Annotated in this window: 102 protein-coding genes and 6 tRNA genes (2 of these 108 only partly in view); 51 read left to right on the forward strand and 57 right to left on the reverse strand. The window is 74.0% G+C overall.

Annotated elements, in window-relative coordinates; genetic code table 11:
* Nucleotides 1-5: transfer RNA gene (locus ABZ809_RS10710), tRNA-Val, on the reverse strand; it reaches 67 nt to the left of the window's first position.
* Nucleotides 6-99: 94 nt separating this feature from the next.
* Complete coding sequence (locus tag ABZ809_RS10715) at nt 100-648, reverse strand: TIGR02611 family protein (RefSeq protein WP_357562364.1); 549 nt, start codon at nt 646-648, stop codon at nt 100-102.
* A gap of 303 nt (nt 649-951) precedes the next feature.
* Between ABZ809_RS10715 and ABZ809_RS10720 the strand changes: the two genes are divergently transcribed.
* On the forward strand, nt 952-1,383 hold the full coding sequence (locus tag ABZ809_RS10720; RefSeq protein WP_053653619.1) for an SsgA family sporulation/cell division regulator: 432 nt from the start codon (nt 952-954) through the stop codon (nt 1,381-1,383).
* A gap of 103 nt (nt 1,384-1,486) precedes the next feature.
* Here ABZ809_RS10720 and ABZ809_RS10725 read toward each other — a convergent pair whose 3' ends face one another.
* Nucleotides 1,487-2,263, reverse strand: a complete 777-nt coding sequence (locus tag ABZ809_RS10725) for an SDR family oxidoreductase (protein WP_357562237.1) — start codon at nt 2,261-2,263, stop codon at nt 1,487-1,489.
* A 249-nt stretch (nt 2,264-2,512) separates the two neighbouring features.
* On the opposite strand from ABZ809_RS10725, the gene ABZ809_RS10730 reads away from it, so the two are divergent.
* From ABZ809_RS10730 to ABZ809_RS10740, 3 genes are read left to right on the forward strand one after another with little or no spacing between them, the layout of a single operon-like run.
* Nucleotides 2,513-3,415: an AraC family transcriptional regulator gene (locus ABZ809_RS10730; RefSeq protein WP_357562238.1), complete on the forward strand. Its 903-nt coding sequence runs from the start codon at nt 2,513-2,515 to the stop codon at nt 3,413-3,415.
* A gap of 7 nt (nt 3,416-3,422) precedes the next feature.
* Nucleotides 3,423-3,878, forward strand: coding sequence for an Rrf2 family transcriptional regulator (locus tag ABZ809_RS10735; RefSeq protein WP_357562239.1), 456 nt, complete (start codon nt 3,423-3,425; stop codon nt 3,876-3,878).
* Nucleotides 3,878-4,390, forward strand: a complete 513-nt coding sequence (locus tag ABZ809_RS10740; protein WP_357562240.1) for a GNAT family N-acetyltransferase — start codon at nt 3,878-3,880, stop codon at nt 4,388-4,390. The genes ABZ809_RS10735 and ABZ809_RS10740 overlap by 1 nt, the downstream gene beginning before the upstream one ends.
* A 46-nt stretch (nt 4,391-4,436) precedes the next feature.
* Here ABZ809_RS10740 and ABZ809_RS10745 read toward each other — a convergent pair whose 3' ends face one another.
* The 3 genes from ABZ809_RS10745 to ABZ809_RS10755 all read right to left on the reverse strand — a co-directional run bounded on the left by ABZ809_RS10745 (nt 4,437) and on the right by ABZ809_RS10755 (nt 5,960).
* Nucleotides 4,437-5,102 (reverse strand): malonic semialdehyde reductase, encoded by a 666-nt coding sequence (locus ABZ809_RS10745; RefSeq protein WP_357562241.1) that lies wholly within the window; start codon nt 5,100-5,102, stop codon nt 4,437-4,439.
* Complete coding sequence (locus ABZ809_RS10750; protein WP_357562242.1) at nt 5,099-5,671, reverse strand: flavin reductase family protein; 573 nt, start codon at nt 5,669-5,671, stop codon at nt 5,099-5,101. The genes ABZ809_RS10745 and ABZ809_RS10750 overlap by 4 nt, the downstream gene beginning before the upstream one ends.
* A gap of 211 nt (nt 5,672-5,882) precedes the next feature.
* Nucleotides 5,883-5,960 carry a putative leader peptide gene (locus ABZ809_RS10755; RefSeq protein WP_357562365.1) on the reverse strand — a complete coding sequence of 26 codons (78 nt, stop codon included), beginning with the start codon at nt 5,958-5,960 and terminating at the stop codon, nt 5,883-5,885.
* A 249-nt stretch (nt 5,961-6,209) separates the two neighbouring features.
* On the opposite strand from ABZ809_RS10755, the gene ABZ809_RS10760 reads away from it, so the two are divergent.
* Entirely contained in the window at nt 6,210-6,389 is a 180-nt protein-coding gene (locus ABZ809_RS10760; RefSeq protein ID WP_007075522.1) for a DUF4236 domain-containing protein, read from the forward strand.
* 108 nt (nt 6,390-6,497) lie between these two features.
* On the opposite strand, the gene ABZ809_RS10765 is transcribed toward ABZ809_RS10760, so the two are convergent.
* Nucleotides 6,498-7,388: a hypothetical protein gene (locus tag ABZ809_RS10765; RefSeq protein ID WP_357562243.1), complete on the reverse strand. Its 891-nt coding sequence runs from the start codon at nt 7,386-7,388 to the stop codon at nt 6,498-6,500.
* A gap of 86 nt (nt 7,389-7,474) precedes the next feature.
* Nucleotides 7,475-7,996, reverse strand: coding sequence for a VOC family protein (locus ABZ809_RS10770; protein WP_357562244.1), 522 nt, complete (start codon nt 7,994-7,996; stop codon nt 7,475-7,477).
* 58 nt (nt 7,997-8,054) lie between these two features.
* Between ABZ809_RS10770 and ABZ809_RS10775 the strand changes: the two genes are divergently transcribed.
* Nucleotides 8,055-8,507, forward strand: a complete 453-nt coding sequence (locus ABZ809_RS10775; protein WP_357562245.1) for a MarR family transcriptional regulator — start codon at nt 8,055-8,057, stop codon at nt 8,505-8,507.
* A gap of 57 nt (nt 8,508-8,564) precedes the next feature.
* The gene (locus tag ABZ809_RS10780) at nt 8,565-10,157 is read left to right on the forward strand and encodes a tetratricopeptide repeat protein (protein WP_357562246.1); all 1,593 of its coding nucleotides are present in this window, start codon (nt 8,565-8,567) and stop codon (nt 10,155-10,157) included.
* An 8-nt stretch (nt 10,158-10,165) separates the two neighbouring features.
* Here ABZ809_RS10780 and ABZ809_RS10785 read toward each other — a convergent pair whose 3' ends face one another.
* Nucleotides 10,166-11,554: an ATP-binding protein gene (locus tag ABZ809_RS10785; protein ID WP_357562366.1), complete on the reverse strand. Its 1,389-nt coding sequence runs from the start codon at nt 11,552-11,554 to the stop codon at nt 10,166-10,168.
* A gap of 128 nt (nt 11,555-11,682) precedes the next feature.
* The gene (locus ABZ809_RS10790; protein WP_357562247.1) at nt 11,683-12,339 is read right to left on the reverse strand and encodes a response regulator transcription factor; all 657 of its coding nucleotides are present in this window, start codon (nt 12,337-12,339) and stop codon (nt 11,683-11,685) included.
* A 93-nt stretch (nt 12,340-12,432) separates the two neighbouring features.
* Here ABZ809_RS10790 and ABZ809_RS10795 point away from each other — a divergent pair, with 93 nt between their 5' ends.
* Together ABZ809_RS10795 and ABZ809_RS10800 are read left to right on the forward strand one after the other, a co-directional pair.
* Complete coding sequence (locus ABZ809_RS10795) at nt 12,433-13,548, forward strand: sigma-E factor regulatory protein RseB domain-containing protein (RefSeq protein ID WP_357562248.1); 1,116 nt, start codon at nt 12,433-12,435, stop codon at nt 13,546-13,548.
* A gap of 259 nt (nt 13,549-13,807) precedes the next feature.
* The gene (locus tag ABZ809_RS10800; protein WP_357562367.1) at nt 13,808-16,027 is read left to right on the forward strand and encodes an ATP-binding domain-containing protein; all 2,220 of its coding nucleotides are present in this window, start codon (nt 13,808-13,810) and stop codon (nt 16,025-16,027) included.
* A gap of 150 nt (nt 16,028-16,177) precedes the next feature.
* On the opposite strand, the gene ABZ809_RS10805 is transcribed toward ABZ809_RS10800, so the two are convergent.
* Nucleotides 16,178-16,585, reverse strand: coding sequence for a hypothetical protein (locus ABZ809_RS10805; RefSeq protein WP_357562249.1), 408 nt, complete (start codon nt 16,583-16,585; stop codon nt 16,178-16,180).
* 406 nt (nt 16,586-16,991) lie between these two features.
* Here ABZ809_RS10805 and ABZ809_RS10810 point away from each other — a divergent pair, with 406 nt between their 5' ends.
* Nucleotides 16,992-17,396 carry a hypothetical protein gene (locus ABZ809_RS10810; protein WP_357562250.1) on the forward strand — a complete coding sequence of 135 codons (405 nt, stop codon included), beginning with the start codon at nt 16,992-16,994 and terminating at the stop codon, nt 17,394-17,396.
* A gap of 90 nt (nt 17,397-17,486) precedes the next feature.
* Here ABZ809_RS10810 and ABZ809_RS10815 read toward each other — a convergent pair whose 3' ends face one another.
* Nucleotides 17,487-18,443 carry a sporulation protein gene (locus ABZ809_RS10815; protein ID WP_357562251.1) on the reverse strand — a complete coding sequence of 319 codons (957 nt, stop codon included), beginning with the start codon at nt 18,441-18,443 and terminating at the stop codon, nt 17,487-17,489.
* A gap of 140 nt (nt 18,444-18,583) precedes the next feature.
* Complete coding sequence (locus ABZ809_RS10820) at nt 18,584-19,198, reverse strand: dihydrofolate reductase family protein (RefSeq protein ID WP_357562253.1); 615 nt, start codon at nt 19,196-19,198, stop codon at nt 18,584-18,586.
* 508 nt (nt 19,199-19,706) lie between these two features.
* On the opposite strand from ABZ809_RS10820, the gene ABZ809_RS10825 reads away from it, so the two are divergent.
* Nucleotides 19,707-20,744, forward strand: coding sequence for a hypothetical protein (locus ABZ809_RS10825; RefSeq protein WP_357562254.1), 1,038 nt, complete (start codon nt 19,707-19,709; stop codon nt 20,742-20,744).
* Nucleotides 20,745-21,002: 258 nt separating this feature from the next.
* Here the strand turns inward: ABZ809_RS10825 and ABZ809_RS10830 are convergent, their stop codons facing one another.
* On the reverse strand, nt 21,003-23,015 hold the full coding sequence (locus ABZ809_RS10830) for a beta-galactosidase (RefSeq protein ID WP_357562255.1): 2,013 nt from the start codon (nt 23,013-23,015) through the stop codon (nt 21,003-21,005).
* Between the two features lie 279 nt (nt 23,016-23,294).
* Between ABZ809_RS10830 and ABZ809_RS10835 the strand changes: the two genes are divergently transcribed.
* Genes ABZ809_RS10835 through ABZ809_RS10850 form a run of 4 tightly spaced genes read left to right on the forward strand, consistent with a single transcriptional unit; the run spans nt 23,295 to nt 28,650 of the window.
* Nucleotides 23,295-24,620 carry an ABC transporter substrate-binding protein gene (locus tag ABZ809_RS10835; protein ID WP_357562256.1) on the forward strand — a complete coding sequence of 442 codons (1,326 nt, stop codon included), beginning with the start codon at nt 23,295-23,297 and terminating at the stop codon, nt 24,618-24,620.
* A gap of 21 nt (nt 24,621-24,641) precedes the next feature.
* The gene (locus ABZ809_RS10840; protein ID WP_357562257.1) at nt 24,642-25,601 is read left to right on the forward strand and encodes a sugar ABC transporter permease; all 960 of its coding nucleotides are present in this window, start codon (nt 24,642-24,644) and stop codon (nt 25,599-25,601) included.
* Nucleotides 25,598-26,512, forward strand: a complete 915-nt coding sequence (locus ABZ809_RS10845; RefSeq protein ID WP_357562258.1) for a carbohydrate ABC transporter permease — start codon at nt 25,598-25,600, stop codon at nt 26,510-26,512. The genes ABZ809_RS10840 and ABZ809_RS10845 overlap by 4 nt, the downstream gene beginning before the upstream one ends.
* Nucleotides 26,509-28,650 carry an alpha-galactosidase gene (locus ABZ809_RS10850; RefSeq protein WP_357562259.1) on the forward strand — a complete coding sequence of 714 codons (2,142 nt, stop codon included), beginning with the start codon at nt 26,509-26,511 and terminating at the stop codon, nt 28,648-28,650. The genes ABZ809_RS10845 and ABZ809_RS10850 overlap by 4 nt, the downstream gene beginning before the upstream one ends.
* A gap of 90 nt (nt 28,651-28,740) precedes the next feature.
* Here the strand turns inward: ABZ809_RS10850 and ABZ809_RS10855 are convergent, their stop codons facing one another.
* Both ABZ809_RS10855 and ABZ809_RS10860 read right to left on the reverse strand, forming a co-directional pair.
* Nucleotides 28,741-30,528 (reverse strand): trypsin-like serine protease, encoded by a 1,788-nt coding sequence (locus ABZ809_RS10855; protein ID WP_357562260.1) that lies wholly within the window; start codon nt 30,526-30,528, stop codon nt 28,741-28,743.
* Between the two features lie 507 nt (nt 30,529-31,035).
* The gene (locus ABZ809_RS10860) at nt 31,036-32,427 is read right to left on the reverse strand and encodes a cellulase family glycosylhydrolase (protein ID WP_357562261.1); all 1,392 of its coding nucleotides are present in this window, start codon (nt 32,425-32,427) and stop codon (nt 31,036-31,038) included.
* A 237-nt stretch (nt 32,428-32,664) separates the two neighbouring features.
* Here ABZ809_RS10860 and ABZ809_RS10865 point away from each other — a divergent pair, with 237 nt between their 5' ends.
* Both ABZ809_RS10865 and ABZ809_RS10870 read left to right on the forward strand, forming a co-directional pair.
* Nucleotides 32,665-33,627 carry a TIGR03557 family F420-dependent LLM class oxidoreductase gene (locus tag ABZ809_RS10865; protein WP_357562262.1) on the forward strand — a complete coding sequence of 321 codons (963 nt, stop codon included), beginning with the start codon at nt 32,665-32,667 and terminating at the stop codon, nt 33,625-33,627.
* Nucleotides 33,628-33,643: 16 nt separating this feature from the next.
* The gene (locus ABZ809_RS10870) at nt 33,644-33,892 is read left to right on the forward strand and encodes an alpha/beta hydrolase (RefSeq protein WP_357562263.1); all 249 of its coding nucleotides are present in this window, start codon (nt 33,644-33,646) and stop codon (nt 33,890-33,892) included.
* A 241-nt stretch (nt 33,893-34,133) separates the two neighbouring features.
* Here ABZ809_RS10870 and ABZ809_RS10875 read toward each other — a convergent pair whose 3' ends face one another.
* The 7 genes from ABZ809_RS10875 to ABZ809_RS10905 form a co-directional block, all read right to left on the reverse strand.
* Nucleotides 34,134-34,874: a hypothetical protein gene (locus tag ABZ809_RS10875; protein WP_357562264.1), complete on the reverse strand. Its 741-nt coding sequence runs from the start codon at nt 34,872-34,874 to the stop codon at nt 34,134-34,136.
* A gap of 35 nt (nt 34,875-34,909) precedes the next feature.
* Nucleotides 34,910-35,767: an endonuclease/exonuclease/phosphatase family protein gene (locus ABZ809_RS10880; protein WP_357562265.1), complete on the reverse strand. Its 858-nt coding sequence runs from the start codon at nt 35,765-35,767 to the stop codon at nt 34,910-34,912.
* Nucleotides 35,768-35,775: 8 nt separating this feature from the next.
* A complete protein-coding gene (locus ABZ809_RS10885) occupies nt 35,776-37,266 on the reverse strand; it encodes a phosphatase PAP2 family protein (protein WP_357562266.1) in 1,491 nt (496 codons plus the stop codon).
* Between the two features lie 79 nt (nt 37,267-37,345).
* Nucleotides 37,346-38,347, reverse strand: a complete 1,002-nt coding sequence (locus ABZ809_RS10890; protein ID WP_357562267.1) for a YihY/virulence factor BrkB family protein — start codon at nt 38,345-38,347, stop codon at nt 37,346-37,348.
* Nucleotides 38,340-39,347, reverse strand: a complete 1,008-nt coding sequence (locus ABZ809_RS10895) for a diacylglycerol kinase family protein (protein ID WP_357562268.1) — start codon at nt 39,345-39,347, stop codon at nt 38,340-38,342. The genes ABZ809_RS10890 and ABZ809_RS10895 overlap by 8 nt, the downstream gene beginning before the upstream one ends.
* 107 nt (nt 39,348-39,454) lie before the next feature.
* Complete coding sequence (locus ABZ809_RS10900; protein WP_357562270.1) at nt 39,455-40,033, reverse strand: Clp protease N-terminal domain-containing protein; 579 nt, start codon at nt 40,031-40,033, stop codon at nt 39,455-39,457.
* Entirely contained in the window at nt 40,033-40,269 is a 237-nt protein-coding gene (locus tag ABZ809_RS10905; RefSeq protein ID WP_089001290.1) for an HTH domain-containing protein, read from the reverse strand. The genes ABZ809_RS10900 and ABZ809_RS10905 overlap by 1 nt, the downstream gene beginning before the upstream one ends.
* Nucleotides 40,270-40,352: 83 nt before the next feature.
* Here ABZ809_RS10905 and ABZ809_RS10910 point away from each other — a divergent pair, with 83 nt between their 5' ends.
* The 4 genes from ABZ809_RS10910 to ABZ809_RS10925 all read left to right on the forward strand — a co-directional run bounded on the left by ABZ809_RS10910 (nt 40,353) and on the right by ABZ809_RS10925 (nt 45,804).
* Nucleotides 40,353-41,153: a PP2C family serine/threonine-protein phosphatase gene (locus ABZ809_RS10910; protein ID WP_357562271.1), complete on the forward strand. Its 801-nt coding sequence runs from the start codon at nt 40,353-40,355 to the stop codon at nt 41,151-41,153.
* A gap of 357 nt (nt 41,154-41,510) precedes the next feature.
* On the forward strand, nt 41,511-42,368 hold the full coding sequence (locus ABZ809_RS10915; protein WP_357562272.1) for a universal stress protein: 858 nt from the start codon (nt 41,511-41,513) through the stop codon (nt 42,366-42,368).
* A 96-nt stretch (nt 42,369-42,464) separates the two neighbouring features.
* Nucleotides 42,465-44,873, forward strand: a complete 2,409-nt coding sequence (locus tag ABZ809_RS10920; RefSeq protein ID WP_357562273.1) for a phosphoketolase family protein — start codon at nt 42,465-42,467, stop codon at nt 44,871-44,873.
* A gap of 58 nt (nt 44,874-44,931) precedes the next feature.
* Complete coding sequence (locus ABZ809_RS10925; protein WP_357562274.1) at nt 44,932-45,804, forward strand: universal stress protein; 873 nt, start codon at nt 44,932-44,934, stop codon at nt 45,802-45,804.
* A 61-nt stretch (nt 45,805-45,865) separates the two neighbouring features.
* On the opposite strand, the gene ABZ809_RS10930 is transcribed toward ABZ809_RS10925, so the two are convergent.
* Nucleotides 45,866-48,208 (reverse strand): heavy metal translocating P-type ATPase, encoded by a 2,343-nt coding sequence (locus ABZ809_RS10930; RefSeq protein WP_357562275.1) that lies wholly within the window; start codon nt 48,206-48,208, stop codon nt 45,866-45,868.
* A gap of 189 nt (nt 48,209-48,397) precedes the next feature.
* On the opposite strand from ABZ809_RS10930, the gene ABZ809_RS10935 reads away from it, so the two are divergent.
* Entirely contained in the window at nt 48,398-49,408 is a 1,011-nt protein-coding gene (locus ABZ809_RS10935; RefSeq protein ID WP_357562279.1) for a nitroreductase family protein, read from the forward strand.
* 155 nt (nt 49,409-49,563) lie between these two features.
* Nucleotides 49,564-51,195, forward strand: coding sequence for a GAF domain-containing protein (locus tag ABZ809_RS10940; protein WP_357562368.1), 1,632 nt, complete (start codon nt 49,564-49,566; stop codon nt 51,193-51,195).
* A gap of 217 nt (nt 51,196-51,412) precedes the next feature.
* On the opposite strand, the gene ABZ809_RS10945 is transcribed toward ABZ809_RS10940, so the two are convergent.
* A complete protein-coding gene (locus tag ABZ809_RS10945) occupies nt 51,413-52,051 on the reverse strand; it encodes a response regulator transcription factor (protein ID WP_091620063.1) in 639 nt (212 codons plus the stop codon).
* Nucleotides 52,052-52,324: 273 nt separating this feature from the next.
* On the opposite strand from ABZ809_RS10945, the gene ABZ809_RS10950 reads away from it, so the two are divergent.
* On the forward strand, nt 52,325-53,311 hold the full coding sequence (locus ABZ809_RS10950) for a nitroreductase (RefSeq protein WP_357562280.1): 987 nt from the start codon (nt 52,325-52,327) through the stop codon (nt 53,309-53,311).
* 105 nt (nt 53,312-53,416) lie between these two features.
* On the opposite strand, the gene ABZ809_RS10955 is transcribed toward ABZ809_RS10950, so the two are convergent.
* The 3 genes from ABZ809_RS10955 to ABZ809_RS10965 all read right to left on the reverse strand — a co-directional run bounded on the left by ABZ809_RS10955 (nt 53,417) and on the right by ABZ809_RS10965 (nt 55,371).
* A complete protein-coding gene (locus ABZ809_RS10955; protein ID WP_357562281.1) occupies nt 53,417-53,749 on the reverse strand; it encodes a hypothetical protein in 333 nt (110 codons plus the stop codon).
* A gap of 35 nt (nt 53,750-53,784) precedes the next feature.
* Nucleotides 53,785-54,819, reverse strand: a complete 1,035-nt coding sequence (locus tag ABZ809_RS10960; RefSeq protein WP_357562282.1) for an NAD-dependent epimerase/dehydratase family protein — start codon at nt 54,817-54,819, stop codon at nt 53,785-53,787.
* Nucleotides 54,820-54,960: 141 nt separating this feature from the next.
* The gene (locus ABZ809_RS10965; protein ID WP_357562283.1) at nt 54,961-55,371 is read right to left on the reverse strand and encodes a helix-turn-helix domain-containing protein; all 411 of its coding nucleotides are present in this window, start codon (nt 55,369-55,371) and stop codon (nt 54,961-54,963) included.
* Nucleotides 55,372-55,436: 65 nt separating this feature from the next.
* Here ABZ809_RS10965 and ABZ809_RS10970 point away from each other — a divergent pair, with 65 nt between their 5' ends.
* Nucleotides 55,437-56,024: an NAD(P)-binding domain-containing protein gene (locus tag ABZ809_RS10970; protein WP_357562284.1), complete on the forward strand. Its 588-nt coding sequence runs from the start codon at nt 55,437-55,439 to the stop codon at nt 56,022-56,024.
* A gap of 37 nt (nt 56,025-56,061) precedes the next feature.
* On the opposite strand, the gene ABZ809_RS10975 is transcribed toward ABZ809_RS10970, so the two are convergent.
* Nucleotides 56,062-56,136: transfer RNA gene (locus ABZ809_RS10975), tRNA-Val, on the reverse strand.
* A gap of 49 nt (nt 56,137-56,185) precedes the next feature.
* Nucleotides 56,186-56,258: transfer RNA gene (locus ABZ809_RS10980), tRNA-Gly, on the reverse strand.
* 186 nt (nt 56,259-56,444) lie between these two features.
* Between ABZ809_RS10980 and ABZ809_RS10985 the strand changes: the two genes are divergently transcribed.
* Entirely contained in the window at nt 56,445-56,687 is a 243-nt protein-coding gene (locus ABZ809_RS10985) for a DUF6458 family protein (RefSeq protein WP_357562285.1), read from the forward strand.
* Nucleotides 56,688-56,821: 134 nt separating this feature from the next.
* Here the strand turns inward: ABZ809_RS10985 and ABZ809_RS10990 are convergent.
* The 3 genes from ABZ809_RS10990 to ABZ809_RS11000 all read right to left on the reverse strand — a co-directional run bounded on the left by ABZ809_RS10990 (nt 56,822) and on the right by ABZ809_RS11000 (nt 57,088).
* Nucleotides 56,822-56,896: transfer RNA gene (locus ABZ809_RS10990), tRNA-Val, on the reverse strand.
* A 13-nt stretch (nt 56,897-56,909) separates the two neighbouring features.
* Nucleotides 56,910-56,980 (reverse strand) — tRNA-Cys (locus ABZ809_RS10995).
* 35 nt (nt 56,981-57,015) lie between these two features.
* Nucleotides 57,016-57,088 (reverse strand) — tRNA-Gly (locus ABZ809_RS11000).
* 309 nt (nt 57,089-57,397) lie between these two features.
* On the opposite strand from ABZ809_RS11000, the gene ABZ809_RS11005 reads away from it, so the two are divergent.
* From ABZ809_RS11005 to ABZ809_RS11035, 7 genes are all read left to right on the forward strand, one after another.
* Nucleotides 57,398-58,000 (forward strand): TetR/AcrR family transcriptional regulator, encoded by a 603-nt coding sequence (locus ABZ809_RS11005; protein WP_357562287.1) that lies wholly within the window; start codon nt 57,398-57,400, stop codon nt 57,998-58,000.
* Between the two features lie 62 nt (nt 58,001-58,062).
* The gene (locus ABZ809_RS11010; protein WP_357562288.1) at nt 58,063-58,638 is read left to right on the forward strand and encodes a TIGR03086 family metal-binding protein; all 576 of its coding nucleotides are present in this window, start codon (nt 58,063-58,065) and stop codon (nt 58,636-58,638) included.
* Nucleotides 58,639-58,828: 190 nt separating this feature from the next.
* The gene (locus tag ABZ809_RS11015; protein WP_357562290.1) at nt 58,829-61,762 is read left to right on the forward strand and encodes a M36 family metallopeptidase; all 2,934 of its coding nucleotides are present in this window, start codon (nt 58,829-58,831) and stop codon (nt 61,760-61,762) included.
* A 116-nt stretch (nt 61,763-61,878) separates the two neighbouring features.
* Entirely contained in the window at nt 61,879-62,547 is a 669-nt protein-coding gene (locus ABZ809_RS11020; RefSeq protein ID WP_357562292.1) for a 50S ribosomal protein L11 methyltransferase, read from the forward strand.
* 9 nt (nt 62,548-62,556) lie between these two features.
* On the forward strand, nt 62,557-63,720 hold the full coding sequence (locus tag ABZ809_RS11025) for a cytochrome P450 (RefSeq protein WP_357562293.1): 1,164 nt from the start codon (nt 62,557-62,559) through the stop codon (nt 63,718-63,720).
* Nucleotides 63,721-63,971: 251 nt separating this feature from the next.
* The gene (locus tag ABZ809_RS11030) at nt 63,972-64,904 is read left to right on the forward strand and encodes an ATP-binding cassette domain-containing protein (RefSeq protein WP_357562295.1); all 933 of its coding nucleotides are present in this window, start codon (nt 63,972-63,974) and stop codon (nt 64,902-64,904) included.
* On the forward strand, nt 64,901-65,653 hold the full coding sequence (locus ABZ809_RS11035) for an ABC transporter permease subunit (protein WP_357562296.1): 753 nt from the start codon (nt 64,901-64,903) through the stop codon (nt 65,651-65,653). Before ABZ809_RS11030 ends, ABZ809_RS11035 begins: the two co-directional genes overlap by 4 nt.
* Before the next feature lie 24 nt (nt 65,654-65,677).
* Here the strand turns inward: ABZ809_RS11035 and ABZ809_RS11040 are convergent, their stop codons facing one another.
* The 4 genes from ABZ809_RS11040 to ABZ809_RS11055 all read right to left on the reverse strand — a co-directional run bounded on the left by ABZ809_RS11040 (nt 65,678) and on the right by ABZ809_RS11055 (nt 70,003).
* Nucleotides 65,678-66,355 carry a response regulator transcription factor gene (locus ABZ809_RS11040; protein WP_357562298.1) on the reverse strand — a complete coding sequence of 226 codons (678 nt, stop codon included), beginning with the start codon at nt 66,353-66,355 and terminating at the stop codon, nt 65,678-65,680.
* On the reverse strand, nt 66,352-67,965 hold the full coding sequence (locus ABZ809_RS11045; RefSeq protein WP_357562300.1) for a histidine kinase: 1,614 nt from the start codon (nt 67,963-67,965) through the stop codon (nt 66,352-66,354). Before ABZ809_RS11045 ends, ABZ809_RS11040 begins: the two co-directional genes overlap by 4 nt.
* A gap of 54 nt (nt 67,966-68,019) precedes the next feature.
* Nucleotides 68,020-68,724 carry a dethiobiotin synthase gene (bioD, locus tag ABZ809_RS11050; protein ID WP_357562369.1) on the reverse strand — a complete coding sequence of 235 codons (705 nt, stop codon included), beginning with the start codon at nt 68,722-68,724 and terminating at the stop codon, nt 68,020-68,022.
* A gap of 142 nt (nt 68,725-68,866) precedes the next feature.
* Nucleotides 68,867-70,003 carry an 8-amino-7-oxononanoate synthase gene (locus ABZ809_RS11055; RefSeq protein ID WP_357562370.1) on the reverse strand — a complete coding sequence of 379 codons (1,137 nt, stop codon included), beginning with the start codon at nt 70,001-70,003 and terminating at the stop codon, nt 68,867-68,869.
* Nucleotides 70,004-70,153: 150 nt separating this feature from the next.
* On the opposite strand from ABZ809_RS11055, the gene bioB reads away from it, so the two are divergent.
* From bioB to ABZ809_RS11070, 3 genes are read left to right on the forward strand one after another with little or no spacing between them, the layout of a single operon-like run.
* On the forward strand, nt 70,154-71,149 hold the full coding sequence (gene bioB / locus ABZ809_RS11060; RefSeq protein ID WP_357562301.1) for a biotin synthase BioB: 996 nt from the start codon (nt 70,154-70,156) through the stop codon (nt 71,147-71,149).
* 8 nt (nt 71,150-71,157) lie between these two features.
* Complete coding sequence (locus tag ABZ809_RS11065) at nt 71,158-71,379, forward strand: hypothetical protein (RefSeq protein ID WP_357562373.1); 222 nt, start codon at nt 71,158-71,160, stop codon at nt 71,377-71,379.
* Nucleotides 71,380-71,384: 5 nt separating this feature from the next.
* A complete protein-coding gene (locus ABZ809_RS11070; protein ID WP_357562303.1) occupies nt 71,385-71,891 on the forward strand; it encodes a GNAT family protein in 507 nt (168 codons plus the stop codon).
* A gap of 19 nt (nt 71,892-71,910) precedes the next feature.
* On the opposite strand, the gene ABZ809_RS11075 is transcribed toward ABZ809_RS11070, so the two are convergent.
* The 3 genes from ABZ809_RS11075 to ABZ809_RS11085 form a co-directional block, all read right to left on the reverse strand.
* Entirely contained in the window at nt 71,911-73,353 is a 1,443-nt protein-coding gene (locus ABZ809_RS11075; RefSeq protein WP_357562304.1) for a hypothetical protein, read from the reverse strand.
* Entirely contained in the window at nt 73,350-73,868 is a 519-nt protein-coding gene (locus ABZ809_RS11080) for a SigE family RNA polymerase sigma factor (RefSeq protein WP_151456279.1), read from the reverse strand. Before ABZ809_RS11080 ends, ABZ809_RS11075 begins: the two co-directional genes overlap by 4 nt.
* 64 nt (nt 73,869-73,932) lie before the next feature.
* Entirely contained in the window at nt 73,933-74,457 is a 525-nt protein-coding gene (locus tag ABZ809_RS11085) for a DUF488 domain-containing protein (protein WP_357562305.1), read from the reverse strand.
* A 92-nt stretch (nt 74,458-74,549) separates the two neighbouring features.
* Here ABZ809_RS11085 and ABZ809_RS11090 point away from each other — a divergent pair, with 92 nt between their 5' ends.
* Nucleotides 74,550-75,452 carry a hypothetical protein gene (locus ABZ809_RS11090; RefSeq protein WP_357562306.1) on the forward strand — a complete coding sequence of 301 codons (903 nt, stop codon included), beginning with the start codon at nt 74,550-74,552 and terminating at the stop codon, nt 75,450-75,452.
* A 151-nt stretch (nt 75,453-75,603) separates the two neighbouring features.
* Here ABZ809_RS11090 and ABZ809_RS11095 read toward each other — a convergent pair whose 3' ends face one another.
* Nucleotides 75,604-78,501, reverse strand: a complete 2,898-nt coding sequence (locus ABZ809_RS11095) for a glycoside hydrolase family 9 protein (protein ID WP_357562307.1) — start codon at nt 78,499-78,501, stop codon at nt 75,604-75,606.
* Between the two features lie 438 nt (nt 78,502-78,939).
* Here ABZ809_RS11095 and ABZ809_RS11100 point away from each other — a divergent pair, with 438 nt between their 5' ends.
* Nucleotides 78,940-80,505 carry an aldehyde dehydrogenase family protein gene (locus ABZ809_RS11100; RefSeq protein ID WP_357562308.1) on the forward strand — a complete coding sequence of 522 codons (1,566 nt, stop codon included), beginning with the start codon at nt 78,940-78,942 and terminating at the stop codon, nt 80,503-80,505.
* A 130-nt stretch (nt 80,506-80,635) separates the two neighbouring features.
* Here ABZ809_RS11100 and ABZ809_RS11105 read toward each other — a convergent pair whose 3' ends face one another.
* Nucleotides 80,636-81,691, reverse strand: coding sequence for a GNAT family N-acetyltransferase (locus ABZ809_RS11105; protein WP_357562309.1), 1,056 nt, complete (start codon nt 81,689-81,691; stop codon nt 80,636-80,638).
* Nucleotides 81,692-81,808: 117 nt separating this feature from the next.
* The gene (locus ABZ809_RS11110) at nt 81,809-82,513 is read right to left on the reverse strand and encodes an amino acid-binding protein (RefSeq protein ID WP_357562310.1); all 705 of its coding nucleotides are present in this window, start codon (nt 82,511-82,513) and stop codon (nt 81,809-81,811) included.
* Nucleotides 82,514-82,663: 150 nt separating this feature from the next.
* Here ABZ809_RS11110 and ABZ809_RS11115 point away from each other — a divergent pair, with 150 nt between their 5' ends.
* Both ABZ809_RS11115 and ABZ809_RS11120 read left to right on the forward strand, forming a co-directional pair.
* On the forward strand, nt 82,664-83,752 hold the full coding sequence (locus tag ABZ809_RS11115; RefSeq protein WP_357562311.1) for a phosphotransferase family protein: 1,089 nt from the start codon (nt 82,664-82,666) through the stop codon (nt 83,750-83,752).
* Nucleotides 83,752-84,975, forward strand: coding sequence for an acyl-CoA dehydrogenase family protein (locus tag ABZ809_RS11120; RefSeq protein WP_357562312.1), 1,224 nt, complete (start codon nt 83,752-83,754; stop codon nt 84,973-84,975). The genes ABZ809_RS11115 and ABZ809_RS11120 overlap by 1 nt, the downstream gene beginning before the upstream one ends.
* 252 nt (nt 84,976-85,227) lie before the next feature.
* On the opposite strand, the gene ABZ809_RS11125 is transcribed toward ABZ809_RS11120, so the two are convergent.
* The 6 genes from ABZ809_RS11125 to ABZ809_RS11150 form a co-directional block, all read right to left on the reverse strand.
* Nucleotides 85,228-86,274 carry a LacI family DNA-binding transcriptional regulator gene (locus ABZ809_RS11125; protein ID WP_357562313.1) on the reverse strand — a complete coding sequence of 349 codons (1,047 nt, stop codon included), beginning with the start codon at nt 86,272-86,274 and terminating at the stop codon, nt 85,228-85,230.
* An 85-nt stretch (nt 86,275-86,359) separates the two neighbouring features.
* Nucleotides 86,360-87,793 carry a GH1 family beta-glucosidase gene (locus tag ABZ809_RS11130; protein WP_357562314.1) on the reverse strand — a complete coding sequence of 478 codons (1,434 nt, stop codon included), beginning with the start codon at nt 87,791-87,793 and terminating at the stop codon, nt 86,360-86,362.
* Entirely contained in the window at nt 87,790-88,632 is an 843-nt protein-coding gene (locus ABZ809_RS11135) for a carbohydrate ABC transporter permease (protein ID WP_357562315.1), read from the reverse strand. Before ABZ809_RS11135 ends, ABZ809_RS11130 begins: the two co-directional genes overlap by 4 nt.
* A gap of 11 nt (nt 88,633-88,643) precedes the next feature.
* Nucleotides 88,644-89,615, reverse strand: coding sequence for a sugar ABC transporter permease (locus ABZ809_RS11140; RefSeq protein WP_357562316.1), 972 nt, complete (start codon nt 89,613-89,615; stop codon nt 88,644-88,646).
* 153 nt (nt 89,616-89,768) lie between these two features.
* Nucleotides 89,769-91,061: an extracellular solute-binding protein gene (locus tag ABZ809_RS11145; RefSeq protein ID WP_357562317.1), complete on the reverse strand. Its 1,293-nt coding sequence runs from the start codon at nt 91,059-91,061 to the stop codon at nt 89,769-89,771.
* Between the two features lie 430 nt (nt 91,062-91,491).
* Entirely contained in the window at nt 91,492-92,037 is a 546-nt protein-coding gene (locus ABZ809_RS11150; RefSeq protein ID WP_357562318.1) for a plasmid pRiA4b ORF-3 family protein, read from the reverse strand.
* A 149-nt stretch (nt 92,038-92,186) separates the two neighbouring features.
* Between ABZ809_RS11150 and ABZ809_RS11155 the strand changes: the two genes are divergently transcribed.
* The 7 genes from ABZ809_RS11155 to ABZ809_RS11185 all read left to right on the forward strand — a co-directional run bounded on the left by ABZ809_RS11155 (nt 92,187) and on the right by ABZ809_RS11185 (nt 101,706).
* Nucleotides 92,187-92,930 carry a pyrimidine reductase family protein gene (locus ABZ809_RS11155; protein ID WP_357562319.1) on the forward strand — a complete coding sequence of 248 codons (744 nt, stop codon included), beginning with the start codon at nt 92,187-92,189 and terminating at the stop codon, nt 92,928-92,930.
* Nucleotides 92,931-93,280: 350 nt separating this feature from the next.
* A complete protein-coding gene (locus ABZ809_RS11160; RefSeq protein WP_357562371.1) occupies nt 93,281-95,032 on the forward strand; it encodes an ATP-binding protein in 1,752 nt (583 codons plus the stop codon).
* Between the two features lie 7 nt (nt 95,033-95,039).
* Nucleotides 95,040-96,188, forward strand: coding sequence for an exonuclease SbcCD subunit D (locus tag ABZ809_RS11165; protein WP_357562320.1), 1,149 nt, complete (start codon nt 95,040-95,042; stop codon nt 96,186-96,188).
* Nucleotides 96,188-98,662 carry an SMC family ATPase gene (locus ABZ809_RS11170; protein WP_357562321.1) on the forward strand — a complete coding sequence of 825 codons (2,475 nt, stop codon included), beginning with the start codon at nt 96,188-96,190 and terminating at the stop codon, nt 98,660-98,662. The genes ABZ809_RS11165 and ABZ809_RS11170 overlap by 1 nt, the downstream gene beginning before the upstream one ends.
* 76 nt (nt 98,663-98,738) lie before the next feature.
* Entirely contained in the window at nt 98,739-99,698 is a 960-nt protein-coding gene (locus ABZ809_RS11175) for a hypothetical protein (RefSeq protein ID WP_357562322.1), read from the forward strand.
* Nucleotides 99,698-100,555: a fused MFS/spermidine synthase gene (locus ABZ809_RS11180; RefSeq protein ID WP_357562323.1), complete on the forward strand. Its 858-nt coding sequence runs from the start codon at nt 99,698-99,700 to the stop codon at nt 100,553-100,555. The genes ABZ809_RS11175 and ABZ809_RS11180 overlap by 1 nt, the downstream gene beginning before the upstream one ends.
* Nucleotides 100,556-100,788: 233 nt before the next feature.
* Nucleotides 100,789-101,706 (forward strand): DNA-3-methyladenine glycosylase 2 family protein, encoded by a 918-nt coding sequence (locus ABZ809_RS11185; RefSeq protein ID WP_357562324.1) that lies wholly within the window; start codon nt 100,789-100,791, stop codon nt 101,704-101,706.
* 19 nt (nt 101,707-101,725) lie between these two features.
* Here ABZ809_RS11185 and ABZ809_RS11190 read toward each other — a convergent pair whose 3' ends face one another.
* Complete coding sequence (locus tag ABZ809_RS11190; protein WP_357562325.1) at nt 101,726-102,229, reverse strand: DUF1990 domain-containing protein; 504 nt, start codon at nt 102,227-102,229, stop codon at nt 101,726-101,728.
* Nucleotides 102,230-102,309: 80 nt separating this feature from the next.
* Here ABZ809_RS11190 and ABZ809_RS11195 point away from each other — a divergent pair, with 80 nt between their 5' ends.
* Complete coding sequence (locus tag ABZ809_RS11195) at nt 102,310-102,804, forward strand: GNAT family N-acetyltransferase (RefSeq protein WP_357562326.1); 495 nt, start codon at nt 102,310-102,312, stop codon at nt 102,802-102,804.
* On the opposite strand, the gene ABZ809_RS11200 is transcribed toward ABZ809_RS11195, so the two are convergent.
* Nucleotides 102,779-103,201 carry an SRPBCC family protein gene (locus ABZ809_RS11200; RefSeq protein WP_357562327.1) on the reverse strand — a complete coding sequence of 141 codons (423 nt, stop codon included), beginning with the start codon at nt 103,199-103,201 and terminating at the stop codon, nt 102,779-102,781. The two genes, ABZ809_RS11195 and ABZ809_RS11200, sit on opposite strands and share 26 nt — an antisense overlap.
* 122 nt (nt 103,202-103,323) lie before the next feature.
* Nucleotides 103,324-103,536, reverse strand: coding sequence for a hypothetical protein (locus tag ABZ809_RS11205; protein ID WP_357562328.1), 213 nt, complete (start codon nt 103,534-103,536; stop codon nt 103,324-103,326).
* Nucleotides 103,537-103,672: 136 nt separating this feature from the next.
* Between ABZ809_RS11205 and ABZ809_RS11210 the strand changes: the two genes are divergently transcribed.
* Both ABZ809_RS11210 and ABZ809_RS11215 read left to right on the forward strand, forming a co-directional pair.
* Nucleotides 103,673-104,785 (forward strand): ATP-dependent DNA ligase, encoded by a 1,113-nt coding sequence (locus ABZ809_RS11210; RefSeq protein ID WP_357562329.1) that lies wholly within the window; start codon nt 103,673-103,675, stop codon nt 104,783-104,785.
* A gap of 54 nt (nt 104,786-104,839) precedes the next feature.
* Nucleotides 104,840-106,402, forward strand: a complete 1,563-nt coding sequence (locus ABZ809_RS11215) for an alpha/beta hydrolase (RefSeq protein ID WP_357562372.1) — start codon at nt 104,840-104,842, stop codon at nt 106,400-106,402.
* Here ABZ809_RS11215 and ABZ809_RS11220 read toward each other — a convergent pair.
* Nucleotides 106,329-106,862: an ion channel gene (locus ABZ809_RS11220; protein ID WP_357562330.1), complete on the reverse strand. Its 534-nt coding sequence runs from the start codon at nt 106,860-106,862 to the stop codon at nt 106,329-106,331. The genes ABZ809_RS11215 and ABZ809_RS11220 overlap by 74 nt on opposite strands.
* A 75-nt stretch (nt 106,863-106,937) precedes the next feature.
* Between ABZ809_RS11220 and ABZ809_RS11225 the strand changes: the two genes are divergently transcribed.
* The gene (locus ABZ809_RS11225; RefSeq protein WP_357562331.1) at nt 106,938-107,390 is read left to right on the forward strand and encodes a GNAT family N-acetyltransferase; all 453 of its coding nucleotides are present in this window, start codon (nt 106,938-106,940) and stop codon (nt 107,388-107,390) included.
* A 205-nt stretch (nt 107,391-107,595) separates the two neighbouring features.
* Here the strand turns inward: ABZ809_RS11225 and ABZ809_RS11230 are convergent, their stop codons facing one another.
* The 4 genes from ABZ809_RS11230 to ABZ809_RS11245 all read right to left on the reverse strand — a co-directional run.
* The gene (locus ABZ809_RS11230; RefSeq protein ID WP_357562332.1) at nt 107,596-108,363 is read right to left on the reverse strand and encodes an ABC transporter ATP-binding protein; all 768 of its coding nucleotides are present in this window, start codon (nt 108,361-108,363) and stop codon (nt 107,596-107,598) included.
* Between the two features lie 70 nt (nt 108,364-108,433).
* The gene (locus ABZ809_RS11235) at nt 108,434-109,432 is read right to left on the reverse strand and encodes an ABC transporter ATP-binding protein (RefSeq protein WP_357562333.1); all 999 of its coding nucleotides are present in this window, start codon (nt 109,430-109,432) and stop codon (nt 108,434-108,436) included.
* 1 nt (nt 109,433) lies between these two features.
* Nucleotides 109,434-112,181: an FtsX-like permease family protein gene (locus ABZ809_RS11240; RefSeq protein ID WP_357562334.1), complete on the reverse strand. Its 2,748-nt coding sequence runs from the start codon at nt 112,179-112,181 to the stop codon at nt 109,434-109,436.
* Between the two features lie 4 nt (nt 112,182-112,185).
* Nucleotides 112,186-112,682 carry the end of an ABC transporter permease gene (locus tag ABZ809_RS11245; RefSeq protein WP_357562335.1) on the reverse strand. The gene runs 2,698 nt beyond the window's last position, so 497 of the gene's 3,195 nt are visible here — the last part of the coding sequence; its start codon lies beyond the right edge, outside the window; it ends in the stop codon at nt 112,186-112,188.

Here is a 112,682-nt window from a genome sequence, read left to right on the forward strand (position 1 = left end):
CGCCCTCAGCGCCGATGACTCTACCTGATCGAGGGACCGGACCGGTAATCCGGGTCCCGCGTGCCGCGAGGCAGCGCACCGGCCCTTCGGGGCGGCACGTCAGTTGGTCGCGAGGTAGTGCAGCACCTCGGCGATCACGTCGATGCCGAAGCTGTACTTCAGCGACAGCCAGACCACCGTGCCGACGAAGACCAGGCCGACGGAGCCGAGCACGAATCGCACCATAAGTGACTGCTTCTTCACCCACTGCGTCCAGCCGTGCACGTGTCGGCGGGTGAAGCCGAGCAGCCGGCGGGCCCAGTGGTACTCGACGGCCCAGATGCCGAGGCCGGCGATCACCAGCAGCCAGCCGGGCCCGGGCAGCGGGATGAGGGCGATGCCGATGGTGACGACGAGGGCGCCGGCGATGGCGACGAGGACCTTGAGGGTGACCCTTCCGGTCGGGTTGGCCCGGATCAGTTCGAGGGTGGTGCTGAGCCGCTGCCGCCAGCGGGGCCGCTGGCGTCGCTCGGCCAGCGCCGTCCCGCCGCCGGCACCACCCCGGTCGGACGTCGGCCGACCGGGTCGGTCGTGCTGTTCCATCGGCACCCCGTACCCCCGCTTTTCGGCTGTCCAGGCCGCGACCTTCGGCGAGCCCGGCCCTGCCATCGGATCCACTGAGGATCGTTTCGTAACCATTTCCTCCCCCAGTGTGGCTCGCGCCCGTCACTGGAACGGACGACTGGACGTTACCGGAGTAAGTCGACGACTGAACCACCCGATGCCGGGCGGGATCACGCACTGGGCAGAACCGGAAATCCTACATGATTATTCACATTCATGCGGCCTTTCCGACCCCCTTCCCACCACTGGGTGAAGTCAGCGTATGGCGGAGCGTAGCCAGGAGTAGCACCTGAGTATGGGAAAAGCGGGACACGCGCGTTCCGCAGCGGTGCCGGGGGGAGATCGTCCATGAGTGTCATCCGACCGACGACCGTAGAGGTCGAGACGTCGCTAAGGCTCGTCGCACCTGACGCCACCGCCTTGCCGGTGCGTGCCAGTCTGCGTTACGACCCTGCTGATCCGTATGCGGTCCATGTCCTGTTCCATGCCGAGTCCGCCGGCGGCGAGGCGGTCAGCTGGTCGTTCGCCCGGGAGCTGCTGGTCACCGGCCTCGACGAACCGGCCGGCATCGGCGACGTGCGGGTCTGGCCCTGGGCCACCCCGCGCGGGGACTTCGTCGCGCTGGCGCTGTCGTCGCCGGACGGCAACGCCCTGTTCGAGGTGCCGCGCAGCGTCCTGGTGCGCTTCCTGCGGCGGACCTACGTCGTCGTCCCGCGCGGCCGCGAGGCCGAGCACCTGGACGTCGACACCGCGGTTACCCGGCTGCTCGCCGGCCGCTGAACGACCGGCCACACCGGCCACCCGGAGCCGCGCGGATCTGCCGAGTCCGCGCGGCTTCGGCCCACCCGGGGGTACGCGCACCGCCTCCCGCCCCACGCCGGGCTCAGCCGTGGGTGGTGATGCCGCCGTCGACCGGGATCACCGCGCCGGTGAGGTACGCCCCGGCGCGCGACGACAGGTAGATCGCCGTGCCGGCCATGTCCTCCGGCCGGCCGATGCGGCCCAGCGGGACCTGCCCCTCGATGGCGGCCCGGGAGGCGGGGTCGTCCAGCGCGAACGCCATCATCTTGCTCTCGAACGGCCCCGGCGCGATCGCGTTGACCGTGATCTGCTCGCCGGCGAGCTGGTGGGCCAGGCTGCGGGTGAGCATGTGCACGGCGGCCTTGGTGGCCGAGTACGCGTACACCTCCATCATCGGCACCCGGATGCCGTCGATCGAGCCGATGTTGATCACGCGGGCCGGGTCGTCGGCGCTGGCCGACGCGCGCAGCGCGGGCAGCAGCGCGGTGGTGAGCCGGAAGACGGCCTTGACGTTCACGGCCCAGAGCTTGTCGAAGGCGCTCTCCGGGTACGACTCCAGCGGCGCGCCCCAGGTCGCGCCCGCGTTGTTGACAAGTACGTCGAGCCGGTCGACGCGCTCCCGGACGGCGGCGGCCAGGCCCTCGGCCCCGGCGTCGTGGCCGAGGTCGGCGGGGATCGCCTCGCAGCGCCCCTCGGCGGCGAGTTCCTTGGCCACGGCCTCGCAGACGTCGGCCTTGCGGGACGAGATGATCACGTGTGCGCCGGCCCGGACGAAGCCCTGGGCGATCATCAGGCCGATCCCCCGCGAGCCGCCGGTGACCAGGACAGTCTTGCCTTCGACCGAGAACAGATCCGTCATGCCCCATCCCATCACGAGTTACCGGCGGCGGCACGCCACCACAGCCGCACCGCGCACCGCCGGAGCCGTCGGGACGCGGGCGACCCGACCGGCGCGGGCGGCGCCGGCCGGACACGACCGGACGGTGCTACCGATCGGTAACGTAGCCCGCTCCCGACGGCCCCGACAAGCCCCGCCGTCGCAACGCGCCCGACCTGCGGCGCGTGCCCGGGGTGCGGTGACGGCCGCCCCGAGCTACGGTCGCAGGCGATGGTCTCTTCCGGTCAGCTCTCCCCCGCGCCGCCCGGCAACCCGGCGACCGCCCCCGCCGAGATCGACACGGTCGTCCTCGGTGACCTCGCGTCCGATCCGGGTTGGCGACGTCCGGTGCTGCTGGAGCAGGATCTGCTCGTGCTGGCCACGGGCGGGCACGGCATCGCCGAGCTGGATTTCCGCGGTCTGTCCTGCCGGCCCGGCACGCTGCTGCGGGTGCGCGCCGGCCAGGTCCTGCGCTGCGCCGGCCCGCAGTTCGACGCGACGGTGGTGCGGTGGGAGGACGGGGCGCTGCGCGGGCTCGACGTCGACCCGGACGCCGTGCCCGCCCGGCTGCAACTCGTCGGCGAGGACGAGGACGCGGTGATCACCGAGGTGAGCCAGCTGGCGGTGGACTGCCAGCGGCACCACGGGGTGCCCGCCGCGCGCGGACTGCTCCGCCATCAGCTCGCCGTGCTGCTGCTCCGGCTGTCGCTGCTGCCCGGCCGGTCCCATCCGGCGACCCGGACGGAGGCCGCCACCTTCCACCGGCTCTGCCGGGAGGTGGAGCGCGGCTACCAGCACACCCGCCGCGTCGAGGACTACGCCGCCCAGCTTGGCTGCTCGGTGCGTACCCTCACCCGGGCCTGTCTCTCGGTGACCGGCCGCAGCGCCAAGCAGGTGGTCGACGAGCGGGTGGCGCTCCAGGCGAGCCGGCTGCTGGCCGCCACCGACGAGCCGATCGCCCGGATCGGCCGGCTGCTCGGCTTCACCGAGCCGACGAACTTCGGCCGGTTCTTCACCCGGGAGGTCGGGATGAGCCCGGGCGCGTTCCGCGCCGCCCGCGAGCGCCCGTTACCAGGGCCGGTCGTGCGGCCACGGCCGCCTGCCGACGCGGCGGGCGGCCCGCCCGGGGCATGATGGTCGGGTGCAGATCTCCGCGCGCGGCGACTACGCGGTACGGGCGGCCCTGAGCCTCGCCACCGCGTACCCCCGTTTGCTGTCCACCCAGGCCATCGCCGCGGAGCAGGACATGCCGCGCAAGTTCCTGGAGGCGGTCCTGGCCGACCTGCGACGGGCCGGCATCGTCCGGGCCCAGCGTGGCGCCGAGGGCGGCTACACGCTGGCCCGGCCGCCGCGTGAGGTGACCGTCGGCGCGGTGCTGCGTGCCGTGGAGGGCCCGCTGGCCGGGGTCCGTGGGCTGCGTCCGGAGGAGACCAGCTACGACGGCTCGGCGGAGAACCTGCCCGGGCTCTGGGTCGCGGTGCGGGCCGCCGTGCGGCAGGTGGTCGACGAGGTGAGCCTCGCGGAGATAGTCAGTGGTCGGCTGCCCGCCCACGTCCGTAGGCTGACGGCCCTGCCCGACGCCTGGGAGCCGCGCTGATGCCCACCCCCACCCTGCGCACCGAGCGGCTGCTGCTGGAGCCCTACCGGCCGGACGACGCCCAGGCCTCCGTGTCCCTGCTCACCGACCCGGAGGTCGGCCGGTTCATGGGCGACGGTCCCCTGACGGCCGAGGAGGCGGGCGCGCTCTTCGAGCGGCTGTTCACGAAGGTCTACGCGGACGACCTCTTCGACGTCTGGGCGGTGCGCCGGGACGGCCACTACGTCGGGCACGCCGAGATCAAGCGGACCGGCCAGGTCGACGGCCACGAGATCGTCTACGCGCTGGCGAAGCCCGCCTGGGGTGACGGCCTCGGCACCGAGCTGGCCGGCGCCCTGATCCGGTACGGTTTCGACGCCCTCGGGCTGCCCCGGGTGTACGCGACGGTCGCCGAGGCCAACCACGCCTCGCTGGCGCTGCTGGGCAAGCTCGGCCTCGGCCACGAGCGCGACATCACCGAGGCCGACGGCACCGTGACCCGGGTGCTCGTCGCCGACCGCCCACCCGCCTGACACCGCGCCCGCCCCGACCCGGCCGGCTCGGGGCATTCCGGACGGGTCACAGTGTCGTGATCACCTCGGTGGCGTCCAGCCGGGGCAGGCGGTCGTGCCAGGCCTGCGGCCCCGGGCGGCCGATGTTCATCAGGAGCAGCACCTCGTGCCGGCCGTCCGGAAAGAACTCCTGGCGTACGCCGGTGGGATCGAATCCGGCCATCGGGCCGGCGGCCAGCCCGGCAGCGCGTACGCCGACCACCAGGTAGCCGATCTGGAGGGCGGCGTTGAACCGGGCCTGCGCGACCCGCTCCGCCCGGTCGCCGAGCCAGTCGCGCGCCTTCGGCTGGTGCGGAAACAGCTCCGGCAGCCGCTCGTGGAAGTCCACGTCGGCGGCGAGCACCGCCACCAGCGGCGCGGCGGCCGTCTTGGCCCGGTTGCCCCGGGAGACGTGCGGCAGCAGTCGGGCCCGGGCGGCTGCCGAACGCAGCAGCAGGACCCGCAGCGGCTGGGCGTTGAGCGCCGTCGGCCCGTACCGGACCAGGTCGTGAATCGCCCTGACCTGGGCTTCGGTGACCGGCTCGGCGGTGAAGGTGTTGGCGGTGCGGGCCGCCCGGAACAGCAGGTCCTGGGCGGCCCGGTCCAGCGCGAGCAGGTCCCCGGCGTCCTCGGGCCGTTCCGCCCCGGCCGACGGCGACCGGCCGGCCGCCGCGCGCGTGGCCGCTCCGGTCACGACGGCACCGCCGCCCCCGTCGTGGTGTAGTCGCCCCGGTGACGGACCAGCGGATCGGCGTCCTCACCACCGCCGAGGGCGAGCGGCTCGGCGACGAAGAGGGTGTGGTCGCCCACCGGAAGGCGGTGCGTGATGCGGCAGAGCAGCCGGGCCAGCGCCCCGGTCAGCAGCGGCACCCCGAACGGGCCCGGCGTCCAGTCCGGGTACGCGGCGAACCGGTCGATCCCGCTGGTGGCGAAGACCTGGGCGGCTTCCCGCTGGTGCGCGCCGAGCAGGTGCACGGCGACGTGCTCGGCGCGGTCGAGCACCGGCCAGCTCGACGAGGCGACCCCGAGGCAGAACGAGACGAGCGGCGGGTCCAGCGAGACCGAGGTGAACGACGTGGCGGTGAAGCCGACCCGGACGGGCGCGCCCAGGCCGCCGAGGCAGGCCGGGTCGACGGTGCCCGGAGCCACGGCGGTCACCACGGTTACGGTCGCGGCCTGGCGGCGCAGCAGCGCGCGGAACAGGTCGCGGTCCACCGGAAGCAGGTCGGTGCCCTCCGCCCGGGAACGGTCCACGGTGGTCACGCCGGTGCCGGGTGGGCGCTGGCGGCGCGGGGCGGAACGGGCCGCCCGTGCGGTGCCGGGGCTGTCGCGGTCCGGAACGGGGCCATGGGGTCTCCTGGGGTGTCGACGAGGGGACGGGCCCACCGCCGGGGGCGGGGCACGCGGCCGGGCCCGGGCCGGGCGGCGGAAGGGTGCGGCGGGCAGGACCGCGACCGAGGGGAACCGGGTCGGGTCAACAGAGCGCGCTCGCGTGGCGGACCAGGTCGACGTGCACGCGGGCCGTGAGCAGAGCCTCGTCCCGGTGCGTCATGATTCCATGCTGCCGGTGGCTGACCGCCCGGTCAATGCCCTATCGAAAGATGAGACCAGCGCTTGATCAGCCCGGCGGAAGGCCACTTCACCAGCGCACCAACGCCCGGCATCACCCATCTGTTTTGTGGGAATTACCCCCGGGTCAGGCGGCACCGTCCATCAGGGAAGGGGCGTGGTTTCACGATTCGCCGTTGCGGGCATGTTCCGGTTCGACAGGGCAGGCAGGGAATCGAAGGGAGCCATGGCGATGGGTCTGATGTTCCGCAAGCGCAAGAAGTACGGCCCGATCATCCTCAACTTCACCGAGAACGGCTTCTCGTCCTGGAGCATCAAGATCGGTCGCTGGTCCTGGAACTCGCGGGCCAAGGCGCACCGGGTCGACCTTCCGGGTCCGCTGTCCTGGAAGCAGGACAAGTCCCGGGCGTGAGGTCCCGAGGTCGAGCGGGGCGCCGGTGCTGCACCGGCGCCCCGCTCGGCGTGTGCGGCCCGGTGCGCCCACCACCGGGCTTCGGCCGCGCGGCCCCGGCGGTTCCGGTCAGGTGAGCGGTCGCGCGTCCCGGGCGGAGACGAGCACGTCACCGCCGAGCCGGCCGTGCTCCGGCTCGCGGGTCACCTCCCCCGCGGCGAGCAGCCCGGTCAGCGCCCCGACGGCGTCGGAGGACCGGTAGACGGTCGCGGTGAGGGCGTGCCGGCGCAGCTCGGTGACCGTACGCGGGCCGGAGCGCGCCAGCTCGGCCAGCAGCTCGTGGCGCAGCGGGTCGGGCTCGGGGACTCCGGTGGCGTCGAGCAGCCGCCCGGCCGTGTCACGGTAGCGGGTGCCGGTGGCCCCGGCGACGGCCCAGAGCGACTCCTTGAAAGCTTCCAGGCTCCTGTCCGAGCGGGTCGCGAAGGCGAGCAGCCACGCGGGGGCACCGTCGGCGGGTACCAGCTCCGCCTCGGTCGTCAGCGGAAACCCGGCGTCGGCGAGGGCGGCGCGCGCGGCCGTGCCGGCTGCGGTGGCGAGCAGCACGTCGGCCGGCTTGCCGGCGGCTGCGGCGGTCAGCGCCGCCGCGTCGGCTGCCGGGTCCGCCACGATGGACAGCAGGGGCGCGCCCGCCGCGCCGGCCGCCTTGACGGCCACGGGCAGCCGGGCCGGCCCGCCGGGCATCAGGTGCACGGCGACCGTCGCCGGCAGTTCGGCCTCCACGGCACCGAGCCGCGCGGGCAACTCCTCGGTGCCGTCGGCGAGCACCAGCACGGTCAGTTGATGGCCCCGCAGCCGGTCGGCGTGGTCGGCGACCACCCGCAGGGCAGCCTCGGCGGCACCGTCGTCGCCACCGGCGTACGCCAGGGCGAGGGTGGCCCGGCGGGCGCGGCGCAGCGCCTCCGGCAGCCAGGTCTCCAGGTGTCGGACGATCAGCTCGCGCAGGACGGCGTCGGTCGGCATGCTGTCGTTCTACCGCACCCCCGCCCCGGGCCGGGCGCCAGCGCCCCCGGCCGGCCACCGGGAGCGCAGGAAGAGCAGGCCCGGAGTCAGGCCGGCACGGAGATGCCCACCCCGCCGCGGGTCTGGCCGCCGTAGCGCCGCCGCTCGGCGTCCAGGTCGAGCCGGCCGATCCGCTTGCGCGCGGCCACGGCGGCGTCGTCCAGCCGGTCGGCGGGCACCAGCCAGACGATCTCGAACTCCAGCCCGTCCGGGTCCTGCCCGTAGAGGCTCTTGGTGGTGCCGTGGTCGGAGGCGCCGACCAGGGCGTCGGCGGCGGCGAGCCGCTCGGCGGTGGCCGCCAGCTCGTCGAGGGTGTCGACCTCCCAGGCCAGGTGGTAGAGCCCGACGGCGCCGCGGCCGGCGGTGGAGCGGCCGGCGCCGGCGCCGATCTCGAACAGGCCGAGGTCGTGGTCGTTGGTGGAGCCGGGCGCCTGGAGGAAGGCGGCGCCCCGGAAGCCGTCCGGGGTCATCGGGATCGGCCGGAAGCCCAGCACGTCGCCGTAGAAGGCGACGCTGCGGGCGAGGTCACTGACGTAGAGCACGGCGTGGTTGAGGCGGTGGATTCCCATGCCACCGACGCTAGCGCGCTTTTGTTGAACGTTCAACTATGTGGCGTACGATGACGTCATGACCCGCTGGCTGGATCCCGACGAGCAGCGCACCTGGCGCGCGTACCTGACCGCCTCCCGGGCGCTGATGGAGACGCTCGACCGGGAGCTGCAACGCGACGCCGGCATGCCGCACGCGTACTACGAGATCCTGGTCCGGCTCTCCGAGGCCCCCGGGCGACGGCTGCGGATGAGCGAACTGGCGGAGGTCAGCGGCTCCTCCCGCAGCCGGCTCTCGCACGCCGTGGCCCGGCTGGAGGCGGCCGGCTGGGTCCGCCGCGAGGAGTGCCCCACCGACCGGCGCGGACAGATCGCGGCCCTCACCGACGAGGGATTCGACACCCTCGCCGCCGCCGCGCCCGGCCACGTGGAGGGGGTACGCCGGCACCTGTTCGACGCGTTGAGCCCGGCCCAGGTGGACCAGTTGCGCCGGATCAGCGAGACGCTCGTCGACCACTTGACCAGTTCTTGACCAATCCACTCCGGCTCGGGTCTTGTACTTACCGTCGTCGGATGAGCACGATGGGGCGTGCCTTCCGGCTTCGGTGAACTGACTGACCAGGCGCACCACCTGGTTTCCGCCGGCGACCTCGCCGGCGCCCAGCGGCTGCTCGCCGACGCGCTGACCGACGCCGACCCGCGTCCGGCCAACGCCACACCCGAGCTGGCCGAGGCCGCCAGCCTCCAGGCCCGCGTGCTGGTCGCCCTCGGCGAGCCGCACTCCGCCCGGGGCTGGGCCGCCTTCGCGTACGCGGCCACGACCCGGCTGCACGGGCGGGACGACCAGCGCACGGTGGCCGCCGCGGCCACCCTCGCGGCGGTGCTGCACCGGGTCGGGAGCTGGTCCCGCGCCGCCCGGCTCTACCAGGAAGTGATCATCGAGCTGACCGCGCTGGACGGGCCCGAGTCGCTGCGGGTGCTCGCCGCCCACGCCGACCTGGCCACGGTGGAGTACGCGCGGGGCCAGTGCCAGGTGGCCCGCGACCGGCTCCAGGACGCCTGGGAGCTGCACCGCGAGGTCTACGGCGACGGGCATCCCAGCGGCATCAAGATGCTGGCCCGGCTCGGGGCGATGCAGCGCGACTGCGGGCAGTTCGCCGAGGCACACGACAACCTGGCGCTGGCCCGGGAGCTCTGCCGACAGCACCTGCCGGCGGACGATCCGCTGGCGGCGCAGGTGGCGGCGCTGGCCCGGGCGGCGGCCAACCCGGACCACGTGTGCGCCGACAACGCGCCCGTCGGCGCCGACGGCCCGATCGTGCCGTCCGCGCGCACCCCACCCCCCGGCGACGGGCCGCAGGCTGTCCACCATCCCTCACCGGCCAGCCACCACCCCTCGCAGGAGGGCTACCGCCCGGCGGAGCCGGAGCCGTACGCCGGTCCGCCGCACGCCGTGCCGACCCCCCGGCAGCCGACCGAGGACCCGGCACCCGGCTGGCGGGCCCCGGAGGCCGGCGCCACCGGGGACGGGCCGGCTGGCGGTGCCGTACCGCCATCGGTCGTCTCCCTGGCCGGCGGCGGCGCCGAGGAGGCCGACGGCGTGCGCCGGGTCCGCCAGCACGGCGTGCCCGACGAGCCCTACGAGCCGTCCCGGCTGCTGCCGGTGCCGGTGCACCGCGCGCCGGCCCGGCGCGACAACCGGCTGCTGCCCCTCGTCATCGGCGGTGTCGTGGTGGTGCTGCTGGGCACGGCGGCGGTGATCGCCGGGGTGGCCGGGGTGGACCGTGACCCCGACCCGGCGCCTTCGGCCGCGACCGGCGCACCGGCGTCGCCGCCGGCCGGTGCCGGGCCGCCGGCCACCACGGCCGCCCCGCCCGCCACCGGCCCGACGGGCGGGGCCGCGGCCTCCCCCGGCACCCCGCCCGGGGACGTGACGCTGCGGGACAACCGCGACAACGTGGCGCTGCGCTGGACCTACCCCGCCGGCGGGGAGGGCCCGGTGGTCATCTCGGGCGGCCGCGCCGGCCAGGCGCAGACGGCCTTCGCCAACCTGCCAGCCGGCACCACGGCCTTCGTCGTCTACGGCCTGAACCGCGCCACCGACTACTGCTTCACGGTCGCCGTCGTGTGGTCGACCGACACCATCGCCCGGGCGCGGGAGGTCTGCACCAACCGCCGCTGACCGACCCGTCAGGGGCGCTCCGGGTCGGGCAGGGCCGGCAGCCGCAGCCGTACCCGCAGCCCCGGGCCGGCGACGCGGTCGGGGTCGGCGTCCGTCAGGTCGATGCCGCCGCCGGCCCGGCGGACCAGCTCGCGCACGATGGCCAGGCCGAGACCGGCGCCGCCGTCGTCCCGGGCCCGGGCGTCGTCGAGCCGGGTGAACCGGCCGAAGACCCGCTCCCGGTCCGCGGCCGGGATGCCGGGCCCGTCGTCGGTCACCGTGACCAGGTGGTATGCCTCGATATCGGCGTCGGCGTCCTGGTGGGTGTCCCGCCGGCCGGCGGGGGGTCGCGCGGCCAGCACCACCTCGCGGCCGGCGTGCCGCACCGCGTTGTCGACCAGGTTGGCCAGGATCCGCCGCAACTCGTCGGGGTCGCCCTCGGTCCACAACGGCCCCGGCGGCGCGTCGAGGCGCACCGGCGGCGACGGGTACCGGGCGGCCACCGACGCCAGCAGGGCCCCCAGCTCGACCGGGCCCGTGGCCCTGACCGGAGGGCCCTCGTCGAGCCGGGCCAGCAACAGCAGGTCGTCGACGAGCCGGCCGAGCCGCTCGGTGTCGGCCAGCAGGTTCGCCGACACGGCCGTCCAGTCCGTCCGGTCACCCAGCCGCCGGGCCACCTCCAGCTCCGTACGGATGTTCGTCAGCGGGCTGCGCAGCTCGTGCGCGGCGTCGGCGACGAACGCCCGTTGCCGGTGCCGGGCGGACTCCAGCCGGCCCAGCATCCCGTTGAGGGTGACGGCCAGCCGGTGGATCTCGTCCCGCGACGCCGGTACGGGCAACCGCCCGCCCCCGTTCCGCCCGGTGATCTCCTCGGCGCCCCGGCGCAGCGCCTCCACCGGGCGCAGCGTGGCACCGACGACCCGCCAGGCGACGGCGGCGAGCACCGCCACCAGCAGCGGGAAGCTCACCAGCAGGATGGTCCGGACGACGTGCCCGCTGTGCCGCGCGTCCGCCAGCGACCGGGCCACCAGGACGGTACGCGGATCGGCGGCGGTCCCCGCCGGTACGGCCACCACCCGGACCGGCCCGGCCAGGCCGATCCGCTCGCCCGAGACCGTCAGCCGCTGCCGTACGCCGGCGTCGATCCGGTTCAGCGGGACCATCGGCACCAGCCGGTCGGCGTCGATCGAGGCGGCCCGCACCCGCCCCTCGGCGTCGAGCACCTGCACCCGGACCTGTCCCCCGGCGACCGGCAGCGGGTCCGGCAGGGCCTCCTCGGCGGCGAGCAGGGCGACCGCGTCGGCGGTCCGGAACGCCTCGGTGTCCACGGCGCGTTGCAGGGCCCAGCCGAGCACGCCGAGCAGCACCAGGCCCCCGACAGCCAGTCCCACCGACACGCCGAGCACCCCGACCACCATCAGCCGCCCGCGCAGCCCCGGCGCGGCCCGTAACCAGCCCCGCACTCCTCACCGCCCTCCCGGCCCGCTCGTTGGGAAGGGCACCTTCCTATCGCGTACGCGATAGGAAGGTGCCCTTCCTTCGCTTCTCATGTGGCGAGCCGGTAGCCGGCGCCCCGGACCGTCTCCAGGCGCTCCCGGCCGATCTTGCGCCGCAGGTATCCGACGTAGACCTCGACCGCGTTGGGTGCCGTGTCGACGCTGGCGTCCCAGACATGGTCCAGCAGCTCGGTCTTGGAGACCACCTCGCCGGGCCGCCGCATCAGGTAGTCCAGCAGCGCGAACTCCCGGCTGGTCAGGGCGACCTCCGCGTCGGCCAGGGTCACCCGCCGCCGGGCCGGGTCGAGCCGGAGATCGCCGACCGCGAGCACCGTCGGGCGTTCGGGGGCGCCGCGGCGCAGCAGGGCCCGCAGCCGGGCCAGCAGCACCACGTACGAGAAGGGCTTGGTGAGGTAGTCGTCGGCGCCGCAGTCCAGCCCGTCGGCCTGGTCGTACTCGCCGTCCTTGGCCGACAGCATGAGCACCGGCAGCCAGCGTTCCTCGGCGCGCAGCCGACGGACCAGCTCGTAGCCGGAGAGGCCGGGCAGCATCACGTCGAGGATCATCGCGTCGTAGCCGCCGTGCCGGGCCGCGTCCAGCCCCGCCGGGCCGGTCGTCGCCACGTCCACCGCGAACCCCTCGGCCTGCAGGCCCCGCTGCAGGGCGGACGCCAGCCGCGACTCGTCCTCCACCACCAGCAACCGCACGCCTCAAGGGTGCCACCCGTGCGGGCGGTCGTGCCGTCGTCCTCAGCGCCCTCACAGCGTCGTTCGGGCAGGATGGTCGGCAGGAGGTGCCACATGTCCGTCCTGAAGAGCCGTCCCGTCCTGCGTTGGCTGGTCCCGGTGACCGCCGTCGCGACCGTCATCGGTGGTGGTGCCGCGCTCGGCACGTTCGCCGCCCAGGCCGAGCCGAGCCTGCCCCCGCGTACCGCCGCCCAACTGCTCGTCGACCTCCAGACCTCCCGGCTGGAGGGGCTCTCCGGCACGGTCGTGCAGCGCGCCGACCTGGGCCTGCCGCCGCTGGCCGGGCTGGTCGGCGGCGACAACCTGACCAGCCTGCTGACCGGCACGCACACGCTGCGGGTCTGGCACTCCGGCCCGGACCGGCAGCGGATCGCCCTGCTGGACACGCTCGGCGAACAGGACGTCATCCGCAACGGCCGGGACGTGTGGATCTGGAACAGCCGGTCCAACACCGCGACCCACCGGACGCTGTCCGAGGAGACCGGCCCCACCGAGGTGCCGGAGCTGCCGGCCACCCCCGGCGAGGCGGCCGACCTGGCCCTGGCGGCGATCGCCCCGAGCACCGAGGTCAGCGTCGGCCGGTCCGCCACGGTCGCCGGTCGGTCCGCGTACGAGCTGGTGCTGGCCCCGCGCGACGCCGCCTCACTGGTGCACCAGGTGCGCATCGCCATCGACGCGCGCCAGCACGTGCCGCTGCGGTTCGAGATCTTCGCCGACGGCAGCGACCAGCCGGCGTTCGAGATGGCCTTCACCCAGGTGTCGTACGCCCGGCCGGACGCCGACCAGTTCACCTTCAACCCGCCGCCGGGGGTGAAGGTGACCGAGGCGACGGCCGGGAAGCCGTCGGCCCACGCGCCCGGTGAGCGCCGGACCGACGGCGAGCGGCCGGAGGTGCGTACCGTCGGCGAGGGCTGGGGCACGGTGGTGGTCGCGCGGCTCGACGGCGCCGGCACTCCCGCCGAGCGGGCCAAGGCCGCACCGGGCCGGCCCGGCGGCGGGTCGGCGGTCGACCCGGCGGCGCTGCTCGGCGCGCTGCCGGCGGTCAGCGGCGACTGGGGCAGCGGCCGGCTGCTGACCGGGAAGCTGTTCAGCGTGCTGCTCACCGACGACGGCCGGGTGATCGCCGGGGCGGTGACCCCGGAGCGGCTCTACGAGGTGGCCAGGGGCTGAGAACCAGCGCACATCCGGGGGCCTGCCGCACGGCGGGCCCCCGCTGCGTGCGGAGCGGCCGGGCGGGGTGCCCGGCGCGCTTGGTCGGGACGGCCGGCGCACGGTATCTTTCTCAGTTCAGGCAACAAAAAAGAACGGCCCCTATAGCCGTTCCGGGGAAGATACTAATTGATTGGGAGACGGCTTGTCAAGGCATTCCGCCGATTCCGGTGAATTGCAGCCCGATGACGAGATCGGCCGCGAGCAGGAATACGTCTCGATGCTCTACGGGCGGCTGGACGAGCTGCGCGAGCAGGCCGCCCGCCGGCTGGCCGAGGAGCTGCGGGCGACCGGCGGCACCCGCCAGGCACTCTCCCAGCGCGACAGCGCGGTGCGGATGTACGCCGACCAGGTCGAGCAGTTCTCCGCCGTGGAGAGCGGCCTCTGTTTCGGTCGGCTCGACACCGACGACGGCGGACCGCACTACGTCGGCCGGATCGGCATCTTCGACACCGACGGCGACTACGACCCGCTGCTGATGGACTGGCGCGCCCCGGCCGCCCGCGCCTTCTATCTCGCCACCGCCGCCAACCCGCAGGGGGTACGCCGCCGCCGGCACCTGCGCACCCGGGAACGCAAGGTGACCGCGCTCAACGACGAGGTACTGGACCTCGCCACCGCCTCCCCCACCGCGCACGAGGAGCTGACCGGCGAGGCGTCGCTGCTCGCCGCCCTCAACGCCGGCCGCACCGGGCGGATGCGCGACATCGTCGAGACCATCCAGGCCGAACAGGACCGCATCATCCGCGCCGACCTGCCGGGCGTGCTGGTGGTGCAGGGCGGCCCCGGCACCGGTAAGACGGCCGTCGCGCTGCACCGCGCGGCGTACCTGCTCTACACCCACCGGCAGCAGCTCTCCACCCGGGGCGTGCTCCTGGTCGGCCCGAACGCCACGTTCCTGCGCTACATCTCCCAGGTGCTCCCGGCGCTGGCCGAGACGGGTGTGCTGCTGCGTACGCAGGGCGATCTCTTCCCCGGGGTCAGCGCCCGCCGGGCCGAGCCCGCCGAGACGGCCGCGGTGAAGGGCCGCCCGGTGCTGGCCGAGGTGCTGGCCGCCGCCGTACGGGACCGGCAGTGGGTGCCCGACGAGCCGCTGGAGATCGAGCTGCCGCAACAGGAGGTGCTGCGGCTCGACCCGGAGACCGTACGGGCCGCCCGGGACCGGGCCCGCCGGGCCGACCGGCCGCACAACCTGGCCCGGGCGCTCTTCGACGTCGAGATCGTCCATGCCCTGGCGGCCCAGGTCGCCGAGCGGATCGGCGCGGACCCGCTCGGCGGGGAGAACCTGCTCGACGAGGCCGACGTGGCGGAGATCCGCCGCGAGCTGCGCGAGGAACCCGAGGTGCGGGCCACGCTGGACCAGCTCTGGCCGGTGCTCACCCCGCAGCGCCTGCTGGCCGACCTGTACGCCAGCACCGACCGGCTCGCCACCGCCGCGCCCATGCTCAGCGACGCCGAGCGGGCCCTGCTGCACCGCGAGCCGGGCGGCTGGACGCCGGCCGACGTGCCGCTGCTGGACGAGGCGGCCGAGCTGCTCGGCGAGGACGAACGCGCCGCCGCGGCCCGCCGCGAGCGGATCCGGGCGCTGCAACGGGAGTACGCCGAGGGCGTGCTGGAGATCGCCCGGGGCTCCCGCTCCATCGACGTGGAGGACGAGGCGGACGGCGGTGAGATCCTCGGCGTCACCGACCTGATCGACGCCGACCGCCTGCTGGAGCGGCAGGAGGAGGCGGACCGGCTGACCACCGCCCAGCGGGCCGCGGCCGACCGGGGTTGGGCCTTCGGCCACGTCATCGTCGACGAGGCGCAGGAACTGTCGCCGATGGCCTGGCGGCTGCTGATGCGCCGCTGCCCGAGCCGCTCGATGACGATCGTCGGCGACGTGGCGCAGACCGGGGCGCTGGCCGGCACCCCGTCCTGGGCCGACGCGCTGGAGCCGTACGTGGCGCAGCGGTGGCGGTTGGAGGAGCTGACCGTCAGCTACCGCACGCCGGCCGAGATCATGGCCGTCGCCGCCGAGGTGCTCGCCGAGATCGACCCGGAGCTGCGCCCGCCCCGCTCCGTACGCTCCAGCGGGGTGCCGCCGTGGGACCGCGCGGTGGAACCGGAGCGGCTGGCGGCGGAGCTGGTGGCGGCCAGCGCCCGGGAGGCGGCCGGACTGGAGGACGGCCGGCTCGGGGTGATCGTGCCGGCCGCCCGGGTCGACGAGCTGGGCGAAGCGCTCACCGCCGCCCTGCCCGAGGCGGCCGTGGGCGAGGACCCGGAGCTGGAGAGCCGGGTGGTGGTGCTCACCGTCGGCCAGGCCAAGGGCCTCGAGTTCGACTCGGTCCTTCTGGTCGACCCCGACGGCATCGTCGCCGAGTCCCCCCGGGGCCGCAGCGACCTCTACGTAGCCCTGACCCGCGCCACCCAACGCCTCGGCGTCCTCCGCCCATCCTGACCCCCCGTCCCCCCTCCCCCGGCCCCGGCCCTCTGCGGGTTGATCATGAGGTTAGCGGCGAGTTTGATCTCCACAACTGCCGCCAACATCATGATCAACGGGGAAGGGCCGGGGACGGGGCCGGGGTGGGTGGGTGGGGTGGGAGCGGGGTCAGTCTGGGGTGAAGTCGCCGATCTGGCTGGCGGTGCCGGACTGGTCGCTGGTGGAGCCGCCGGCGGGTGTGCTCATGCCGCCGGTGGTGGCGTCGCCCGTGGTGGTCGGGGCCACCTTGCCCGGATGCCGCTCGGGTTGCCGGGCCAGCCGGCGGACGCTGGCCGGGCCGGCGGTGCCGCCGGTCGTGGTGACCGCCCCCTGTCCCCTGGTGGGACCACCGTCCCGCAGCACGGCCGGGTCGATCGGGACGTCGGCGGGGTCGCTTGGGTCCTCGTCCTGGATGACCCGCTGCACGTCGGTGCGGGGCACGGTCACCTCGTCCAGGGCGCCCTCGCCGTACACGCCGCCGGCGATCCGGTCCTCGGCCCGCCGGGCGGCGTCCTGTCGCATGTCGTCCTCACGCACGTCCATCACCTCGCAGAAGTGTCGGTCTCGGTGCGTGCCCGGGGGCGCGCCCGGCAAACCCGCCCCGGCGGCCGGCCGAAAGCCGCGACCGCTTTCGACCCGGGTGTCGGCTGTCGCCCGCCGGCCGGCCTCCGGCGCCGGTCGCCCTCCGTCGGCTCCGGCGCGGTTGCCCACCGCCGATCACGCCTGCGGCGGCGCCGCGTGGGCGCGTGCCACAGCGGGGGTACGCCGTGCGCACATCGCGGTCGGGCCCGGATTTTTCCTGGCCAGGGCGGGTGTTACTGCCCCCGCCGCCTCGGGTAGACGGCGGTTGTCCCCGCCATGAACGCGAACCGTGCCGTGGCCGACACGCGGTAGCGGGGCGAGGGAACGCAGGTACGACTCATCGCATCCTGAGGAGGACAAGATGAGCACGCAGGCTGCTTCCACCAGGCCGTCGAACCGCCCGACGCAGGAGGCGCCCAACCGGGCGATGCAGGACCGGGCGATGCAGGACCGGGCGATGCACGAGACGCCCACCCGGCCGATGCCGATGATGCACGACGGGCGTCGCGAGGCCATGCAGGCGCCCGGCACGGAGACCAAGCCGTCGCTGCGGACGACCGAATTCTGGGTCTACATCGCGGCCGTGGTCGGCGTGCTGGCCGCCTCGCAGCTGGTCGGACGGAACTCGGCCGGTGTGGACATCTTCCGGGCCGACAACGCCTGGTTCATGATCACGCTGCTGACCATCGGATACCTGGGTAGCCGTGGTCTGGCCAAGGCCGGTAGCGCCTGGCGCAGCGGCCAGGAGCGCGAGGCCCGGCACTGACCGGGTACCGCGCGCCACAACACGCGGTGGCCTCCGGGACCTCACGTCCCGGAGGCCACCGTCGTGTGTGGTCCGTCCGTGTGGTCGGTCCTACTCCTCGAAGCCCCAGTCCTCGGCGAAGTCGCCCTCGACCGCGTCCTCGATCATCTCGCCGGCGATCATGCCCCCGGCGACCCCGAGCGCGGCACCGGCAACCATGCCACCCATGCCGACGCCCCGGCCGCGCCCGTGACCGTGGCCGTGCCCGCCGAAGCCCTGCGCGCGCAGGCTGCCGTAGCGGGAGGTGGTCTCCCGCAGCCAGCCGTCGACCACCTGGGCCCAGTCCGCCCGGTCGGCCTCGGCGTGGGAGACCCGGTAGTGACCGAAGGCGTCGTGCCCCGGCGTGAGGAAACCGCCGCGCTTGTCGCACTCCAAGATGACCTCCAGCCCGTGCGGGCTGGTGACGAAGGTCAGCTCGACCTCGTTGATGGTGCCCGCGTACTGCGGCGAGGCGAAGAACTCGATCTCCTGGTAGAACGGCAGCGTCTGCTGCGTGCCACGGATGTGGCCGCGCTCCAGGTCGGCGTGCTTGAACCGGAAGCCGAGCTGCTGGAACGCCTCCAGGATCCGCTCGTGCACCGGCAGCGGGTGCACGTTGACCTGGTCCAGGTCACCCTTGTCCACCGCCCGGGCGATGGCCAGCTCGGTGCGCAGCCCCATCGTCATGCCGCGCAGCCGCTGACCGTAGACGTCGGTGATCGGGGTCTCCCACGGCACCGGCAACTGGAACGGGATGGCGAGCTGCTGCTTCGGGGCGAGCTGGAGCGGGCCGCTGACCGGCAGCCGGTGGAACTCCATGATGCCGGCGTACTCCGTGTCGTGGCCCTCGATCTCGACCCGGGTGACCAGGCCGACGACGACCTGCTCGATGTTGGCCGGCGCGTCGCCGCCGAGCAGGTTCACCTGCCCCTCGAGGGTCAGGCCGGGCCGGGTGTTCGGGTTGGTCAGGACGGTGTCGACGCTCGGCCCGCCCACACCGAACGCGCTCAACATCTTCTTGAAGACCATCGGAACTCCCGCGCAAAGACACCGCGCTCCACCCTGGAGCCGGTCGCTGACTTCCCGGACCATATCCACCAGCCCTGTGAAGTGCCTGTGAAGGCCGAGCAGGGCTACCCGGTGGACGGCCCGGGTCGCAGGAAGAGTGGCTACTGCCCGGCCGGCACCTGGTCCTTGACGTCGTCGTAGCCGACCGTGGCGGGTGCCTCGGTCGGCGAGTAGATCACCCGGATCACCCCCGTCGGGAACGCCTCCGTCGCCGTCATCTTCAGGTGGTAGGGCGCGTCGCCGTCGTCGAACAGCCTGCGGCCCTTGCGCGCGGCCACCGGGTGCACCAGCAGGCGCAGCTCGTCGACCAGACCCGCGGCGAGCAACTGCTGCACCACGGAGATGGAACCGGGAATGAGGATGCCCCTGACACCGACATCGGCCTTGAGCGAGGCGACGGCATCGAGGAGACCGCCCTCGATCAGCTCGGAGTTGCGCCAGGAGAACTCCAACGGCTGGCGCGAGACGACCACCTTGCGCATGTCCCCGAGTTGCTTGGCGAACGGCGCGTCGTCGCCACCCGCCGCCTCGCGGTCGGGCCATGCCCCGGCGAAGCTGTCGTAGGTCTCCCGGCCGATGAGCAGCACGTCGGCGGTGTCGTAGTCCTCGCTGACGGCGCGGCCCATGTTCTCGTCGAAGTACGGAAAGTGCCAGTCGGGGTCGATCTCGGCCACACCGTCGGCCGAGATGAACAGCGTGGAGATGACCTTTGCCATCGCGGTTGTCCCTTCGAGTCAGTTTGGTGCCGGTCGGTGGACCGGCCCAGCATCCCAAACTCGTCGACCTGCCACTGACCCGTCGGCAGTCGCAGCTCGTCGGGTGTGTAACGAACGTCGGCAGGCCGTGGGCGCCCCCGGGCGAGATCGCTCGTCCCGCGCAAAGACACCGCGCTCCAGGAACCCGACGGACCGGTCGGAAACGCTCGCCGGATCGGATATCGAAAAAATATGGCCGGCGGAGCGATCCTGCTCGCGACGGACCTACTCCGGGCGAAGAGAGCCTCCGATGAACGAGCACGGCACCCGCGCTCCCGTCAGCATCGGTCGTGCGCCGGCCGCCGAAGGGCCGTTCTGCCAGCCCCCTGGGCCGGTCCTGACGAACGCACTGCGGAGAGGGCGCCGGTCTCCCGGGTCGAGTGGCCCGGGGTGCTGAAACGCACCGGCCGCACCGGGGGTGTCACCGGTCCGTCGGTCGGCGATGGCTCTCGAAAGGCAGTTGATCTTCATGGTTGACCTCGACGTCGTGGATCGCCTGCTCGGAGCGCCACCGGAGCACCCGACATGGCGGGTCGCCGACCTGGCCAACCGGAAGGGGATCCTGGCCACCTGGCTCTCGTCCGCGGTGGCCAGGGGGCTCGAACTCAGCGAGGCGGAGGGCGCGTACCTGCGACGTTGGGAACGGCGCGTCGAAGCCCTCCACGCGACCGGCGTCGAGCTGGCCGGCCTGCACGGAGTCACGATCCTCAAGGGCCCGTGCATCGCGCGGTTCTTTCCGGACGGCTTGTTGCGACAGTCGGGAGATGTCGACCTGTTCGCCCCCAGCGAGGAAGTTCTGTGGTCCTGCGTGCGGGATCTGGTCGACCGTTGGGGAGCCGTACCGCAGGCGGTCAGCGTTCTGGAGGGACCCGACAGGGTGCACGTCGGCGTGGCGATGAAGTGGCCCGCGGCCGAACCGCACCTGGACAAGCCGATGGGCGCCGACATCACCACCTTCACCTTCGCTGGCGACCTTCGCGGGGTCCCGGTGCGGGTGGCACCAATCGCCGAGGACGACCTGTGCGGGCTCTTCGCCGTGGCCGAGGAACGGTTCCAGCGCAAGTTCCGGATCAAGGATCTGCTGGACCTGTTGGTCCTGGCCGGGGTGCTGGAGCAGCGGTTGGGCGATGACCTGACCGAGGTGGTCTGCGAGCACGCCGAGCGCCTGGCACTCGCTCCCGAGCTACGCCAGCTCGTCGTCCGGGCGAGCGAGTGGGTGAGCATGTCCGAACGGTGGCTGCTGACCGCCGACGCGCTCCGGCCGCTGGCCCGCCGCGAGAAGGACATGCGCCGGCCTGGCAGGCCGGAGGTGCACCGGCTGAGTTTCGGATTTCCGCTCGACACGCGACGCAGCGCCGAGCCTCGGGTGGAGATCCACCGCAGGGCTGGCAGCAGCCTGGTGACGACGCCGGTCGGCACCTGTCTGCTCACGGAACGGCTGGTCGTGAACGAGGAAGAACTGACGGACGCCCTCGACCACGCCCGGTCCCTGACCGCAGCTAGCTGAGAGGAGGTGTACTCGATGCGTCACATCATTCTCGGCGCGTTCCGCGTCAAGCCGCGGCCGTCGGCTGCCGCCAAGTAGCGGCATCCGCTGTGTTCCCCGGCCTGCCACGCGGGCCGGGGAACACAGGTTTCGGCGCCGGGCCGTGACCGTCGCCCGCACGGCGATCGGCCTCCGCGCGCCAGCACGACGCCGACTACCGCTGGCCCTCCGCGACCACGTTCGCCTCGACGCCAAGACCGGGCAGAGGCCCCCGGGCCGTCACCGCACGGACGTGCGGACCACGCCCGGCTCCTCGCGGACCACGGCCACCTCACCGGCCGGCACCACGAGGTCACCGGCGCACGGCACGCCGGTCAACAGGTCCACGCCGGTGACGTCGAGCCGGGCGTCCGCGTCCGTGTGGTTGACGACGAACAGCCAACTGCGTTCGCCGGCGCGCCGCCGGACGACCTCCACGTCGGCCGGGGCCCGCGCCGCCGGGCGTACGCCCGCCTCGGCCACCACCCGCGCGACCAGCCGGTCGGTCGCCGCCGCGTCCAGCCGGGTGCCGACATACCAGGCGGCGCCCGCGCCGACCGGGTGCCGGGTCAGCGCCGGCACGCCCGGCAGGGGCCCGTCGGCGTACGCGGCGAGCACCTGCGCACCTTCGGGGTGCAGCCACTCCGTCCACACGTCGGCGACGGAGCCGTCGTCCAGGATGACCTGCTCCCCCTCGCGCAGCGGGAAGAACTCCTCGACGCGGATGCCGAGCAGTTGCCGGAACGCGCCCGGGTAGCCGCCGAGACGGATGTGGTCGTGCTCGTCGACGATGCCGCTGAAGTAGGTGACCAGGGCGGTGCCGCCGGCCTCGACGTATCCGCGCAGCGCCGCGGCGTGCGCGTCGCGCACCAGGTAGAGGGTCGGGACCAGCACCAGCCGGTAGCGGGACAGGTCGGTGCGGGGGTGCACGACGTCGGCGGTGATCCCGGCCCGCCAGAGCGCGTCGTGCAGCGCGGTGAGCCGGTCGGCGTACCCGACGTCGACGGTCGGGTGCGAGTCCAGTTCGACGCCCCACCACGCCTCGTAGTCGAACAGGATCGCCACCTCGGCGTCGACCCGGCTGCCGCGCACCTCGGCCAGGGCCGCCAGGTCGGCGCCGAGGCGGCAGACCTCGCGGAACACCTTGGTGTCCGGGCCGGCGTGCGGGAGCAGCGCGGAGTGGAACTTCTCCGCGCCGGCCCGGGACGCCCGCCACTGGAAGAAGAGCACCCCGTCCGCGCCGCGCGCCACGTGCGCCAGACTGTTGCGGCGCAGCTGGCCGGGGGTCTTGGCCACGTTGCGCGGCTGCCAGTTGACGGCGCTGGTGGAGTGCTCCATCAGCAGCCACGGTGCGCCGCCGGCGACGCCCCGGGTGTGGTCCGCGGCGAGCGCGAGCCCGACGTGCGCGCGCGGGTCGGCGGCCGTGGGGTAGTGGTCGTTGGCGACCAGGTCCACGTCGTCGGCCCAGGAGTGGTAGTCGAGGTACTTGGTGCCGGTGCCGATCATGAAGTTGGTGGTGACCGGCTGACGCACCAGCCGGCCGAGCACCTCGCGCTCGGCGCGCAGCTGGGCGCGCTGCTCGTCGGAGGAGAACCGCAGGAAGTCGAGCTGCTGGGTGGGGTTGGCGAAGGTCGGCGCGGTGCGCGGCGGGTTGATCTCGGCCCAGTCGCCGTACCGCTGGCTCCAGAAGGCGGTGCCCCAGGCGTCGTTGAGCCCGTCCAGGTCGCCGTAGCGCTCGCGCAGCCAGCGGCGGAACGCCTCGGCGCTGACGTCGCAGTAGCAGTGCACGTTGTGGCAGCCCAGCTCGTTGGAGACGTGCCACATGACGACGGCCGGGTGGCCGGCGTACCGGGTGGCGACGGCCTCGACCAGGGCCAGCGACCGCTCGCGGAACACCGGCGAGCTGGGGCAGTACGCCTGCCGGCCGCCCGGCCAGAGGATCGCCCCGTCGGCGCGGCGGGGCAGGGTCTCCGGATGCCGGTGGGCCAACCATGGCGGCGGGCTGGCGGTGGCGGTGGCCAGGTCGACGGAGATCCCGCCGGCGTGCAGCACCTCGACCGCCCGGTCCAGCCAGCCGAACTCGAACCGGCCCGGGGCGGGCTCCAGCAGCGCCCAGGAGAAGATGCCGACCGACACCAGGTTGACCCCGGCCCGCCGCATCAGCGCGACGTCCTCGGCCCAGGTCGACTCGGGCCACTGCTCCGGGTTGTAGTCGGCGCCGTACCAGATGCCCGCGTCCTGCCATCGCCGCATAGGTGCAGAGCGTGCCCGCCCGGGAGAACGGAGTCAACACTTTCCAACATCGATCGACTTCTCCACGCCTCCTGCCCCGACAGCCTGGCGTGCTTGGGATGTCGTGCACACTCCGGCTCACTTGACAGCTCCCGAAGGACGAGTAGCTTGAGGCGCCACTGGCACTTCGTGTTCGCCAGTGTGGATTCGCGACGGATCCGACTGTGTGATCACGGTTGCCGGGGCACGCCACCACCCACGGCCGCCCTCGGGCAGACCTCTTCATCCGCAGGAGGCACGATGTCCCGTCCCCGTACCCAAGCCGAATACCTGGCCCGGCTCGTACCCCCCTCCGTGGCCGGGCTCCCCCGCCGAACGCTGCTTGCCGGCGCCGCCGGCACCGGCACCCTGCTCGGCACGGGCCTGCTCGCCGGCTGCGGCGACGACTCCGGCGGGGCCGGCGCCACGACGGTGTCGCTGGGCTCGAACCAGTCCGACCCGAAGCCCAAGGAGGTGATCGCGAAGGTCATGGCCGGGTTCGAGACCTCGTCCGGCCTCCAGGTGGCGGTCAACACCGTCGACCACAACACGTTCCAGGAGAACATCAACAACTATCTCCAGGGCAGGCCGGACGACGTGTTCATGTGGTTCGCCGGCTACCGGATGCGGTTCTTCGCCGCCCGCGGCCTCGCCGGCGACCTCAGCGACGTCTGGGGGAAGCTCTCGGGATTCTCCGACGCGTTCCGCAAGGCGTCGACAGGCGACGACGGCAAGCAGTACTTCGTGCCGTCGTCGTACTACCCGTGGGCCGTCTTCTACCGCAGGTCCGTCTGGCAACAGTACGGCTACCAGGTGCCGAAGACCCTCGACGACCTGACCGCGCTCGCCGGGGAGATGAAGAACGACGGCCTCACGCCGATCGCGTTCGCCGACAAGGACGGCTGGCCGGCGATGGGCACCTTCGACATCCTCAACCTGCGGATCAACGGCTACCAGTTCCACATCGACCTGATGGCCGGCAAGGAGTCCTGGACCTCCGACAGGGTGAAGAAGGTCTTCGACACCTGGCGCGGCCTGCTGCCCCTGCACCAGCCGGACAGCCTCGGCCGGACCTGGCAGGAGGCCGCCCAGTCGTTGCAGCAGAAGAAGAGCGGCATGTACCTGCTCGGCCTCTTCGTCGGCCAGCAGTTCGACGGCAAGGACCTGGCCGACCTCGACTTCTTCACCTTCCCCGAGATCGACCCGGCGATCGGGGCCAAGGCCCTCGACGCGCCCATCGACGGCTACATGATGGCCCGGAAGCCGAAGCAGGAGGCCAACGCCAGGAAGCTGCTGGAGTACGTCGGATCGAAGGCGGCCGCGGACATCACCGTCAAGAACGACCCGAGCACGCTGGTCGCCAACAGCGAGGCCGACACCAGCGGCTACAGCGCCCTGCAGAAGAAGGCCGCCGAGTTGGTCGGCTCGGCCACCGAGATCGCCCAGTTCCTGGACCGCGACACCCGCCCCGACTTCGCCTCGACGGTGATCATCCCGGCGCTCCAGCAGTTCATCAGGGACCCGAAGGACATCGACGGGCTGACGACCAGCATCGAGAACCAGAAGAAGTCGATCTTCACCGACTGACGGCGAGAGGGTGAGGGCAACGTGTCCGACCTGCCCCTGGTCCAACCGGATCGCGCCGTGCCGCCGCCGGCCGCGACCACCGTCCCCACGGGTGGTCGCGGCCGGCGGGTACGGCTGCTGTCCCGCACCGACCGCGTGGTCGTCGCACTCATGGTCGCCGTCCCGCTGCTGCTCGTGGTCGGCCTGGTCTGGCTGCCGGCGTCGGCCACGGTGGCGCTCTCCGGCACCGACTGGGACGGCATCGGCCCACTCGGCGACATCGAGTGGGTCGGCGGGCGCAACTACGCCGACGTGGTCCAGAACTACCCGCCGTTCGTGCCGGCCGTACGCAACAACCTGCTCTGGCTGGCGGCGCTGTTCGTGGTGGCCACCCCGTTCGGCATGTTCCTGGCCGTGCTGCTCGACAAGGAGCTGCGCGGCACCCGCTTCTACCAGACCGCGCTCTACCTGCCGGTGGTGCTGTCCCTGGCGCTGATCGGCTTCGTCTGGCAGCTGCTCTACTCCCGCGACCAGGGCCTGGTCAACGCCCTGCTCGGCACCGACGTCGACTGGTACGGCGACCCGGACGTCAACATCTGGGCCGTGCTGGTGGCGGCCGGTTGGCGGCACGTCGGCTACATCATGCTGCTCTACCTGGCCGGGCTGAAGGGCGTCGACCCGTCGCTGCGGGAGGCCGCCGCCGTGGACGGCGCGTCGGAGGCCCGGACGTTCTTCCGGGTGGTCTTCCCGGTGCTGCGACCCGTCAACGTCATCGTGCTGGTGGTGACGGTGATCGAGTCGCTGCGCGCGTTCGACCTGGTCTGGGTCATCAACAAGGGCCGCAACGGCCTGGAACTGATCTCCGCGCTGGTCACCCAGAACGTGGTGGGCGAGGCGAGCCGGATCGGCTTCGGCTCGGCGCTGGCGACCGTCATGCTGGTCGTCTCGCTGGTCTTCATCACGGTCTATCTGGCGACGGTGCTGCGGGAGGGGCGCCGATGAGCACCGCGACCGCGACGACCCGGAAACCCGACGTGGCCCCCGCGCGCCGACGCCGGCCGCCGCCACGACCGCAGCGGGTCGTGCTGCACGTGTTCCTCGCGGCGGTGGCGATCGGCTGGCTCTTCCCGATCCTCTGGGCCGTGCTGACCTCCCTGAGGTCCTACGAGTACACGGCCGCCCACGGCTACGTCTCGCTCGGCGGGTGGACCCTCGACAACTACGTCACCGCCTGGCGGACCGCCGAGTTCGGCAAGCACTTCCTCAACTCCGTCTACATCACCGTGCCGGCGGTGCTGCTGACCCTCTTCCTCGCGTCGTGCGTGGCGTTCGTCGTCGCCCGGTTCAGCTGGAAGATCAACATTGTCCTGCTCGGCCTGTTCACCGCGGCGAACCTGCTACCCCAGCAGGCCCTGCTGATTCCGCTGTTCCGGCTCTTCACCCAGGTGCCGCTGCCGGCGTTCATGAGCGACTCCGAGCTGCTCTACGACAGCTACTGGGGGCTTATCCTGGTCAACGTCGCCTTCCAGTGCGGCTTCTGCGTCTTCGTGCTCAGCAACTACATGAGGGCGCTGCCGCGCGACCTCTACGAGGCGGCGACGGTCGACGGGGCGAGCGTCTGGCGGCAGTACTGGCAGGTGACCATGCCGCTGTGCCGGCCGGCCCTGGCCGCGCTGGCGACCCTGGAGGTGACCTGGATCTACAACGAGTTCTTCTGGGCCACCGTGCTGATGCGCACCGGCGACAAGTTCCCGGTGACCAGTTCGCTCAACAACCTGCGCGGTGAGTTCTTCACCGACAACAACCTCGTCTCGGCCGGCTCGGTGCTGGTCGCGATCCCGACCCTGGTGATCTTCTTCCTGTTGCAGAGGCAGTTCGTCCGGGGCCTGACCCTGGGAGCTTCCAAAGGATGACCATCGTCCACCTCCGCCGTGCCCGGACCAGCCTGGTGCTCGACGCGCGGGGCCCGGGGCTGCCCCGGGTCGCGCACTGGGGAGCCGACCTCGGCCCCGTCCCGCCCGACGACCTGCCCACCCTGGTCGACGCCACCGTCGGGCCGGTCGTCCGGAGCGGCTTCGACGCGCCGACGGTGCTGTCCCTGCTGCCGGAGGCCAGCGCCGGCTGGGCCGGCCGGCCGGCGCTGGCCGGGCACCGCGACCGCGCCGCGTGGTCCACCGCGTTCCGGCTGACCGGTCTCGACGTCGCCGACGACGGCACCGGGCCCGCCCGGGTCACTGTCCGGGCGGTCGACGACGGGGCCGGGCTGTCGCTGACCGTCGAGATCACGCTCGACCCCACCGGCCTGGTGCTGCTGCGGCACCGGCTGCGCAACGACGGAGTCACGGCGTACGAGCTGCGGGAGCTGACGCCGGTGCTGCCGGTGCCGGCGGTCGCCACCGAGCTGCTCGACCTGACCGGCCGGTGGTGCCGGGAGCGGTCCCCGCAGCGGCACCCGTGGCCGATGGGCGCCTGGGTGCGCGAGGGCCGGCACGGCCGCACCGGGCACGACGCGACCCTGCTGCTGGTCGCCGGCACGGCCGGGTTCGGCTTCGGCCACGGCGAGGTGTGGGCGGTGCACACCGCGTGGAGCGGCGACCACGTGACCTTCGCCGAGCGGCGGCCGACGGGCGAGTCCACCCTCGGCGGCGGCGAGCTGCTCGCTCCCGGCGAGGTGGTGCTCGATCCGGGCGGGGAGTACGCCACCCCCCTGCTGTACGCGGTCTTCTCCGCCGCCGGGCTGGACGGGCTCAGCGACGTCCTGCACACCCACCTGCGCGCCCGCCCGCAGCACCCGGCCACGCCCCGCCCGGTCACCCTCAACGTCTGGGAGGCGGTCTACTTCGACCACGACCTGGACCGGCTCCGCGCGCTGGCCGACCAGGCGGCCGAGGTCGGGGTGGAACGCTTCGTGCTCGACGACGGCTGGTTCCGGGGGCGTCGCCACGAGCGGGCCGGCCTCGGCGACTGGTACATCGACGACACGGTCTGGCCGGACGGCCTGCACCCGCTGATCGACCACGTACGTGGGCACGGGATGCGGTTCGGGCTCTGGGTGGAACCGGAGATGGTCAACCCGGACTCCGATCTGTTCCGGGCGCACCCGGAGTGGGTGCTGTCGGCGCCGGGCCGGCTGCCGCCCGCCTGGCGGCACCAGCAGGTGCTCGACCTGGCCCAGCCGCCGGCGTACGCGTACCTGCTGGAGCGGCTGGACGCGCTGCTCACCGCGTACCCCGGCATCGACTACCTCAAGTGGGACCACAACCGGGACCTGACCGAGGCGGGGCACCAGGGCCGCCCCGGGGTGCGCGAGCAGACCCTCGCGGTCTACCGGCTCCTCGACGAGCTGCGCCGCCGCCATCCGGGTGTGGAGATCGAGAGCTGCGCGTCCGGCGGCGGCCGGGTGGACCTGGAGATCCTGCAGCGCACCGACCGGGTGTGGGCCAGCGACTGCAACGACGCCCTGGAGCGGCTGGCCATCCAGCGCTGGACGGGGCTGCTGCTCCCGCCCGAGCTGGTCGGCAGTCACATCGGGCCGGAGCGCTCGCACACCACCCACCGCGTGCACGACCTCGGTTTCCGGGCGGCCACCGCGCTCTTCGGCCACCACGGCATCGAGTGGGACATCGGCACGATCAGCGCGGCGGAACGCCGCGAGCTGGCCGCCTGGGTCGCGCTGCACAAGCGGCTCCGCCCGCTGCTGCACGCCGGTCGGGTGGTCCGGGTCGACCACCCGGACCCGGCCGTCTGGGCGCACGGCGTGGTCGCCCACGACGGTTCCCACGCGGTGTACGCCGTGGCGCGGCTGGCCACCTCGGTGGCCCAGGCGCCCGGGCCGGTCCGGCTCCCCGGCCTCGACCCCCGCCGGCGGTACGCGGTGCGGCCCGTCGCGGGCGTGCCGGAGCCCGCGACCATCCAGCGGGCCGCACCGGGCTGGTTGGCGAGTGGCGGCGGGGTGACCCTCGGCGGCGCGGTGCTGGCGGCGGTCGGGCTCCAGTTGCCGGCGCTGCACCCCGAGCAGACCCTGCTGCTGGAGGTCACCGCCGCCGACTGAGCCGGTTCACGGGCAGCGGTTGTCGTGCACGCCAACGGACGGTGTCCCCCTGCGCGGTGAGGCGCAGGGGGACGCCTCAGGCAGAGAGGGTCACTGGCCGTGCAACCTCATGCTCGGCCACCAGCCGTACTCTGCGGGTCCCACGGTCCACGACTGCACCGGCGGGTTGAAGCCGCCGTCGGTCTTCGCGGTGAACGTGTGCAACCCGATGCCGTCGTTGGGGTACTGGTAGAGGACGGCGAGGTCGTCGCGTTTGTCGCCGTTGTAGTCGCCGGAGACAATCTTGATCCTGGCGAACTGGCCGAAGATGGTCGACGTCCAGGAGGCCAGCGGCGCCTCGAAGTTGCCGTCCGCCTTGGCGATCCAGGTGAACAGGCGCAGGCCGTTGTCGTTGAGCAGGACGGCGACGTCGTCGCGGCCGTCCCCGTTGAAGTCGCCGTCCACGACCTTCATCGAGGTGAGCGACGTGAACGGTGCGCTGTTCGGGGTCGACCAGGAGGTGTAACCGGTGCCGAACGTGCCGTCAGCCTTGCCCGGCCAGGTGATCAGCGCCATGGCCGTGCTGTTGTTGTACCGGTAGAAGAGGCTCGCGTCGTCCCGGCCGTCGCCGTTGACGTCCCCGGCGAAGACCGAGGTGGTCGTCCAGCTACCGAAGTTGGACGCCTTCCACACCTCGACCGGTTCTTCGAAGCCCCCGTCCGGTCGGGCGATCCAGTTGAACCATGCCTCGTCACCGTTGGCGTATCCGTAGAAGGCGGTCAGGTCGGTCCGGCCGTCGCCGTTGAAGTCACCGGAGGCCATCTTCATGTTTTCCATGTTGCCGAAGTTGTCGTCCGTCCAGGACCTGATCGGCGCGCTGTACCTGCCGTCCGGTCGGGTGATGAACGTATCCAGGTAGAAGTTGCCCCCGACGCGCTTCGACATCACGGCGACGTCCCTGACGCCGTCGCCGTCGAAGTCGTCGTTGAAGACCTTGACCTGTTCCTTGTAGGCCTCGTTGCCGCCCGCCCACTCGCCGAGCGGCGCGGTGAACGCGCCGGTGGAGGTCGCGGGGAAGGTCTGCGGCGCGCCGTCGCCGGTGGCGTACACGTAGAGGAAGTTGATGTCCTCGTACTGGTCGAGCGCCGGGCCCTGCGGGATGTTCGCGGTCAGCCAGGAACCGAGGTCGTCGACGCGGGTCTCCACCGCCTCGCGGCGCGTCTCGGTCTCGGCCAGGCACCCGCCCTGCCACGACGTGTGGTGCAGGGCCACGAGCTGCGGCTGGCCGTTGACCATGCGGACGGTCGGCCCGCCGAGGTCACCGCGGCAGATGGCGGCCTGCCCGCTGCCCAGGATGTCGAGCGTGCCGGCGTTCACGCCCTGCACGGAGAAGGTGCCGGTGTGCAGCTGGTCCGGCACCCAGGTGGTGGCGGTGCGACCGAAGCCGGCCACGGTGAGCTGCTCGCCCACGGTGGGAGCGGCGCCCAGCGGCACCGGAGCCGCGTCGACCCGCGCGGCGAGCCGGACGAGCACCACGTCACGGGTGGGGTGCGGCACGATCCGGAAGACCGGAACGACCGCGCCGGTCGACGCGGTGAGGTTGGGTCGTCCGACGGTCACGGTGGCGGGCTGCGCGGGCTTACCGGCGACGACCGGCTGACCATCGACGCTGAAGCAGCTCTTGGCGGTCAGCACCCACCAGGGATCGACCAGCGCGCCGCTACAGCCCCGCGAGCCGGGTCCCACCTCGATCTTGGCAGCGAAGGCGAATGAGCCGCCGGTCTGGGCGGCACCTCCGGTAATGGCCTGGGCAGGCGCGACGCCGACGATCCCGGCCAGCAGGGTGGCGGCGAGCAGGCCGGCGGTGCGGGCTACTCGCCGACGATGCGACGATGGCACAGATGGTCCCTTCTGGAGCAGTTGGCAAGGGCACGGCACGTACCGGCGACGACCTGCGTCGAGGCGCGACTGGGACGTGGTGCGGGGAGCCGTTGCGGACGGCCGGCGCTACCGCCGGACGTGGCACCAGGAGGACCTGTGCCCAGCCGAGCGGCTGGGCACGATCGCGAGCGATCGAGCACGACAAGGACCCCCGTGTCCCTTGCGGACTTCGCAACCACCAGGAAGGTGATCGCAGGGTTACGGTAGGCACCCCCACGGACGATCGTTGCCCCACTCGCGATGCCATATCCCACAGCGTCGATGTCTTGCGGACGCTGGCATCCGATCGTTAATGTCGCCCATTTCGATCGAGGGGCCACTCACCTCGTCGATCCTCGGAAAGCGGCAGGTGCGCGCCCCGGAGGGCACCTGCACGCCAGGACCGCAGGGCCTCGTGCGAGGCGGCGTACGCACGAGAAGGTGGCCGGGCCCGTGCGGGCCCGGCCACCGGTGGTGCGGGAGATCTCAGCTCGCGGTGCAGGTCACCGCGGGCGTGGCGTTGGTGCCGTTCCAGTTGGCGATGAAGCCGAAGCTGGTGCTGGCTCCGGCGCCCAGCCGACCGTTCCAGTCGGTGTTGCGGGCGGTGACAGTCGATCCGCTGCTGCTCAGGGCGACGTTCCAGGACTGGCTGACGGTCTGGCCGTTGGCGAACGTCCACTTCGTCGTCCAGCCGGTGATCGCCGACGAGCCGGCGGTCACCTTGACCTCACCCTGGAAGCCACCCTGCCACTGGTTGGTCACCGCGTACGTCGCGGTGCAGCCGGCACCCGGCGGCGGGGTGGACGGCGGCGGCGTCGTGGGCGGCGGGGTGGTGGGCGGGGGCGTCGTGGGCGGCGGGGTGGTGGGCGGAGGCGTCGTCGGCGGCGGGGTGCTGCCGAAGACCGTCGCCTCCTTCGCGGTCGCCTTGATGCCGTTCGCGCCGTTGAAGATGCGCTGGCCCCAGGTGCTCAGCGCGGCGGGGTTGAAGTTCGTGACCATGTCGAGGTACTCGACGCCACCGCCGTTGCCGCTCCACGACCAGCCGAGGTAGCCGATCCCGTTGGCCTGGCTGTAGGCCAGGATGGCGTCCTCGTCCGGGTTGCCGTCGGAGTGGTTGAAGCCGAACTCGCCGACCACGATCGGCAGCTTCGCGGTGCGGAACCGGCCGAGGTAGTCGCTGATCTCGGCGGCGGTGTCGAAGACGCCGTACATGTGGATGGAGAAGACGGTGTTCTTCTGCGGATCGGCGGCGAACACCGACGCGGCGTTGTCGCGCATGGTGAACGTCCAGTCCTGACCCCAGTTCGGGGCGTCGACCATGATGGTGTGCGTCAGGCCGGCCGTACGCAGCCGCTTGATGGCGTTGGCGGTGTCGGTGGCCCAGGTGCCGTAGCCCTGGTTGCCGTACGGCTCGTTGCCGATGTTGACGATGACGTACTTCTCCTGGCCGGCGAGGGCGCTGGAGATGCTGAGCCAGTAGTCGACCGCCTGGTCCAGGGTGGCCGCCCCGCTCTGCTCGCCGTAGCCGGTGGTGTCGTGCACCTCCAGCACGCAGATCAGCCGGTTGGCCTTGCACAGCGAGATGACGTTGGCGACGTCGGCGGTGTCGTTCTTGGCCCACCGCTGGCCGCTGGCGAGCACCACCCGCACGGTGTTCGCGCCGAGGGCCTTGATGTTGGCGAAGGAGCTGGTCTGCTGCTGGTACCAGGTGTGCGCGTGGTTCACGCCGCGCATGATGAACTCGTTGCCGTTGGCGTCGTAGAGCTTGCCGTCGGCGACGGAGAAGCCGGTCGCGGCCCGCGCGGGCTGGCCGAACGCCAACACGGCGACCAGCAGCGCGAGCAGGGCCGCACCGGCGGCGGTGAGTTGTTTCTTCATGGCCTTCCTCAAGGGAGGACCCCCGCTGCCCAGGTGGGGGTGGGACGTCACAGGGGATGGCGGCTGCAGCCCGACAGCCGCCGCCCGGCTCCCGGCGGCGCAGGGATCAGCGTAGGCCGGTCGGTCCGGCCGCGCAATGAACCGGTTAAGGAGAGGGCCACGCAGACCGGGCGCGAGGGTTGACCCGCCCTGGGCGGGGTATCCGGGGATGATCCGCCCAGGTCGGAAGGAGACGCCATGGTCAAGGTCGGTTACACCCTGATGTGCGAGCAGGCCGGGCCCAAGCAGCTGGTCGACTACGCCGTACGGGCGGAGGCGGCCGGCTTCGACCAGCTCGTGATCTCCGACCACTACTACCCCTGGCTGGACTCCCAGGGCCACTCCCCGTACGCCTGGTCGGTGCTCGGCGCGGTCGCGCACGCCACCTCGCGGGCGGAGCTGATGTCCTTCGTCACCTGCCCGATCCGCCGCTACCACCCGGCGGTCGTGGCGCAGAAGGCCAGCACGATCGGCGTCCTCTCGGACGGCCGGTTCACCCTCGGCCTCGGCGCGGGCGAGAACCTCAACGAGCACGTGGTCGGCGGCTGGCCGCACGTGCAGCAGCGGCACGAGATGTTCGAGGAGGCGCTGCAGGTCATCCGGCCACTGCTCAACGGGGAGACGTTGACCTTCTCCGGCAACCACTACGACGTGCCGGACGCCTACGTGTGGGACCGGCCGGACCGGCCGGTGCCGATGGCCGTCGCCGCCTCCGGCCGGCAGTCGGTGACCCTCGCCGCCGAGTACGGCAACGGCCTCGTCGCCACCGAGCCGGACCCGCACCTCATCGAGATGTACGACGAGGCCGGGGCCGCCGGCCAGCCCCGCTACGGCCAGGTGGCCATCTGCTACGGCCCGGACGAGGCGGAGTGCCGCAAGATCGTGCACGACCAGTTCCGCTGGTTCGGGCTGGGCTGGAAGGTCAACGCGGAGCTGCCCGGGCCGGAGTCGTTCGCCGCCGCCAGCCAGTTCGTCCGCGAGGAGGACGTGGCCGAGGGGATCTCCTGCGGGCCCGACGTGGACCGGCACGTCGAGGCGTTCAAGAAGTTCGTCGACGCCGGCTTCACCCACGTGGCGATCGTGCAGGTGGGTGGCGAGACGCAGCCGATGTTCCTGGACTGGGCGCGGGAACAGCTCCTGCCGAGGCTGCGCGAGCTGTGAGCGACGCGTCGGCCCGGTGGCGGGCGACGCCGCCGGGCCGGCTCGACCCTTCGGCGCTGCGTCTCGCGCTGCGCCGACCCTCGTCGTCACCGGCTCCCGGGGCCCTGTCGTGCCGCCCGCCTGGCGGTCGCAGGTCGGGCGGCTGGTGCCGCACGCCCGTACGGTCACCGTGCCGGGCGCGGCGCACAACGTCGCCACCACCGTCCCGGCGCAGGTCGCCGACGCGATCCGCGCCCTCCTCGCCCCGACGCTGACGAACAGGTGATCACATGCGTATCGGCAACACGGAGATCCGGCCGGCCGGCGGCGGCCTCGGCTGCCTCCTGATGATCCTCTTCTCGATCGTCGCCTCGGTCGTCCTGACCGTCCTGCTCAACCTCGTCCTGTAACTCCCGCCCGGCCGCGCGGCGGCCCGGCCGGGCCGCGGCCCGGCCTCGGGAGATCTTGGCGAGAAGGTGCCCCCACAGGGGCCGTTTCGTACCAAGATCGGCCGGATCAGGACGCGGTCAGTGACGCAGACCGAGGGCGGTCAACACCTCGCGGGTCGCCTGGCGGACCGGGTCCCCGACGGCGCGGCGTACCCAGCGCACCGCCGGCGACACCGTCGCCCGCCACGCGGCGCCGATCGCCCGCCCCACCGGGCGCACCGCGTGCCGCCACAGCCAGCCCGCCCCGAGCACGAACGGCCGCAGGGTGAGCGCGTAGCACCACCACAGCAGCCGGCCGGCCGCCCACCACGCCCACCCGAGCACGTGCAGCAGCACCCGGCCCACCGCCGCCAGCCACCGGCCGACCGCCACGAGCCCGGCCACCAGCAGGCGCCCGAGCGGCGCGAGAAGCCGGGCCAGCCAGCGCGCCGGCAGCCAGATCAGGTGGTACGCCAGCCAGGCCAGCGGCACCCACACCAACGTCCGGGCCAGCCAGGCCAGCCCACGACACAGCCACACCAGCGGCACCAGGACCAGCGTCCGGCCCAGCCAGGCCAGCCCCCGGCCGAGCCACCTGAGCGGCACCCACAGCAGGTGCCGCAGCAGCCAGCCCAGCGGGTGCAGCAGCCAGCGGTCCAGGAACCGGCCGAGCGGCGCGAGCAGCCACCGGTGCAGCCACCGGCCGACGGCGGCGACCAACTCCCAGACCAGCCGCACGGGCACCACCACGACCAGCGCGATCCCCCGGGCGACGGCCGCGATCAGGGGGACGGGCGGGGCACCCGCGTCGCGCGGATCCGGGCTCGGCGAGTTGATCACGCGGTCACGGTAGCCGGCACCGGCAAAGAGGCGGGTCAGGCGGGGTCGAGGTCCAGGTCCGCCACGACCGGGTAGTGGTCGGAGGCGTACTCGGTCTCGCCGCCCCGGACCACCCGGCAGGCTCGCGCCCGACCGGCGAGGGCCGGCGTGCCGAGGAGGTAGTCGAGCCGCATCCCGGAGAACTCCGCCCCACCGCCGTGCCGGGTCGGCGCGGTCAGGCCGTCGTCGCCCGGACCGGCCACGACGCCGTCGCCCGGACCGCCGGCTGCCGTGGCGTCGACCGGCCAGTTGACCGCCGGGTACAGGTCGACGAGGCCGGCGGCGAGCAGCCGGGCCACCGCCCGGGTCTCCGCCGTCCGCCCGTCCCGGCGCAGGTGACGACGGCGGTACGCGGCCGGGAGCCGGGCGATCCGGTCGGTGTGGTCGGCGACCGGGTCGAGGGTGTTCAGGTCCCCGGCCAGCAGTCCCAGCTCCCCCGGCGCCCGGCGCAGCGCGGCGGCGGCCCAGCCCGCCTCGACGCGCCGGCGCAGCCCCGAGTACGGGTCGAGGTGCACGCTCAGCACCGTCAGGGGGCCGGCGCTGGTCGCCACGGTGACCCGCTGCGCGGCGTGGTGGAACGGCCGGCGTACCCGGGTCGCGGCCAGGGCCCGCAGCGGCGGTCGGAGCAGCACCGCCACCGGCTGGCCGAAACAGGAACGGGCCAGGTGGGGCACCATCCCCACCCGGCCCGCGAGGTCGGCGAGCACGTCGCCTGCGTCGAAGCCCCGCAGCTCCTGCAACGCCAGCACGTCCGGCCGCTCGGCGGCGACGACCCGGGTCAGCCGGTCCCGGCGGTCGGTGCCGTCGGAGTCCCGCCCGCCCGTCCGGATGTTCCAGGTCATCGCCCTCAGCATGGGCGGCGTCAGTCCGCCCGGCCGGCCTTGGCCAGCTCGTCGTCGAGGGTGTGCACGTCCTCGGACTCGATGCTGGGCCGGTTGCCCTCGCGCACGTCCTCGTTGGGGCGGACCACCCAGTAGAGCAGGCCGATCCACAGGGTGGTGAGGATGATCGCGCCCATGAAGTCGGTGGGGTGGTGCATCCCCCGGTACATCCGGCTGATCGCCACCCCGGTCGGCATCACCACCGCCAGCGCCACGAAGAGCCACCGCCACCACCGGTCGGTACGCGGAAAGACGATCACCGCGATCGCCACCCAGACGCAGAGCGTGGCGGCGATGTGGCCGGACGGGAAGGAGGAGGTCGGCATCGGCCCGTCGAGGTTGCCGACCGGTGGCCGGGGGCGGTCGACCGCGGCGGCGGAGGCGAGGAAGAGGCTCAGCTCGCCGAACATGGTCAGCGCCACGAACAGCACCGGCCGCCAGCGGCGCCACACGGCCAGCACGAGCGGGCAGAAGACCAGCGAGATCAGCAGGATGGCGTGGGTGTCGCCGACCTTGCTCCACCAGTAGCTGAAGTCGTCCCGGCCCGGGGTGCGGTGCTCGGCGAACCACCTCGGCACGTCCGTGTCGAGGGTGGCGAAGAAGGTGCCGCCGGCGTGGTAGCTGACGAACATGCCGAAGCCGTACAGCGCCCCGAGGACGAGCACCCAGCCGACGACCAGCTCGAACACGGCGGCCCGGGGATGCGGCAGCAGATGCGCCTCGTCGGGGGCGGGCGCCACGTCGTGCGCGGCCTCCGGCTCCAGCCCCTCGGTCAGCGCCGGCACCGGCCGGCCGCGCTCCAGCCGCCAGAGCCGGAAGGCGTACGCGGTGACGCCGAGCCAGGCGGCGCCGAGCAGCCAGGCCCCGAGCACGTCCGAGACGAAGTGCACGCCCAGCGCGATCCGGGTCAGGCCGATGAGGAAGACGACGGTGGCGACCAGCGCGATCGCCGGCTTGCGCCAGCGGCGCGACATGGCCGGCAGGAAGACCAGCAGCAGCGCGCCGTACGCGACCATCGAGCCGAGCGCGTGGCCGCTGGGGAAGCTGTCCCCCGCGTACGTGCCGATGGGCACCTCCACCTCGGGGCGCAAGCGGTCGACCAGGGTCTTGAGGGCCGGGTCGAGGACGAGCGCGCCGACGCCCGTGACGATCAGGAACACCGCGAGCCGGCCCTGCTTGCGGATCAGCAGCCCGACCACGGCGACCGACACCAGCCAGACGATGACCGCCCGCCCGCCCAGGTCGGTGAGCGCGTTGAGCACCGTCACCAGCGGCCCGTGCGGGGCGACCAGGTCGTTGAGCCAGGCGGCGATGCCGTGGTCGACGTCGTAGAGCGGGGTCCACCGGGTCCGGACCAGGACGAGGAGAATCCCGAAACCGACTCCGCCGCCGAGCACGATCGCCAGGCCGGCGAGCGTACGCTCGGTGAAGTGACCCAAGGGTCGTCGCAACGCCTCTTTGACCGCGCCCACGGCAGCCTCCCTCTCGCTTCTGGCGTGCCGCTTTACCCGATCGGCGCGCCGCGTACACCGGAAGGTGTCCGAGGTGGAGTCAGAGCGAGGTCATCTCGCCGGTGTCGTTGATCTCCTCACGCGCGGCCTCCGGCTCCCAGAGGTCGGGCTGGGCGGGCTCCCGCACGCCGATCCGCAGCGCCTCCAGCTGGGCGGCGAAGGACAGCCCGCCGAAGAGCGCCATGCCGGTCAGGTTGGCCCAGAGCAGCAGCGCCATCATGCCGGTCAGCGCCCCGTACGTCTGGCCGAATCCGTCGCTGAACCGCACGTACGCGGCGAGCAGCAGGCTGGCCGCCCACCACAGCACGGTGGCGATGCCGGCGCCGAAGAAGAGCCAGGACAGGCCGGGCTGCCGGCGGCGCGGGGCGTGCCGGAAGATCACCGCGACGGCGATGACGGTCAGGCCGAGGCTCAGCGGCCAGCGCACCACGTCCCAGGCGCCGTTGGCGAGTTCGCCCCAGGCGTAGTGCCGCTGCACCGAGTCGCCCATCGGGCCGCCGCCGACGAGGATCAGGAACCCGGTCAACGCCGGCACGCCGGCGATGAGGGCGAGGATGGCGGCGCGGACGTACTTCCACAGCGCGGGCCGGTCCCGTTCCACGCCGTAGATGCGGTTGGCGCCGCGCTCGATCTGGGCCATCGTGGTGGTCAGCGCGACCAGGCCGGTGAGCAGGCCGAGGCCGAGCGCCAGTTCCCCGGCGCGTTCGGTGCGTTCGCCCTCGCCGAGCAGCTCGGCCACCATCGGCTCGCTCGCCCCGGGGGTGAGCGCGAGCACCGTGTCGGCGACGACCCGGCCGCCCTCCTCCACGCCGAGTTCGCTGATCAGGCCGGTCAGCGCGATCAGGAACGGCACCACGGCGAGGCAGAGTTGCAGCGCGAAGGCGCGGGAGTGGCTGAACCCGTCGCCGTAGCGGAACCGGATGAACGCGTCCCGCAGCAGGTGCCAGCCGCCCTGCCGGCGCAGGGTGTGCCAGGCGTCGTCGGCGTTGAGTTCGTCGTCGGACATCAGCCGGGTCTCCGGCACGATCCGGGTGCTACTCACGGTGGGCTTCCTCGATGAGCCGCTCGCCGCGCTCGCCGGCCGCCTCGGCGTCCTCGGCCAGGTCGGGGTCCTCCTCCGGCCGCGGCACGCAGAGCCACAGCGCCCGCCGCCGGATCTCGACCTTCAGGGTGCGGCCCGGCTCGATGAGGTCGCCGTCGAGCTCCCGGGGCTGGGCCCGGTTGCTGGTGATCTCCACTCGCCGGGCCCGGAAGACCTCCATCCGGGGGACGCGCTCCTGCCGGCGTACGACCGCCCAGCCGAGCGCCAGCCAGTGCCGCAGCGTACGCGGGGTGAGCACCGCGACGTCGAGGTAGCCGTCGTCCGGTTCGGCGTCGGTGAGCAGGCGTACGCCGCCCTGGAGGCGCCCGACGTTGGCGACCAGGACCGAGCGGGCCCGGCGACGGATCGGCTGCTGGTCGTCGATGCGGATCGACACCTTCATCGGCCGGTCGCGCAGGTGCCGGGCGGCCCCCACGACGTACGCCGGCCAGCCGATCCGTTTCTTGGTGGTCTCCGAGGTGTCGGCAAGCATCTGGGCGTCGAAGCCCATCCCCGCCATCACCGTGAAGTAGTGGCCCTCGACGGCGCCCACGTCGAGCAGGCGGCGGCCACGCTCGACGGCCACCTCCAGCCCGGCGGCCAGGTCCCCCGAGAGGCCCAGGTTGGCCGCGAGCAGGTTGCCGGTGCCCTGGGGCAGCACGGCGAGCGCCACCTCGGTGCCGACCAGGGCGCTGACGCAGGCCATCACGGTGCCGTCGCCGCCGCAGGCGAAGACGACCTCCGCGCCGGCTTCGACCGCCTGCTCCGTCTGGCCGCGACCCGGGTCCTCGACCGTGGTCTCGAACCACAGCGGCTCGGGCCAGCCGGCGGCGCGGAGGGCGTCGTGGACCGTGCGACGCAGCTCGTCGAGATCGGCCACCTTCACCGGGTTGACCACCACGGCGGAACGCGGGCCGCCGCCGTCGCGCGTCGCACGTCGCTTGTCCTGCGCAGGATCCACGGCGCCAGTGTGCAGCAGTTCCGGCACGGCAGCGACCCGGCGGAGCGGTGACGTTCGGCGCAGCCGGATCGGGTTTGAGAACCCGATCCGGCTTTCGCCGGAATCGGTCAGGCGGCCGCCCGCAGCGCGGTCTCCACCCGGCGACGCAGGTCGTCGAGGTCGGCTCCGGCCTCGGTGAGCACCAGGGCACCGAGCCCGCGCCCCTCACGGAGCACGCCGAGCAGGATGTGCTCGGTGCCGATGTGCCGGTGGCGCAGCCGCATCGCCTCCCGCAGCGACAGTTCCAGGACCTTCTTGGCACGCGGGGAGAAGGGGCCGGCCGCGTACCGCCGGAGACCCCAGCGGCGGCGCGGCGCCGGCGCCGCCTCGCGCAGCGCGTCCGGGCCGAAGGACTCCTCGATCCGCGCCACGATGGCGGCCAGGTCGATGCCGATCTCCCGCAGGGCGGCGGCGTCGGCGTCGGCGAGGCCGGTGCCGCCCCGCTCGGCGTGCCGGCGGACGCGGGCCCGCAGGTCGTCGGCGCCCAGGCCGGCCTCGGCGAGCACCCGGGCGGCGAGATTGTCGCCGTCGGCGAGCAGGGCGAGCAGCAGGTGCTCGGTGCCGACCGGCCGCTGGCCGTCGGCGGTGGCCTCGTCCCGGGCGTCCCGCACCACCGTGCGGGCCCGGTCGGTGAACCGTTCGAACATCACGCCTCCCAGGAGGATCCGACCGCCGGACGCCCGGCGTGCTTCTTGTGGACGGCCTGCCGGCTGACCTCCAGCTCGTCGGCGATCTCCTGCCAGGACCAGCCCTGTCGACGGGCGTTGTCCACCTGGACCACCTCAAGCCGTTCGAGCAGTCGGCGCAGCGCGCGGACGGCGCGCAGCCCGACCCGGGGGTCGGTGCTGCCGGCTGCCGCCGCGAGTTCCGTTGCCTGACTCATGCCGTCAACTTACATTGACATCACCGTCACTGTCAACCCTCGTTGACATGCCGGCCGGGTCGGCCCGGTGCTAACGTCCGCCGGTGCCCGACTTCCCCCGCCTTCCCGCCGACGCCGCCGTGTCCGACGAGAGGCGCCGCTTCCCGCTCGCCGAGGTCACGCTGGACGCCGCTGGCGGCACCGTCACCGGCCACCACTACCCGGCCAACTTCGACGTCCTGCACGTCGACGCGAGCCTGCCGTTCGCGGCCGTGGCCGACGGGATGGGAGCCGGCGAGGGCAGCCGCCTGGCCGGCACGACGGCGATGGGCACCCTGGTCGCGCAGGTCCGGGCCGCCTGGCCCACGGTCGACCCCCGGCGCTTGCGCACCGCCGTGGCCCAGGTCCAGTCGACCGTACGCACCGCCGGCTCGGGGCTCACGGAGCTGACCGGCTGCACCCTGACCGCGCTGCTCGTGGAGCCCGACGGCGGCCAGGCCTGGCTCGTCCAGCTCGGCGACTCCCGCGCCTACCGGCTGCGCGACGGCCTGCTGGAACTGATCACCACCGACCACACCGTGGCCTGGCTCGGTGTGCTGCACGGCTGGTATCCGGCCGACTCCACCGCCGCCGCCCGCGCCCGCTACCAGCTCACCCGCTACGTCGGCCACCCGGGCGAGCCGGAGGCCGACCTGCTCGCCGTGTCGCTGCGCCCCGGCGACGTCTGGCTGCTCTGCACCGACGGGGTCAGCGACCAGGTCGACTACCAGCAGATCCGGGAGCTGCTGGCCACGCCGCGCCCCGACGAGGCGGTCCAAGCCCTGCTCGCCGCGACCATCCGGGCCGGCGGCGCGGACAACGCCACCGCCGTCGTCGTCCGGGTCCACCCCGCGCCCGCCCGCTGAGGGCGCCGACGCCACAGGACACCTCCCAGAACCGGACGCCCGGCCCGTCATCGCCGCGACGGGCCGGGGGCGAGGGTGGCCTCGTCAGCCCTGTCGAGCTGCCCCATCCGTAGGACCGGCCCTGTGATGTCCTCCGGTCGCACAGATGGGGCAGCTCGACAGCGTCCACCGGGTTGTTCCCGGCGGGGGCACAGCCGGCAAAGGACGGCCGGCGGGGTGGACGGCCGGCGAAGGACGGCCGGCGGTGGTGAGCCGTTGCGGGGTCCCGACGCCATGCGGCGATCCCGCCCCGTCGGCCAACCGCCGCGACTAGCCTCGACAGGAGGGCCGGGCGCGATGCCTGCGGAGGTGATTCGGATGGCCGCAGCCACCGACGCGGCGGTGCTGGTGGGGCTCGGCTCGGAACGCAACCTGTCGGTCGTCAGGCTGGCCGCGCGGGAGGCCGCCACGCACGGCCGCCCCCTGTGCCTGCTGCACGCGTTCAACTGGACGACGGCGCTTCAGGCCCCGTCGATCGCCGGCCCGCGCGCCGACGCCGACGAGCTGATCTCCCGGGCCACGGAGATCGCCAAGGAGGTCGAACCGGCGCTGCCGGTCAGCGGCGAGATCGTCGAAGGCCCTCCCGTCGCCACCCTGATCCGCCGGTCGGAGTCGGCCGCACTGCTCGCCGTGGGCGACGGTGGCATGGCGAGCTGCGGCGACTGCGTGCCGGCCGACGCAGCGGCGGTGCAGCTCGCCGCCCGCGCCGGCTGCCCGGTGCTGGTGGCCCGCCGGGAGCCGCCGCCGCAGGGCCCGGTGCTGGTCGGGGTGGACGGCACCGCCAGCTCCGAGACCGCCCTGGCGTGGGCACTCGAGTGCGCGTCCCGGCGGGAAGCGCGGCTGCTCGCGGTCCGCGTCGTCGAGCCCGAGAACGGCACCGCGGATCCCGGCGTGCTCGTCGAGGTGATGGCACGGGCCGCCCAGCGGTTCCCGTCGGTGGCGGCGGAGTGCCACACGATCCGCGGCGATCCCGGCACGGTCCTGGTCGAGCAGTCCCGCTCGGCCCAGTTGGCGGTGGTCGCCGCCCGGGGCGACGAGCCGTGGCGGGGCATGCTCGGGGCGGTGAGCCAGGCGCTGCTCTACCACTCCCCCGCTCCGGTGATCGTGGTACGCGGGCGAACCGGGGTGCCGGTGGACGGGCGTAACGCCCACCCGGCGCGGGACCAACGGCCCTGATCCACACCGCAGCCGGCCGGGCAGGCTGAGACCGGCCCGGACGGATCCACGCTCCGAGGATGCAGGATTCCCCAACCCGCGAGAGGCTCATGCAGTATGGACACCGCTCTCGACCTGCACAGCCCCCTGACCGAAGACGAGCTGCGCCGGCTGGACGCCTACTGGCGGGCGGCGAACTACCTGACCGTCGGGCAGATCTACCTGCTGGACAATCCGCTGCTGCGCGAACCCCTGACGGCCGAGCACGTCAAGCCGCGCCTGCTCGGCCACTGGGGCACCAGCCCCGGCCTGAACCTGCTCTACGCCCACCTCAACCGGGTCATCGTCGCCCGTGACCTGTCCGCCATGTTCGTCACCGGCCCCGGCCACGGCGGTCCGGCGATCGTGGCGAACACCTGGCTGGAGGGCACCTACAGCGAGCTGTACCACCACATCGGCCGCGACGAGTCCGGCATGGCCCGGCTGTTCCGCCAGTTCTCCTTCCCCGGTGGCATCCCCAGCCACGTGGCGGCGGAGGTGCCGGGCTCGATCCACGAGGGCGGCGAGCTGGGGTACGCGCTGAGCCACGCCTACGGCGCCGCGTTCGACAACCCCGACCTGCTGGTGGCCTGCGTCATCGGCGACGGGGAGGCGGAGACCGGCCCGCTCGCCGGGAGCTGGCTGTCTAACGTCTTCCTCAACCCGGCCCGGGACGGGGCGGTGCTGCCCATCCTGCACCTCAACGGCTACAAGATCGCCAACCCGACGGTGCTGGACCGGATCGGTGAGGACGACCTGCTGGCCATGATGCGCGGGTTCGGTTACGAGCCGTACGTGGTGGCCGGCGACGACCCGGCGACGGTGCACCACGTGCTCGCCGGCACGCTCGACCGGGCGCTGGACGAGATCGCCGCCATCCAGCGGCACGCCCGCTCCGGTGGCACCGTCGAGCGCCCGCGCTGGCCGATGATCGTTCTGCGTACGCCGAAGGGCTGGACCGGGCCGCGCGAGGTCGACGGCAAGCAGGTCGAGGGCACGTACCGCGCGCACCAGGTGCCGCTGGCGGAGGTGCGCAAGAATCCGGCGCACCTGGCCGAGCTGGAGCGCTGGCTGCGCGGCTACCGGCCGGAGGAGCTCTTCGACGCGACCGGCGCACCGGTGGCCGAGCTGGCCGCGCTGCCGCCGAAGGGTGATCGGCGGATGAGCGCCAACCCGGTCACCAACGGCGGGCTGGTGCTGCGCGACCTGGCGCTGCCGGACTTCCGCGACTACGCCGTCGACGTGCAGCGGCCCGGCGAGACCGTGGCCGGCGCGACCGGCGCCCTCGGCCCGTGGGTACGCGACGTCATCGCGGCCAACCCGCAGACGTTCCGCCTCTTCGGGCCGGACGAGGTCGCCTCGAACCGGCTCGGCGCGGCGTTCGAGGTCACCGACCGGGCCTGGGTGGCCGGCACCGTGCCCGGCGACGACCAACTCTCGCCCGACGGGCGGGTGATGGAGGTCCTCTCCGAGCACCTCTGCCAGGGCTGGCTGGAGGGCTACCTGCTCACCGGCCGGCACGGCATCTTCACCAGCTACGAGGCGTTCATCCACATCGTCGACTCGATGGTCAACCAGCACGCCAAGTGGTTGAAGGTGACCCGGGGCATCCCGTGGCGCGAGCCGGTGGCCTCGCTGAACTACCTGCTCTCCAGCCACGTGTGGCGGCAGGACCACAACGGCTTCTCCCACCAGGACCCGGGCTTCATCGACCACGTGATGAACAAGAAGGCCGAGGTGGTACGGGTCTACCTGCCGCCGGACGCCAACACCCTGCTCTCCACGATGGACCACTGCCTGCGCAGCCGGCACTACATCAACGTGGTGGTGGCCGGCAAGCAGCCCGCCCCGAACTGGCTGTCGATGGACGAGGCGGTCCAGCACTGCCGGCGCGGCCTCGGGATCTGGGACTGGGCCAGCACGGACGCCGGCAGCGAGCCGGACGTCGTGCTCGCCTGCGCCGGGGACGTGCCGACGCTGGAGACGCTGGCCGCCGCGGACCTGCTGCGGCAGCACCTGCCCGAGCTGAAGGTGCGGGTGGTCAACGTGGTCGACCTGATGCGCCTGCAACCGCCGACAGAGCACCCGCACGGCCTGTCGGACAAGGAGTTCGACACGATCTTCACGCGGGACAGGCCGGTCATCTTCGCGTACCACGGCTACCCGTGGCTGATCCACCGGCTGACCTACCGCCGCACCAACCACGTCAACCTGCACGTACGCGGCTACAAGGAGGAGGGCACCACCACCACGCCGTTCGACATGGTGATGCTCAACGACCTGGACCGCTTCCACCTGGTCATCGACGTGATCGACCGGGTGCCGGGGCTGGCGGACCGGGCCGCCCACCTGCGGCAGGAGATGGTCGACGCGCGCCAGTCCTGCCGCGATTACACCCGCCGCTTCGGCGAGGACGATCCCCGGGTCGCGGAGTGGCGCTGGGTCCGCGAGACGGACCCGGGCCTGCGAGGCGGTGCAGCCCAGTGAGGTTTGCGAGCCCCGCAGTCGCGAACGAAAGGCTGAACACGAACGAAAGGTGGTCCCGATGAGCGGCGACGAGATCCTGGTCGGCTACGACGGCTCCGCCGACGCCTCCACCGCGTTGCAGTGGGCGCTGGAGGAGGCCGGTCGCAGCGGACGGCCGGTGCGGCTGGCGTACGTCTTCGAGTGGCTCACCGTGGCCGGCTGGATCGGCCCCGGCGTGGCCCCCGGCATCTGGCCGGACGAAACGGCCCGCCGGCAGGTCGAGGAGCTGGTCCACAAGGCGGCGGCGGACGCGGCGGCCGCGCACCCGGAGCTGACCGTCACCGGTGAGGTGTTCGACGGTCCGCCCGCGCTGGTGCTCCAGGAACGCTCCGCGCGGGCCGACCTGCTGGTGCTGGGCACCCGAGGGCACGGCGGCTTCGGCGGGCTGCTCGTGGGCTCGACCGCGGTCTCGGTCACCGCCCACGCGCACTGCCCGGTCGTGGTGGTCCGTGGTGAGGCCGCCGCCGGCGGGCGGAGCGGGCACGTGGTGGTCGGCGTGGACGGGTCGGAGAACTCGCTGGTGGCGCTGGGATTCGCGTTCGAGCAGGCCACGGCCCGACGGGTGCCCCTGCGCGTGGTGCGGGCCTGGCACCCGCCCGCCGGCCAGCGCCCGCCGTCGGATCCCGAGGCGCGGGAGGCCACGGCGGCCGACCGGGCCGAGCTGGACGAGCCGCTGGGCCGCTGGGCCGCGACGTTCCCCGACGTGCCGGTCACGGTGGAGGTGACGCAGGGCAGCGCGGCGTCCCTGCTGGTCGACGCCAGCCGCGACGCGTGCCTGGTGGTGGTCGGCACCCGGGGTCGGGGTGGCCTGAAGGGGATGTTGCTCGGCTCGGTCAGCCAGCAGCTCATCCAGCACGCGCACTGCCCGGTGGCGGTCGTCCGGGAACGCTGAGCGGAAAGGAAGGGCCCCCTGCACATCAGAAGGCGATAGCAGGGGGCCCTTCCTTTCACGCTCAGCGGCTCTCGGCCGGCTCCGCCGGGCTGAGCGAGAAGTAGTCCTCCTCTTCCTGGGCAAGGTGCAGCCGCAGGATCGCCTCGAGGCCGTAGAGGGCGGCGAGCAGGTCGGTGAGCTGGTCCCGGCGCAGCGGTCCGTCGCCGGCCTGCGCGAGGTGCGCGCCGATCCGGTCCACCAGTCGCCGGATCTCCACATGGGCGCGGCTCATCGTCGACGTCGCCTCGGCGCTGCCCAGCGGCTCGGCCAGCGCCGGATAGAGCTGGCGTTCCTCGGCCGCCTCGTGCGGCAGCACCTCCCCGGTGAGCCTGCGGTGCGTCTCGCGCAGCGCCGGCAGGCACTCCGGCGCGCCGGGCGTGGTCGCGAGCAGGTCGGCCGTGTTCCGCAGGGTGGCGAGCACGTCGCGGACCGCGCCGTGTTCGGCGGCGTACCGGTCGAGCAGCTCGCGGGTGCCCGGCGGCACGTCGCGGCGGCGCAGCCCGCCCCCGAGGGCACGCAACGCGTTGAGGATCACCAGCACGTCGATGCCTTCCTGGAGGAACGCCCCGGCGACCGGGGGCAGTCGGCCGAGGGCGGCGGCCAGCATCGCCAGCACCGCGAGGCCCATCCCGACGATGGCGCTCTGGACCGCGATGCGGCGGGCGTACCGGGCGATCTCCACCGCGTCGGCGAGCCGGTCCAGCCGGTCGACGGTGAGCACCGCGTCGGCGACGTCGGCCGAGGCGGTCGCCCCGGTGGCGCCCATGGCCACGCCGACGTGCGCCTCGGCGAGGGCGGGGGCGTCGTTCACCCCGTCGCCGACCATCACGGTGACGGCCCGGCGCGCCTCCTCACGTACGCGGGTCGCCTTCTCCGCGGGCGCGCACCGGGCCACCACGTCGTCCACGCCGACCACCCCCGCCACCTGGGCGGCGACGTCGGGCCGGTCCCCGGTCACCATCACGACGCGCCGCAGCCCCGCCTCGCGCAGCCGCCGGACGGTGCGGCGGGCGTCGGGGCGTACCGGGTCCTCCAGCAGGATCGCCCCGATCGGGCCCCGCTCGCCGCTGACCCAGACCACCGAGCGACCGGCCAGCTCGGCCCGGGACCGGGCGCGTCCCGCCCAGTCGGGCAGGTCGCCGTCGAGCTGGCCGACCCGCACCTGCCGCCCGTCGACCGACCCGCGTACGCCCCGGCCCGGTTCCTCGGTCACCCCCGCCGGCTCGGTCAGCGGCAGGCCCCGCTCGCGCGCCTGCGCCACCAGCGCGCGGGCCAGCACGTGCGGGGAGAGCTGCTCGACCGAGGCGGCGAGACGCAGCACGTCGTCGCGGTCGCCGCCGGGGGCGGCCACGACCTCGGCGGCGCGGGGGCGGCCGGCCGTCAGCGTGCCGGTCTTGTCGACCAGCAGCGTGCGGGCCCGGCCGAGCAGTTCCAGCGAGCCGCCGTCGCGGACCAGCATCCCGCGCCGGGCGGTGCGGGACAGCCCGGACACGATCGCAATGGGGGTGGCCAGCAGCAGCGGGCACGGGGTGGCGACCACCAGCACGGCCACCGCCCGGACGAAATCGCCGGAGAGCAGCCAACCCAGCCCCGCCAGGACCAGGGTGAACGGCACGAACGCGGCGGCGTACCGGTCGGCGAGGCGCACCATCGGCGCCTTGTGCGCCGTCGCCTCCTCGGCAAGCCGGACGATCCCCGCGTAGGTGCTCCCCGCCGCGTCGCGCGTCGCGCGCATCCCGAAGCCGGCACCGGCGTTGACCACGCCGCTGGCGACCTGCTCGCCGGCCGCGCGCCGCACCAGCCGGGACTCGCCGGTGACCACCGACTCGTCGAGGGTCACCGGTTCGTCGACCTGCCCGTCGACAGGCACCACGTCGCCCGGGCCGACGAGCAGCCGGTCCCCTGCCGCCACCCGGTCCAGCGGCACCTCCTCGACGCTCCCGCCAGGGCCGCGCCGCCGGGCGGTGCGGGGGGCGCGGGCGAGCAGCGCACGCAGGTCGCGGGTCGCCCGCCCCTGGGCGTACGCCTCCAGCGCCCGCCCGGTGGCCAGCATCACCGCGATCACCGCTCCGGCCAGGTACTCCCGCACGATCAGCGCGCCGACCAGGGCCAGCACGGCGATCACGTCCACCCCGAACTGCCGGCGCCACAGCTGCCGCAGCATCGACCAGGCGGCGGGTGCGAGGGCGGCCACGGTGGCGGACGCCCACACCAGGTCGGCCGCGTCCCGGCGACCGGTGAGCCGCAGCGCCGCCCCGGCCAGCACCAGCGCCGTCACCCCGGTCAGCGGCACCCAGAGCGGCAGGCGTGGCCGGTCCCGCCGTGCCGGCTGCTCCGGCACGCACTCCGGCGGTTCCGTTCCCACCTGCGGATCGTCCCAGCGCCGGCCGCGTACCGGAGGGCATCCGGGCGAACCGGCGGGGGACGAGGGCCCTGCCGCGCCGGGACCTGCGTACCGTGTGTCGGCACGGGGGATGGCGCAGGATGGAGCGGCAACCCCGCCCGGGGCACCACCGGCCTGGGGCACGATGGGGAAAACGGAAAGGTCGTGACGATGAGCCACCAGACGCCGGCGACGGGCCGCCCGCTGACCACCGCACTCGCGGAGGCCGCCGCGACGGCCGGGCACGCCCCGTCGGTGCACAACAGCCAACCGTGGCGGTGGCGGGTGCTGCCGGACGCGCTGGAGCTACGCGTGGTCCGCGACCCCCGGCTCGCCGCGACGGACCCGGAGGGCCGGCTGGTGGCGTACAGCTGCGGGGCGGCGCTGCACCACGCGCGGGTCGCGCTGGCCGCGGAGGGCTGGACCGCCGTGGTGGAACGGATCTCCGACCCCACCGACCGCGACCTGCTGGGCCGGCTGACCGGGCTGGCCCGCGCGGAAGCCGACCCGGACGCCATGCGCCTGGTGCAGTGCATGTCCGTGCGGCACACCGACCGGCGCCCGGTCAGCGACGAGCCGGTGCCGGACGCCGCCCTCGGGGAGATCGCCGCGGCGGTCGCCGCCGAGGGCTGCCAGCTCCAGTTCCTCGACCGCGACAACGTCCTGGAGCTGGCCGCCACGGCCGGGCACGCGGCGTCGGTCGAGGCGGAGGACCCGCAGCTGCGCGAGGAGTTGGAGTACTGGACCAGCCGCGGCGGCACCGGCACCGGCCTGCCGCCGGAGGTCCTGCCGGCGGAGGCCCCGCAGACCACCGTGCCGGCCCGCGACTTCGGTCGCCCCGGCACCCTGCCGGTCGGCCCCGGGCACGACCGGGCCGCCGTGTACGGCCTGCTCTACGGCGACGAGGACGAGCCGGACACCTGGCTGCGCGCGGGCGAGGCGCTCTCCGCCGCTTGGCTGACCGCGACCCGCCTCGGGATCTCCGTGGTGCCGCTGAGCGGCGTGGTGGAGGTGGCGGGCACCCGGCAGACGCTGCGCGGGCTGCTGGGCGGCCTCGGCTACCCGTACCTCGTGCTGCGGCTGGGGATCGCGGACCCGGCGCACGCCGGGCCGCCGCACACCCCGCGGCTCGACGCCGCCCAGGTGGTGGACACCTCGGCGGTACGCGACGCCGGCGCCTAGCGGCGCCCTCGGCCCCGGGCCCGCCACCAACGGGCCCGAGGGCCACGGCCACCGGGGGATACCATCGCCCGGTGGCCGCCACCGAACCGCACGTGACCCCCTCGCTGGGGCTCAGCCCGCTGTCCCGGGTACGCCTCGACGAGCTGCTCCAGGAGATGCTGGACCGGGTCGGCGAGGTGGTGACCAGCCGGGAACGGCTGCGGGCCCTGCTCGACGCGGTGGTCGGCATCGGCACCGACCTGGATCTGCGCAGCACCCTGCAACGGATCGTGGCGGCGGCCTGCGAGCTGGCCGGCGCCCGCTACGGGGCGTTGGGCGTCATCGGCCACGACCGCCTGCTGCACGACTTCATCACCCACGGCATCGGCCCGGAGCTGCACGCCAGGATCGGTGACCTGCCGCACGGGCGGGGCGTGCTCGGCCTGCTCATCGACGATCCGCGCCCGCTGCGGATGCCCGACATCACCCAGCACCCGAAGTCCTACGGGTTTCCTGCACACCATCCGCCGATGCACAGCTTCCTCGGCGTGCCCGTGCGCATCCGCGACCAGGTCTTCGGCAACCTCTACCTGGCCGAGAAGCAGGGCGGCGCGGAGTTCACCGAGGACGACGAGGAGATCGTGGTCGCGCTCGCCGCGGCGGCGGGCGTGGCGATCGAGAACGCCCGCCTCTACGCGCTGGCCCACCGGCGGGAGCTCTGGCTCGCCGCGACCGCCGAGATCACCGGCGTGCTGCTGGGCGAGGTACGCCGCACCGACGCCCTGGCGCTGGTGGCCCGGCGCGCCCGCGAGGTCGCCGAGGCGGAGGTCGCGCTGGTGCTGCTCTACGACCCCGACGCCGAGGAGTTCACCGTCGAGGTGGTCGACGGGGCCGACGAGCAGGCGGCCGCCCTGGTCGGGACCGTGCTGCCGGCCGCCGAGACGAGCTTCGCCGCCGCCATCGCCGAGGGCCGGCACGACCAGGTGGCCGACCTGGCCCACGCCGCGCCGTGGCCGGCGTTGCTGAGCACCGGGCCTGCGGTGATCTCCCCGCTCGCCACCGCCGACGTCCTGCACGGCGTGCTGGTGATCGCGCACCGCCCCGACCGGTTGCCCGCCGCCAGCGACGACGACATGGCCCTGCTGGGCAGCTTCGCCGGGCAGGCCGCGCTGGCCATGGAGCGGGCCCGCGGTCAGGAGGAACGGGAGCTGCTGGTGGTCCTGGAGGACCGCGAGCGGATCGCCCGGGACCTGCACGACGTGGTCATCCAGCGGCTGTTCGCCACCGGCCTGCAGTTGCAGAGCGCCGCCCCGATGACGACGCGGCCGGAGGTCGCCAAGCGGATCAACGCGGCGGTCGACGACCTGGACGCCACGATCAAGGACATCCGCCGCACCATCTTCGAGCTGCGTACCCCGATGAGCGCGGCACTGCGCACCGAGATCCGGGAGGCGGTCGAGGCGGCCGCCGAGTCGCTCGGCTTCCGCCCCCGCCTGGAGCTGACCGGGCCGATCGACAGCGCCGTGCCCGACGCGGTCCGCCCGGACCTCACGGCCGTGCTGCGGGAGGCGCTCTCCAACGCCGTACGCCACGCCGAGGCCAACCGCGTGACGGTGGCGGTACGCGTCGACACCGGCCGGGTGACCGTGACCGTCGCCGACAACGGGGTGGGCTGCGACCCGGCCGCCGCCCGCGGGGGGCTGGTCAACCTCCGCGAGCGCGCCGAGCGCCACGGCGGCGAGTTCGAGGTACGCCGAGCCGCCCCCCACGGCACCGAGCTGTGCTGGTCCGTCCCCCTCCCCGCCTGACCCCTCCCCCCTCCCTCCCCCGCGCGTGGGCGCCCGGCCGCGCCCGCGAGCCCGCCCGCGATCTTGCACTTTCGGCCCGGGCAGAAGGTGCATATGCCCCGAAGGAGGGGCCCAAAATGCAAGATCGACGACGGGGGCGAGAGGCGAGGCGGGAGAGGCAGAGGCGCGAGGCGTGGCGCGGGGTGGGGTGGGGTGGGTAGGGCGGGGTGAGGATGGCTCAGTGGGACTTGCCCAGGAGGCGGGTGGCCAGGACGGCGGCCTGGGTTCGGCGCTCCAGGCCCAGCTTGGCCAGCACGCTGGAGACGTAGTTCTTCACGGTCTTCTCGGCCAGGAACATCTTCCCGGCGATCTCCCGGTTGGTGAGGCCCTCGGCCACGTACTCCAGGATCCGCCGTTCCTGCTCGGTGAGCGACTTCAGCTCGCGCGGCTGCTCGACGCCGCTGCGGATGCGCTCCAGCACCCTGGTCGTGATCGCCGGGTCGAGCAGCGACTGGCCGGCCGCCACCCGGCGCACCGCGTCGACCAGGTCGGTGCCACGGATCTGCTTCAACACGTAACCGGCCGCGCCGGCCATGATCGCCGCGAAGAGCGCCTCGTCGTCCTCGTACGAGGTGAGGATCAGGCCCTTGATCGACGAATCGACGGCCCGGACGTCCCGGCACACGTCGATGCCGTTGCCGTCGGGCAGCCGCGCGTCGAGGATCGCCACGTCGGGCCGCAGGGCCGGAATGCGCCGGGCCGCCTCCTGGGCGAGACCGGACTCGCCGACCACCTCGATGTCACCACTGCTCTGTAGCAGGTCGGCCAGGCCACGGCGGACGACCTCGTGGTCGTCGAGCAGGAACACGCGGATCATCCCTCGTTTCTACCCCCTTCCCAGTGCCCTCCGCACGGGTCGAAGGTCCCGATGCGGCATCACCCACGCCGCCGCCCCTGCCCGACCAGCAGGTCACCCACGCCGCCGGGCCCGACCGACACCCCGCTGCGGGCCGAAGGTCCCCGGCGTGCGGCGGGGCGGTCGGGCCCGGCGGGACGGGACGTCCGGCCCTGCCCGGGCCACGCTCCGGTGACGCACCGTGGATGCGTACCACTCGTCGGCGGCACGACCAGCCACGGAAGGAGCACGACCATGGACACCGGCTTCACCGTCGAGCAACTGCGGGCCGCCGCGACCGACGCCGTACGCGCGCCGTCCCTGCACAACACCCAGCCGTGGCGGTTCCGGCTCCGCGACGGCGGCATCGAGGTGCTGGTCGACCCGACCCGACGGCTGCCGGCCACCGACCCGAACGGCTGGGGCGTCCGGATCGCCTGCGGCGCGGCGCTGTTCAACCTGCGGCTCGCCCTGGCCGTGGCCGGCACCCCGGCGACGGTCCGGCTGCGCCCCTACCCGGCCGAGCCGGATGTGGTGGCCCGGCTCGTCCCGGACGTTCCGCGCCGTCCCACCCCCGCCGAGCAGGCACTGCACTCGGCCATCCCCCGCCGGTTCAGCAACCGCGCACCGTTCTGGCCCGACCCGGTGCCCGCCGACGCCCGCTGGCGACTCGCCGAGGCGGCCCGCGCGGAGCGGTGCTGGCTGGAACTGCTGGTCGGCGTCAGCGCGGTGAACGCGTTCGGCGAGATCGCGCGCAGCGCGCACCGGGTGTTGGAGCGGAACCCGGCGTACGTCGCCGAACGCCAGGAGTGGGTACGCGCGAGGCCCGCCCCCGACGGGATCCCCGTCGCCGCCGGCGGCCCGCAGGGCGAACCGCAGGACCTGCTGCCGTCGCGGGGCTTCGGCGGCCTCGACCGGGCCCCGGGTCGGGACTTCGAGCCGGAGCCGCTGGTGGCGGTGCTCGGCTCGCCCGGCAGCACGGCCGTCGACCAGGTCCTCGCGGGGCAGGCGTTGCAGCGGGTGCTGCTGGCCGCGACGGACTCCGGGCTGGCGGTGTCGATGCTGTCCCAGCCGATCGAGGTGCCCAGCGCCCGCGAGCAGTTGCGGCTGTCGCTGGGGCGGTTCGGCACGCCGCAGATGGTGCTGCGCATCGGGTACGGCCAACCAGGACGCCCGACCCCGCGCCGGAACATCCACGAGGTGTTGATCGCATCGAACCCACCTGTTGGCAGCGCACCTTAAGAGAGCTGCACCCAATTCACCTTTGTGTGCGCCGTCAACACGAACAGCAGGAGCGTTCGGGATGGCGCCGGGCACCGGGGAAGCGCCCGGCATCCACACCGAGATCTAGTCAATCCGCATGAATGTGTACTGAAGTTCGCCCGTGTCGATCAGCCGTCCCGCAAGATCGATCATCGCCGCCAGCCCTCGCTGCTCAACGATCACGAGGTCACGGCACTGGAAGAATGCCCCGTTCAAGCACTCCCCTGTCACTTTCCAGCGAACCATCAAACGCTGGATCGCATCTATCGACAAGAAAGTGGCACTCCATCGACTGCCATCACCAAGGATCACCTCTACGTCGACATCGTCGAGCACCTCTACATCATCGTCGCCGCCGAGCATGATGATGATCTCTGAATCTTCGTGTCGAGCACGAAACACCGACTCACCGCCCATGGAGTTTCTTGAATCCACTGATTAGCTGGATCTCCCTACGATCCGAATACCCGCGTCGCCGCCAGCAGCGCCGCCTCCCGCTCGGGGTCCAGACCGACCGGGGCGCGCTGCGGACGCCCCGCGCGTGGCGGCACCGTGCCGACCCGGCGCAGCCACGCCCAGGTGTCGGTGACCGTCTCGGTCACCGGTCGGCAGGTCAGCCCCGCCGCGTACGCGCGCTCGACGTCACGCTCCTGCAACCAGCGGTACTCGTGCCCGGCCGGAACCCAGATCGGCAGGTCGTTCCACGGCACGACCCCGGCGGCCAGGATCGGCTCCGGGTCGGTCCAGCGCAGCCGGGCGTCGGCGCCGGTGGCCGCGACGCAGGCGTCGAGCAACTCGCCCATCGTGGCGTGGCCGGAGCGGCTCACCACGTTGAACGTCCCGCCCTGCCGCTGCGCGCCCCGGTCCAGCATCCAGCCCGCCAGGTCACGCACGTCGACGTACTGCACCGGCAGGTCGGCCGGGCCGGGCGCCAGCACGTCGCCGCCCCGGGCGATCCGGGTCAGCCACCAGGGCAGCCGCCCGATGTCCTCCCCCGGCCCGAGGATCAGCCCGGCCCGGGCGATCAACGCCCGCTCCCCGTACACCTGGCGCACGGCTCGTTCGGCACCGGCCTTGTTGGGCGCGTAGGCGCCGGCCTTGTTGGGCGCGTCGGCGGCGTCGTCGGCGTCGGGCTCGGCGGCCACCACGGGGGCGTCCTCGTTCGATCCGGGGACGACCGGCCGGGCGTAGACCGAGCCGCTGGAGACGTAGCCGAAGTGACCGACCCGGCCGGCCAGCAACCGGGCGGCGTCCCTTGCCGCCCGGGGCGCGCCGTCCCAGGTGTCCACCACCAGGTCCCACTCGCCGCCGGCCAGCGCCGACAGGCCGTCGGGCGCCGTCCGGTCACCCCGCAACCGGTGTACGCCTTCCGGCGTCGCGCCGTGCAGCCCCCGGTTGAAGACCGTCACCGTCCAGCCCCGACGTACCCCTTCGGCGACCGTCGCGCCGCCCACGAATCCCGTGCCGCCCAGCACCAGCAGTCTCATGCGTTCCACTGTGCCGGCTTCCGGGGCGCCCCCGGAACCCCGTTCACGTTGAGCGGATCTGCCCACGGCAGAAGCCGTCCCCCGTCCGCCCAGCCGCTGGCGCCGGCAGCGGCGACGACGCGCCGACCCCACGGACGGGCGTCACCAGCGTGGGACGGCCGCTTCGTCGTACGCCGTACGTGCGGCGTCGACGTCGGCGATGTGCCGCTCGGCCCACTCGGTCACCACCGCCATGACCGGAAGCAGGCTCTCCCCGAGCGGCGTCAGCCGGTAGTCGACGCGGGGCGGCACCGTGGCAGTCACGGATCGGGCGACCAGGCCGTCGCGTTCCAGGCCCCGCAGCGTCTGGGTGAGCATCTTCTGGGTGGCGCCCGCGACGGCGCGGGTCAGTTCACCGTGCCGGCGCGGGCCGCCCGCGAGCTCCTTGAGGATCAGGCTGACCCAACGGTCGCCCAGCCGGTCCAGGACCCGGTGCGTCGGGCACTCCGCGAGCGACACCAGGTACGCCGAGCGCGCACCCGCCCGGCGCGCGAGCGCGCTGCTGGTGACCATCGGATCCTCCAGGCACCTTGAAGTGCGTACTGCCGGCGCGATACCGCCCAGCCTACCGTTCGGGCATGAGCGTGATCGGAATCCTCGGCGCCGGCAACGTCGCGCGCGCACTGGCCCCGGCGCTGTCCGCCGCCGGCCACCAGGTCCTCGTCGGCACCCGCGACCGGCTGGAGTCCACAGCCGACTCGGCCGAACTCGTCGTCAACGCGCTACCCGGTGCGGTGTCGCTCGAAGTGTTGCGGCGGCTGCGCCCGGCGCTGGCCGGCAAGGTGCTGGTCGACGTCGCCAACGCGGTGGAACAGGGGCCGGACGGCTTCGCGGCCCGGCTGCTGTACCGCAACCTCGCCGAGGAGCTGCAGACCGCGCTGCCGGAGACCCGCGTGGTGAAGGCGCTGAACACGGTCGGGCCGCCCGCGCTGATGGCCGACCCGACCGGGGTGACCCCACCGCCGTCGACGTTCCTGTGCGGCGACGACCCGGACGCCAAGCGGGTGGTGACCGACCTGCTCACCGGGCTGGGCTGGCCGCCGGCGGGGATCGTCGACCTCGGCGGAGTGGCGAACGCGTGGTGGCCGGAGTCCTTCGTGCTCATGGTCCGACCGCTGGTCGCCGCCCTGGGGCCGGTTCCGTTCGCCCTGACGATCGCGCGCTGAGCTGCCGCCCGGGCGGGCAGGCCGGAAGTGATCGGGGTGGTGGGCGATACTGGGTTTGAACCAGTGACCTCTTCCGTGTCAAGGAAGCGCGCTCCCACTGCGCCAATCGCCCGGGGGTGACCGCCCGGTCCGGCAGGCCGGACCTCCAGGGGCGGATCGCGAGCGGACGACGGGATTCGAACCCGCGACCCTCACCTTGGCAAGGTGATGCGCTACCAGCTGCGCTACGTCCGCGTGCCGCCGGTGTTCCTCGGCGACGAGAGGAACTCTACCCGATGACAAGATCGCCCGGCACGCCGCCCCGCCCGGGTGGGGCATGTCGCTCGCCGCCGGTTCGGCATCGAGGTGGTTGCGCTGGTCACCCGCGGGGTACTGAAGCCCATCGACAGCACACCACATCCCCTGACCAAGGAGGCTGTCGTGGGTATCGGCACCAGCATCTTCCTGATCGCGCTCGGCGCGATCCTCACCTTCGCGCTCGACGCGAGCCTCGGCGGCCTCAACCTGGACGTCGTGGGTTGGATCCTGATGGCAGCCGGCGTGCTCGGCCTCATCATGACCACGCTCATCTGGGGGCGCCGCCGCCAGGTGGTCAGCACGACCGAGCCGGTCGAGTACCGGCGGGTCGAGGAGCGCCGGGAGGATGTCGCCCCGCCGCTCTGACCGGCGTCCGCGCGGCCGGCGGAGCTGGACGGTCGCGGTACGCACACACGCCCGCCCGGCGTCCGTGAGGCGGCCGGCACGGGCGCGGTGGAACACGAGGAAGGCCCGTCACCAATGGTGACGGGCCTTCCTGCTGGTGGGCGATACTGGGTTTGAACCAGTGACCTCTTCCGTGTCAAGGAAGCGCGCTCCCACTGCGCCAATCGCCCTCGCTTGTTACCGAGGTGGGGACGGGATTTGAACCCGCGTACACGGCTTTGCAGGCCGTTGCCTCGCCTCTCGGCCACCCCACCGAGGTTGCCCCCGTCATGCGTGGCGGCAGTCTCCGAGCGGACGACGGGATTCGAACCCGCGACCCTCACCTTGGCAAGGTGATGCGCTACCAGCTGCGCTACGTCCGCGTGCCCCCGGCGTTAACCGGTGACGGGTGAGAACTTTAGCCGAGCTGGCGAGCGGTTGCCAAATCGGGGTGACTCCCGGCGCGTCCGGCGACCGCCGACCGGCGTGGGCAGCGGCGATGCGTCGGCGGAGACCAGGGACGCGTCACCCCCACCAGGGCTTCCTAGGAGGATGGGTTGGAGGACCGACGAGCGGTCACCACGGACGATGGGGATATGCCGGAAAAAGTGTCAGGCTTCCGACTGTCGCAGGGCCGGAAGGAGCGTGATCCGTAACTGCCCGTGTTCGATCAGATGGGCTACGGTAACGGCGTGACGAGACGTGCGGCCGAGATCCGCCTGGATGCCCTGCTGCGGACGGCCTGCGACGTGATCGTGGAACGCGGTCTGGCCAACACCCGCACGGCCGACGTGGCACAGGCCGCCGGGGTGAGCCAGGCGCTGGTCTTCTACCACTTCGCCACCAAGGACCGGCTGCTCGCGCAGGCGTTCGCGTACGCGGTGGAGCAGGATCTGGCCCGGCTGGACGCGGTGATGCGGTCCGGCGCCCCGCCGCTGACCAAGCTCCGCCGGATCGTGCGGCTCTACACCCCGGCCGGTCGGGCCACCTCCTGGTCGATGTGGATCGACGGTTGGGCGGAGTCGCTGCGTACCCCGGAGTTGGAGAAGGTCTCCCGCCGGCTCGACCTGCGCTGGCGGGAGGACCTGGCGACGGTGATCTCGGACGGGGTCCGCGAGGGCACCTTCGAGTGCGCCGACCCGGCCGGTGCGGCGTGGCGGATCAGCGCGGTGATGGACGGGCTGGCGGTGCAGCTCGCGGTGCACGACCGGGTGATCTCCCGCCGGCAGTTCGCCGAGTGGGTCCGCCTGCTCACCGCGCGCGAGCTGGGGCTGGACCCGGCGCAACTCGACTGAGCCGGCGGCGCGAAGCGGGCAAAACGGCTCGGCCCCGTGGGGCAGCCGGAACAATCGTCGGCATGGACCCCCTGGAGACGTACCGCCGCAGCCTGGCCGAGTTCACCGACCGGGTGGAGCAGGTCGGCCCCGGCCAGTGGTCGGAACCGACCCCGTGCCCGGACTGGGACGTCCGGGCGCTGGTCAACCACGTGGTGGGCGAGGACCGGTGGAGCGTCGCCCTGCTCGCGGGACGGACCATCAAGGAGGTCGGCGACCGGTACGACGGCGACCTCCTCGGCCCCGACCCCGCCGGTGCGGCCCGGGAAGCGGCGGCGCAGGCGGAGCTGGCCTTCACCCGGCCGGCCGCGCTGCACCGCACCGTCGCGCTCTCCGTCGGCGAGACCCCCGCCGACGAGTACCTGCACCAGCTGACCGCGGAGCACCTGATCCACGGCTGGGACCTGGCCGTGGCCATCGGCGCGGATCCCCGGATGGACGCCGACGCGGTCGCCGAGTGCGCCCGGTGGTTCAGCCGGCGGATCGGCGAATACCAGCGGGGCCGGCTGGTCCGCTCGCCCGTCGACGTGCCGGCGCGGGCCGACGAGCAGGACCGCCTCGTCGCCGCCTTCGGGCGCGACCCCGACTGGACCCCCTGACCGCCGCGTCCCACCGCCCCGCGCTGGCCGCAGCCGGTGCGGGGATCGCCAGACCTCCGGCAACAGGCCGACCCCGAGCGGGCACGGCCCTTGTCCCTGTCGGGGCGGGCTGATATCCACAGATGCGCATGCGTATCCGCGTGCGCGGACCGGCGACGTGCCGGCCATCCCGCTCCCCCGAGGAGGTCCCGTGGCACAACCGGAGTGGACACCCTGGAGGAGCCGGCGTCGACGCCGGCTCGTCCCCGTTCTGGCGGCGACCATGGTGGTGGCCGCGCTGCTGCCCACCGGCCCCACCGTCGCCAGCCCCACCGCCGCCCCGGGCCCCGGCGACGAGCGGCGGTCCGGGCCGTTCGCGGAGGGGCACCAGCACGCCGACGTCGACAACCGACCCGGCTCCGCCACCCCCGACGCCCGGCAGCGGGGGCTGGCCCGCCAGGCCGACCCGGACGCCCGCTGGAACCGGCTCGGCACCCCGCACGCGCTCGGCCCCGGCAGCACGCCGCTGGCCACCGGCCTGCCCGGGGAGCCGGAGGCGGCCGCCCGCGCGTACCTGACCGGCCACCACGACCTCTTCGGGCTGGACGCCGCCGCCGTCGAGGCGATGGACCGGGTGCTGGTCCGCCCGATCGGCACCGGCACGGTCGTCACCCTCCGGCAGCGCTTCGGCGACCTGCCGGCCGGGCACGACGGCCTGGTCACCGTCGCGGTCGCCGGCGGCAAGGTCCTCGCGGTCAGCTCCTCGCTGTCCCGGGACACCGCCGCGCCGGCGCCGGCCACCCTCACCGGCGAGCAGGCGTACGCCGCCGCACTCGCCGACGCCGGCCTGGCCGCGTACGCGGTGAGCAGCCACAGTGTCCGGTCCGTCGCCGTGCCCACCCCGCTCGACGGGCCCCGGGCCGCGTACGAGGTGACCCTGATCGGCGCCGACGCCGACCACCCGGCGGCGTTCACCACGTACGTCGACGGAATCACGGGTCGGGTGCTGGTCCGTGAGGACCTGGTCGACTTCGACTCCGACAACCCGAGCTGGGCGGTCTTCCCGGCCACCCCGCCGCGCGACCTCGGCCCCGGGCAGGACCCGCGGGTGCGCTGGTGCGGCGACCCGTCGCCGGGCTGCCAGGCGGCCTTCCGCGACCCGGCCACCGGCCAGCCGTGGGACGTCGACGCGGCCACCGGCGCGCCGACAGGCACCACGCGCGGCAACTCCGCCAACACGGTGCTCTCCTGGGGCGGCGGCACGCCGGCCGTCCCGGCCACGCCCAGCCCCGAGCGCCGCTACGAGTACCCGTTCACCGACCAGTGGCACCAGTCCCGCTGCAACCCCGAGGTGTTCACCTCGGCGCAGCGCAACGACGGCGACGCCGCGATCGGCAACCTGTTCGCCATGCACAACCGGATGCACGACTGGGCCTGGCACCTCGGCTTCACGGAGGCGACCTGGAACCTCCAGGCGGTGAACCTGACCCCGGAGGGCCGGGGCGGCGACGCCGAGCAGGGCCGCGCCCAGCAGGGTGCGCTCAGCGGCAACCGGAACAACGCCAACCAGGGCACGCCGCGCGACGGCCTGCCGCCGACCACCAACATGTACCTGTGGCAGCCGCAGGCCGGCGGGCCGTACCCGCCCTGCGTCGACGGCGACTACGACATGACGGTCATCGGGCACGAGTACACCCACGCCATCACCAACCGCATGATCGCCGGCCCGGACAGCGGCATCGGCGGGCACCAGGGCGGTTCGATGGGCGAGTCGTGGAGCGACCTGCTCGCCGCCGAGTACCTGTTCCAGCACGGGCTGCGCGCCCCCGGCGAGACGCCCTACGTCACCGGCGGATACGTCACCGGAAACCTGGTCAGCGGCATCCGCAACCACGACTTCAGCCGCAGCCCGCTGAACTACTCCGACGTCGGCTACAACACCGGCGGTCCCGCCGTGCACGCCGACGGCGAGATCTGGAGCGCCACCAACTACCGGGTCCGGGCCGCGCTGACGAAGCGGTACGGCGCCGGCACCCCGCAGCTACAGCTCGACTGCGCGCGCGGCCTGGTGCCGGTCGACGAGTGCCCGGGCAACCGGCGCTGGTCGCAGCTGGTCTTCGACTCGTTCCTGCTGCAGGCGGCCAGCCAGGTCAGCATGCTCGACATGCGGGACAACATGCTCACCGCCGACCTGCTCCGTTTCGGCGGCGCCAACCAGGAGCTGATCTGGGCCGAGTTCGCCCGCTCCGGGATGGGTCGGGACGCCGCCACCAACGGCGCCGCCGACACCGACCCGACGCCGAGCTTCGCGGCCCCCGGCGCCGACAACGCCGTGCTCACCCTCCGCCCGAAGGGCGACAGCGCCGACGCGCCGATCCGGGTGTACGTCGGGGCGTACGAGGCGCGGGCCGTGCCGGTGGCCGACACGGACCCGGCCACCCCGCTGCCCGACCGGGTGGAGCTGGTGCCCGGGAGGTACCGGTTGCTCGCCGTCGCGCCCGGCTTCGGCCACCAGCGGCTCGACGTGGTCGCCAGGGCCGGCAAGGAGAGTCACGTCGACCTGCGGATGAGCCGCAACCTGGCGTCCACCGCGTCCGGTGCGACGATCACCGGCGACGGGGTCAACCTGGACCGGATCGCCGACGACACCGAGGCCACCAACTGGGCCTCCCTCGACGGGGTGGCCGGCAGGCAGGTCACCGTGGCGCTGGCCGGGGACGCGCCGCAGGTCGTCAAGCGGGTGAACGTCAGCGCCATGCTGCGCCCCGCGATCGCCGGCGACGCCGACCCGGGCAGCCAGAACGCGCTCAGCGCGCTGCGCTCGTTCGCGGTGTCGGCGTGCAACGCGAAGAAGGCCGACTGCGCGGATCCCGCGAACTGGCGGCGCATCCACACCAGCGCGCCCGACGCGTTCCCCGGTGGGGCGTACCGGGCGTACGTGCGGGACATCAACCTGCGCGGGTTCCCGGTGCCGACCACCCTGGCCACGCACCTGCGGCTGGAGGTGCTGGCCAGCCAGTGCACCGGCGGCCCGGCCTACGCCGGTGAGCAGGACGACGACCCGGCGACCACCACCGACTGCGGGACCGCCAGCCCGGCGCGTACCCAGGTGCGGATCGCGGAGTTCCAGGCGTTCTCGAAGTGACGCCCCGTCGGGGCCGGTCGGCATGCCGGCCGGCCCCGACGGACGGCCCACGGAAATCTGGCGGGCCGCCGGGTCCCGGTGCGCCGGCCGCCCGGCGGCGGGGGACAATCACCGGCGTGTCCGAGCTCTCCGCCGCCTTCGTCCGGTTGCACGCCAGCCTCACCCCGGTCGCCTTCGTTCCCGAGGTGCGGCTGCACCAGGCGGACGACGCCATCGGGCTGTGGGAGTTGACCGAGGGCGAGTTCCGCAGCGCCCAGCCACCGCCGTTCTGGGCCTTTGCCTGGGCCGGCGGGCAGGCGCTGGCCAGGTACGTCACCGACCACCCCGAGCTGGTCGCCGGCCGTCGGGTGCTCGACCTCGCCGCGGGCTCCGGGCTGGTCGCCATCGCCGCCGCGCGGGCCGGCGCCGCCGCCGTCCGCGCCGTGGAGATCGACGAGTTGGCCGTCGCCGCCGTCGCGGTCAACGCCGAGGCCAACGGGGTACGCGTCGACGCGGAACTCGGCGACATCCTCGACGGCGACGCCGCGGGGGCCGAGGTGGTGCTCGCCGGGGACGTGTTCTACAGCGAGGCGATGACCAACCGGGTGCTGCGCTTCCTGCTCCGGGCCGCCCGCTCCGGGGCCCGGGTGCTGGTCGGCGACCCCGGCCGGGCCTTCCTGCCCCGCGACCGCTTCGACGAGCTGGCCAGCTACGACGTGCCGGTGCCCGAGACGCTGGAGAGCGTACGGGTGAAGCGCACCACGGTGTGGCAGTTGCGGGCCGGGCTGCCGGGGGCCGGCCGCTAGCGTGTCGGCGTGCTGTTCCGCAGCTGGGCGCAGACCGCCGACGCGCACTGGCCGGACGTGGCCCGGGTGCCCGACCGCCTGGGCGTCGAGCACCTGGTGGTGACCCGGCACGCCCTGGTCCGCGAGGTGCTCACCGATCCGGCGACGTACCGGCCGGACAACGCGCTGGACGCGGTGACCCCGATCCCGGTGGCCGCGCTGCGGGTGCTGGCCGGGCACCGGTTCCGGCTGCCGCCGACCCTGGCGAACAACGGTGGCGCCGACCACCCGCGGATCCGGGCGGTCGTCGCCGACGCCCTGCACCCGACCCGCGTCGCCGCCCAGCGCCCCTGGTTGACCGGGCTGGTCCGGGAACGCCTCGACGCGATCGGCGCCGACCTGGACGCCGGTCGCCCGGTGGACCTGCACGCCCGGCTCGCCGCCGACCTGCCGCTGCTGGTGCTGGCCCGGCTGGTCGAGCTGCCGGACGCACCGGTCGGCGCGGTGAAGGAGTTCGCCCGCGCGGCGCTGGAACTGTTCTGGGCGCCGCTGGACGCCGACCGGCAGCAGGCCCTCGCCGCCGAGGTGGGCCGATTCCACCGGGTGCTGCGGGAGTTCGCGGTGACCGGGGGCGGGCTGGCGGGGTCGCTGCGGGCCGCCGGGCATCCGCCCGACGTGGTGGTCGGCGCGCTGTTCTTCCTGCTGGTGGCCGGGCAGGAGACCACCTCGCAGTTCCTCACCCTGCTGCTGCACCGGCTGACCGGTGAGCCGGCGGTGCTCGCCGGCCTGCGCGCCGGCACCGTCGCGGTCGCCGACGTGGTCGAGGAGGGGCTGCGGCTGGAGCCGCCGATCGTCACCTGGCGGCGGGTGGCGGCGGTGGACACCACGCTGGGCGGGGCGGCGGTGCCGGCGGGCACCAGCATCGTGCTCTGGCTGGCCCGCGCCGCCCGGGACCCGGCGGCCGTGGACGCGCCCGACGAGTTCCGGCCCGGGCAGCGCGGCTCCCGCCGGCACCTGGCCTTCGGGGCCGGAACGCACCGCTGCGTCGGCGACCAGTTGGCCCGGATGGAGGCGGCCGTGGTGGTGGCCGAGGCCGCCCCGCTGCTCGGCGGGATCACCGTGGTCCGCGAACCGTGGTGCCCCGACAACCTCACCTTCCGGATGCCCGACGCCTTCGTCGTCCGCCGCCGCTGACCGCGCTGACGCCCCAGCGCGTACCGCGTGTGCTCCGCCGGACACGCCAGACCCGACGGACACGGCCTGTGCCCTGTGGCAACGACACGAGCGCTCGGTGATCAGGACACCGTGGACCTTACCCGGCCGTTTTACGGTCCATGGCGTCCTGATCACCGATGGTGAGGGCGGGCGGGGGCTGACGAAAGTCAGGGTCGGGGGGTGTCGTTCGGGGGCGGTGGCACGGCCGGTGCCGGACCTAGCGTCAGTGCATGATCACATTACGTGGGTTGACCAAGCGGTTCGGGGCCACGACCGCCGTCGACGCCCTGACCGTCGACATCGGGCCGGGCCGGGTCACCGGGTTCCTCGGCCCGAACGGCGCCGGCAAGTCCACCACCATGCGGATGGTCCTCGGGCTGGACCGGCCCACCGCCGGGCAGGCGCTGGTCGGCGGGCGGGCGTACCGGGAGCTGCGGCGCCCGCTGCACGAGGTCGGCGCACTGCTTGACGCCCGGGCGATCCACCCCGCCCGGTCGGGTCGGGCGCACCTGCTCGCGATGGCCCGCAGCAACGGGATACCCGACCGCCGGGTGGACGAGGTGCTCGCCACGGTGGGGCTGGACGACCGTGCCGCGGCCAAGCCGGGCCGGACCCTCTCCCTCGGCATGGGCCAGCGGCTCGGTATCGCGGGCGCGCTGCTCGGCGACCCGCCGGTGCTGATGTTCGACGAGCCGGTCAACGGACTCGACCCGGACGGGGTGCGCTGGGTCCGGCAGCTGATGCGGGCCCTGGCCGACGAGGGCCGCACCGTCTTCGTCTCCAGCCACCTGATGAGCGAGATGCAGCTCACCGCCGACCGGCTGGTGGTGATCGGCCGGGGCCGGCTGCTCGCCGACGCCCCGACCGACGAGGTGGTCGCGGGCAGCGCGGTGGCCGTGCGGGTCCGCAGCCCGCAGCCGGCCGGGCTGGCCGCGCTCACCGCGCGGCTCAGCGCCGCCGGGGCCGCCGTCGAGGCGGCCGGCCCGACCGAGCTGACCGTCACCGGCGCCACCGTCGAGCGGATCGGCGAGCTGGCGTACGAGCTGGGCGTGCCGCTGCACGAGCTGAGCCCGCACGGGGCGTCCCTGGAACGGGCCTTCATGGAACTGACCGCCGACAGCGTCGAGTACGCCGGCGCCCCGACCGCGAGCGAGGCACGATGAACACGATCTCCGCCGAGTGGACCAAGCTGTGGTCCGTGCGTTCCACCTGGTGGTCGCTGCTGGCCGGCGTGCTGCTGATGGCCGCCACCTCCGGCCAGCTGGCCATCTACGCCGCCAACGCGAACACCAACGACGATCCGGTCGACGACGCCGGGATCGTCACCGTCGGCAGCATCGTGATCGGCTCGGTCGAACTGACCCAGTACGCCGTACTGGCCCTCGGCCTGCTCGTGATCACCAGCGAGTACGCCAGCGGCACGATCCGTACCACGTTGCAGTGCACGCCGTCGCGCGGCCGGATGCTGCTGGCCAAGGCCGCGGTGACCGGGACGGTGACGTTCGCGCTCGGGCTGCTGCTCGGCGCCGTCGGCGCGGCGGTCGCCGGGCCGGTGCTCGGCCGCTGGGGCACCGCGCCGGCGGGCGGCACCCTCGGTGACGTCCTGGCGGTCGCGACCTACCTGGCGCTGGTCGGCGTGCTGGCCCTCGGGCTCGGCGCGGCCCTGCGCAGCGCCGTGCTCACCCTGACGGTGCTCGTCGCCACTCTGATGATCGTCCCGCTGTCGTTGCAGGAACCGGACATCGCCGTGCTGAACCGGGTCGCCGACGCCTTCCCGGGGGTGGCCGGGGCGCACTTCCTGGCCGGGGACAGCGACCCCTACCCGGCGCCGGTCGGGTTGCTGCTGCTCGCCGGGTGGGCCGGCGCGGCGCTGCTGCTGGGCCGCGCCGCGTTGCGCCGCCGGGACGCGTAGGGCCGGAACCGGGGCGGGGCGAGGTCAGCCGGTCGGCTCGACCAGCCCCGCCTCGTACGCGAGGATGGCCGCCTGCACCCGGTTCCGCACCTCCAGCCGGGTGAAGACGCTCGTCAGGTAGCTCTTCACGGTCCCCTCGACCAGATGCAGCCGGCGGGCGATCTGGGCGTTGGACAGCCCGGCCCCGACCAGCGCGAGCACCTCCCGCTCCCGCTCGGTCAACACGGCCAGCCGGTCCCGGGCCACCGGCCGGCGGGCCACCCGGTCACCGCCCAGCTCGATCACCCGGCGGGCCACCCGCGGCGACAGGTACGCGCCGCCGTCGGCGACGGCGTGCACCCCGGCGATCAGCTCCCGCGGGTCGCCGGCCTTGAGCAGGAACCCGCTGGCCCCGTGCCCGAGCGCCCGGGCGACGTGGTCGTCCTCGCCGAACGTGGTCAGCATGACCGTCGCCGTCTCCGGCACCAGCCGGCGGATCTCCGCGGCGGCGGTGAGCCCGTCCAGCCTCGGCATCCGGATGTCCAGCAGCGCCACCCGGGGCCGGTGCGCCCGGACCAGTTCCACCGCGGCCCGGCCGTCACCGGCCTCGGCGACCACCTCGATGCCCGGGTCGGTGGCCAGGATGGCCCGGACGCCCGCCCGGATCATCGCCTCGTCGTCGGCGAGGACCACCCGCACCGGGCCGGTCGTGTCGGCGTTCATCCGTCGATCCGCTCCTTGCTGACCAGCCGGCCCTCGACGAAGCAGAGCCGCCACGTCGGCTGGGCCAGGGGAAAGTTGCCGTCGGTGTAGTGCTCGCAGCCGGGGCGCGCACCGGCCGGCGGGTCGAGCTGCCGCCGGGGCAGCCCGGCGAGCTCGGCACGCGCCGCCCCGACGGGCAGCCGCGCGAAGGCCTCGTCGCGCAGGACCGTTCCGGTCGTGGCGACCGGGTAGTAGACCAGCAGGAGGACCAGTGCGAGACCTGCCGGGGCGCCCAGCGCCACCAGCAGGCTGCGCCGGACCTGCCGGCGGGCGTCGCGCAGCCGCCGCTCGGCCTCGCCCAGCCCCTCCCCGGTGCCCGGACGACCCACTTCGTCCGCCGTGGCCACCGGCCACGGGTCACCGGCGGAAGGCGGGTCGGCACCGGGCGGCGGGAGGCCGTCGGTTTCCGGCCGGCCGGCCACCGGCAGTCGGGCGCGGACGGCGAAACCGCCACCGGTACGGGGACCGGCCGTCAGGGCACCACCGGCGAGCCGGACCCGCTCGGCGAGAGCCAGCAGGCCGGACCCGCTGGACGCCGGGCCGGGCAGCGGGCCGGCCGGTGGCGGCGCGTTGACGACGGCCGCCTCGACCCGGTCGCCGTCGGCGGCCAGGACGACGGTGACCGGCGCGCCGGGGGCGTACCGGGCGGCGTTGGTCAGCGCCTCCCGGACCACCCGATGCACGGCGTACGCGGCCATCGGCGGTAGCTGCGCCAGGGCGTCCGCCCCGTCCAGCCGCACCGCCATGCCCGCCTCCCGGGCGCCGTCGACCAGCTCGGTGACGCTCTCGTCGGCCGGCCGGGTGGTCGCCGTGCCGTCCGGTTCCCGGAGCACCCCGATGATCCCGTGCAGCCGCTCGGTGGCGGCCGCGACGCTGGCCCGCAGTTCCGTGGCGGCGGCCCGGTGCCGGGGGGTCAGGTCGGCGGCGACCTCCAGGGCGGCGGCGCGCAGGGCGATCAGGCTCAGGTCGTGCCCGAGCGAGTCGTGCATCTCCTGGGCGATCCGGGCCCGCTCCCGCAGCCGGACGCGCTCCGCGTCGCCCCGCCGCTCGCGGTCCCGCGCCTCGACGTGCCGGCGGCCGGCGTCAGTCAGCGCCGCCTGCTGCCGCCGGTAGCGCCCGACGAGCCACGGAAGCACCCCGGCGAAGAGCAGGGTCGAGGCGAGCAGGAACCAGGTGGCCGCGCCGGTGCCGAGCAGACCGAGGTTGAGGACGGTGCCGCCGGCGGCGATCGCGGCGAAGGCGACGGCCGCCGGCACGGCGGTGGCGCCCCGGCGACCGGCCAGGTAGCTGAACACCGGGATCGCGAAGAGGAAGTTGCCGTTCAGCAGCGAGCCCAGCACCGTCACGATCAGGGCGGCCACCGGCCAGCGCCGGCTGACCGCGACCGCGACGGCGAGCAGCAGCAGCGCGCCGAGCGTCAGGGCGATGGCATGCCGGGAGTGCGGCGGAGTGACACCCGCGTAGCCGATCGGGGCGGCGGTCGCCCCCCACAGGAGCAGATCGGCGAGCCGCCGCCGGACGGCTTGCCGGGGCCACCGACCGCCCGTGCGAGCGGACCACCACTTCTCCACGGCGGCCAGGCTACCCACGCCCGACCTGCGCCGGCACCGACGAAAGTCAGGTGCTCAGCTGATCTCCTCGGCCCACGCCCGCCAGTCGTCGAGAACTCCGTACAGCTCCGGGGTGAGCCAGCCGGGCGCGGACCGGCGGAAGACCCCCGGATCCATCGCGCCGGCACCCGCCGGCAGGGCGCCCAGCAGGTTCGGCACCAGAGCGGGCAGGTTCGCCCAGTGCACCAGCTCCGGCTCCGCCGGCCAGGCGCCGATCACCACGCCGGCCGGCACCGCCCGGCGGTCCAGCGCCTCCAGGGTGAGCGCCGTGTGGTTCAGGGTGCCCAGGCCCGCCCGGGCCACCACCACGGCCGGGCAGCCCAGCGCGACCGCCAGGTCGGCCACCGTCCAGGATTCCCCCGAGGGCCGCAGCCCCATCGGGACGAGCAGCCCGCCGGCCCCCTCGACGAGCACCAGGTCGTGCTTCTCGGCCTCCTCGCGGACGGCGTCGACGGCGGTGTGCAGCTCCAGTGGCTCCAGTTCGGCGACCCGGGCGGCGGCCAGCGGGGCGAGCGGGTCGGGGAAGCTGGCCAGGGTCCGCCCGGTCGACGGCGCCGCCAGCCGGTTGACCGCGTCGATGTCGCCGGGCTCACCGGAGGCCGTACCCGTCTGTCCGGGTTTGATCACCGCGACCCGCAGGCCGGCGGCCTGCGCGGCCGCCGCGAACGCCGCGGTGACCACCGTCTTGCCGACCTCGGTGTCGGTGCCGGTCACCAGCACCGGCCCGCGCCACGGCGACCCGGTCACTGAGTAACCTCGGTTCGCGACTGCGGGGCTCGCAAACCCGGCTCACTCCTCGCGCTCACGGGCGTCACCTCGGTTCGCGACTGCGGGGCTCGCAAACCCGGCTCACTCCTCGCGCTCACGGGGCACACTCCACGACGACCTCCAGGGCCCGCTCGAAGTCCGCCCGGGAGACGCCGGCGCCGATGGTCAGGCGCAGCCGGGAGCGGTTGTCCGGGGTGGACGGGGGCCGGAAGCAGCCGACGGCCACCCCCCGGTCCAGGCAGTCGGCCGCCCAGGCTGTCGCGGCCTCCGGCCCGGGAGCGGTGACCGAGACGACCGCGCCCTCGGGGGCGGAGACCGCCAGCCCGGCGGCGGTCAGCCGGCGCACCGTCAGGGCCGCCCGCTCGGCCAGTTCCGCGCGCAGGTCGTCGCCGGCGCGGGCCAGCCCGACCGCGGCGTGCACGCCGGCGGCGACGGCCGGGGGCAGCGCGGTGTCGAAGATGAAGGTGCGACCGGTCTCGATCACGTGTCGGACGAACGCGGCGGGCCCGGCGACCAGCCCGCCCGCGCCGCCGAGGGCCTTGGAGAGGGTGGCGGTGACGACCACGTCGGGCTGACCGGCGAGAGCTGCGGCGGCGACTCCCCCGGCGCCGGCCGGGCCGGTCACCCCGAGGGCGTGCGCGTCGTCGACCAGCAGCAGCGCGCCGTGCTCCCGGGCGACGGCGTGCAGCCGGGCCAGCGGGGCGAGGTCGCCGTCGACGGAGAAGACCGACTCGGTGACGACCACCGCCGGCCGGCCGGGCGCGGCGGCGAGCGCGGCGGCCACCGCCGCGACGTCGGCGTGCGGGGTCACCACGGTCTCCGCGCCGGAGATCCGGCAGCCGTCGATCAGGGAGGCGTGGTTGTGGGCGTCGGAGACGAGCAGCGTACGGGGCCGCACCAGCGCCCGGACCGCCCCGAGGTTGGCCAGGTAGCCGGAGGAGAAGACGAGCGCGCGTTCGGTGCCGAGCCAGTCGGCGAGGGCGTCCTCGAGCGCGTGGTGGGCGTCGGTGGAGCCGCGCACCAGCCGCGACCCGGTGGCGCCCAGCCCGTACGCCGACAGGGCCCGCGCCGCCGCTGCGGTGACCTCGGGGTGGGTGGCCAGGCCGAGGTAGTCGTTGCCCGCGAGATCGACCACGGCGTCGGCGGCGGCCCGGGGGCGCAGCCGACGGGTCAGCCCCGCCTTGGCGCGCAGTTGGGCGCGGCGGTCGAGCGCCGCCAGCCAGTCCGCCACCGTCACCCCCACGCCGCCTGCCGACCGTCGTCGGCTTCCGACGGGCGAAATTACCACCCACGGCCCCGGCTCCGGCGTGTCCACCCCGGCACCCGTGGCCTGACCCGCAGGCCGTTTCTCCCGGCCAGGCGGCCTTGTAGGGTACGAGCCATGCCAGAGATCCTCGACCAGGCCCGGACCCAGGTGCTGGACAGCGGTGTCGGTCTCGACGAGGCCGGCGTCCTCGCCGTGCTGAACCTTCCCGACGAGCACCTGCCCGCCGCCCTCCAGCTCGCGCACGAGGTGCGGATGCGCTGGTGCGGGCCCGAGGTGGAGGTCGAGGGAATCGTCTCGCTGAAGACCGGCGGATGCCCGGAGGACTGCCACTTCTGCTCGCAGTCCGGCCTGTTCACCTCGCCGGTGCGCTCGGTCTGGCTGGACATCCCCTCGCTGGTCGAGGCGGCGCGGCAGACGGCGGCGACCGGGGCGACCGAGTTCTGCATCGTGGCCGCCGTGCGTGGCCCGGACGCCCGGCTGATGAAGCAGATGCGTGAGGGCGTCGCCGCGATCAAGGCCGAGGTCGACATCCAGGTGGCCGCGTCGCTGGGCATGCTCAGCCAGGAGCAGGTCGACGAGCTGGTCGACATGGGCGTGCACCGCTACAACCACAACCTGGAGACCTGCCGCTCCTTCTTCCCGAACGTGGTCACCACGCACTCCTGGGAGGAGCGCTGGGAGACCCTGCGGATGGTCCGGGAATCCGGCATGGAGGTCTGCTGCGGCGGCATCCTCGGCCTCGGCGAGACGGTGGCGCAGCGGGCCGAGTTCGCCGCGCAGCTCGCCGAGCTGGACCCGCACGAGGTCCCGCTGAACTTCCTCAACCCCCGCCCCGGCACCCCGCTCGGCGACCGCCCGGTGGTGGAGGGCAAGGACGCGCTGCGCGCCATCGCCGCCTTCCGGCTCGCGATGCCGCGCACCATCCTGCGGTACGCGGGCGGCCGGGAGATCACCCTCGGCGACCTCGGCACCCGCGACGGTCTGCTGGGCGGCATCAACGCGGTGATCGTCGGCAACTACCTGACCACCCTGGGCCGGCCGGCGACGGCCGACCTGGAGTTGCTCGACGACCTGAAGATGCCGGTCAAGGCGCTCTCCGCGACGCTGTGACCGCCCCGGTGACGACGAGTGACGCGGTGCCGGCGGCCGACCGGGCGTCGGCCGCCTGGTGCGACCGCTGCGGCGAGGCCGTGGCCGCCGGGTCGCACGACGGGTGCGCGGCGGCCCGGGCGCTGGAGCCGCCGCGCTTCTGCGCGTACTGCCGCCGCCGGATGAAGGTGCAGGTCCTGCCGACCGGTTGGGCGGCGGTCTGCGTCGAGCACGGCGAGACGCGGGGCTGAGCCGGATGCTGCGGGGCAGGGCGGTGACGCTGCGGCTGGCGACGGCCGCGGACGTGCCGGCACTCGCCGCGATCCGGGCCACGCCGGAGGTCCGGCGCTGGTGGCGCGGCGACGACGACCTCGCCGCGGCCGTCGGGGCCGACCTCGCCGACGAGGCGCTGACGGTGTACGCGATCGAGCACGCCGGCCGGGTGGTCGGCGCGATCCAGTGGTACGCCGAGGACGACCCGGACTACCGGCACGCCGGCATGGACGTCTTCCTCGACCCGGCGGTACGCGGTGCGGGGCTGGGCGGGGACGCGATCCGCACCCTGGCCCGGCACCTGATCGACGAGCACGGCCACCACCGGTTCACCGTCGACCCGGCGGCGGCGAACACGGCGGCCGTGCGGGCGTACGCGAAGGTCGGCTTCCGCCCCGTCGGGGTGCTGCGCCGCTACGAGCGCGGCGCGGACGGGCGGTGGCACGACGGGCTGCTGATGGACCTGCTCGTCGACGACCTCACCGACTGACGCCACGGGTCGGGCCCCGTCAGCGGCCCGGCGGGACGGGACGGCTCGTCCGCAGCCACCGCCGGTGCCGCCGCCAGAGCAGTACCGACCCCACCACCGCGGCGACAAGCAGCGCCGGGGGCACGGCCACGAACAGGATGACCGGCCGGGCCGGGAACGGACGAGGGTCGGTCGCCGGGGCGCCGAACCGGCCGGTCACCAGCAGGTCCCGCGCCACGTCCATCGCCCACACCTGGCCGGGCGGGTCGAGCAGCGTCTCGACGTGACCGTCGGGGCGCAGGGCCACCAACTGGACGTGCCCGGTCTCCCAGTAGCCGGTGTCATTCCAGTCCGGGAGTTCGGTCGTGTTGGTGCCCGGCTCCGGCTCGTAGCGCAACGCCACCAGGTCGGTCCCACCCCGCCAGCCGAGCGCCCGCAGCGCCTGCCCACGTACCGGCGGGAGCGCGGGGCCGGCGCCGTCGCGTCCGGTGGCGGTGTCGACGTATTCGACCCGCCAGGTGCGCGCGGCCCGCTGGTCCGCGTCGCACGAGGTCAGGCAGCCGTCCAGGTGGAGCACGGCAACGGCCGAGCCGTCGGGGGTGAACGCGCCGATCCCGGCGAGCCGACGGTCCGGCCCCAGCCGCCTGGACCAGGACGACCCCCCGTTGCGGTCGAGCATGACCAGTTCCTCGCCCGCGCTGACCACGATCCGTGAACCGTCCGGGGAGAAGGCGGCCAGCGAGCCTGTCCGCACGCTCCACCTGTCGCCGAGCCCCGGCCCCAGTTCCCTGGCCGCGCCGCTGTCCAGCTCCAACAGCACCAGCCGGCTGGGCCGGCGGTCGTCCTCGGCGTCGTGCTCCACGGGTTCCGCCGAGTGGTGCAAGACGAGCAGCGCGCTTCCGTCGGGCGCCCAGGCCACCGGTGTGCCGCAGCAGGTGCTGCCCGCCCAGCCGGTGAAGACCCGGCGGCTGCCGTCGGTGAGGTCGGTGACGCCCACCCAGCCCTCGGTGAAGCCGTCGGCGACGTACCGGCCGTCCGGGGAGAGCAGCACCTCCTCCCCCGCGACGCTCTCCCGGCCGCCGTAGAGCAACATCCGGTACCGGCCGTCGCGGCCGAGGACCGCGACCTTGCCCTCGTGGTCGAGGCCGTCGACACCGCGCAGGCCGAGGCCGCCACCGCTAAACAGCAGCGAGGCCGGTCCGGGCGGGTCCTGCTGCACGGTGGCCTGCCACATGTACGGCAGGCCGATCCGCGCCGGCACGCCCGCCGGGGCTGCCGCCGGCGTCGCCCACGGGCCCGGGGTCGCGAGCCCGGCCGGCACACCGAGCGCGCAGGCCAGCACCGCGACCAGCACCGCCCCGGCTGTGCGCCAGCGGGCCCGCCGCCGCTGCCGCCGCCCGGCGGCCCACGGGTCGCCGGGCAGCCGGGCTGGCGGCATTCGCTCGCCCAGCTCACGCAGCGCGGTACGCAACTCGTCGCTCATCGGTCCTCCCGGGTGGTGACGCCGACCAGGTCGGCCAGCTCGGGGGCGTGTGCCCGCAGCCGCGCCAGGGCATCCCGCGTCTGGCTCTTGACGGTCGAGACCGAGCAGCCGAGCGCGTCAGCGGTCTCCGCCTCGGTGAGGTCCTCGAAGAAGCGCAGCACCAGCACGGCCCGTTGGCGTGGTGCGAGCCGGGCCAGTGCGGCACGGACCACCATCGCGCGGGCGACGCCGGCGGTCCCGTCGGGCATCGCCTGCTCCGGCGGGTCCGCGCGCAGGTCCACGTCCCGCCAACGACGCCGCCAAAGCGAGACGTGCTGGGTGTACATGGTCCGCCGGACGTACGGTTCGGGGTCGCCGGCCGCGCTCACCCGCTCCCAGTGCCGGGCTACCCGGACCAACGTGAGCTGCACGAGATCCTCGGCCTGGTGCTGGTCACCGGTCAGCAGCCACGCCGCCCGGGACAGCGCCGCGATCCGCCCGGACACGTACGCCCGGAACGACTCCTCAGGGTCCACGCCCACCTCCCGACACGGAGCACGCCCGGCGGTGGCCGCGCGGGTGGGTCTGGCGGGGAGTTTTTCAGGCGTTCCAGATCAGGTCGTGGTCGCCACAGCGGCGGGCGCCGTCGGCGGGGCGGTGTGGGGTGAGCCGGCCGTCGAGCATCAGGTGGGACACCGGCACGCCGTGCCCCAGCACGGCGACGTCGGCGATCAGCCTCCGGTGGCAGCGCCACCAGACGCTCTCGCTGCACATCACCGCCGTGGTCCGGGCCGCCGCGTCGGCCAGCACCGTCTCCAGCGCCGCCCGGAAGTCGGCGGTACGGGTGTGCGCCGCGTACGCCCGGAAGGCGGCCACGGTCCACCAGGTGTCCGGCTCGTCGGCGCCGGCCGGGGTGTGCCGCCGGCCGCCGAGGCGCTGCTCCCAGCGGTAGTCCACGCCGGCCGCCGGCAGCCAGCGGGCCAGTTCCTCCCGGCGTACGTCGGGGTTGGTCCGGCTGGCCGGGAAGCGCCGCACGTCCACGACGAGCGCGACCCCGGCGGCGGCCAGCAGCTCGCCCAGCCGCTCCCGGTCGGCCGCCCCGTGCCCCACCGTCAGCAGTGTCACGCCGTGGGGAATGCCCCGAATCCCGGGCCGTTACCGCCCGGGATCTGGGTGCGGGGCGGCGGTAGGCGCGGCCGGCGGCGAGGGTGGGACGGGTGTACCCCGACCTTCCGGCCGACGAGGCCGACGCGCTCGCCTGGCTGGCGTTCGAGCAGGCCGGCGTCGTCACCACCGCCCAGGTGACCCGTTCGCTGACCGAGGGCACCGTACGCGGACGCGTGCGCTCCGGGCGGTGGCGCGCGATCTGCCGGGGCATCGTGCTGACGGGCAACGGCCGGCTGACCCGGGACCAGCAGCTGTGGGTTGCCGTCCTCGCCGTGGGCTCCGGTGCTGTCCTGACCGGCCCGACGGCTGCCGCCGAGGCGGGCGTACGCGGGCTGCGGCGCGAGCCGCTGCACGTGCTCGTGCCGGCGCACCGCCGGGCGGGCCGTACCGTGCTGGGCCGGCTGCCGGTCGACATGCCGGCGGTCGTCGTGCACCGCGCGTCGGTGCTGCCGGCGGCGCATCTCCAGCTCGCCCGCCCGCCACGGACCACCACCGCCCGGGCGCTGGTGGACGCGGCCGGCTGGGCCCGCACCGTCGACCAGGCGCAGGCGGCGCTGGCGGCCGGCTGCCAGCAGCGCCGGGTCACGCCGGAGGAGTTGACGGCGGTACTGGACGCGCTGCCCCGGGCCCGTCGGCGGGCGCTGATCCGGCAGACCGTGGCCGACATCGCCGGTGGCGCGGAGGCGCTCTCGGAGATCGATTTTGTCCGGCTCTGCCGCCGCCACGGCCTGCCGGCGCCCCGCCTCCAGCAGCGGCGCGCCGACGCCTCGGGGCGGACGCGGTGGCTCGACGCGTACTGGCGGGAGTGGGGGTTGCACGTCGAGATCGACGGGGCGCACCACATGGACGTGCGGCGTTGGGCGGCCGACATGAGTCGCCAGAACGACGTCTGGACCGCCGGGGACCGCATCCTGCGCTTCCCGGCGTGGCTGGTCCGCGCCCGCCCCACCTAGGTAGCCGACTCGCTCCGCCGCGCCCTGGTCGCCGCTGGCTGGCGGCCCGAGGGGTGAATCTTGGACAGTTGCCGTTCCCTGGGAACGGCAACTGTCCAAGATTCCCTGGGTGGCGCGGACGGTGACGTCCGCGCCACCCCGGCGGATCAGCTCAGGAGACGGTGCAGGGGATGCCGTTGAAGGTGAATGACGTGGGCTTGGGGTTCGAGCCGGTGTGGGTGCCGTTGAAGCCGAAGCTCGTCGACGCCCCCGGTGCGAGCCGGCCGTTGTAGGCGATGTTGGTGGCGGTGACCGCGGTGCCGATCTGGGTGTAGGTCGCCGACCAGCCCTGGCCCACCTTCTGCCCGGCGTGCGGGAAGGTGAAGGCGAGCGTCCAGCCGTCGATCGTGGTCGTGCCGGTGTTGGTGACCGTGATGTTCGCGGTGAAGCCGGTGTCCCAGGTGCTGTTCGTCCAGGTCACCGCGCATCCGCCGCTCGCGGGCGGGTCGGCGGTGGTGACGGAGACCGGCGTGGACGCCGTCGAGGCGTTGCCGGCCGCGTCCACGGCCACCACGTGGAAGGTGTACGCGGTGGCGGCGGTCAGCCCGGTGACGGCCAGGGTGGTGCCGGTGGGCGAGCCGACCAGCGTGTCCCCGCCGGCGGCCGACCGGTAGACCCGGTACCCGGTGACGCCGACGTTGTCGGTCGACGCGGCCCAGTTCAGGGTGAGCCCGGTGGCGGTGACCGCCGAGGCGGTCGGCGTACCGGGGCGGGTCGGCGCGACGGTGTCGGGGGCCGGCGCGGCGGGCGTGGTCACCTCGGCCACGGGCGAGGCGGTCGACCGGTTGCCGGCGCCGTCGCGGGCCCGCACCGTGAAGCGGTACGTCCGCTCGGGCAGCAGCCGGGTCACGGCCAGGGTGTTGGTGGCCGAGTTGAGCAGGACGAGCGCGTCGCTGCCGACCTGCGCCTGGGTGACCTCGTAGCCGGCCAGCCCGCTGCCGCCGGCGTCGGTGGACGCGGGCCAGGTCAGGGTCAGCCCGGTCGCGGTGACGGCCGAGGCGACGGGGGTGCCGGGGGTGGTCGGCGCGGTGGTGTCCGGGGTGGCCGGCCCGGGCTCCTCGCCCCAGATCCGGGTGCCGCCCGAGTAGAGGGTGACCTTCCGGTTCGGTCCGGCCGTCGCCTGGTACGACGGGTCGTTCGTCGGGTCCCAGGTGCCGCCCTCGGGCACGCCGATCTTGAACTGCACCTCCATCCGGTGCTGCGACTGCCCGGCCGGGGCGATGGTGTGCCCGGTGCAGTCCACCTCGACGTACCAGATGTCGCCGGAGAACTGCTTGGCCGTGGCCGGCGACGGGCAGCCCTGGGTGTAGCCGGGGGTGACCGTGACGGGGCCGGTGCCGTCGGGGCGGAAGTAGTAGCGGAACTTCCCGTCGGTCAGGGCGCGGGCCGGGAACGCCGACTTGTTGTAGATCATGGTCTTGAGGCCGGTGGCGCGCGGCTCGGCCTGCATGACCGTGGTCTCCACGGTGATCTCGTCGATGTCGGGCGTCTCGGCCTGCGGGAAGCCGGCCAGCGGGGTGCCGCCGTACTCCTGGGTGAGCCGGGCCAGCGCGGAGGTGAAGCCGGCGTTGTAGTCGGTGGCGACCTCGTTCATCACGTAGTCCGACCGGCTGTCGGTGTACGCGTCGTTGGCCGAGGACGGGCCGCCGACCAGCGCGCCGTAGAGGGTGTGCCGGGTCTCGGCGGGCACCGTCTGGCTGTCCCACCAGGAGCCGTGCGCGGTGCGGTGGTGCGGGTTCTTCGGGAAGTTGGCGCCGAATCCGATCACGTAGCTGGAGGCGCGCGGGTTGTCGCCGAGGGCGTAGTTGATCTGCCGGACGGCGAAGTCCTTGTAGCGGGCCTTGCGGGTGGCGTCGGTGGTCTTGTCGCTGTAGACGAGGGCCGCGAAGGAGGTGTTCGCCGCGTAGCGCAGCGCGCCCCACGAGTCGAGCACCGCCATCCCGCCGGGCGAGTACGGCACCCGCTGCCCGTTGACGCCGACGGTCCAGTAGTCGAGCCAGCGGTTGGCGTCGTCGACGTACTTCTGCTTGCCGGTCAGGTTGGCCAGCAGCACGTACGCCCCGAACTGCTTGTTGTCCCAGGCGATGGTCCACTTGTAGGACCGGGTGGTGGACTGGTTCTCGGTGCCGAGCTTGTCGTACTCACTCTCGGCCTTGGCGAGGTAGGCGGCGTCGCCGGTGGCCCGGTACAGCCAGATCGCGCCCCAGACCAGCTCGTCCTGCCAGCCGCTCCAGGAGCGGTAGAAGCTGGTCGCGTCGGTGATGCACTCGTGGTAGCTCTTGCGCACCGTGTCGGCGAAGGTGTAGAGCTGCTTCGCGTGCCCGAGCAGCTTGTCGGCGTAGGCGGCGTCGGTGGGCCGGAAGACCATCGACGACGCGGCCATCGCCGCCGCCGTCTCACCGGCCAGGTCCGCGCCGCCGCAGCTCGCGTCGATCTTGTACGCGGGCCGCGCCATCTGCATCACCTCGGCCGGGCCCCACCACTTGTGGTCGTCGTCGCCCTTGCCGACCTGTCCGTAGAGCACGTTGGGCGCCGGGTGCGCCTTGACGAAGTAGTCGTTGACGAAGCGCAGGTTGTTGAGCAGGTGCGGCAGCTGGCCGGAGGCGACGTAGCCGTCCCGGTACTCGACGGCGCCCCAGGCGAGCATGGTGGTGCTGGCCGCCATCGGGAAGCCGAACTTGACGTGGTCGCCCGCGTCGTACCAGCCGCCGGTGAGGTTCACGCCCACGTCGGCCCCGTCGGTGAGCGCGGAGTCGTCGCGCCAGGAGACCCGGTTCCAGGCCGGCAGCGGGCCGGACTGCTGCGCCTCGTAGAAGAGGAGCGACTTCTGGAGCGCCTCGGCGTAGTTGAAGGCGGGCGCGGCGTTCGCGGCCCCTGCCGGGTCGGCGGAGGCCGGCGTGGGGGCGGCGGCCGCGAGGGCGAGGCCGGCGGCGAAGGCCGCGCCGGCGGCCAGCAGGCGGCGCGGCCAGGGCTGTTCGCCCGGTCGGCGCGGGCGTCTCGGGTGGCGCATGACGGTGCTCCTGTCGGTGGCGTCGCCGGCGGCACGGAGGAGGGCGCGCAACCGCGTTTCGGGGGCGTGCCGGCGAAGGTGGTGGGGGGTGACCACGGGCCCGGGAGCGCTCCCATGGATGCTCGACAATGTAATCGGACGGTCATCGGTTTGTGAAGACGGCCGATTCGGCCCGCGCTCCCGGCGGGCCGACAGGAAAGCGCTTGCCTGTCCATCGGACGTTCATCACATAATCTAAGTACCTCGATGGATCGCCGCCGTTTGCGCAGCCCAGAGACGTGAAGGTCGCACGTGAACGTGCGTCGCGGCCGCTCCGGCGCGGGACCGGCGTTCCGGCATACGAACGTACTGTTGCCCGCCCCTTTCCGGCGCGCGACAGTACGCCACATCAGCGGTGCCGTCGATGCCGCCGCTCCCTGAGGCCCTGAGGAGATCGCGATGGCACTACGACTCGCCGACGGCACCGCCTGGTCCGACACCCTCGCCCGCGCGGTGACCGCCGTGCCCGAGGCGTTCGGCTCCCCGCTCGACGGTGTCACCACCCTGCACAACCTCGTCCGCGGCGACTGGCACGCGGTGGGCACCCCCAGCCCCGTACGCACGCCGGTGGACAACACCGTGCTCGTCAACCTGGCCCGGCTCGACGCCGAGTCCGCCCGCGCCGCGGTCGCGCACGCTGCCGCCGCGCACCGGAGCTGGGCCGACACGCCGCTCGCCGAGCGCAAGGCCCGGGTCACCGACGCCCTGGACGCGCTCACCGCCCACCGCGACCTGCTCGCCCTGCTGCTGGTCTGGGAGATCGGCAAGCCGTGGCGGTTGGCCTGCGCCGACGTGGACCGGGCGCTGGACGGCGTCCGGTGGTACGTCGGCGAGATCGACCGGATGCTCGCCGACGGCCGGGAGCCGCTGCCCGGACCGGTCAGCAACATCGCGTCGTGGAACTACCCGATGAGCGTGCTCGTGCACGCCGAGCTGGTGCAGTTGCTCGCCGGCAACGCGGTGATCGCCAAGACCCCCTCGCAGGGCGGAGCGGTCTGCCTCACGGTCGCGCACGCGCTGATGCACCGGGCCGGGCTGCCCGCCACCCTGGTCTCCGGCGGCGGCGAGGAGCTGTCCGAGGTGCTGGTCCGGGCGCCGGAGATCGGCGCGGTGGCGTTCGTCGGCGGGCGCTCCAACGGCGGCAAGGTCGCCGCCGCGCTGCTCGACTCCGACAAGCGGCACTTCATCGAGCAGGAGGGCCTCAACGCCTGGGGCATCTGGAACTTCTCCCAGTGGGACCTGCTCGCCGGGCACCTCAAGAAGGGCTTCGAGTACGGCAAGCAGCGCTGCACCGCGTACCCGCGCTTCGTGGTCCAGCGGGACCTGGTCGACGAGTTCCTCGACATGTACCTGCCGGTCGTACGCTCCGTCCGGTTCGGGCACCCGCTCGCCGTCGGCGACGACTGGACCGCCGGCGACCCGCTGCCCGAGCTGGACTTCGGCCCGCTGATCAGCGCCGCCAAGGCCGACGAGCTGCGCCGCAAGGTCGACGAGGCGGTACGCGGCGGCGCGGTGCCCCTGCACCGGGGCAAGCTCACCGGGGCACCGTTCCTCGACGGGCAGGACACCTCCGCGTACGTGGCGCCGTCCGTGCTGCTGGCCCCGCCCGGCCGGTCCCGGCTGATGCACGCCGAGCCGTTCGGCCCGGTCGACACCATCGTCGTGGTGGACACCACCGACGAGCTGCTGGCCGCGATGAACGCCTCCAACGGCGCGCTGGTCGCCTCCCTGGCCTGTGACGACGAGGAACTGGCCGGCAAGCTCGCGGTCGACCTCCAGGCGTTCAAGGTGGGCATCAACAAGCCGCGATCCCGGGGTGACCGCGACGAGCCGTTCGGTGGCCGGGGTGCCTCCTGGAAGGGCGCCTTCGTCGGCGGCGACCTGCTGGTGCAGGCGGTCACCCAGGGCGGCGACGGCCGCCTCTACGGCAACTTCCCCGACTACAACAGCTACCCCACGACCTGAGGTGCAAGGAAGGGCACCCTACTAACGCATAGCGATTGCAGGGTGCCCTTCCTTGCACCCGGCGGCGGCGCACCGGCCCGGCATCAGCCCGCCCGCCGCGCCCGCCCCGCCCCGGACGACGGCTTACCGCTCACACCCCGTGCCGCGCGGAGGCGCCCTCGACGAGCGGAACGGTGAGGGTCACCAGGCCGCCGTCCCGCTCGGTCGGGGTGGGCCGGCCGAGCCTCCGCACGGTGCGCAGCATCGGGGCGTTCTCCGCCTGGACGTGCAGCACCAGAGCGGCGTAGCCGGCCTGCTCCGCGTGCCGGACCAGCCGGCGCAGCAGGGCCGAGCCGAGGCCCCGCCGCTGCCAGTCGTCGCGGACCAGCAGCGCCACCTCGGCCTCGTCGCCCTCGGCGAGCAGGTTCGCCATCGCCACCACCGGCTCCGCCTCCCCGGCGTCACCGCCGGCCGTGGCGAGCAGGGTCACGCCCCGGTTCGGCTCCAGCAGCCGGCGCAGCCGGTCCGGGGCCGGTATCCCCGCACCGCCGAGGTAACGGCGGTGGCGGCTGTGCGGCGAGCACTCCTCGTGCAGCTCGACCACGCCGGACAGGTCGTCGGCGACGGCCGGCCGTACGGACACCTCGGCGCCGTCGGGCAGCACCAGGGTGACCTGCTCCGCCGCCCGGCGCGCGACGGCGGCCGACAGCTCGACCAGGGCCTGGGCCCGGGCGTACTCGGCCGGGGTGAAACCGGGCGCGGCCCGGTGCAGCGCGAACGATCCGCCGGCCGGGTCTTCCAACAGCATCGTCGTCTCGGCGATCCCGCAGCCGGCGCCCGCGGGCGACGGTCGCCAGGTGACCGTGTCCGCGCCGAGCAGGGCACGCAGCGCCTCCCCGGCCGAGTCCGGATCCCGCACCAGGCGGGTGGCCAGGCCGAGCGCCCGGGTGGGCTGGTCGGCGAGCCCGCGCGCCTCGCTGCGCGCGACCCAGCAGTCCCGGCCGCGTCCCCGCTCCACGGCGGCGACGAGGCCGGCCTCGTCGAGCGTGTCCGGCGCGTCGACCAGGAAGTCGTCGACCGCGCCCCGCTCGGTGGTGTGCACCTGCACGGCGAGGATGTTGACCCCCCGCAGCGCCAGGCTGGCCGTGAGCACCGACAGGTAGCCCGGCCGGTCGTCCACGGTCGCTCGGATCCGCCACAGCGTCATGGTTCACTCCCTTCCGCGTACGACCCTCGCCGGTGGCTGTTGCGGGCCGGTTGCCCGGGGGTGACGGCTCCGGTTCCGCCACGCGACCTGCGCCACAGTGACCGCCGCCGGGCCGGCTCAGGGCTTCGCGGCCACCGGCGGGGCCCCGACCAGGTCGAGCCGGTCGCCGAGGATCACCGCGCTGGCCCGCACGAGCTGCGCCAGCCGGTCCACCTCCGTCGCGTGGAAGGCCGCCGCAGCCGGCGTACCGGCGCACTCCCGGGCCACCACCAGCACCAGGCCGGCCCGGCCGAAGGGCGCGACCGCGAAGTGCGCCTCGCCGGGCACGGTCATCGCCCGGGCGCGCAGCGGGGTCACCTCCGGCAACCGCGGCGGTACGGGCGCACGCCAGCTCGCGTACCCGACGGTCGCCTCACCGGCCGTGCCGGTCCGCGAGGCCCAGTCCACCGGCACCACCGCGGCGACCGCCCAGTCGGCCGCGAGCAGCCCGGGAACGGCGTCGACCAGGGTGGCCACCCCCTCGACCGGGTTGGCCGCGACCTGGGCCAGCAGCTCGGCGTCCTGCCCCGAGGTGGTGGGCGCGCCGATCGCCCGCCACACCCCGTCCACCCGTACGCCGGGAATGGCCGCCAGCCCGGCGAGCAGCCGCTCGACCCGCGCCGCGCCCGGCCAGACCACTGTGAAGTCGTCCACCGCCCGCCCGCCGAGCCGCTCCAGGACGACCACCTGCACGATGTCGGCGCCGGACACGCCCAGGGTGCGCGCCACCTGGCCGAGGGTGCCCGGACGATCCGGCAGGGTGACCCGAACTCGCAGCAACATCTCTGAACCCTCCGCTCGGCGGGCCGGCGCACTGGCCGGCAGGCTGGGCCCCAGCCTGCCGGCTGGCCGTTTCGCCCCTGTTGCCGCGGCATGTACCGAGGGTCAAATCCCGAGCTTGACAACATGGCGGAGCTGCCATCAACTATTCGGATGACCGAGCCGGCCGTGGACGCGTACGAGCCGGGCAGCGGCCCTGCCCCCGCCGCCGCCCCCCGCGGGCTGGATCTCGACCGGTTGGCCGGCTACCTGGCCCGGCACCGGCCCGAGCTGGCCGGCGAGCCGCTGCGGGCCCGGTTGATCGCCGGCGGCAAGTCCAACCTGACCTATCTGCTGCACGCCGGCGGGCGCGAGGTCGTGCTGCGCCGTCCGCCGCTCGGGCACGTGCTGGCCACCGCGCACGACATGGCCCGGGAGTACCGGGTGATCTCCGCCCTGGCGCCGACCGACGTGCCGGTGCCCGGGGCGCTGCTGCTGTGCGCCGACACCGAGGTGATCGGCGCGCCCTTCTACCTGATGGAGCGGGTGCGCGGCGAGGTGTTCCGCACCCGCGCCCAGACCGACCCGCTCACCGCCGGGCAACGGCGCGAACTGGCGCTGGCGATGATGGACACCCTGGCCGCCCTGCACGCGGTCGAGCCCGCCTCGGTCGGGCTGGCCGACTTCGGCCGGCCGGAGGGCTACCTCGCCCGGCAGGTCCGCCGCTGGGCGGGCCAGCTCGACCGCTCCCGCAGCCGGCCGCTGCCCGGCATCGAGGAGCTGCGCGACCTGCTCGCCGGCACCGCGCCGGAGGGCGCCAACACCGGCCGGATCGTGCACGGCGACTACCGGCTGGACAATCTGCTCGCCGCCGTCGACCCGGTCGAGGTCCGGGCCGTGCTCGACTGGGAGATGGCCACCCTCGGCGACCCGCTGGCCGACCTCGGGCTGCTGCTGACCTACTGGGACGTGCTCGGGGGCAGCGACGCGGGCGCCGGCAACCCGGTCGCCGACGGGCTCGGCCCGCGCGCCGGGTTCCCCGCCGGCGCGGAGCTGATCGAGCGGTACGCCGGGCGTGGCGACGTCGACGTCGGCCCGCTGCACTGGCACGTCGCGCTCGGCTGCTTCAAGCTCGCCGTGATCTGCGAGGGCATCCACTACCGGCACACGCTCGGGCAGACGCTCGGCGAGGGGTTCGACCGGATCGGCGACATGGTGGCACCGCTGGTCGAACACGGGCTGACCGCCGCCAGGGAGCGTTGATGGACTTCGCCTACGACACCCGCACCGAGCAGTTGCGGGTCGAGCTGACCGCGTTCCTGACCGAGCACGTCCACCCGGCCGAGGCGGTGCACGCCGCGCAGGTGGCCGACGCGGGTGACCCGTGGGCCCGCCCCCCGGTGATGGCCGAGCTGAAGGCCGAGGCGCGCAAGCGCGGCCTGTGGAACCTCTTCCTGCCCGACCCGCGCCACGGCGCCGGGCTGACCAACCTCCAGTACGCCCCGCTGGCCGAGCTGACCGGGCGCAGCCCGCACCTGGCCCCGGAGGCGCTCAACTGCGCCGCCCCCGACACCGGCAACATGGAGCTGCTCGCCGAGTTCGGCTCGCCGGAGCAACAGGAGCGCTGGCTACGGCCCCTGCTGGAGGGCGAGATCCGCTCGGCGTTCTGCATGACCGAGCCCGAGGTGGCCTCCTCGGACGCGACGAACATCGCCACCCGGATCACCCGCGACGGCGACCACTACGTGATCAACGGGCGCAAGTGGTGGTCGTCGGGCGCGATGGACCCGCGCTGCGAGATCTTCATCGTGATGGGCAAGACGGCCCCGGAGGCCGACCGGCACCGCCAGCAGAGCATGATCCTGGTGCCCCGGGACACCCCCGGTGTCACGGTGCGCCGGGGCATGACCGTGTTCGGCTACAGCGACGCCTCGCACGGCGGCCACGCCGAGGTCGACTTCGCCGACGTCCGCGTACCGGTGGAGAACCTGGTCGGGGCCGAGGGCTCCGGCTTCGCGATCGCCCAGGCCCGGCTCGGCCCCGGCCGGATCCACCACTGCATGCGGCTGATCGGCATGGCGGAGCGGGCCCTGGAGCTGCTCTGCCGGCGGGCGCTCGACCGGGTCGCGTTCGGCCGGCCGCTCGCCGAGCAGGGCGTGGTGCGCGAGTGGATCGCCGAGTCGCGGGTGCGCATCGAGCAGGCCCGGCTGCTGGTGCTCAAGACCGCCTGGTTGATGGACACCGTGGGCAACAAGGGCGCGCACACCGAGATCCAGGCCATCAAGATCGCCACTCCCGCGATGGCCGAGTGGGTGATCGACAAGGCCATCCAGGCGTACGGCGGAGCCGGCGTCAGTCAGGACACCCCGCTGGCCGCCCTCTGGGCCCAGTCCCGCTCCCTGCGCCTGGCCGACGGCCCCGACGAGGTCCACCGCTCCTCCCTGGCCAAACGCGAACTCCGCCGCTGGACCCCACCCCACCCCTGAGAGACAACCCCCACCCCACACCGCCTCGCCGCCCCGCCGCCCCGCCGCCCCGCCGTCGATCTTGCACTTCGTGCCCCCTAAATGCGAGCAATGCCCGGAATGCCGGGGCGGCAAGTGCAAGATCGGCGGCACGGGCTCGGGGCACGGGGCTCGGGGCTCGGGGCTCGGGGCTCGGGGCTCGGGGTGGGCACCCAGGCGTGGGGGCGTGGGGGTGAGGGCGGAAGGAGGGTGAGGGCCCGGGGTGGGGGTAGGTCAGGCGGAGGCGCGTTCGACGAGTTGGGTGTCGAGCAGGATGTGGGGAGAGGAAAGCTCCTCGCCGCGGATGCGGCTGACCAGCAGGCGGGCCATCTGCCGGCCCATCTCCTCCACCGGCTGGTGGACCGTGGTCAGCGGCGGCTCGGACTGCCGGGCGATCGCGGCGTCGTCGAAGCCGACCACGGCGACGTCCTCCGGCACCCGACGGCCCGCCTCGCGCAGCGCGCGCAGCGCACCGAACGCCATCAGGTCCGAGGCGACGAAGACGGCGTCGAGGTCCGGGCAGGCCTCCAGCAGCCGCCGCATCCCGGCCGCTCCGCTGCCCTCGCTGAAGTCCCCGTACGCGACCATGTTGGGGTTGACCCCGCCCCCGGCGGCCTTGACGGCCTCCCGGTAGCCGGTCAACCGGCCCAGGCCGGCGCCCATGTCCTGCGGTCCGGCGATGGTGGCGATGCGCCGCCGGCCCCGGCCGGCCAGGTACTGCACCGCCCGCCGGGCACCGCCGACGTTGTCCACGTCGACGTAGTACGCCGGCTGCGCGCCGGGTTGCAGCATCCGGGCCGGGCGACCGCCGAGGACGGTGGGCAGGCCGCGCTCCTCCAGCAGGGTGGGCAACGGGTCGGAGTCGTGCAGCGACAGCAGCAGGACCCCGTCGACGTGCTGGTTGGTCAGGTGGTGCTCGACCCGCTCCCGCTCGATCGGCGACTGCACCATGGCGAGCCAGAGCTGCAACGGGGTCTCCAGCAGCCCCGAGCTGACGCCCCGGACGATGCCGGCGAAGAACGGCTCGGTGAAGACCCGGTCACCGGATTCCGAGACCACCAGAGCTATGGAGTCGGTGCGCTGGGTGACCAGGGCACGGGCGGCCCGGTTCGGGACGTACCCCAGCTCGGCGATGGCCTGCTGCACCGCGGCGCGCGCCTCGGGGCTCACCTGGGGCGAGCCGTTGACCACCCGGGAGACCGTCCCGCGACCGACGCCGGCGCGGGCGGCGACGGCGTCGAGGGTCGGGCGCCCGAGCGACCGGGTGCGCTGCGTTGTCATTGTCTGCTCCTCCGACGGCGGACCGGCCCCGGCGCCGCCCCGTACGGGGTGGCGCCGGGGCCGCCCGTTGATGGCTGGCCCTCGCCTATTGTGCGGCCAGACCGTTACGTCGGATCACTTCGGCGTACCACCTGGCGCTGGACTTGGGAATGCGCACCTGGCTGTCGTAGTCGACGTAGATCATCCCGAACCGCTTGGTGTAGCCCCAAGCCCATTCGAAATTATCCATCAGCGACCAGGCGAAGTATCCACGCAGGGGCACCCCGGCCTCGATCGCCTCGTGCGAGGCGCGCAGGTGGGCGTCGAAGTACGCCAGCCGGTCGGCGTCGTCCACCTGCCCGTCGACCACCTCGTCGACGAAGGCAGAGCCGTTCTCGGTGACGTAGAGCGGCAGGTCCGTGTACTCCTCGTGGACCCGGCGCAGCGTCTCCACCAGCCCGGGGGCGTCGATCTCCCAGTTCATGTCGGTGACCGGGACGCCTCGGGTGACGAAGCGGACGTCCTGGCTGCCGGGCCAGCAGGACGGCGCCCGCCAGTACGGCTCCGGCTCGGCGCCGGGGACCGGGGCGGCGACGACGTGCCGGCTGTAGTAGTTGACCCCGACCAGGTCCAGCGGGCTGGAGATGGTCGACAGGTCGCCGTCGCGCACGTGCCCGAAGTCGGTGACCCCCGCGAGGTCGGCCAGCAGGTCGGCCGGGTACGACCCGCGCAGCAGCGGGTCGAGGAAGAACCGGTTGGCCAGCCCGTCGATGCGCCGCGCGGCGTCGACGTCGGCGGGCGCGTCGCTGGCCGGGGTGACCGGGTAGAGGTTGACCGTCACCCCGACCTCGGCGGTCGGCCGGGTCGCGCGCAGCGCCTGCACGGCCAGGCCGTGGCCGAGCATCAGGTGGTGCCCGGCCCGGACGGCGTCCGCACCGTCCGAGCGGCCCGGCGCGTGCGCCCCGGAGCCGTAGCCGAGGAACGCCGAGCACCACGGCTCGTTGAGCGTGGTCCAGTAGCGGACCCGGTCGCCGAGCGCGTCGGCGACGAGCGTGGTGTAGTCGGCGAACCGGGCGGCCGTGTCCCGGGCGGGCCAGCCGCCCGCGTCCTCAAGCGGCTGCGGCAGGTCCCAGTGGTAGAGGGTGAGCCAGGGCTCGATGTCGTGTGCCAGCAGCTCGTCGACGAGTCGCCGGTAGAAGTCGAGCCCCTCGGCGTTGGCCGGGCCGGAGCCGCCGGGCTGCACCCGCGGCCAGGAGACCGAGAACCGGTACGACTTCAGTCCCAGCTCGGCCATCAGCGCGACGTCCGGGCCGAGGCGGTGGTAGTGGTCGCAGGCCACGTCGCCGGTATGCCCCTCGACCACGCGGCCGGGCGTGTGGCTGAAGGTGTCCCAGATCGAGGGGGTCCGGCCGCCCTCGGCCGCCGCGCCCTCGATCTGGTACGCGGCGGTGGCCGCGCCCCAGAGGAAGCCGGGCGGGAAGGTCAGCGGTGGGCGGTCGTCGAGGACGCCGACGGCGGGCGGACGGGCGGGATTGCTCACGACTTGACGGCGCCTTCCATGATGCCGCCCACGATCTGGCGGCCGAACACGATGAACACGATCACCAACGGTAGGGTGCCGATCGCCGTGGCCGCGAACACCTGGGAGTAGTCGGTGTAGTAGGCGTACGACAGGAAGGCCAGCGAGACCTGGAGCGTCGGGTTCTCCGAGGTGAGCACCGCGTACGGCCACAGGAACGAGTTCCAGGTCTCCATGAAGGTGAGCAGGCCGAGCACGGCGGCGGCCGGGCGCAGCGCGGGCAGCACGATGCTCCAGTAGATCCGGAAGGTGCTCGCCCCGTCCACCCGGCCCGCCTCGATCAGCTCGTCGGAGATGGCCTGGGTGGCGTACTGCCGCATCATGAACACGCCGAACGCGCTGACCAGGAACGGCACGGTCACCGCGTAGAGGGTGTCGAACCAGTTCAGGTCCTGGATCATGCCCCAGAGCGGGATGAGCCCGAGCTGCGTCGGGATCATCATGGTGACGATGATCGTGAGCAGCAGGGCGTTGCGGCCCCGGAAGCGCAGCTTGGCGAAGGCGAACCCGGCCAGCGAGCCGGTGATCACCACGGAGACCGTCACGATGCCGGAGACGATCACCGAGTTGAGCAGGCCGGTGAGGAAGTTGGCCGCCTCGTTGTCGAGCACGCGGCCGAAGTTGTCGCCGAACGACCCGGCCGGCGTGACCGGCGGCGGGACGTCGTTGATCGAGTCCAGGCTGCGGGTGGCGATGACCACCATGTAGTAGAACGGGTAGATCGAGAAGAGCGTCGCCAGGACGAGCGCGACGTAGGTCAGCGGGCTGGTGCGCCACAGGCGCCGGGATGCCGAGTTCATCTGGGCGGTCCTCACTTCACCGTGCGGCGGACGAGCAGGAAGTTGATCCCCGAGACGAGGGCGATCATCAGGAACATCGCCCAGGCGACCGCGGCGCCGTAGCCGGCGGTGTTCAGGTTCTCGATGCCCAGCTCGTACATGTACATCGCCAGGGTCTGGAACTCGCGCTGGTCGCCGCCGATGATGTTGCCGTTGGCGAAGACGAGCGGCTCGGTGAAGAGCTGGAGGCCACCGATCGTGGAGAGGATCACCACGAAGACGAAGGTCGGCGTGAGCATCGGCAGGGTGATCCGCCAGAACTGCTTCCACTGGCTCGCGCCGTCGAGCGCCGCCGCCTCGTACAGGTCCCGCGGGATGGCCTGCATGCCCGCGAGCAGGATCAGGGTGTTGTAGCCGGTCCACCGCCAGTTGACCATGGAGGCGACGGCGCTCCAGGAGCTCCAGCGCTCGGCGTCCCAGTCGATCGCGTCGATGCCGACGAAGCTCAACAGCCAGTTGACCACGCCGAAGTCGCGCTGGAAGAGCATGCCGAAGACGATCGCGACGGCGGCGACCGAGACCACGTTCGGCATGAAGATCGCCAGCCGGAAGAACGTGCGCGCGCGCAGGAAGGTGCGGTTGAGCAGGTTCGCCAGGAACAGGGCGAGCAGCAGCTGCGGGATGGTCGACAGCAGGAAGATGCCGAAGGTGTTGAGCGTGGCGTTCCAGAAGTACTCGTCCTTGACCAGGGCGACGTAGTTGTCGAACCCGATGAAGGTGTGGTCGCCGATCAGGTTCCAGTCGTGCAGGGACATCCAGGCGGTCCGCAGCATCGGGTAGAGCCCGAAGATGCCGAAGACCACGAAGAACGGCGCGATGTACAGGTACGGCGAGTACTTCAGGTCCAGGCGGGTCAGCGAGTGCGACCGGGACCGGCGCCGCGACGGCGGGCGGGGTGGCGGTGCTGCGGGCGACGGCGGCGCCGTCGTGGCCGAGAGGCTCATGCGGGGTCCTTTCCCGGCGTCGGCGCGGGCGCGCGCCGACGCTCAGGCGCTGTTACGCGGAACGGGACGGCGCCGGTGGCGTCCGGGTACGGAGCGGGACGGCGCCGGTGGCGCCCGGGTGTCGACCCGGACGCCACCTGGCGACGAGGTGGGTCAGAAGGCGCCCTGCGTCTTGGCGTCCTTGGCGAACTGCTCCCAGGCCTTGTCCTTCGTGGCCTGCCCCTGCTCGTACGAGCGCAGCGCCGGCTCGAACGCGTTCTCCTTCACCGCCTGGTGCTTCGGGCCGAGGTGCAGCGGCTGGATCTTGGCGACGCTGTCACCGAAGATCTTGCCGGTCGGCGCGTTGTTGAAGTACTCGTTGGTGTAGCCGAGGAACTCCTGGTTCTTCAGCGCCTCGAGGTTGGTCGGCAGCGGGCCCTTGAGCTTGAACGCCGCCACCTGGCTCTGCGCGTTGGTGAGGTACTCGGCGAGCTTCGCCGCCTCCTTCGGGTACTTGCTCTGGGTCGGCACGCCGAGCCAGGAGCCACCCCAGTTGCCGGCCCCGCCGGGCACCGGGGCGACGTCCCACTTGCCCTTGTTCTCCGGACCGGAGTTGTCCGCGACGATGCCGAGCATCCACGACGGGCAGAAGGTCGCCGCGAAGGTGCCCTGCTTGAAGCCGGCCGACCACTCCGGCGACCAGGTGGCCGTCTCGGCGGTGATGTTGGCGTCGGCCATCGCGACCGCGGTGTCCCAGGAGGTCTTCACCGCCGCGCTCTTGTCGGCGATGACGTTGTCGTCCTTGTCGTAGAACAGGTCGCCGCCCTGCTGGAACATCACCGCGCTGGCGGCGGTGGTGACCGAGTCGAGCAGGCCCTTGCCGGTGGCGGTGCGGTACTTCTTGCCGGTCTCGATGAAGGCGTTCCAGTCCGGCCAGAGGGCGGCCACCTGGTCCCGCTCGGTCGGCAGCTTGGCCGCCTCGAACAGGTCCCGGCGGTAGCAGACGGCGAGGCTGCCGACGTCGGTCGGCAGGCCGATCAGCCGGCCGTCCGGCGCCTTGCCCAGCTCCCACTTCCAGGGCAGGTAGTCCTTGCTGTGGTCGGAGACCAGCGGGGCGAGGTCGGCCCAGTTGGCCGGGTTGGCCTTGAACTCGTTGAGGATGCCCTCTTCGAGAGCCACCACGTCGGCCGCGCCCTTGCCGGTGGCCAGCGCCCGGACGATCTTCGGCCGGTACTCGCCGAGCTGCGCGACCTTCCGCAGCTCGACCTTGATACCGGTGTCCTTCTCGTACTGCTTGACGATCTCGTCGTAGCCGAACTCGCCGAACGTGTCGACGACCAGCTTGGCGGGCTTCTCGCCCTCGGCGGGCGCGTCGTCGTCGTTGCCGCAGGCCGCGAGGCCGCCGATGGCGGTGATCGCGGCCAGGGCGGCAGCCGCCATGCGGGTACGCCGCGTGGTGAGGCTCATCCTGACCCCTCTTTCGGTGGTGAGGCGGATTTTGGGTGTGGTGGGGGGTGCGCGCCGTCGGCGCCGGACGGGCCGGCGGTCGACGACCGGACGGGGCGCGGGTGAGTCGTGCCACGTTCGCGGGAGCGCTCCCATGAGATTGCCGGCGGGTGTCAGGAGTGTCAATAGGCCTATGGGAGCGTTCCCAGATCGTTACCGCGAGTGTGTTTCATCCGAACATCGCGTCGCCGGGGCCCCCGCGCCGACCGCCGCCACCTGGGAATCCGCCCACCGAAACGGTTCAGTACACAGACCCGGCGACGGCATGCACGGTGAGCGGCGACCCGCGCACCCTGGGTGCACGGCGCAGTCGCGCCGTGACCGAAACGGTTCAGCGCCGGGCGGGGCGGGGGCGAAGCAGGAGAGGGCGGGGCGACGACCGTCGCAGGCGTCAGCAGAAGCGGCGCAGCAGCGTGCTGACGCGGGCGGCGTCGAAGCCGGCCGGGTCGAAGCTTTCGCCCACCCAGTCCCGCAGCTCCAGGTGCTCGGGGTGCCCCGGGTCGGCCAGCGCGGCCAGCAGCGCCTGGTAGCCGACCGCGCCACCGACGCCCTCCGGCGGGCACGCCCGCCCGCCGTCCAGGCAGGACGGGTAGCGCTCGTCCGGGTCGGCGGTGAAGGCGTCCTCCACCACCAGGTCGTGCTCCCACCAGTCGCCGAAGTCGTAGGTGTAGTGGAAACGGCTGCCCTTGCCGACCACCGCGTCGAGGCGGACGTCCAGCTCGTCGTGCAGGGCCAGCTCGCCGTCGGGATCGGGCTCGCCGTACTGGCTGCCGTCGATCTCGAACGAGTGCAGGTGACAGTCCCGCCAGCCCATGCCGTGCTGCACCACCCGGTGCAGCCGGTCCAGGGTGTAGCCGCCCGGGACGAGCACCCGGCGCCAGACGGACGGCCGGACCCCGGCCAGGGAAATCTTCAGCTGGAAGATCTGACGCGGCATGCTGTCCATCCTTCCGCGGCATAGGCTGCGGGCATGATCTGCCGAGCGTGTCGGGCGAGGCGGCACGACGACTGCCCGGGGCGGAACTGGTGCGACTGCCAGCACCGTACCCCCCGACCCACCCCTCCGGTCACCGGTCCGGCCGGCGAATGAGCGCCGAAAGCCCGATTTCGGCACTCTGGCCGAATCCGGTCACCCGACCGATGGACGACGCCGCGCTCACCGCGCTCTACGGTCGCCCCGACCGCCCCCACCTGCGGATGAACTTCGTGACCAGCGTCGACGGCGCCGTCTCCGTGGACGGCTACTCCGCCGGGCTCTCCGGCGAGCCGGACAAGCGGGTCTTCGGACTGCTGCGGATGCTCTGCGACGCCCTGCTCGTGGCCGCCGGCACGCTGCGGCACGAGGGCTACCGCGCGGTCCGCCTCACCGAGCGGCGCCGGGCGTGGCGCCGCGAACACGGCCTGTCCGAGTATCCGACGCTGGTCGTCGTCTCCGGTGCGCTCGACCTCGACCCGGCCCAGGCCGCGTTCGCCGACGCGCCGGTGCGGCCGGTGGTGCTCACCCGGGCCGGCGCGACGGCACCGCCCGGCCTCACCGAGGTCGCCGACGTGGTGCGCTGCGGCGACGACCGGGTCGACCTCGCGGCGGGCCTGGCCGAGCTGCGGCGGCGCGGACTCGACCAGGTGCTCTGCGAGGGCGGGCCGCAGCTGTTCGGCGCGCTCACCGCCGCCGATCTCGTCGACGAGGTCTGCCTCACCGTCGCCCCGCTGCTCGCCGGGGCCGGGCCGGGCCGGATCACCGCCGGCGGGCCCAGCGAGGTACGCCACCTGCCGCTGCGGCACGTCCTCGCCGCCGGCGGGGTGCTCATGCTCCGCTACGCCCGCGACTGACCACCCCCTGTCCTCCACCCACCCACCTGCCCACCGACGCGCGCGCCCCCACCCACAAGATCGCGCTGCTTCGCGGAAAGAGTGGTCTCTCCAGCTTGGAAGGCCACCATTTGCACGGCACAGCGCGATCTTGGGGCTGCGGGCGTGACGGCGGCACTCAGGGCGACGTCCGGTCCGGTTTTGCGCGACTGACCGTGTTCGGACGGGCACACAGCGGCTGACGCCCACCGATGGCGGGTGGCGTCCGCCGCGTCGCGTGGCAACCTGTCGTACACCTCGGGCAGGATGCAGGGCGTGTGTGCCGACCGCGACGACCAGCCGACCGGAGTTGCTCGATGAGTGAGGACGGGATGACCGAGGGCGGGTTCGACGGCCCGGGCGAGGAGGTCGGCCGGGTGCTGGGCACCGCCGACGCCACTCCCCTGCAGTTCTGGACCGCGGTCTCCCCCAACAGCTACCTCCAGCTCGACGACGTCGTGGTGACCCGTCGGGAGCTGCCCGACCGCGAGCCGGTGACGATCGCCGGGGTGGTCACCCAGGTGCGCGCCCGGCACGAGGGAGCCCAGTTCGACTCCGACGTGTTCGCCATCGCCGACGGCACCCTGCCCGCCCAGGTGCAGGAGGCCGCCGAGATCACCACCACCCGCGTCGACCCGGAGCTCTACGTCCCGCCGTCGCCCGGCGCGGTGGTGCACCGCGCGGAGGGCGACGCCCGGGCCCGGGCGCTGCACTTCGACCGGATGGAGCGGCGCATCCCGATGGGCATGGGCCGCGACGGGGTGCCGGTCTACCTCAACGCCGACTTCCTCGACGGCAGCCGGGGCGCCCACGTGTCGATCTCCGGGATATCCGGGGTCGCCACGAAGACGAGCTTCGCCACCTTTCTGCTCTACTCGGTCTTCCGCTCCGGGGTGCTCGGCGGCGACGCGGTCAACGCCAAGGCGCTCATCTTCAACGTCAAGGGCGAGGACCTGCTCTTCCTCGACCATCCCAACACCCGGCTCGACGACGCCACCCGCGCCGCGTACGCGAAGCTGGGCCTGGCCGCCGGCGCGTTCCCGGACGTGCGGGTCTACGCCCCGCCCAGGGTCGGCGACTCCTCCGGCACGCCGGACGTGAGCAGCCGGCTCACCGGGGTCGACAGCTTCTACTGGACGCTGAGCGAGTTCTGCGCCGACCGCCTGCTGCCCTACGTGTTCGCCGACGCCGACGACGAACGCCAGCAGTACACGATGGTGGTGCACTCCGTCGCCGCCCACCTGGCCCGCTACGCCCAGCCCGCCGACGGCGGGGTGAGCATCGACGGGGTGCGGCTCGGCTCCTACGCCGACCTGGTCGACCATGTCGTCGAGCAGCTCAACGACGACGAGACCCGCTCCGACTGGGCCGGCAGCGCGGTCGGGCTCGGCACGGTCAACGCGTTCGCCCGCCGGCTGATCGGCAGCAAGAAGGACCTGTCCCGGCTGATCCGGGGCGACCTGGCCACCCGCCGCCCACACTCGATCAACACCGCCGAGAGCGCCCAGGTCACCGTGGTCGACCTGCACAACCTGCCGGACCGCGCACAACGGTTCGTGGTCGGCGTGACGCTGAAGAGCGAGTTCGAGCGCAAGGAGAAGGCCGGCACCGCCAAGCCGCTGCTGTTCGTGGTGCTCGACGAGCTGAACAAGTACGCGCCCCGGGAGGGCTCCTCGCCCATCAAGGAGGTGCTGCTCGACATCGCCGAGCGGGGCCGCTCGCTCGGCGTGATCCTGGTCGGCGCCCAGCAGACGGCGAGCGAGGTGGAGCGGCGGATCGTCACCAACTCGGCGATCCGGGTGGTCGGCCGGCTCGACCCGGCCGAGGCGTCCCGCCCGGAGTACGGCTTCCTGCCGCCCGCCCAGCGGCAACGCGCGCTGCTGGCCAAGCCGGGCACGATGTTCGTCAACCAGCCCGACATCCCGGTGCCGCTCTGCCTGGAGTTCCCGTTCCCGGCCTGGGCGACCCGGGTCTCCGAGGCCGGCCGCGCCCCGTCCGAGACGCTCCGGTCGATCACCCAGTCCGCCGACCCGTTCGCGGTGGTCGGCTCCGGCGGCGGCACCGACGACGACATCCCGTTCTAGGAGACCCGTGAAGATCCTGCACACCTCCGACTGGCACGTCGGCAAGGTCCTCAAGGGGCAGTCGCGGGCCGAGGAGCACAAGCGGGTCCTGGCCGGGGTGATCGACGTCGCCCGCGCCGAGGCACCCGACCTGGTCATCGTCGCCGGTGACCTCTACGACACCGCCGCGCCGACACCGGAGGCGACCCGACTGGTCACCCGGGCCCTGACGGCGCTGCGCCGCACCGGCGCCGACGTGGTCGCCATCGGCGGCAACCACGACAACGGCCAGGCCCTCGACGCGCTGCGGCCCTGGGCCGAGGCCGCCGGGATCACGCTGCGGGGCGGGGTCCGGGAAAACCCGGACGAGCACGTGATCGACGGCACCACCGCCGGTGGGGAGCGGTGGCGGCTGGCCGCGTTGCCGTTCCTGTCCCAGCGGTACGCCATCCGCGCGGTGGAGATGTACGAGCTGACGGCCGCCGAGGCCACCCAGACCTACGCCGACCACCTGGGCCGGGTGCTGGGCCGGTTGACCGAGAGCTTCACCGAGCCCGACCGGGTGCACCTGGTCACCGCCCACCTGACCGTGGTGGGCGCGACCACCGGCGGCGGCGAGCGGGACGCGCACACCGTGCTGGGCTACGCGGTGCCGGCGACGGTATTCCCGGGCACGGCGCACTACGTGGCGCTGGGTCACCTGCACCGTTCGCAGCGGGTGCAGGGCCCCTGCCCGATCCGCTACAGCGGCAGCCCGCTCGCGGTCGACTTCGGCGAGCAGGAGAACGTGCCGTCGGTGACCGTCGTCGAGGTCACGGCGACCACGGCGGCGCAGGTGCGCGAGGTGCCGGTGACCGCCGCGACGGCGCTGCGCACGGTCCGGGGCACCCTGGCCCAGCTCGCCGAGATGGACGTGCCGGACGCCTGGCTGCGGGTGTTCGTCCGGGAACAGCCACGCGCCGGGCTGCGCGAGGAGGTGCAGGAGCTGCTCCCGCAGGCCCTGGAGATCCGGATCGACCCGGAGCTGGTGCCCCGCCCCGGCAGCGGCGCCCGGATGGCGCAGCGGGCGGGCCGCTCGCCCCGGCAGCTCTTCGCCGACTACCTGGACAGCCGGGGGCACACCGACGACGGCGTGCGGGAGCTCTTCGACGAGCTCTTCGAGGAGGTCGACCACTGATGCGGCCGATGCGGATGGACCTGGCGGGCTTCACCGTCTTCCGGGACGAGACCACCATCGACTTCACCGACGCCGACTTCTTCGCGCTGGTGGGGCCGACCGGTTCCGGCAAGTCGACAGTGCTGGACGCCATCTGCTTCGCCCTCTACGGCACGGTGCCCCGCTGGGGCGGGGCGCGGGGCCTGGCGAACGCCCTGGCGCCGTCGGCCACCGAGGCGCGGGTCCGGCTGGTCTTCGAGTCCGCGGGTTCCCGCTACGTGGCGACCCGGGTGGTGCGCCGGGACGGCCGGGGCAACGTGAAGACGGCCAACGCCGGGCTGCAACTCATGCCGGCCGGCTTCGACGTGACCAAGCTCGACACCGGGCTCAGCCCCGACGACCTCGGCGAGGTGGTCGCCGGCACCCCCGCCGAGATGGAGCAGGCGGTGCTGGAGGCGGTCGGGCTGCCGTACGAGCAGTTCACCAGCTGCGTGGTGCTGCCGCAGGGGCAGTTCGCGGACTTCCTGCACGCCAAGCCGGCCACCCGGCAGCAGATCCTGGTCAACCTGCTCGGCCTCGGGGTCTACGAGGAGGTGCAGAAGCGGGCGACCGCGCGGGCCGCGCAGGCCGAGGCCAAACTGGAGGCGGTCGACCAGGCGCTGGCCGGGCTCACCGACGTCGACGACGAGGCGCTGGCGGCGGCCACCGGGCAGGTCGACCGGATGCGGGAGCTGGCCGAGGCGGTGGCGAGCGCCGTACCGGAGCTGGTGGCGGCCGGTGCGGCGGCGCGGGAGGCGGGCGCGGCCCTGGCCGCCATCGACGCCGAGCTGGGTGTGCTGACCGCCGTGCGCGCCCCGGACGGGGTGGCCGCGGTGGCTCGGGCGGTCGCCGCTGCGCGGGCCGGCGCGGACGAGGCGACGACGGCGGTGTCGCTGGCCGAGGAACGCGAGGAGAAGCTGCGCGGCGAGCTGGCCGCCGCCGGCAACGAGAGCGCCCTGCGGCTGCTGCTGCGGGCGTACACCGACCGGGAGAAGCTGGCGGGCGAGGCCGAGGCGGTCCGCGCGGCGACCGCTGTGGCACAGGACGAGCACGGCGCGGCGGTGGCCGCGCTGGCGCAGGCGCGGGCGGCGGCCAAGCGGGCCGAGGCGGAGCTGGAGGCCGCCTTCCGCGCCCACGAGGAGGCGAAGGCGACCGACCAGGCGGTCGCCCTGCGCGCGCACCTGCGGGACGGGGCGACCTGCCCGGTCTGCGAGCAGACCGTGCCGGCGGTGCCGGCGGTGCCGGCCGACTCGGCGGTGGCCGCCGCCACGGCGGCGGGGCGGGCGGCGCGGGCCGCCAGCACGGCGGCCCAGTCCATGGTGGAGAAGCGCGACGCCGCGGCCCGGGAGCTGGAGCGGGCGCTGCTGCAGGCGCGGGCCCGGCAGGACCAACTGGAGGCCCGGCTGACCGAGCTGGACGGCCAGTTGGCCGGGGCCGCCGAGCCGGCGGTGCTGCGCCGCGAGCTGGACGACCACGCGCGGCTGCGCAGGGCGTTGGAGGAGTCGGCGGCGGCGGTGCGCGCCGGTCGGGACGCCGCCCGGCGGGCGCGGGCGGCGGTCGACGCCGCCGAGGAGCGGCTGCGGGCGACCTGGCGGGCGTTCGACGCGGCCCGCGACGGACTGGCCCGGTTCGGTCCGCCGGCCGCCGACCGGGACGACCTGGGTGCCGCGTGGGACGTCCTCACCGGGTGGGCAGCCGCGGAGGCGGAGCGCCGCCGGGCCGATCGGGCCGGGCGGGCCGCGGCGGTGGCGGAGGCCGAGGCGGTGGCCGCCGGGGTCGGCGAGCGCATCGCGGCCGTCCTCGCCGCCGCCGGCCTGCCGGCGACCGACGACCCGGTACGCGCCACCGACCGCGCCCTGGAACGGGCCGAGGCCGAGCTGCGTGAGCTGGAGCGGCGCCGGGAACAGGCCGGCGGGCTGCGTGAGCAGCGCTCCGGTTACGAGCACGAGGCACGGGTTGCCCGGGCCCTCGCGGGGCACCTGCGGGCCAACAACTTCGAGCGGTGGCTGCTGGCCGAGGCGTTGGACCTGCTGGTCGACGGCGCCTCCGGCATCCTGCGCGAGTTGTCGGGCGGGCAGTACGACCTGGTGCACGACAAGGGCGAGTTCTTCGTGGTCGACCACCACGACGCGGGGCTGCGCCGGGGCGTGCGCACCCTCTCCGGCGGCGAGACCTTCCAGGCGTCGCTGGCGCTGGCGCTGGCCCTGTCCGAACAGCTCGCCGGGTTGTCGACCACCGCGGCGAGCCTGGAGTCGATCGTGCTGGACGAGGGTTTCGGCACCCTCGACGCGGCCACCCTCGACACGGTGGCCGCCACCCTGGAGAATCTGGCCGCCCGGGGCGACCGGATGGTCGGGGTGGTCACCCACGTGCCGGCCCTGGCCGAGCGCATCCCGGTCCGCTTCGAGGTCAGCAAGGACGCCCGGTCGGCCCGCGTCGAACGGACCGGCCGGTGACCGGGGCCCGCCGCGCCGCCCCGGTGGGCCGGCCCGGCGGTGGGCCGACGGTGTCCGCGACGGAAGGTTCGCTGCGGTGACCAGTCCCCGGTTCTTCGTCGACGGATGGGATCCGGCGTACGGCGCGTCGTTCGAGGCCTCCGGGGGCGGTCCCGCCGCGCCGAGCAGCGCCCAGGTCGACGCGGACGCCGAGTTGCCGGCCGTGGACTGGCGGGCCATCGGGCCGCGCGCCGGGGTCCGCTCCCCCGCCGTGGTGCTGCTCGTCGACGGGGTACGCCGGATCGACGCGAGCGTCTGGACGGCGGAGGACGACGGCACCTCCTTCCCCGGCCTGGCCGCGTCGTACGCCGCCGGGGTGGTGCGCTGCGACCTGGAACGTGGCGCGGCGCAGCTGGCCGGCGCGCGGGTCGGCCGGGGGCTGTTCACCGCGAGCCCGTCGGCGGTGGACGTGGTGGCCGGCAGCGTCCGCTACCCGGTGCACCGGGTCAGCGGCACGGGCGAGCTGAACAAGCTCCCGGCCGCGGTGCAGGGCCCGCTGACCGCACTGGAGGTGGAGGTCTCCGGGGCGGCGCGCACGGACGGCGACCTGCTGGTGGTCGACGGCCCGCTGCGCAACCGGCGGCAACTGCCGCGCACCCTCGGCTACATCAAGACGCAGCACAGCCAATATCTGGACGCCCGGCTGACCGCCGTGGTCACCGCCCTGGCGGCCGGGGAGCGCTCCCCGGTGTTCAAGCTCGGCACCGCCTGGGGCGGCTGGTCGTGGTATCTGCGGCTGCCGGTGGCCGTCGGCGCCCCGTGGGCGGGCATCGTCCGGATGGAGTGCTCCGCCGAGCTGAGCATCGACGAGGCGGTGGGCCTGGCCGACCTGTCGCTGGTCACGCTGCCCCGGTTCGCCTCCACCCCCTACAAGGATCCGCGGGCACCACAGAACCTCATCCCGATCGCCGGCCTGGAGCGCCGGCTGCGGGCGCTGCTCGGCGACGCGCGCCTGCTGCACCGGGTGCTCACCGCCGCCGCCCGGGCGCGGCGCTGATGGGGCGCAGGCGGGCGGCCGACACGGTGGCCGCGCCGGTGGACACGGGTCGGGCCGAGCTGGTGCCGGATCCGGACCGGCCGGGCTCCTGGACGCTGCTGCTGGACAGCGCCCCGCAGTCCCACGTGGACCTGGCCGACCCCACCCACCTGGAGTTCGAGTACGTCCGGCGGCTGGCCGCCGCGATCGACCTGGTGGCCCCGCCCGGCGCGCCGCTGCGGGTGCTGCACCTCGGCGGCGGGGCGCTGACCCTGCCCCGCTACGTGTCGGCCACCCGCCCCGGCTCCACCCAGCGGGTGGTCGAGCTGGACGGCGCGCTGGTGGAGCTGGTCCGGCGCGCCCTGCCCTGGCCCGCGGATCCCCGCCTCAAGGTACGGGTGGGCGACGCCCGTGCCGTGCTGGCGGCCAGCCGGGACGCCAGCTACGACGTGGTGGTCGCGGACGTCTTCGCCGGCGCGCGCACCCCGGCCCACCTCACCTCGGTGGAGTACGCCGCCGAGGTGGCCCGGGTGCTGCGGCCCGCCGGTTTCCACCTGGCGAACGTCGCCGACGGTCCGCCGCTGCGCCACGCGCGGGGGCAGGTCAGCACGGTCCGGTCGGTGCTGCCCCGGGCCTGCCTGGTCGGCGACGCGGCCGTGCTGCGGGGGCGGCGCTACGGCAACCTGGTGCTGGTGGCGGGCCGGGTCGAGCCGCCGGTGCCGGAGCTGAGCCGGCGCGCCGCCGGGGACTGGTTCCCCGGCCGGGTGCTGGCCGGCGAGGAACTCGACCGCTTCGCGGGCGGCACCCCGGTGGTCCACGACGCCGACGCCACCGATTCGACCCCGCCGCCACCCGGGATCTTCTCCGTGCGCCGCTGACCCACCCCCGCCCGCTGACCCGCCCGGCCCGCCCTCACCGCCCTGCCCCGCCGCCTCCACCGGCCCGCGATCTTGCACTTTCGGCCCCTGATGTGCGGCTTTTGTGCGCTCTGGGCGGGCAGGAACTGCAAGATCGACGCGGGGAGGGCGACGCGGGGAGGGCGACGCACGCGCCGGGGTGCCGCCGGGCGGGTGGCGGCGGTCAGCGGGGCGGGTCGTGGCAGCATGTGCGGGTGACCGGGACCGAGCCGACCGCGCGTCGGGTGCTGCGCCCGCCGGCCGGGTACCGGCTGGCCGCGTCGGTCCAGGCCCTGACCTTCAGCCCGTACGACCCATGCGCGCGCGTCGCCGCGGGCGTCTTCTGGTGGGCCACCCGCACCCCGGACGGGCCGGCCACCCTCGCCCTGCGGCCGGTCGGCACGGACCTGCTCGCCGAGGGCTACGGCCCGGGCGCCGGCTGGGTGGTGGCGCGGGCGGACGCGGTCGCCGGGCTCCGCGACGACCTCGCCGGGTTCGTCGCCCTCGCCTCCGGTCACCCCGTGGTGGCACGGCTCGCAGCCCAGCACCGGGGGCTGCGGATGCCCGCCACCGGCCAGGTCTTCCCCCGGCTGTTGCGGGCCGTGTTCGAGCAGAAGGTGACCGGCAAGGAGGCGTACCGGGCGTACGCGGCGACGGTGCGGCACTTCGCGGAGGCGGCGCCCGGGCCGGCGCGGCTGCTGCTGCCACCGGATCCGGCGGCGGTGGCCGCCACCCCGTACTGGGTGTTCCACCCGTTCGGCGTGGAGCAGCGGCGGGCCGAGACGCTGCGCCGGGCCGCCGCCGTCGCCGACCGGTTGGAGCGCTGCGCGGACTCCGCCGAGGCGACCCGCCGGCTCACCGCCATCGCCGGCATCGGGCCGTGGACCGCCGCGGAGGTGGTCCGGATCGCGTACGGCGACCCGGACGCGGTCAGCGTCGGCGACTTCCACGTGCCGAACACGGTGGCCTGGGCCCTGGCGGGGGAGCCGCGTGGCGACGACGCCCGGATGCTGGCCCTGCTGGAGCCGTTCCGGGGGCACCGGGGGCGGGTCTGCGTGCTGCTCGCGGCCGGCGGGGTCCAGGCGCCGAGGTACGGCCCCCGGATGCCACTGCGCTCCTTCGCCCGCTTCTGAGCCGGCAGCCGGGGCCCGGTCAGGGGCGGGCGCAGAGGCGGCGCAGGGTGCGGCCGAGCCACCACGCGTACGCGTGCTGGAAGGCGCGACCGGCGGGCCCGGCCGCGCGCATGAGCCAGCCGGCCGGCCGGCTGAACGCGACCACCTCGAACCAGATCCGGTCGGCGGCGTCGCGGCTGACCACGAACGCCTCCTCGCCGCGCGCCGGGTGCCCGGGCAGCGTGCCGTACCCGAAGCCAGCCCGCCGCCCGTCGTCGACGGCCCAGACCACCTCGCAGGGCGCGGCCAGCCGCAGCGGGCCGACGCCCAGCCGGGAGACCACCCGCACGCCGGGCGCGGCCCGGTCGGCGTCGGCGTCGATCCGGATGCCGGCCGCCCGGTGCAGGCGCCAGCCGAGGATCGCCGCGCCGGCCGCCGGGAAGCACGAGTCGGGCAGCCGGACCCGGTGCCGCACGTGCCGCCAGCCGGGCGGCAGCTCGCCGGTCTCGGTGGCGCCGACGTGCGGATAGGTCGGTGCCGGCACGGCGTACCCCCATGGTTCGACGGGACGCCGCCAGCCTACGGGCGGGCGGTCCGCCCCGGCGGCTGTGGTTGGCTGTCGGCGTGACCACCGAGCCGCGCATCGCTCCCGCCGACGTCACGGACGCCGGCGAGATCCTCACCGTGCAGCGCGCCGCGTACCTCACCGAGGCACAGCGCTACGCCGACCCGTTCCTGCCCCCGCTGACCGAGACCCTGGAGGAGGTGCGGGCCGCGCTGGCCGGCCCGGCGACGGTGCTCGCCGCCCGGCTCGGCCAGCGGCTGGTCGGTTCCGTCCGGGCGCACGCCGACGGCGACACCGCACACGTCGGCCGGCTCTCCGTCGCCCCCGACCAGCAGGGCCGGGGCGTCGGCGGGCGGCTGCTGCGCGCGGTGGAGGCGGCCTGCGCCGCCCACGTCCGCCGCTTCGCCCTCTTCACCGGCGCCGACAGCGAGCAGAACCTGCGGTTGTACCACCGGCACGGCTACCGGGTGGTCGGGCACCGGCCGGACCCGAACGGCATCCGGCTCGCCCTGCTGGAGAAGGCGGTGGTCAGTCCCGCTCGCAGCGACGCCTGAGCCCGTCGGCCTCCATCCGCAGGTAGCGGCGCGTCAGGTCGCCGTAGAGCCAGCCAACGGGCCCGGCCAGCGGCCCGGACTGCGTCAGCACCAGCTCGACCCGGCTGCGCCCGTCGGGCAGCGGCAGCACCCGGTGCTCGCCGAGTGAGGTCACCCCGGGGGCGCGCGAGACCCAGGAGAACGACTCCCCCTCGGTCAGCTCGGTGCACCGCCACACCGCCGGTCGCAGCTTCGGCTGTTCCAGCCGGGCCGTGGCGCCCACCGCGAGCGGCCCCGGTTCCCCGCGTACCGCCCGGCGCACCGAGGGCGTCCACTCGGGCCACCGCTCGACGTCGACCAGCACCGCCCAGACCCGTCCGGCCCCGGCGGCCACCTCCGTACCGGCCTCGAACCGCATCGTGACTCCTCCCCGGGCGGCGCCCGCCGCCACCGTCCGTTCCGACGATGTTGCCCCGCCGATGGTGACGGCGGCGTCCGGGGCCCGGCCCGCCGCCGCCGTCGGGGTCGCCCCGCCGCCGGTCAGGCGGCCTCGCGCAGGTCGGCCAGCCCGAGGGGGGTACGCCGGCGCAGCAACTCCTCCAGCTCCGCCACGGTGCCGACCTCGCCGAGCACGTCCTTGCCGCCGCCGAACCGGCTCGGGTACCGGCGCACGAGCCGGTACCGGTGCCGGCCCTTGATCATCTCGACGCTCACCCGCCACCGCCCGCAGCACCCGCAGACCCACTCCGACATCCCGCGAAAGTAGCTCTGACCTGCGATTTTCCGATCCGCCCGGCCGGGCACGAGCGACGCGCGGGCGGACACGCCGCCCGCCTACCGGCCGTGATCTGTCTCACCACTGTCGGTGCTGTCTGGTTGACTGGTCGCCGTGAACCTGCCGATCAGTCCGCCCGTCGAGCCGATGCTGGCCAAGAGCGTCCCGCGGATCCCCACCGCGTCCGGGATGACCTACGAGCCGAAGTGGGACGGCTTCCGCTGCATCGTGTTCCGCGACGGCGACGAGGTGGAGCTGGCCAGCCGTGGCGGCAAGTCGATGACCCGCTACTTCCCCGAGGTGGTCGAGCAGGCCCGCCGCCAGCTGCCCGAGCGATGCGCGGTCGACGGCGAGCTGATCGTGATCCGGCGCGACGGCCCGGGCGGGCAGCCCCGGCTCGACTTCGAGCTGCTCGCCCAGCGCATCCACCCGGCCGCGTCCCGGGTCGCGCTGCTGGCCGAGACCACGCCGGCCGACTTCGTCGCCTTCGACCTGCTCGCCCTCGACGACGAGACGCTGCTCGACCAGCCCTATCCCCGGCGTCGGGCCCGGCTGGAGTCGGCGCTTGCCAAGGTCCGCCCGCCGGTGCACGTCACCCAGGTCACCACCGACGTCGACACCGCGCACCGCTGGTTCGACGTCTTCGAGGGCGCCGGCCTGGACGGCCTGATCGCCAAGCCGGCCGACCTGCCCTACGAGCCGGGCAAGCGGCTCATGTTAAAGGTCAAGCACGCCCGCACCGCCGACGTGGTGGTGGCCGGCTTCCGGTGGCACAAGTCCGGCCCCGTCGTCGGCTCGCTCCTGCTCGGCCTCTACGACGACGACGGCGTCCTGCACCACGTCGGGGTGAGCGCCTCGTTCACCATGGCCCGCCGCGCGGAGCTGCTGGAGGAGCTGGCGCCCTACCGGGACGTCGGCGACGAGCACCCGTGGGTGCACGGCGACCACGAGCGCGGCCAGCGCCTCCCGGGCGGGGTGAGCCGCTGGACGGGCACCCGCAACCTCGAGTGGGAGCCGCTGCGCCCCGAGCTGGTGGTCGAGGTCGGCTACGACGCCATGGAGGGCGACCGGTTCCGGCACACCGCCCGGTTCGTCCGCTGGCGGCCCGACCGCGAACCGCAATCCTGCCGCTACGACCAGCTCGACCGGCCCGTACGGTTCGATGTGGACCAGGTGCTGCGTGGCGACCCGACGGTGACCCTGGGGTCCGCCGCGGGCCCGGCGTAGCCTGGCCGTCGACTCGATCACGGAGGCTCGCTCGTGACCCGCACTCCCGACCGGATCCGCCGGTTCCGGCTCACCGTAGCCGGCCTGGCCGCCGCCGCGCTGGTGGCCGCCGGCTGCACCCTTCCGGCGATCGCGCCCCGGACGGACGGCGCGGGCAAGGCCGCCGCCGTCGGCACGGCCCCCACCTGGCGGGCCTGCCCCGAGGTGGCCGAGGAACTGGTCGGGCGGGGCGCACCCAACATGCGCTACGAGTGCGCCCGGATCAAGGTGCCGCGCGACTGGGGCACGGGCAACGGGGCCACCGCCGGCCCGGGCGCCGGGCAGACCTTCGAGATCGCGCTGCTGCGGGCCCGGTCGACCCAGCAGCGCGACCGGATCGGCTCGCTGGTGCTCAATCCGGGCGGGCCTGGCGGCTCCGGCGTGGACACGGCCGTCTACCTCTCCTTCGGCCCGGCGTTCGGCGGCCTGCCCGCCTCGGTCACCGACCGGTTCGACATCGTCGGCTTCGACCCGCGCGGGGTGTCCCGCTCCAGCCCGGTCAAGTGCATCCCGGACGCCGACCTGGACGCCAGCTTCGGCTCCGACCCAGACCCGGAGAGCCAGGAGGCGTTCGACGCGTTCGTCGCGCTGTCCGAGCGGATCGGGCGGGGCTGCGGCGACCGCTACGGCGACCAGTTGCCCCTCTACGGCACCGAGCAGGCCGCCCGGGACATGGACGCGGTCCGGGCCGCCGTCGGCGACGAGAAGTTGACCTACCTCGGCTACTCCTACGGCACCCTGCTCGGCGCCACCTACGCCCAGCTCTATCCGCAGCGGGTGCGAGCGCTCGTGCTCGACGGCGCGGTCGACCCGCGGCAGGGCCTGATCGCCGGCTCGGAGAGCCAGGCCAAGGGCTTCGAGCGGGCCTTCGGCAACTTCACCACGTGGTGCGCGGCGAACGCGGGGCGCTGCCCGATCGCGCCCGACGCCCGGGCCGCGGTCACCTCGGCGATCGACAAGGCCCGGGTGTCGCCGGTGCGTGGGGACGACGACCGGGAGGCCACCGCCGGCTGGGTCTTCTACGCGATCATCTCGTCGCTCTACACGGAGTCGGGGTGGCAGGAGCTGGCCCGGGCCATCGACAAGCTGGAGGGCGGCGATCCGGAGGACGTGTTCCGCCTCGCCGACGCCTACGCCGACCGGGACGCCGACGGGCACTACTCGAACATGTTCGACGCCAACCTGGCGGTCAACTGCGCCGACGAGGAGGAGAAGCCGAGCCGGGAGCGGATCCGCCAACTCCAGTCGCAGTGGCGGGCGAAGTATCCGCTGTTCGGGCCGGCCCTGGCCGTCGGCCTGCTGTCCTGCACCGAGTGGCCCGGTGGGCGCGACCCGTACCCGACGGGCCGGGCCGACGGGGCGCCGCCGATCCTGGTGGTGGGCACCACCGGCGACCCCGCGACGCCGTACGAGCAGACGGGCACGCTGGCCGCGATGCTGGGCGTGGGCCGGGTGCTCACCTGGGAGGGCGAGGGGCACACCGCCTACCCGCAGACCTCCTGCATCACCGAGGCCGTCGACGCCTATCTGATCGACCTGACCGTGCCCAGGGAGGGGCTGCGCTGCCCGGCCCGCTGACCGGCGCGCCCGGCCCGCTGACCGGCCGCTCCGGTGGCAGGTCGGGCAGGTCGATGCCCTGCCGGGCGGCGATCTCCTCCAGCAGTGCCCGCATCCGGCGCACGTCGGCCTTGAGCTGCTCCTGCTCCTCGTGCTCGAAGGCGTCGTCGTCGACGATGAGCTGGCTGGCGAAGTGCGCGGTGATCAACGGGATGACCAGCAGCACCATGGTCGAGATCAGCAGCGCGGCGAGCGTACGCCCCTGCCAGCTCACCGGGGAGATGTCGCCGTAACCGACGGTGGAGGCGGTCACGACGGCCCACCAGACCGCGTCGGCCGCGCTGCGGTTCTCCACGTGGCCGTAGATGACGCCGGCCACCACGATCATCAGCAGGTAGGAGATGATCAACGTCCGGGGTGAGTTGGCGAACCAGACCAGCCCTCGATAGATCCACTTGAACGGCAGCAGCAGGACGTCCATGGGAAGTCATGGTGCCCCCACCGACGGGTCCTGCCCACCCCCCATCGGGCCTGCTCTCTGTGCCACGCTGACGGCATGAGCGACGTGATCTTCCGCGCGGCCGTCCGGGCCGACCTGCCCGGCGTGCTCGCGCTGCTCGCCGACGACGTGCTCGGCAGGAACCGCGACTTCACCGAGGTCGACGCCGCGTACGAGAAGGCGTTCGCCGACATCGACGCCGACCCACGCAACGAGCTGATCGTGGCCGACGCGGACGGCGAGCTGCTCGGCTGCATGCAGCTCACCTACATCCCCGGCCTGGGCCGGCACGGCGCGCAGCGGCAACTGATCGAGGCGGTACGGGTGCGCTCCGACCTACGGGGGCAAGGGCTCGGCCGAAAGATGATCACGTGGGCCGTAGACCAGGCGAGGCAGCGTGGCTGCGCCCTGTCCCAGCTCACCACCGACAAGACCCGCCACGACGCCCACCGCTTCTACCTGAGCCTCGGCTTCACCCCCACCCACGAGGGCATGAAACTCCCCCTCTGACCCACCCCTCTGACCCTCCTCCCCGCCCTGCCCCACCCCACCCCGCCCCCTCACCCCACCCCCGCCTCGTCGATCTTGCACTTGGCGCCCCCACTTTGGGCGCTATGCGCCTTTCGCCGGGGCATCAAGTGCAAGATCGACGGGCCGGGCCGGGGCGGGGAGGGCGGGCGGGGAGGGAGGGGGGCGAGGGGAGGCAGCTGGGTGGTTAGGGGATCAGGTGGCCGTCGCGGAGGGTCAGGACGCGGTCGGCGAGGTCGATCAGGGCGGAGTCGTGGGTGGCGACCAGGGCGGTCATGCCGCGGGCGTGCACGACTGCCCGGAGCAGGTCCATGATCGACCGGCCGGTCTCGGAGTCGAGCTGACCGGTGGGCTCGTCGGCGATCAGCAGGTCCGGCTCGTTGGCCAGGGCCCGCGCCACCGCCACCCGCTGCTGCTGGCCGCCCGAGAGCTCGTACGGCCGTTGGGCGGCGTGCGCGCCGAGGCCGACCAGCTCCAGCAGCATCGCCACCTGCTCCTCCCGCTGGGCCGCCGGGACCCGCGCCAGCCGCAGCGGCACCCCGACGTTCTCGGCGGCGGACAGGATCGGCACCAGCCCGAAGGTCTGGAAGACGAAACCGATCGTTCCGCGCCGCAGTTCCAGCAGCTCCCGTTCGCCGACGCCGGTCACCTCGCGCCCGGCCACCACCACCTGACCGGAGTCGGGCCGGTCCAGCCCGCCCACCAGGTTCAGCAGGGTGGTCTTGCCCGCCCCCGAGCGGCCGCGTACGGCGACCAGCTCGCCCCGACCCGCCACGAACGAGACATCCCGTACGGCGTGCACGGCGTGCTCGCCGCGACCGAACGTACGGCTGATTCCCGTCACCCGGACCACCTCGTCGGTGACCGCGACACCGGCCGCCGCCCCGCCGGCAAGGGGTGCACCCGCCGCCGCTTCGGGGGACCGCCCGTCCCGCACCGCGTCCCGCTCGCTCATCGTCCCGTCCCGTCGTGTTCGGCGCGGTCGACCGCCTCGACCGCGCGGTACCGGCTGATTCCCCGCCCACTCATCGCGTCGCCTCCGGCTCGTCGGATGCCCGGTCGCCCGGCCGCACCTGGACGTGGTCCGGCTCCAGGTTGAGCCGCACCCGGTCGCGCAGCGACAGCGCGTCCACGAACTGCGCCGGCAGTTGCATCCGGCCGCTGCGGTCGAGCACGGCGTACTCCTCGCTGACCAGCTCGGTGCTGCCGTCCTCGCCGACGCGCGCGGTACGGCGTACCTCGGAGGCGGTCCGGCCGTCGCGGATCGCGACTGTCCGGCGGACCTGGGTGGCCACGGCATGGTCGTGGGTGACCACCACGATGGTGACGCCGAGTTCGGCGTTGATGGTGCGCAGCGCCCCGAAGACGTCGGCCCCGGTCGCCTCGTCCAGCTCACCGGTCGGCTCGTCGGCGAAGAGCACCTCGGGGTCGTTGGCCACCGCCACCGCGACCGCGCACCGCTGCTGCTCGCCACCGCTGAGCTGCCCGGGCCGCCGGTCGGCGCAGTAGCCCACGCCGACCAGGTCGAGCAGTTCCCGGGCCCGCTCGCGATGGGCCCGCCGGCCGCCGCGCCGCCCGGCGAGCCGCATCGGCAGCTCGACGTTCTCCAGCGCGGTCAGGTACGGCAGCAGGTTGCGGCTGGTCTGCTGCCAGACGAACCCGACCATCTTCCGGCGGTAGCTCAGCCGCCGCCGGTTGGAGAGGTTGAGCAGGTCGTAGTCGCCGACCCGGGCGATCCCGGCGGTGGGGGTGTCCAGCCCGGAGAGGATGTTCAGCAGCGTCGACTTGCCGGAACCGGAGGCACCCACGATCGCCACCAACTCGCCCCGGTCGATGACCAGGTCGAGCCCCTGCAACGCGACCACCTCCACCCCCTCGGTCTTGAAGATCCGGACCAGCCCGTCGCAGACGAGGTGCCCGCGCAACCGGTCCCGGCCACCGGCCCGCTCCGCCGCACGCTCGGCAGCCCGCTTCTGCAGGGCGGCCAGGTCCGGCACGGCGGTGGTCTCCGCGGTAGCGGTCATGTCAGCTCTCCTCTCCGAGCCGGAGCACCTCGCCGAGGCGCATCCGGCGGTTGTTCAGGGCCTCGACGGCGACCGCGAAGCCGAGGGCGACCGCCCCGAGCGCGACGACCCCCGCCGCCAGCCCGGGCTCGAACGCCACCCGGACCGCCACACCGTCGGTGAAGGCGGACAGCCCGAGCACGGGGGTGAGCAGCAGCGGCAGCACCGTGCCGACCAGCGCGCCGGTCACCACCGAGACGCCCACCAACGGGGCGAGTTCCACCAGCAGCAGCCCGCGCCACTGGCGCCGGGACAGGCCGAGGGTACGCAGCCGGGACAGCACCTGACCCCGCTCCCGGGCGCCGGCGAGCACCGTGAAGGCGATCGCGAGCAGGCCGAACGCCGTACCCCCGGCCGCGCCAGCGACGAACCCGAAGGCGAGCACCCCGTTCGCACCGCCCTCGCCGACCTGCCGGCGGGTGTCCGCGAAGGTCAGCACCTCCACGCCGCGCGGGCGCTCCCCGCCGGTGACGGTTCCGCCCGTCTGGAAGCGGGACTGCCCCGCGTCGCCGGCCCGGCGCAGCGCCTCGGCGTCCAGCCCGTCGCCGACGACCAGGAAGCTGGTCGGCACGGCGGCGTAGTCGCGGCGGGGCAGCGCCTGCCAGGGCAGCACGACGAAGCGGCTGCTGTCCGCGCGGAGCAGCGGGAAGTCCTCGACCTGCTCGGCGACCCGGAACTCGTACCGCTGGCCCTGGGCGCTGACGAAGGCGGAGCCGGCCAGGCCGGCGGCGGCCAGCTCGGCGGCGACCGTCGGAGACACGACCGCGGGCAGCGGACCGGTTCCCCCGGCGGGGGTGCGCAGCGCCGCCGGCACCGTCACGTCGACGCCGGCCTGCCCGACCATCCGGGCCAGGGCGGGGCCGTCGACCATGAGCACGGTCACCCCGCCGAGCCGGGCGTCGGTGCCGATCGCGTCCTTCGACAGGCGCTGGCCCGCCTCGTGCAGCACCGGGCTCGCGGCGCGGACCCCCGGCAGCCGCTCCAGCTCGGCACCCGTGTCGGGGGCGATCCGCTCCCCCACGATCAGGGCGTCGGCGGGGACCGCCCGGCTGGCGGCCCGGTCCCGGCTCGCCTCGATCCCGGCGGCCGTCACCGCGCAGAACGCCGCCGTCGCGATGGCCAGCACGACGACCACCAGCGGTACGGCGACGACGGACCGGCCGGCCCGGGCGGTGCCCAGGAAGGCGACGCTGCCCCGGGCCCGGGCCGCGAGCCGGCTGACCAGCCGCAGCGGCCACGGGTACACCCGCATCGCGACCACCGCCGCGGCGACGGCCAGCAGCACGGGGACCGAGACCAGCAACGGGTCGACCTCCCCGGGGGTGAGGCCGCGGCGGCGCAGCAGCACGACCGCGAGACCCGCGAGGACCAGCAGGCCCGCCTCCACCGTGAGCCGACGCGCGGTGGGGCGCGACCGGACCAGGTCACGCCGCCCGGAGCCGCCGGTGGACACCGCGAGGGTGGCCACCGGCAGCGCCGACGCCACCAGGACGGTTGCGGCCACGGCGAGCCACAGGGTCTTCCCGGGCGCCCCGGGGGCGAGACCGCCGAGCAACCAGCCCAGCGCGGCGGCGGGCGGCACCACCAGCAGCGCCTCGGCCAGGCTGCGGCCCGCGTTCGCGGTGGCCGACCCGCCCCGGGCGCGCAGCAGGACGTACTCCGCCCGGCGCCGGCGCACCAGCAGCCCGGCGGCCAGCACGACAAGGCCGGCCAGCGTGGCCAGCACGCCTGCGGCGATCACCCCGAGCACCGTCCGGGCGCTGTCCACCTCGGCCGCGAACTCGCGCAGCGGGATGTCCAGCCCCTGCAGGACGTCCCGGCCGGCCGCCTCCCGGGTCATCTGCTGGAGGCCGTCGATCACCTGGTCCAGCTCGCGGGCGTCGATCCCCTCGGCACCCACGCGGTAGCGCCAACTGAACGACACCGGCCAGCCGGCGGCGGCGTGGCGGTCCAGCGCGGCGCCGGCGACGACGCCGACGATGACGAAGGGTTCGCCGTCCCCCTCCGGTTCGCCGATCCGCAACAGCGGCGGGAGGCCGTCCCAGAACCCGTCGGTGGCGTCACGGGGCTGGAAGAGGCCGACCACGGTGATCCGGGTGGAGGGCGGGGAGTCGGAGGTGAGCGGCTCCGGCGCGGCGAGGGTGAGCCGGCTGCCGAGCCGCAGGTTCAGCTTGCCGGCGACGTCGGCGGCCAACGCCACCTGCACCGGCTGGTCCTTCGGCGCGTGGGCCGGCCAGCGCCCCTCGACCAGCGTGCCGGCCTCCTCGATCCCGGTCACGGCACGGAGACCGAGGTCCACCAGGAGGTTCTTCGCCGCCAGGTCCGGGCCCCGCAGCCGGGTGACCGCGGTGTCCGCGGCGAACCACCGCTGTTCGACCAGCCCGCGTACGGCCGGCGGCATGCCGGCCTCCAACGTCGCCAGGTCACCCTGGCGCGTGGCCACCGGAGAATGGCCGTCCCTCTTCGCGAGGAGCGGCCCCGTCGAGTACGTCACGTCCCGCTGCTGCGGCGGCACGGCGCCCAGGTGGGCCCGCAGGCCCTGCTGGGAGTGATCGTTGACGATCCTGGGCACGCCGCTGATCACCAGCGTGGCGACCAGCGTCAGCCCCGCGAGGAGCAGGAACTGCCCGCCGTACGCCCGCACCCGGCGGGCGACCGCCCCGACGCTCAGCACGTGCCGTCTCCGCTCCTGCTCGTCCCTACGCTCCACCCGGTCACCGGTCTCCCCCGATCCGCAGCTGCGCCACGGCCACCCGCTGCCGGATGCCGAGGGCGATGAACGCGCTGAAGGCGAGTGCCGCCAGCAACAGGCCGAGCGCGGTCAGGCCGATGGGCAGCCACGGCAGCACGAAGGCCGCCTCGGGCACCGGCCGCCCCGCGGACGGCGTGAGGATGACCAGCGGGGCCATGGTCGCGCCGACCGCGGCGCCCAGCAACAGGCCGACCCCGACGCCGATGCCGGCCAGGAAGGTCTGCTCGGCCAGCAGCGCCCGGGCCAGCAGACGAGGGCTGGCGCCGAGCGTGTGCAGCACGGCGAACTCCCCGAGCCGGTGCCGGGCGGTCGCCCAGACGTCGACGATCAGGCCGACCAGGGCCAGCAGCACCGAGCCGAGCGCGGCGGCGAGCAGCCCGGTGCGGGCCCCCTGCCAGTACGGGTCGCCGGCGGCCCGCTCGGCCACCACCTGGCGGTCGAGCAGCGTGGTGCCGGCGA

It is taken from the genome of Micromonospora sp. NPDC047074 (assembly GCF_040643815.1).
Classification (GTDB): domain Bacteria; phylum Actinomycetota; class Actinomycetes; order Mycobacteriales; family Micromonosporaceae; genus Micromonospora.

Bases quoted from the DNA above. Each gene is read 5' to 3' on its own strand.
- ABZ809_RS11170 (WP_357562321.1), top strand. From the start codon at position 96,188: ATGCGGCCGATGCGGATGGACCTGGCGGGCTTCACCGTCTTCCGGGAC.
- ABZ809_RS10760 (WP_007075522.1), top strand. From the start codon at position 6,210: ATGGGTCTGATGTTCCGCAAGCGCAAGAAGTACGGCCCGATCATCCTC.
- ABZ809_RS11075 (WP_357562304.1), bottom strand. From the start codon at position 73,353: ATGAGCGACGAGTTGCGTACCGCGCTGCGTGAGCTGGGCGAGCGAATG.
- ABZ809_RS10945 (WP_091620063.1), bottom strand. From the start codon at position 52,051: ATGATCCGCGTGTTCCTGCTCGACGACCACGAGGTCGTCCGCCGTGGC.
- ABZ809_RS11180 (WP_357562323.1), top strand. From the start codon at position 99,698: ATGGGGCGCAGGCGGGCGGCCGACACGGTGGCCGCGCCGGTGGACACG.
- ABZ809_RS10920 (WP_357562273.1), top strand. From the start codon at position 42,465: ATGGACACCGCTCTCGACCTGCACAGCCCCCTGACCGAAGACGAGCTG.
- ABZ809_RS10905 (WP_089001290.1), bottom strand. From the start codon at position 40,269: ATGAGTCAGGCAACGGAACTCGCGGCGGCAGCCGGCAGCACCGACCCC.
- ABZ809_RS10845 (WP_357562258.1), top strand. From the start codon at position 25,598: ATGAGCACCGCGACCGCGACGACCCGGAAACCCGACGTGGCCCCCGCG.
- ABZ809_RS10950 (WP_357562280.1), top strand. From the start codon at position 52,325: ATGGACACCGGCTTCACCGTCGAGCAACTGCGGGCCGCCGCGACCGAC.
- ABZ809_RS10865 (WP_357562262.1), top strand. From the start codon at position 32,665: ATGGTCAAGGTCGGTTACACCCTGATGTGCGAGCAGGCCGGGCCCAAG.
- ABZ809_RS10970 (WP_357562284.1), top strand. From the start codon at position 55,437: ATGAGCGTGATCGGAATCCTCGGCGCCGGCAACGTCGCGCGCGCACTG.
- ABZ809_RS10900 (WP_357562270.1), bottom strand. From the start codon at position 40,033: ATGTTCGAACGGTTCACCGACCGGGCCCGCACGGTGGTGCGGGACGCC.
- ABZ809_RS11115 (WP_357562311.1), top strand. From the start codon at position 82,664: ATGACCGAGCCGGCCGTGGACGCGTACGAGCCGGGCAGCGGCCCTGCC.
- ABZ809_RS11100 (WP_357562308.1), top strand. From the start codon at position 78,940: ATGGCACTACGACTCGCCGACGGCACCGCCTGGTCCGACACCCTCGCC.
- ABZ809_RS11070 (WP_357562303.1), top strand. From the start codon at position 71,385: ATGCTGCGGGGCAGGGCGGTGACGCTGCGGCTGGCGACGGCCGCGGAC.
- bioB (WP_357562301.1), top strand. From the start codon at position 70,154: ATGCCAGAGATCCTCGACCAGGCCCGGACCCAGGTGCTGGACAGCGGT.
- ABZ809_RS11230 (WP_357562332.1), bottom strand. From the start codon at position 108,363: ATGAGCGAGCGGGACGCGGTGCGGGACGGGCGGTCCCCCGAAGCGGCG.
- ABZ809_RS11040 (WP_357562298.1), bottom strand. From the start codon at position 66,355: ATGAACGCCGACACGACCGGCCCGGTGCGGGTGGTCCTCGCCGACGAC.
- ABZ809_RS11095 (WP_357562307.1), bottom strand. From the start codon at position 78,501: ATGCGCCACCCGAGACGCCCGCGCCGACCGGGCGAACAGCCCTGGCCG.
- ABZ809_RS10810 (WP_357562250.1), top strand. From the start codon at position 16,992: ATGAGCACGCAGGCTGCTTCCACCAGGCCGTCGAACCGCCCGACGCAG.
- ABZ809_RS10965 (WP_357562283.1), bottom strand. From the start codon at position 55,371: ATGGTCACCAGCAGCGCGCTCGCGCGCCGGGCGGGTGCGCGCTCGGCG.
- ABZ809_RS10835 (WP_357562256.1), top strand. From the start codon at position 23,295: ATGTCCCGTCCCCGTACCCAAGCCGAATACCTGGCCCGGCTCGTACCC.
- ABZ809_RS11125 (WP_357562313.1), bottom strand. From the start codon at position 86,274: ATGACAACGCAGCGCACCCGGTCGCTCGGGCGCCCGACCCTCGACGCC.
- ABZ809_RS10725 (WP_357562237.1), bottom strand. From the start codon at position 2,263: ATGACGGATCTGTTCTCGGTCGAAGGCAAGACTGTCCTGGTCACCGGC.
- ABZ809_RS10785 (WP_357562366.1), bottom strand. From the start codon at position 11,554: ATGGTGGTCGGGGTGCTCGGCGTGTCGGTGGGACTGGCTGTCGGGGGC.
- ABZ809_RS10815 (WP_357562251.1), bottom strand. From the start codon at position 18,443: ATGGTCTTCAAGAAGATGTTGAGCGCGTTCGGTGTGGGCGGGCCGAGC.
- ABZ809_RS10775 (WP_357562245.1), top strand. From the start codon at position 8,055: ATGACCCGCTGGCTGGATCCCGACGAGCAGCGCACCTGGCGCGCGTAC.
- ABZ809_RS10850 (WP_357562259.1), top strand. From the start codon at position 26,509: ATGACCATCGTCCACCTCCGCCGTGCCCGGACCAGCCTGGTGCTCGAC.
- ABZ809_RS10770 (WP_357562244.1), bottom strand. From the start codon at position 7,996: ATGGGAATCCACCGCCTCAACCACGCCGTGCTCTACGTCAGTGACCTC.
- ABZ809_RS10830 (WP_357562255.1), bottom strand. From the start codon at position 23,015: ATGCGGCGATGGCAGGACGCGGGCATCTGGTACGGCGCCGACTACAAC.
- ABZ809_RS10795 (WP_357562248.1), top strand. From the start codon at position 12,433: ATGTCCGTCCTGAAGAGCCGTCCCGTCCTGCGTTGGCTGGTCCCGGTG.
- ABZ809_RS10825 (WP_357562254.1), top strand. From the start codon at position 19,707: ATGGTTGACCTCGACGTCGTGGATCGCCTGCTCGGAGCGCCACCGGAG.
- ABZ809_RS11120 (WP_357562312.1), top strand. From the start codon at position 83,752: ATGGACTTCGCCTACGACACCCGCACCGAGCAGTTGCGGGTCGAGCTG.
- ABZ809_RS11150 (WP_357562318.1), bottom strand. From the start codon at position 92,037: ATGCCGCGTCAGATCTTCCAGCTGAAGATTTCCCTGGCCGGGGTCCGG.
- ABZ809_RS11030 (WP_357562295.1), top strand. From the start codon at position 63,972: ATGATCACATTACGTGGGTTGACCAAGCGGTTCGGGGCCACGACCGCC.
- ABZ809_RS10880 (WP_357562265.1), bottom strand. From the start codon at position 35,767: ATGCTGAGGGCGATGACCTGGAACATCCGGACGGGCGGGCGGGACTCC.
- ABZ809_RS11135 (WP_357562315.1), bottom strand. From the start codon at position 88,632: ATGAACTCGGCATCCCGGCGCCTGTGGCGCACCAGCCCGCTGACCTAC.
- ABZ809_RS10720 (WP_053653619.1), top strand. From the start codon at position 952: ATGAGTGTCATCCGACCGACGACCGTAGAGGTCGAGACGTCGCTAAGG.
- ABZ809_RS10925 (WP_357562274.1), top strand. From the start codon at position 44,932: ATGAGCGGCGACGAGATCCTGGTCGGCTACGACGGCTCCGCCGACGCC.
- ABZ809_RS11220 (WP_357562330.1), bottom strand. From the start codon at position 106,862: ATGGACGTCCTGCTGCTGCCGTTCAAGTGGATCTATCGAGGGCTGGTC.
- ABZ809_RS10800 (WP_357562367.1), top strand. From the start codon at position 13,808: ATGCTCTACGGGCGGCTGGACGAGCTGCGCGAGCAGGCCGCCCGCCGG.
- ABZ809_RS11160 (WP_357562371.1), top strand. From the start codon at position 93,281: ATGACCGAGGGCGGGTTCGACGGCCCGGGCGAGGAGGTCGGCCGGGTG.
- ABZ809_RS10940 (WP_357562368.1), top strand. From the start codon at position 49,564: ATGCTGGACCGGGTCGGCGAGGTGGTGACCAGCCGGGAACGGCTGCGG.
- ABZ809_RS10820 (WP_357562253.1), bottom strand. From the start codon at position 19,198: ATGGCAAAGGTCATCTCCACGCTGTTCATCTCGGCCGACGGTGTGGCC.
- ABZ809_RS10915 (WP_357562272.1), top strand. From the start codon at position 41,511: ATGGCCGCAGCCACCGACGCGGCGGTGCTGGTGGGGCTCGGCTCGGAA.
- ABZ809_RS11035 (WP_357562296.1), top strand. From the start codon at position 64,901: ATGAACACGATCTCCGCCGAGTGGACCAAGCTGTGGTCCGTGCGTTCC.
- ABZ809_RS10960 (WP_357562282.1), bottom strand. From the start codon at position 54,819: ATGAGACTGCTGGTGCTGGGCGGCACGGGATTCGTGGGCGGCGCGACG.
- ABZ809_RS11145 (WP_357562317.1), bottom strand. From the start codon at position 91,061: ATGAGCCTCACCACGCGGCGTACCCGCATGGCGGCTGCCGCCCTGGCC.
- ABZ809_RS10955 (WP_357562281.1), bottom strand. From the start codon at position 53,749: ATGGGCGGTGAGTCGGTGTTTCGTGCTCGACACGAAGATTCAGAGATC.
- ABZ809_RS11200 (WP_357562327.1), bottom strand. From the start codon at position 103,201: ATGCGGTTCGAGGCCGGTACGGAGGTGGCCGCCGGGGCCGGACGGGTC.
- ABZ809_RS10740 (WP_357562240.1), top strand. From the start codon at position 3,878: ATGCCCACCCCCACCCTGCGCACCGAGCGGCTGCTGCTGGAGCCCTAC.
- ABZ809_RS11140 (WP_357562316.1), bottom strand. From the start codon at position 89,615: ATGAGCCTCTCGGCCACGACGGCGCCGCCGTCGCCCGCAGCACCGCCA.
- ABZ809_RS11105 (WP_357562309.1), bottom strand. From the start codon at position 81,691: ATGACGCTGTGGCGGATCCGAGCGACCGTGGACGACCGGCCGGGCTAC.
- ABZ809_RS10860 (WP_357562261.1), bottom strand. From the start codon at position 32,427: ATGAAGAAACAACTCACCGCCGCCGGTGCGGCCCTGCTCGCGCTGCTG.
- ABZ809_RS10755 (WP_357562365.1), bottom strand. From the start codon at position 5,960: ATGACGCACCGGGACGAGGCTCTGCTCACGGCCCGCGTGCACGTCGAC.
- ABZ809_RS11155 (WP_357562319.1), top strand. From the start codon at position 92,187: ATGAGCGCCGAAAGCCCGATTTCGGCACTCTGGCCGAATCCGGTCACC.
- ABZ809_RS11225 (WP_357562331.1), top strand. From the start codon at position 106,938: ATGAGCGACGTGATCTTCCGCGCGGCCGTCCGGGCCGACCTGCCCGGC.
- ABZ809_RS11110 (WP_357562310.1), bottom strand. From the start codon at position 82,513: ATGTTGCTGCGAGTTCGGGTCACCCTGCCGGATCGTCCGGGCACCCTC.
- ABZ809_RS11235 (WP_357562333.1), bottom strand. From the start codon at position 109,432: ATGACCGCTACCGCGGAGACCACCGCCGTGCCGGACCTGGCCGCCCTG.
- ABZ809_RS10730 (WP_357562238.1), top strand. From the start codon at position 2,513: ATGGTCTCTTCCGGTCAGCTCTCCCCCGCGCCGCCCGGCAACCCGGCG.
- ABZ809_RS10935 (WP_357562279.1), top strand. From the start codon at position 48,398: ATGAGCCACCAGACGCCGGCGACGGGCCGCCCGCTGACCACCGCACTC.
- ABZ809_RS10765 (WP_357562243.1), bottom strand. From the start codon at position 7,388: ATGCCGACCGACGCCGTCCTGCGCGAGCTGATCGTCCGACACCTGGAG.
- ABZ809_RS10715 (WP_357562364.1), bottom strand. From the start codon at position 648: ATGGCAGGGCCGGGCTCGCCGAAGGTCGCGGCCTGGACAGCCGAAAAG.
- ABZ809_RS11010 (WP_357562288.1), top strand. From the start codon at position 58,063: ATGGACCCCCTGGAGACGTACCGCCGCAGCCTGGCCGAGTTCACCGAC.
- ABZ809_RS11205 (WP_357562328.1), bottom strand. From the start codon at position 103,536: ATGTCGGAGTGGGTCTGCGGGTGCTGCGGGCGGTGGCGGGTGAGCGTC.